This is a genomic window from Pseudomonas putida, from assembly GCF_028682455.1.
Classification (GTDB): Bacteria; Pseudomonadota; Gammaproteobacteria; order Pseudomonadales; family Pseudomonadaceae; genus Aquipseudomonas; species Aquipseudomonas putida_AA.
The window spans coordinates 1-115,343 of the sequence record NZ_JANHLD010000004.1; the positions used below are offsets into that span (position 1 = coordinate 1).

The 115,343-nt window shown below is 62.4% G+C and carries 102 protein-coding genes and 2 pseudogenes (1 of these 104 running past the window's edge); 30 read left to right on the forward strand and 74 right to left on the reverse strand.

Going from position 1 to position 115,343, the window contains the following annotated elements:
* The 9 genes from NPS58_RS23100 to NPS58_RS23140 form a co-directional block, all read right to left on the reverse strand.
* The coding region (locus NPS58_RS23100; RefSeq protein WP_274117597.1) for a reverse transcriptase domain-containing protein at window positions 1-561 on the reverse strand (561 nt) is incomplete at its 3' end.
* A gap of 475 nt (window positions 562-1,036) precedes the next feature.
* Window positions 1,037-2,044: an RNA polymerase sigma factor RpoS gene (gene rpoS, locus NPS58_RS23105; RefSeq protein WP_028943016.1), complete on the reverse strand. Its 1,008-nt coding sequence runs from the start codon at window positions 2,042-2,044 to the stop codon at window positions 1,037-1,039.
* A gap of 106 nt (window positions 2,045-2,150) precedes the next feature.
* Window positions 2,151-3,017 (reverse strand): peptidoglycan DD-metalloendopeptidase family protein, encoded by an 867-nt coding sequence (locus NPS58_RS23110; RefSeq protein ID WP_274118246.1) that lies wholly within the window; start codon window positions 3,015-3,017, stop codon window positions 2,151-2,153.
* Between the two features lie 181 nt (window positions 3,018-3,198).
* Window positions 3,199-3,876, reverse strand: a complete 678-nt coding sequence (locus tag NPS58_RS23115; RefSeq protein ID WP_274117598.1) for a protein-L-isoaspartate(D-aspartate) O-methyltransferase — start codon at window positions 3,874-3,876, stop codon at window positions 3,199-3,201.
* Window positions 3,876-4,625 (reverse strand): 5'/3'-nucleotidase SurE, encoded by a 750-nt coding sequence (gene surE, locus NPS58_RS23120; RefSeq protein WP_274117599.1) that lies wholly within the window; start codon window positions 4,623-4,625, stop codon window positions 3,876-3,878. Before surE ends, NPS58_RS23115 begins: the two co-directional genes overlap by 1 nt.
* Window positions 4,613-5,671, reverse strand: coding sequence for a tRNA pseudouridine(13) synthase TruD (gene truD, locus NPS58_RS23125; protein WP_274117600.1), 1,059 nt, complete (start codon window positions 5,669-5,671; stop codon window positions 4,613-4,615). The genes surE and truD overlap by 13 nt, the downstream gene beginning before the upstream one ends.
* Complete coding sequence (gene ispF / locus NPS58_RS23130) at window positions 5,668-6,141, reverse strand: 2-C-methyl-D-erythritol 2,4-cyclodiphosphate synthase (protein ID WP_274117601.1); 474 nt, start codon at window positions 6,139-6,141, stop codon at window positions 5,668-5,670. The genes truD and ispF overlap by 4 nt, the downstream gene beginning before the upstream one ends.
* Window positions 6,142-6,216: 75 nt before the next feature.
* Window positions 6,217-7,065 (reverse strand): S-formylglutathione hydrolase, encoded by an 849-nt coding sequence (fghA, locus tag NPS58_RS23135; protein ID WP_274117602.1) that lies wholly within the window; start codon window positions 7,063-7,065, stop codon window positions 6,217-6,219.
* Between the two features lie 8 nt (window positions 7,066-7,073).
* The gene (locus NPS58_RS23140) at window positions 7,074-8,186 is read right to left on the reverse strand and encodes an S-(hydroxymethyl)glutathione dehydrogenase/class III alcohol dehydrogenase (RefSeq protein WP_274117603.1); all 1,113 of its coding nucleotides are present in this window, start codon (window positions 8,184-8,186) and stop codon (window positions 7,074-7,076) included.
* 106 nt (window positions 8,187-8,292) lie between these two features.
* Between NPS58_RS23140 and NPS58_RS23145 the strand changes: the two genes are divergently transcribed.
* Window positions 8,293-9,189 (forward strand): LysR substrate-binding domain-containing protein, encoded by an 897-nt coding sequence (locus NPS58_RS23145; protein ID WP_274117604.1) that lies wholly within the window; start codon window positions 8,293-8,295, stop codon window positions 9,187-9,189.
* A 16-nt stretch (window positions 9,190-9,205) separates the two neighbouring features.
* Here NPS58_RS23145 and ispD read toward each other — a convergent pair whose 3' ends face one another.
* The 23 genes from ispD to rpsB form a co-directional block, all read right to left on the reverse strand.
* Window positions 9,206-9,913, reverse strand: a complete 708-nt coding sequence (gene ispD / locus NPS58_RS23150; protein WP_274117605.1) for a 2-C-methyl-D-erythritol 4-phosphate cytidylyltransferase — start codon at window positions 9,911-9,913, stop codon at window positions 9,206-9,208.
* Window positions 9,910-10,188: a cell division protein FtsB gene (ftsB, locus tag NPS58_RS23155; protein ID WP_038613966.1), complete on the reverse strand. Its 279-nt coding sequence runs from the start codon at window positions 10,186-10,188 to the stop codon at window positions 9,910-9,912. Before ftsB ends, ispD begins: the two co-directional genes overlap by 4 nt.
* A 163-nt stretch (window positions 10,189-10,351) precedes the next feature.
* On the reverse strand, window positions 10,352-11,641 hold the full coding sequence (gene eno, locus NPS58_RS23160; RefSeq protein WP_274117606.1) for a phosphopyruvate hydratase: 1,290 nt from the start codon (window positions 11,639-11,641) through the stop codon (window positions 10,352-10,354).
* Between the two features lie 153 nt (window positions 11,642-11,794).
* Window positions 11,795-12,640, reverse strand: coding sequence for a 3-deoxy-8-phosphooctulonate synthase (gene kdsA, locus NPS58_RS23165; protein WP_274117607.1), 846 nt, complete (start codon window positions 12,638-12,640; stop codon window positions 11,795-11,797).
* 3 nt (window positions 12,641-12,643) lie between these two features.
* Entirely contained in the window at window positions 12,644-14,272 is a 1,629-nt protein-coding gene (locus NPS58_RS23170) for a CTP synthase (RefSeq protein ID WP_128322413.1), read from the reverse strand.
* Window positions 14,273-14,543: 271 nt separating this feature from the next.
* Window positions 14,544-15,836: a tRNA lysidine(34) synthetase TilS gene (tilS, locus tag NPS58_RS23175; protein WP_274117609.1), complete on the reverse strand. Its 1,293-nt coding sequence runs from the start codon at window positions 15,834-15,836 to the stop codon at window positions 14,544-14,546.
* 78 nt (window positions 15,837-15,914) lie between these two features.
* Entirely contained in the window at window positions 15,915-16,862 is a 948-nt protein-coding gene (locus NPS58_RS23180; protein ID WP_274117610.1) for an acetyl-CoA carboxylase carboxyltransferase subunit alpha, read from the reverse strand.
* Window positions 16,863-16,960: 98 nt separating this feature from the next.
* The gene (gene dnaE / locus NPS58_RS23185; protein ID WP_274117611.1) at window positions 16,961-20,482 is read right to left on the reverse strand and encodes a DNA polymerase III subunit alpha; all 3,522 of its coding nucleotides are present in this window, start codon (window positions 20,480-20,482) and stop codon (window positions 16,961-16,963) included.
* Window positions 20,483-20,590: 108 nt separating this feature from the next.
* Window positions 20,591-21,220: a ribonuclease HII gene (gene rnhB / locus NPS58_RS23190; RefSeq protein ID WP_274117612.1), complete on the reverse strand. Its 630-nt coding sequence runs from the start codon at window positions 21,218-21,220 to the stop codon at window positions 20,591-20,593.
* Window positions 21,221-22,348 carry a lipid-A-disaccharide synthase gene (gene lpxB, locus NPS58_RS23195; protein WP_274117613.1) on the reverse strand — a complete coding sequence of 376 codons (1,128 nt, stop codon included), beginning with the start codon at window positions 22,346-22,348 and terminating at the stop codon, window positions 21,221-21,223. It lies immediately after the preceding gene.
* A 1-nt stretch (window position 22,349) separates the two neighbouring features.
* Complete coding sequence (gene lpxA, locus NPS58_RS23200) at window positions 22,350-23,126, reverse strand: acyl-ACP--UDP-N-acetylglucosamine O-acyltransferase (protein WP_274117614.1); 777 nt, start codon at window positions 23,124-23,126, stop codon at window positions 22,350-22,352.
* The gene (gene fabZ / locus NPS58_RS23205) at window positions 23,123-23,563 is read right to left on the reverse strand and encodes a 3-hydroxyacyl-ACP dehydratase FabZ (RefSeq protein ID WP_028942996.1); all 441 of its coding nucleotides are present in this window, start codon (window positions 23,561-23,563) and stop codon (window positions 23,123-23,125) included. Before fabZ ends, lpxA begins: the two co-directional genes overlap by 4 nt.
* A gap of 110 nt (window positions 23,564-23,673) precedes the next feature.
* A complete protein-coding gene (gene lpxD, locus NPS58_RS23210; protein ID WP_425313138.1) occupies window positions 23,674-24,729 on the reverse strand; it encodes a UDP-3-O-(3-hydroxymyristoyl)glucosamine N-acyltransferase in 1,056 nt (351 codons plus the stop codon).
* Between the two features lie 2 nt (window positions 24,730-24,731).
* Window positions 24,732-25,235 (reverse strand): OmpH family outer membrane protein, encoded by a 504-nt coding sequence (locus NPS58_RS23215; protein ID WP_010224837.1) that lies wholly within the window; start codon window positions 25,233-25,235, stop codon window positions 24,732-24,734.
* Window positions 25,236-25,276: 41 nt separating this feature from the next.
* Complete coding sequence (gene bamA / locus NPS58_RS23220) at window positions 25,277-27,625, reverse strand: outer membrane protein assembly factor BamA (RefSeq protein ID WP_274117616.1); 2,349 nt, start codon at window positions 27,623-27,625, stop codon at window positions 25,277-25,279.
* A gap of 74 nt (window positions 27,626-27,699) precedes the next feature.
* On the reverse strand, window positions 27,700-29,052 hold the full coding sequence (rseP, locus tag NPS58_RS23225; protein WP_274117617.1) for an RIP metalloprotease RseP: 1,353 nt from the start codon (window positions 29,050-29,052) through the stop codon (window positions 27,700-27,702).
* Between the two features lie 54 nt (window positions 29,053-29,106).
* The gene (gene ispC / locus NPS58_RS23230; RefSeq protein WP_274117618.1) at window positions 29,107-30,297 is read right to left on the reverse strand and encodes a 1-deoxy-D-xylulose-5-phosphate reductoisomerase; all 1,191 of its coding nucleotides are present in this window, start codon (window positions 30,295-30,297) and stop codon (window positions 29,107-29,109) included.
* Window positions 30,294-31,109, reverse strand: a complete 816-nt coding sequence (locus tag NPS58_RS23235) for a phosphatidate cytidylyltransferase (protein ID WP_274117619.1) — start codon at window positions 31,107-31,109, stop codon at window positions 30,294-30,296. The genes ispC and NPS58_RS23235 overlap by 4 nt, the downstream gene beginning before the upstream one ends.
* Window positions 31,109-31,864, reverse strand: a complete 756-nt coding sequence (gene uppS / locus NPS58_RS23240; RefSeq protein WP_028942990.1) for a polyprenyl diphosphate synthase — start codon at window positions 31,862-31,864, stop codon at window positions 31,109-31,111. Before uppS ends, NPS58_RS23235 begins: the two co-directional genes overlap by 1 nt.
* 17 nt (window positions 31,865-31,881) lie before the next feature.
* Complete coding sequence (gene frr / locus NPS58_RS23245) at window positions 31,882-32,439, reverse strand: ribosome recycling factor (protein WP_274117620.1); 558 nt, start codon at window positions 32,437-32,439, stop codon at window positions 31,882-31,884.
* The gene (gene pyrH / locus NPS58_RS23250; RefSeq protein ID WP_008094912.1) at window positions 32,436-33,179 is read right to left on the reverse strand and encodes a UMP kinase; all 744 of its coding nucleotides are present in this window, start codon (window positions 33,177-33,179) and stop codon (window positions 32,436-32,438) included. The genes frr and pyrH overlap by 4 nt, the downstream gene beginning before the upstream one ends.
* 181 nt (window positions 33,180-33,360) lie before the next feature.
* Window positions 33,361-34,224 (reverse strand): translation elongation factor Ts, encoded by an 864-nt coding sequence (gene tsf / locus NPS58_RS23255; protein WP_274117621.1) that lies wholly within the window; start codon window positions 34,222-34,224, stop codon window positions 33,361-33,363.
* 189 nt (window positions 34,225-34,413) lie between these two features.
* Complete coding sequence (gene rpsB, locus NPS58_RS23260) at window positions 34,414-35,148, reverse strand: 30S ribosomal protein S2 (RefSeq protein ID WP_010224850.1); 735 nt, start codon at window positions 35,146-35,148, stop codon at window positions 34,414-34,416.
* 340 nt (window positions 35,149-35,488) lie between these two features.
* Here rpsB and map point away from each other — a divergent pair, with 340 nt between their 5' ends.
* Genes map through dapC form a run of 3 tightly spaced genes read left to right on the forward strand, consistent with a single transcriptional unit; the run spans window position 35,489 to window position 40,208 of the window.
* Window positions 35,489-36,271 (forward strand): type I methionyl aminopeptidase, encoded by a 783-nt coding sequence (gene map, locus NPS58_RS23265; RefSeq protein WP_274117622.1) that lies wholly within the window; start codon window positions 35,489-35,491, stop codon window positions 36,269-36,271.
* A 21-nt stretch (window positions 36,272-36,292) separates the two neighbouring features.
* Entirely contained in the window at window positions 36,293-38,992 is a 2,700-nt protein-coding gene (locus tag NPS58_RS23270) for a [protein-PII] uridylyltransferase (RefSeq protein WP_274117623.1), read from the forward strand.
* 22 nt (window positions 38,993-39,014) lie between these two features.
* On the forward strand, window positions 39,015-40,208 hold the full coding sequence (gene dapC, locus NPS58_RS23275) for a succinyldiaminopimelate transaminase (RefSeq protein WP_274117625.1): 1,194 nt from the start codon (window positions 39,015-39,017) through the stop codon (window positions 40,206-40,208).
* Between the two features lie 53 nt (window positions 40,209-40,261).
* Here dapC and NPS58_RS23280 read toward each other — a convergent pair whose 3' ends face one another.
* Window positions 40,262-41,908, reverse strand: a complete 1,647-nt coding sequence (locus NPS58_RS23280) for a Na+/H+ antiporter (RefSeq protein ID WP_274117626.1) — start codon at window positions 41,906-41,908, stop codon at window positions 40,262-40,264.
* A gap of 230 nt (window positions 41,909-42,138) precedes the next feature.
* On the opposite strand from NPS58_RS23280, the gene NPS58_RS23285 reads away from it, so the two are divergent.
* The 4 genes from NPS58_RS23285 to NPS58_RS23300 are packed head-to-tail and all read left to right on the forward strand — an operon-like array spanning window position 42,139 to window position 45,245.
* Window positions 42,139-42,501 carry an ArsC family reductase gene (locus tag NPS58_RS23285; RefSeq protein ID WP_274117627.1) on the forward strand — a complete coding sequence of 121 codons (363 nt, stop codon included), beginning with the start codon at window positions 42,139-42,141 and terminating at the stop codon, window positions 42,499-42,501.
* Window positions 42,502-42,543: 42 nt separating this feature from the next.
* The gene (gene dapD / locus NPS58_RS23290; protein ID WP_274117628.1) at window positions 42,544-43,578 is read left to right on the forward strand and encodes a 2,3,4,5-tetrahydropyridine-2,6-dicarboxylate N-succinyltransferase; all 1,035 of its coding nucleotides are present in this window, start codon (window positions 42,544-42,546) and stop codon (window positions 43,576-43,578) included.
* Window positions 43,579-43,632: 54 nt separating this feature from the next.
* Window positions 43,633-44,838, forward strand: coding sequence for an aminotransferase class V-fold PLP-dependent enzyme (locus NPS58_RS23295; protein ID WP_274117629.1), 1,206 nt, complete (start codon window positions 43,633-43,635; stop codon window positions 44,836-44,838).
* Window positions 44,835-45,245 carry a SufE family protein gene (locus NPS58_RS23300; protein ID WP_274117630.1) on the forward strand — a complete coding sequence of 137 codons (411 nt, stop codon included), beginning with the start codon at window positions 44,835-44,837 and terminating at the stop codon, window positions 45,243-45,245. Before NPS58_RS23295 ends, NPS58_RS23300 begins: the two co-directional genes overlap by 4 nt.
* On the opposite strand, the gene tcdA is transcribed toward NPS58_RS23300, so the two are convergent.
* A complete protein-coding gene (gene tcdA, locus NPS58_RS23305) occupies window positions 45,224-46,045 on the reverse strand; it encodes a tRNA cyclic N6-threonylcarbamoyladenosine(37) synthase TcdA (protein ID WP_274117631.1) in 822 nt (273 codons plus the stop codon). The two genes, NPS58_RS23300 and tcdA, sit on opposite strands and share 22 nt — an antisense overlap.
* A gap of 290 nt (window positions 46,046-46,335) precedes the next feature.
* On the opposite strand from tcdA, the gene NPS58_RS23310 reads away from it, so the two are divergent.
* The 4 genes from NPS58_RS23310 to NPS58_RS23325 all read left to right on the forward strand — a co-directional run bounded on the left by NPS58_RS23310 (window position 46,336) and on the right by NPS58_RS23325 (window position 51,436).
* Entirely contained in the window at window positions 46,336-48,927 is a 2,592-nt protein-coding gene (locus NPS58_RS23310) for a glycosyltransferase (protein WP_274117632.1), read from the forward strand.
* A 152-nt stretch (window positions 48,928-49,079) separates the two neighbouring features.
* Window positions 49,080-50,231 carry a succinyl-diaminopimelate desuccinylase gene (gene dapE, locus NPS58_RS23315; protein WP_274117633.1) on the forward strand — a complete coding sequence of 384 codons (1,152 nt, stop codon included), beginning with the start codon at window positions 49,080-49,082 and terminating at the stop codon, window positions 50,229-50,231.
* Window positions 50,231-51,043: a putative RNA methyltransferase gene (locus NPS58_RS23320; protein ID WP_274117634.1), complete on the forward strand. Its 813-nt coding sequence runs from the start codon at window positions 50,231-50,233 to the stop codon at window positions 51,041-51,043. The genes dapE and NPS58_RS23320 overlap by 1 nt, the downstream gene beginning before the upstream one ends.
* Before the next feature lie 15 nt (window positions 51,044-51,058).
* Window positions 51,059-51,436: a hypothetical protein gene (locus NPS58_RS23325; RefSeq protein WP_274117635.1), complete on the forward strand. Its 378-nt coding sequence runs from the start codon at window positions 51,059-51,061 to the stop codon at window positions 51,434-51,436.
* An 88-nt stretch (window positions 51,437-51,524) separates the two neighbouring features.
* Here the strand turns inward: NPS58_RS23325 and NPS58_RS23330 are convergent, their stop codons facing one another.
* Complete coding sequence (locus NPS58_RS23330) at window positions 51,525-51,734, reverse strand: cold-shock protein (RefSeq protein WP_028942973.1); 210 nt, start codon at window positions 51,732-51,734, stop codon at window positions 51,525-51,527.
* 222 nt (window positions 51,735-51,956) lie between these two features.
* Here NPS58_RS23330 and plsB point away from each other — a divergent pair, with 222 nt between their 5' ends.
* The 3 genes from plsB to NPS58_RS23345 all read left to right on the forward strand — a co-directional run bounded on the left by plsB (window position 51,957) and on the right by NPS58_RS23345 (window position 55,649).
* The gene (gene plsB / locus NPS58_RS23335; protein WP_274117636.1) at window positions 51,957-54,443 is read left to right on the forward strand and encodes a glycerol-3-phosphate 1-O-acyltransferase PlsB; all 2,487 of its coding nucleotides are present in this window, start codon (window positions 51,957-51,959) and stop codon (window positions 54,441-54,443) included.
* An 84-nt stretch (window positions 54,444-54,527) separates the two neighbouring features.
* Window positions 54,528-54,926, forward strand: a complete 399-nt coding sequence (locus tag NPS58_RS23340; protein ID WP_274117637.1) for a YbaY family lipoprotein — start codon at window positions 54,528-54,530, stop codon at window positions 54,924-54,926.
* Between the two features lie 33 nt (window positions 54,927-54,959).
* Window positions 54,960-55,649 carry a DUF4197 domain-containing protein gene (locus tag NPS58_RS23345; protein WP_274117638.1) on the forward strand — a complete coding sequence of 230 codons (690 nt, stop codon included), beginning with the start codon at window positions 54,960-54,962 and terminating at the stop codon, window positions 55,647-55,649.
* 59 nt (window positions 55,650-55,708) lie between these two features.
* Here the strand turns inward: NPS58_RS23345 and NPS58_RS23350 are convergent, their stop codons facing one another.
* Both NPS58_RS23350 and NPS58_RS23355 read right to left on the reverse strand, forming a co-directional pair.
* On the reverse strand, window positions 55,709-58,774 hold the full coding sequence (locus NPS58_RS23350) for an efflux RND transporter permease subunit (protein ID WP_274117639.1): 3,066 nt from the start codon (window positions 58,772-58,774) through the stop codon (window positions 55,709-55,711).
* A gap of 6 nt (window positions 58,775-58,780) precedes the next feature.
* Window positions 58,781-59,881: an efflux RND transporter periplasmic adaptor subunit gene (locus NPS58_RS23355; RefSeq protein WP_274117640.1), complete on the reverse strand. Its 1,101-nt coding sequence runs from the start codon at window positions 59,879-59,881 to the stop codon at window positions 58,781-58,783.
* Window positions 59,882-60,073: 192 nt separating this feature from the next.
* On the opposite strand from NPS58_RS23355, the gene NPS58_RS23360 reads away from it, so the two are divergent.
* Window positions 60,074-60,709, forward strand: coding sequence for a TetR/AcrR family transcriptional regulator (locus tag NPS58_RS23360; RefSeq protein WP_274117641.1), 636 nt, complete (start codon window positions 60,074-60,076; stop codon window positions 60,707-60,709).
* On the opposite strand, the gene NPS58_RS23365 is transcribed toward NPS58_RS23360, so the two are convergent.
* A complete protein-coding gene (locus NPS58_RS23365) occupies window positions 60,710-61,492 on the reverse strand; it encodes a class I SAM-dependent methyltransferase (RefSeq protein WP_274117642.1) in 783 nt (260 codons plus the stop codon).
* A gap of 95 nt (window positions 61,493-61,587) precedes the next feature.
* Here NPS58_RS23365 and NPS58_RS23370 point away from each other — a divergent pair, with 95 nt between their 5' ends.
* Window positions 61,588-62,208, forward strand: coding sequence for an energy transducer TonB (locus NPS58_RS23370; RefSeq protein WP_274117643.1), 621 nt, complete (start codon window positions 61,588-61,590; stop codon window positions 62,206-62,208).
* Between the two features lies 1 nt (window position 62,209).
* On the opposite strand, the gene NPS58_RS23375 is transcribed toward NPS58_RS23370, so the two are convergent.
* The 7 genes from NPS58_RS23375 to ppc all read right to left on the reverse strand — a co-directional run bounded on the left by NPS58_RS23375 (window position 62,210) and on the right by ppc (window position 69,355).
* Window positions 62,210-62,899, reverse strand: coding sequence for an extensin family protein (locus NPS58_RS23375; RefSeq protein WP_274117645.1), 690 nt, complete (start codon window positions 62,897-62,899; stop codon window positions 62,210-62,212).
* A gap of 6 nt (window positions 62,900-62,905) precedes the next feature.
* A complete protein-coding gene (locus tag NPS58_RS23380) occupies window positions 62,906-63,736 on the reverse strand; it encodes an isocitrate lyase/PEP mutase family protein (protein WP_274117646.1) in 831 nt (276 codons plus the stop codon).
* A 33-nt stretch (window positions 63,737-63,769) separates the two neighbouring features.
* On the reverse strand, window positions 63,770-64,639 hold the full coding sequence (locus NPS58_RS23385) for a DUF72 domain-containing protein (protein ID WP_274117647.1): 870 nt from the start codon (window positions 64,637-64,639) through the stop codon (window positions 63,770-63,772).
* Window positions 64,640-64,642: 3 nt separating this feature from the next.
* A complete protein-coding gene (locus NPS58_RS23390; RefSeq protein ID WP_274117648.1) occupies window positions 64,643-64,930 on the reverse strand; it encodes a hypothetical protein in 288 nt (95 codons plus the stop codon).
* 130 nt (window positions 64,931-65,060) lie between these two features.
* A complete protein-coding gene (tsaB, locus tag NPS58_RS23395) occupies window positions 65,061-65,735 on the reverse strand; it encodes a tRNA (adenosine(37)-N6)-threonylcarbamoyltransferase complex dimerization subunit type 1 TsaB (RefSeq protein WP_274117649.1) in 675 nt (224 codons plus the stop codon).
* Between the two features lie 87 nt (window positions 65,736-65,822).
* Window positions 65,823-66,473 (reverse strand): adenylate kinase, encoded by a 651-nt coding sequence (gene adk, locus NPS58_RS23400; RefSeq protein ID WP_028942959.1) that lies wholly within the window; start codon window positions 66,471-66,473, stop codon window positions 65,823-65,825.
* A gap of 254 nt (window positions 66,474-66,727) precedes the next feature.
* A complete protein-coding gene (ppc, locus tag NPS58_RS23405) occupies window positions 66,728-69,355 on the reverse strand; it encodes a phosphoenolpyruvate carboxylase (protein ID WP_274117650.1) in 2,628 nt (875 codons plus the stop codon).
* Between the two features lie 134 nt (window positions 69,356-69,489).
* On the opposite strand from ppc, the gene NPS58_RS23410 reads away from it, so the two are divergent.
* The 3 genes from NPS58_RS23410 to NPS58_RS23420 all read left to right on the forward strand — a co-directional run bounded on the left by NPS58_RS23410 (window position 69,490) and on the right by NPS58_RS23420 (window position 71,359).
* Entirely contained in the window at window positions 69,490-69,834 is a 345-nt protein-coding gene (locus tag NPS58_RS23410; RefSeq protein WP_028942957.1) for a hypothetical protein, read from the forward strand.
* A gap of 272 nt (window positions 69,835-70,106) precedes the next feature.
* Complete coding sequence (locus NPS58_RS23415) at window positions 70,107-70,520, forward strand: DUF4398 domain-containing protein (protein ID WP_274117651.1); 414 nt, start codon at window positions 70,107-70,109, stop codon at window positions 70,518-70,520.
* A 50-nt stretch (window positions 70,521-70,570) separates the two neighbouring features.
* Window positions 70,571-71,359, forward strand: a complete 789-nt coding sequence (locus NPS58_RS23420; RefSeq protein ID WP_274117652.1) for an OmpA family protein — start codon at window positions 70,571-70,573, stop codon at window positions 71,357-71,359.
* Between the two features lie 60 nt (window positions 71,360-71,419).
* Here NPS58_RS23420 and NPS58_RS23425 read toward each other — a convergent pair whose 3' ends face one another.
* The 15 genes from NPS58_RS23425 to NPS58_RS23495 all read right to left on the reverse strand — a co-directional run bounded on the left by NPS58_RS23425 (window position 71,420) and on the right by NPS58_RS23495 (window position 87,484).
* A complete protein-coding gene (locus NPS58_RS23425) occupies window positions 71,420-71,749 on the reverse strand; it encodes a hypothetical protein (protein WP_274117653.1) in 330 nt (109 codons plus the stop codon).
* Window positions 71,746-72,669: an alpha/beta hydrolase gene (locus NPS58_RS23430; protein WP_274117654.1), complete on the reverse strand. Its 924-nt coding sequence runs from the start codon at window positions 72,667-72,669 to the stop codon at window positions 71,746-71,748. Before NPS58_RS23430 ends, NPS58_RS23425 begins: the two co-directional genes overlap by 4 nt.
* Entirely contained in the window at window positions 72,641-73,918 is a 1,278-nt protein-coding gene (locus NPS58_RS23435; protein WP_274117655.1) for a flavohemoglobin expression-modulating QEGLA motif protein, read from the reverse strand. The genes NPS58_RS23430 and NPS58_RS23435 overlap by 29 nt, the downstream gene beginning before the upstream one ends.
* Window positions 73,919-73,942: 24 nt before the next feature.
* Entirely contained in the window at window positions 73,943-74,488 is a 546-nt protein-coding gene (locus tag NPS58_RS23440; protein WP_274117656.1) for a hypothetical protein, read from the reverse strand.
* A 28-nt stretch (window positions 74,489-74,516) separates the two neighbouring features.
* On the reverse strand, window positions 74,517-75,221 hold the full coding sequence (locus NPS58_RS23445; protein ID WP_274117657.1) for a TetR/AcrR family transcriptional regulator: 705 nt from the start codon (window positions 75,219-75,221) through the stop codon (window positions 74,517-74,519).
* Window positions 75,222-75,323: 102 nt separating this feature from the next.
* The gene (lysS, locus tag NPS58_RS23450) at window positions 75,324-76,826 is read right to left on the reverse strand and encodes a lysine--tRNA ligase (protein ID WP_038614096.1); all 1,503 of its coding nucleotides are present in this window, start codon (window positions 76,824-76,826) and stop codon (window positions 75,324-75,326) included.
* Window positions 76,827-76,934: 108 nt separating this feature from the next.
* Window positions 76,935-78,030, reverse strand: a protein-coding gene (gene prfB / locus NPS58_RS23455; RefSeq protein WP_274117658.1) for a peptide chain release factor 2 whose coding sequence is annotated in 2 segments (ribosomal slippage) — window positions 76,935-77,957 and window positions 77,959-78,030 — 1,095 coding nt in all. Because the reading frame shifts where the segments join, the coding sequence is not laid out codon by codon here.
* A gap of 170 nt (window positions 78,031-78,200) precedes the next feature.
* Window positions 78,201-79,205, reverse strand: a complete 1,005-nt coding sequence (locus NPS58_RS23460; RefSeq protein ID WP_274117659.1) for a response regulator — start codon at window positions 79,203-79,205, stop codon at window positions 78,201-78,203.
* A 51-nt stretch (window positions 79,206-79,256) separates the two neighbouring features.
* Window positions 79,257-80,270: a chemotaxis response regulator protein-glutamate methylesterase gene (locus NPS58_RS23465; RefSeq protein ID WP_274117660.1), complete on the reverse strand. Its 1,014-nt coding sequence runs from the start codon at window positions 80,268-80,270 to the stop codon at window positions 79,257-79,259.
* Window positions 80,267-82,555: a hybrid sensor histidine kinase/response regulator gene (locus tag NPS58_RS23470; RefSeq protein WP_274117661.1), complete on the reverse strand. Its 2,289-nt coding sequence runs from the start codon at window positions 82,553-82,555 to the stop codon at window positions 80,267-80,269. The genes NPS58_RS23465 and NPS58_RS23470 overlap by 4 nt, the downstream gene beginning before the upstream one ends.
* The gene (locus NPS58_RS23475; RefSeq protein ID WP_274117662.1) at window positions 82,552-83,214 is read right to left on the reverse strand and encodes a chemotaxis protein CheW; all 663 of its coding nucleotides are present in this window, start codon (window positions 83,212-83,214) and stop codon (window positions 82,552-82,554) included. Before NPS58_RS23475 ends, NPS58_RS23470 begins: the two co-directional genes overlap by 4 nt.
* A complete protein-coding gene (locus NPS58_RS23480; RefSeq protein ID WP_274117663.1) occupies window positions 83,211-84,461 on the reverse strand; it encodes a CheR family methyltransferase in 1,251 nt (416 codons plus the stop codon). The genes NPS58_RS23475 and NPS58_RS23480 overlap by 4 nt, the downstream gene beginning before the upstream one ends.
* Complete coding sequence (locus NPS58_RS23485; protein ID WP_274117664.1) at window positions 84,458-84,994, reverse strand: chemotaxis protein CheW; 537 nt, start codon at window positions 84,992-84,994, stop codon at window positions 84,458-84,460. The genes NPS58_RS23480 and NPS58_RS23485 overlap by 4 nt, the downstream gene beginning before the upstream one ends.
* 6 nt (window positions 84,995-85,000) lie before the next feature.
* On the reverse strand, window positions 85,001-86,563 hold the full coding sequence (locus NPS58_RS23490) for a methyl-accepting chemotaxis protein (protein WP_425313140.1): 1,563 nt from the start codon (window positions 86,561-86,563) through the stop codon (window positions 85,001-85,003).
* A gap of 189 nt (window positions 86,564-86,752) precedes the next feature.
* On the reverse strand, window positions 86,753-87,484 hold the full coding sequence (locus tag NPS58_RS23495; protein ID WP_274117666.1) for a tellurite resistance TerB family protein: 732 nt from the start codon (window positions 87,482-87,484) through the stop codon (window positions 86,753-86,755).
* A gap of 216 nt (window positions 87,485-87,700) precedes the next feature.
* Between NPS58_RS23495 and ydcS the strand changes: the two genes are divergently transcribed.
* The 6 genes from ydcS to NPS58_RS23525 all read left to right on the forward strand — a co-directional run bounded on the left by ydcS (window position 87,701) and on the right by NPS58_RS23525 (window position 95,023).
* Window positions 87,701-88,852 (forward strand): putative ABC transporter substrate-binding protein YdcS, encoded by a 1,152-nt coding sequence (gene ydcS, locus NPS58_RS23500; protein WP_274117667.1) that lies wholly within the window; start codon window positions 87,701-87,703, stop codon window positions 88,850-88,852.
* 75 nt (window positions 88,853-88,927) lie between these two features.
* On the forward strand, window positions 88,928-89,968 hold the full coding sequence (locus NPS58_RS23505; protein WP_274117668.1) for an ABC transporter ATP-binding protein: 1,041 nt from the start codon (window positions 88,928-88,930) through the stop codon (window positions 89,966-89,968).
* Entirely contained in the window at window positions 89,955-90,908 is a 954-nt protein-coding gene (locus tag NPS58_RS23510) for an ABC transporter permease (RefSeq protein WP_274117669.1), read from the forward strand. The genes NPS58_RS23505 and NPS58_RS23510 overlap by 14 nt, the downstream gene beginning before the upstream one ends.
* On the forward strand, window positions 90,898-91,704 hold the full coding sequence (locus tag NPS58_RS23515) for an ABC transporter permease (RefSeq protein WP_274117670.1): 807 nt from the start codon (window positions 90,898-90,900) through the stop codon (window positions 91,702-91,704). Before NPS58_RS23510 ends, NPS58_RS23515 begins: the two co-directional genes overlap by 11 nt.
* An 18-nt stretch (window positions 91,705-91,722) precedes the next feature.
* Window positions 91,723-93,147 (forward strand): gamma-aminobutyraldehyde dehydrogenase, encoded by a 1,425-nt coding sequence (locus tag NPS58_RS23520; protein WP_274117671.1) that lies wholly within the window; start codon window positions 91,723-91,725, stop codon window positions 93,145-93,147.
* 13 nt (window positions 93,148-93,160) lie between these two features.
* The gene (locus tag NPS58_RS23525) at window positions 93,161-95,023 is read left to right on the forward strand and encodes an NAD(P)/FAD-dependent oxidoreductase (RefSeq protein WP_274117672.1); all 1,863 of its coding nucleotides are present in this window, start codon (window positions 93,161-93,163) and stop codon (window positions 95,021-95,023) included.
* A 150-nt stretch (window positions 95,024-95,173) separates the two neighbouring features.
* Here NPS58_RS23525 and NPS58_RS23530 read toward each other — a convergent pair.
* The 4 genes and pseudogenes from NPS58_RS23530 to NPS58_RS23545 form a co-directional block, all read right to left on the reverse strand.
* A pseudogene (locus NPS58_RS23530) lies at window positions 95,174-95,302 on the reverse strand (NADH:flavin oxidoreductase/NADH oxidase); the annotation flags it as partial.
* Window positions 95,303-95,314: 12 nt separating this feature from the next.
* Window positions 95,315-96,421 (reverse strand): NADH:flavin oxidoreductase/NADH oxidase, encoded by a 1,107-nt coding sequence (locus tag NPS58_RS23535; protein WP_274117673.1) that lies wholly within the window; start codon window positions 96,419-96,421, stop codon window positions 95,315-95,317.
* A 116-nt stretch (window positions 96,422-96,537) separates the two neighbouring features.
* Window positions 96,538-98,247, reverse strand: coding sequence for a single-stranded-DNA-specific exonuclease RecJ (recJ, locus tag NPS58_RS23540; protein WP_274117674.1), 1,710 nt, complete (start codon window positions 98,245-98,247; stop codon window positions 96,538-96,540).
* A 54-nt stretch (window positions 98,248-98,301) separates the two neighbouring features.
* Window positions 98,302-98,844 (reverse strand): YaeQ family protein, encoded by a 543-nt coding sequence (locus NPS58_RS23545; RefSeq protein WP_028942931.1) that lies wholly within the window; start codon window positions 98,842-98,844, stop codon window positions 98,302-98,304.
* 129 nt (window positions 98,845-98,973) lie between these two features.
* Here NPS58_RS23545 and NPS58_RS23550 point away from each other — a divergent pair, with 129 nt between their 5' ends.
* The 3 genes and pseudogenes from NPS58_RS23550 to NPS58_RS23560 all read left to right on the forward strand — a co-directional run bounded on the left by NPS58_RS23550 (window position 98,974) and on the right by NPS58_RS23560 (window position 101,867).
* Complete coding sequence (locus NPS58_RS23550; protein ID WP_274117675.1) at window positions 98,974-100,173, forward strand: CaiB/BaiF CoA transferase family protein; 1,200 nt, start codon at window positions 98,974-98,976, stop codon at window positions 100,171-100,173.
* Between the two features lie 80 nt (window positions 100,174-100,253).
* Window positions 100,254-101,098: pseudogene (locus tag NPS58_RS23555) on the forward strand (TIGR02285 family protein).
* 106 nt (window positions 101,099-101,204) lie between these two features.
* Window positions 101,205-101,867, forward strand: coding sequence for a response regulator (locus tag NPS58_RS23560; protein ID WP_274117676.1), 663 nt, complete (start codon window positions 101,205-101,207; stop codon window positions 101,865-101,867).
* On the opposite strand, the gene NPS58_RS23565 is transcribed toward NPS58_RS23560, so the two are convergent.
* The 6 genes from NPS58_RS23565 to xerD form a co-directional block, all read right to left on the reverse strand.
* A complete protein-coding gene (locus tag NPS58_RS23565) occupies window positions 101,846-103,090 on the reverse strand; it encodes an EAL domain-containing response regulator (RefSeq protein ID WP_274117677.1) in 1,245 nt (414 codons plus the stop codon). The genes NPS58_RS23560 and NPS58_RS23565 overlap by 22 nt on opposite strands.
* Before the next feature lie 84 nt (window positions 103,091-103,174).
* Window positions 103,175-106,756 (reverse strand): transporter substrate-binding domain-containing protein, encoded by a 3,582-nt coding sequence (locus NPS58_RS23570; protein ID WP_274117678.1) that lies wholly within the window; start codon window positions 106,754-106,756, stop codon window positions 103,175-103,177.
* 113 nt (window positions 106,757-106,869) lie between these two features.
* Window positions 106,870-108,279, reverse strand: a complete 1,410-nt coding sequence (thrC, locus tag NPS58_RS23575) for a threonine synthase (protein WP_274117679.1) — start codon at window positions 108,277-108,279, stop codon at window positions 106,870-106,872.
* A gap of 104 nt (window positions 108,280-108,383) precedes the next feature.
* Window positions 108,384-109,688, reverse strand: a complete 1,305-nt coding sequence (locus NPS58_RS23580; RefSeq protein ID WP_274117680.1) for a homoserine dehydrogenase — start codon at window positions 109,686-109,688, stop codon at window positions 108,384-108,386.
* A gap of 81 nt (window positions 109,689-109,769) precedes the next feature.
* Complete coding sequence (gene dsbC / locus NPS58_RS23585) at window positions 109,770-110,504, reverse strand: bifunctional protein-disulfide isomerase/oxidoreductase DsbC (protein WP_274117681.1); 735 nt, start codon at window positions 110,502-110,504, stop codon at window positions 109,770-109,772.
* 138 nt (window positions 110,505-110,642) lie between these two features.
* Window positions 110,643-111,539 carry a site-specific tyrosine recombinase XerD gene (gene xerD, locus NPS58_RS23590; protein ID WP_274117682.1) on the reverse strand — a complete coding sequence of 299 codons (897 nt, stop codon included), beginning with the start codon at window positions 111,537-111,539 and terminating at the stop codon, window positions 110,643-110,645.
* A gap of 77 nt (window positions 111,540-111,616) precedes the next feature.
* Between xerD and NPS58_RS23595 the strand changes: the two genes are divergently transcribed.
* Window positions 111,617-113,440, forward strand: coding sequence for a cation:proton antiporter (locus NPS58_RS23595; protein ID WP_274117683.1), 1,824 nt, complete (start codon window positions 111,617-111,619; stop codon window positions 113,438-113,440).
* A 42-nt stretch (window positions 113,441-113,482) separates the two neighbouring features.
* Here the strand turns inward: NPS58_RS23595 and NPS58_RS23600 are convergent, their stop codons facing one another.
* The 4 genes from NPS58_RS23600 to rimM form a co-directional block, all read right to left on the reverse strand.
* Entirely contained in the window at window positions 113,483-113,890 is a 408-nt protein-coding gene (locus tag NPS58_RS23600) for an acyl-CoA thioesterase (RefSeq protein WP_274117684.1), read from the reverse strand.
* Between the two features lie 95 nt (window positions 113,891-113,985).
* Window positions 113,986-114,336 (reverse strand): 50S ribosomal protein L19, encoded by a 351-nt coding sequence (gene rplS, locus NPS58_RS23605; protein WP_010220244.1) that lies wholly within the window; start codon window positions 114,334-114,336, stop codon window positions 113,986-113,988.
* A 42-nt stretch (window positions 114,337-114,378) separates the two neighbouring features.
* Complete coding sequence (trmD, locus tag NPS58_RS23610; protein ID WP_274117685.1) at window positions 114,379-115,131, reverse strand: tRNA (guanosine(37)-N1)-methyltransferase TrmD; 753 nt, start codon at window positions 115,129-115,131, stop codon at window positions 114,379-114,381.
* A 3-nt stretch (window positions 115,132-115,134) separates the two neighbouring features.
* Window positions 115,135-115,343: the final stretch of a ribosome maturation factor RimM gene (gene rimM / locus NPS58_RS23615; protein ID WP_274117686.1), read on the reverse strand. The gene runs 328 nt beyond the window's last position; the window shows 209 of its 537 coding nt (coding positions 329-537); its start codon lies off the right edge, out of view — the gene reads right to left on this strand; its stop codon occupies window positions 115,135-115,137.

Genomic DNA, 115,343 nt, shown 5'->3' on the forward strand with positions numbered 1-115,343 from the left:
CACGCACCAGCGGTGTCCCGCTGTCACATGAGCACGAGCCATCTCGATGGCTTGATGCGTACTTCTGCCCGGACGAAAACCATAGCTGTAGTCCGAGAACAGTGGGTCGAAGATAGGTGTGAGCTGCTGCTGCAGTGCTTGCTGGATCAGGCGATCCACGACGCTGGGGATTCCCAGTTGCCGTGTGCCGCCCTGCGGCTTGGGAATTTCAACCGCTCGCACTGCTTGGGGCTGGTATTCACCGGCCAGTAACCTGGCCTTGAGGGTTGGCCAATACTGTCTCACGTAGCCCGCCAAGTCAGCAACCGTCATGCCATCGGCACCCGGTGCTCCCTTGTTGCTGACCACGCGTTGATACGCACGTCTGAGGTTGGCCGGTGCAAGCACCCGCTCCATCAGCGTGTCCGGCTCCGCGTTCGTCCACGTCACGGACGCCGTCGATACCTTTGCACTGTCAGGCGTCACCCTCGGCTTCTGGCCGGAGCTCGGGATGACAGTTTCCGCTGTGGGAAATTTCTGCATTACGGTTACCAACGAGACGGCGACGCCTACTGGCGGCATAACCTGTTCGGCCCTTGGTGGCGCGGTTAACCGCCACTTACTACGGCTTCGGCTGACTTCTGCACGCTCATCCCGTCGCCTTTCGACGCGCGGTAGCACAATGGCAAACGTACAGATCTCCCAGGGTAATTCGCGCGACCTTCCTGCTTATGCCTGTCGGATCTACGTCACAGCGTTCCGTGCAAGTATTGGGCTTTGGCGATTTGTGCCACCTCACCCCGCTGTGCCGCCTCTATCCGCTTCCTGTTCGTCAGGCCAGCATTTTGCCTCGGGCTTCCTTCAGATTCGCGGTCACCCGCGACACCCTTGCCTCCGGCTAACACTTCCCCTTGCCGGGTGTGTAGAGGACTTTCACCTCCAAGTCACCCGCTTGGCCACCACAGCCAAGCGGGTTGCGCTTACGCGCAACGCGCCATGCCTGGCGCACACAAAAACGCCCCGACGATGTCGAGGCGTTCTTTGCTGCAAGGCGTTGTTACTGGAACAGCGACTCGCTGGACAAACCGTTCTTCTCGAGGATCTCACGCAGGCGCTTGAGCCCCTCCACCTGGATCTGGCGAACCCGCTCCCGCGTCAGGCCAATCTCCAACCCTACATCTTCAAGGGTGCTGCTCTCATGCCCTCTGAGGCCGAAGCGGCGAATCACCACTTCCCGCTGCTTGTCGGTGAGTTCGCTCAACCACTGGTCGATGCTCTGGGACAAGTCGTCATCCTGGAGCAGTTCGCAAGGGTCGGTTGGGCGGTCATCGGTGAGGGTATCGAGTAGCGTCTTGTCTGAATCCGGCCCCAGGGACACATCCACCGACGATACCCGCTCGTTGAGCCCGAGCATGCGCTTGACTTCACCTACCGGTTTTTCCAGGAGGCTGGCGATCTCTTCCGGGGAGGGTTCGTGATCGAGCTTCTGGGTAAGTTCCCGTGCGGCGCGCAGGTAGACGTTCAGTTCCTTGACCACGTGAATGGGCAGGCGGATGGTACGGGTCTGGTTCATGATCGCCCGTTCGATGGTTTGCCGAATCCACCAGGTGGCGTAGGTAGAGAATCGGAAGCCACGTTCAGGATCGAATTTCTCGACCGCGCGAATCAACCCAAGGTTGCCTTCTTCGATCAGGTCCAGCAGCGAAAGCCCACGGTTCACATAGCGTCGGGCGATTTTCACCACCAGGCGCAGGTTACTTTCGATCATGCGCTTGCGACCGGCCGGATCGCCACTTTGCGACAGCCGCGCAAAATGGACTTCTTCCTCTGGCGAGAGCAGAGGCGAGAACCCGATTTCATTGAGGTACAGCTGGGTTGCATCAAGTGCCCGAGTGTAATCGATGTACTTGTGCTGCTTTAGCGAAGAGCCTTGCTTGGCCCTTGTCCGAACCGAAGATACAGCAGGTTCGTCTGACACCACATCCGTTTCCAAAACGATGCCCGTCTCCATCAGGAGCACTTCATCGTCGATGTCAAACTCCGGCACTTCTTTGTTGAGAGCCATTGTTATAGTCCTTTGCTGAGTTCGAACTCAGACTCAAGCGACGCCCATATCCCTGGCAACGCTGGAGCCTGTCCCCTCTACGCGAGGAACAGGCCGGGTCTAGCAATCAACGACGCGGCAGGAATTGCAGCGGATCAACAGGTTTGCCCTGGCGGCGAATCTCAAAATGCAGCTTCACCCGGTCCGTGCCCGTGGAACCCATTTCGGCAATTGTCTGCCCAACTTTGACCTGCTGTCCCTCCCGAACCAATAGCCTGCGGTTGTGGCCGTAGGCGCTGACGTAGGTATCGCTGTGCTTGATGATTACTAACTCGCCGTAGCCCCGCAAGCCACTCCCGGCGTATACAACCGAACCATCAGACGCAGCAAAAACAGGCTGTCCCAAATCACCGGCGATATCAATGCCTTTATTCAAACTACCGTTTGAAGCGAATTTTCCAATCAGCACACCATTGGCAGGCCAGGCCCAGCCGCCCACCGAACGCTCTGCAGCAGGTACCTGGGCGGGTGCCGCTGGGGTCGCAGGCGTGGCAACCGGAGATGGCGCAGGGGTGGCGGGTTTGGCGGGGGTACCGGCAGGCCGGGTGGTGACCGTGGTCTTGCTCGACGGCGAAGATGAGCTGGTGACGACGGTAGTGGTGCCCCCGACCGAGGTGCCCGAGCGCCCGTCAAAACGGATCGCCTGGCCGACTCGAATGGTATAGGGCGGTGTGATGCCATTGCGTGCAGCCAGGTCTTTGTAATCCCAGCCGTAGCGGAATGCGATGGAGTACAAGGTATCGCCCGGACGCACGACGTACTGGCCACTGGTGACCGCTGGGCGCTTGGCTACGGGCGCGTTGCGATCGACGACCCGTGCACTGTTGGAGGACGTACTGGAGCAACCGGAAATCAGCGTACCCAGGGCAAGTGCAATCGCCAGGAGCTTGAAGCTCGAAAAATCCCTGCGCTGCCGACCGATTGTGTGACCCACCCGCCGCTCCCTCTGATGGTGACTGCTGTGAAAATGCAATATTGTTGCAATTATAACCGAGCGCCTACCCCTTGCGGTTCACAGGCTCTCGCAAAATGTGACACGCGACAAACCAAGATAGCCCGCCAGATAGACAGGGCAATGTCAGTGAAATTCTGCCGCGGCAAAAAAAATAGATCGATCAGGCCAGCGGGCCACTAAGCAGTGGCACGAAGCGCACCGAGCCCAACACCCGGCGCGAGAACCCTTGTTCTTCGCGCACGATGAGCATCAACTGCTGCGACTCCCCTGCCGGCCCCACCGGAATGACCATCCGCCCGCCCGGGGCAAGCTGATCGAGCAAGGCCTGGGGCACTTCGGCCGCTACCGCCGTGACAATGATGCCGTTATAGGGTGCCAGTGCCGGCCAGCCTTCACAGCCATCACCCCAGCGAAACACCACGTTGCGCAGATTGAGTTCGGTCAGGCGCTCCTTGGCGCGATCCTGCAGGACCTTGATGCGCTCCACGGAGAAGACCCGCTCGACCAACTGCGCAAGGATAGCGGTTTGATAACCGGAGCCCGTGCCGATCTCCAGCACTTTGTCCAACGGGCCGGCCTCGAGCAACAGTTCGCTCATGTGCGCAACCATGAACGGCTGGGAGATGGTCTGGTTGTTGCCGATAGGCAGCGCGGTATCTTCGTAGGCGCGATGAGCCAGCGCCTCGTCGACAAACAGGTGGCGTGGCGTGCGCCGCAGCACGTCGAGCACCTGGGGGTTGGATACACCTTCTTCGATCAATCGTTGAATCAGTCGTTCACGGGTTCGCTGCGAGGTAAAACCGATACCGTGGCGCATCAGATCCTCCTGTTCACGCATCAGAGCAACCCCTCCAGCCAGCCATCCAGGCGCTCGAAAGCGTCGTTGAAGGTGCGGTCCAGCTGTAAGGGTGTGATCGAGACATAGCCCTGCATCACCGCATGAAAATCCGTGCCCGGCCCGCCATCCTCGGCATCCCCGGCCACGGCAATCCAGTAACCTTCCTTGCCCCGGGGGTTGACCACCTTGGTCGGTGCCGCGGCGCGCGCGCGATGCCCCAGGCGAGTCAGCTGGATTCCCCGGATATGCTCGAGCGGCAAATTGGGGATATTGACGTTGAGCACTGTACGGGGTGGAAGCTCCAGGCTCTTGTGCGCCTCAACCAGCTTGCGTGCAATATAGGCAGCAGTCGGTAGATTGTCAGGCAAACGTGAGAGCAGCGAGAAGGCAAAGGAGGTACCGCCCAGGAAGCGCCCCTCCAACGCTGCTGCCACCGTACCGGAGTACAGCACATCATCGCCCAGGTTGGCGCCGAGGTTGATCCCCGAAACCACCATGTCCGGCGTCTGCTCCAACAAGCCATTGAGCCCCAGGTGCACGCAATCGGTCGGTGTACCGTTGAGACTGATGTAGCCGTTGGCCAGGGTCTGCGGGCACAGCGGCCGATCGAGCGTCAGCGAGCTGCTGGCGCCGCTTTTGTCTTGATCCGGGGCGATGACCACACAATCAGCATAATCCGCCAGCGCAGCATGCAGCGCGGCAAGTCCGGGTGCGGTGACGCCGTCGTCGTTCGAAATCAGAATACGCATGGGCTGTCCGTCTGCCCTGCCGACACCAGATCAACGAGCTCGCGCACCACGACGGTGGCGAAGCATCCGGCCGGAAGGACGAATTCCAGTTGCAGAATATCAGGCTCGGGATAATGCCACGTAAGGCCGCCAATGGGCAGTCGCAGGATACGACGTTCCTGATTCATGCCCGCTCGCGCCAACCATTGGCACAACGAAGCGTGTTGTTCACCGATGCCCTGCTCGAGTTCGCCGATCGCACCACTGGTGGCCGGCAACCCTTCACCCCAGAGCGGCCCCGTGGGATGCAGGTCCAGAATGGCCAGGCGCGGATCGGCGCACTCCGGCTCGCCAGCCGGAAAAAAGCTGCGACTGTCGGTAAACGCCAGCAAGTCGCCGACCTGGGCCTGCTGCCAACTGCCGTCGGCAACGCGCGCTGCCAACACCTGGTTGAACAGATAGCTGCGGGCACTGGAAAGCAGCCGTGAACGCACGTTGCGCTGCTCGGGCAGTGCCTGGCGGGAAGCCCAGTCCTGGGCGTCATGAACGTTGCCGCCAGCGTGACCGAAGCGCTGGGTGCCGAAATAGTTCGGCACGCCCTGACGGCGCAGCAGTTCCAGGCGCGCATCCAGGGCGGCATGGTCGGCAACGAGCCCCGTCAGGCGCAAGGTGAAGCCATTGGCAGAATGTGCACCGCGTTGCAGTTTGCGCGAATGCCGGGTGCGCTTGAGAATGCTCAGGGTCTCGTTCTCGGCGACACCGAGGTCCGGATCGGCCTTGCCCGGCAAATGCAGGCTGAACCACTGGCGGGTAAGGGCCTGGCGGTCCTTGAGACCGGCATAGCTGATATTACGCAGCGGAACACCTGCCGCCCGAGCGAGACGGCGAGCCGCTTCTTCGGTGTTGAGGTCGCGTTTTTCGACCCACAGCCAGAGGTGCTCACCATTGCCCGACAGTGGAATATCCAGGACTTCGTCCACCTGGAAGTCTTCGGCAGTGGCCTTGAGAATCGCGCTGCCCAGCGCCTGGCCCGAGGCGCGTGGGCCCAGAAGTTCCAGTTCGGTCATGCTGGCAACAACAAGGCCACGGCGTGGACGGCAATGCCTTCTTCACGACCGGTGAAACCCAGCTTCTCAGTGGTCGTTGCCTTGACGTTGACCTGGTCGAGTTCGACCTGGAGGTCCTCGGCAATCAGTTGGCGCATGGTTTCGATATGCGGCGCCATCTTCGGTGTCTGGGCAACGATGGTGGCGTCGACATTGCCGACCTTCCAGCCTTTGGCCTGGACGACCTTCACCACGTGGCGCAACAGTACGCGACTGTCGGCACCCTTGAACTGCGGATCGGTATCGGGAAAGTGCTTGCCGATATCCCCGAGCGCGGCCGCGCCCAGCAGGGCATCGCTCAGGGCGTGCAGCACCACGTCGCCATCGGAATGGGCCAGCAGCCCGAACTTGTGCGCAATGCGCACCCCACCCAAGGTGATGAAATCGCCTTCCGCGAAACGGTGCACATCGTAGCCGTGGCCAATACGCATAAAAAACGCCCTGATTGAGTCAGGGCGTGATTCTACCTGCTTTGCCGGGCCTTGGGCTTATTTGTAGGACAGCCCCTACAACAAACCCAGGGACACGCCATGATGGCGCAAATGCTCATCAATGAAGCTGGCGATGAAGTAGTAACTATGGTCATAGCCTGGCTGCAAACGAAGCTCCAGCGGGTGCCCCGCCGCCTTGGCCGCCTGGATCAATGCCTGGGGCTTGAGCTGGTTGTCGAGAAAATCGTCGCGATCTCCCTGGTCCACCAGCAACGGCAGGCGCTCCTGTGCCTCGGCGATCAACACACTGGCGTCCCATTCGCGCCAGCGTCCCCGGTCCTCCCCCAGGAAACGGGAGAAGGCCTTCTGACCCCAGGGGCAATCCATCGGATTGCTGATCGGCGCGAACGCCGACACCGAACGGTAGCGCCCCGGATTGCGCAGCGCGCACACCAGTGCCCCGTGTCCGCCCATGGAGTGACCGCTGATCCCGCGACGATCAGACGCAGGGAAATGCGCCTCGACCAATGCAGGCAACTCCTGCACCACATAGTCGTGCATACGGTAGTGCTGGGACCATGGCTGCTCGCTGGCATTGAGGTAGAAGCCAGCGCCCAGCCCGAAGTCCCAGGCGCCGTCCGGGTCGCCCGGCACCTGGGGCCCGCGCGGGCTGGTGTCGGGGGCGACGATGATCAATCCCAGCTCTGCGGCAAGCTTGTGCGCGCCGGCCTTCTGCATGAAGTTCTCGTCAGTGCAGGTCAGCCCGCTTAGCCAATACAGCACCGGCAGTTTCTCGCCCAGCTCGGCCTGTGGTGGCAGGTAGACCGCAAAGACCATGTCGCAACCGAGCACCTGGGAGCGATGTCGATAGCGCTTGTGCCAGCCGCCGAAGCTTTTCTGGCAGGAGATGTTTTCCAGGCTCATGGCAAACCTCAGAAATGAATGACGCTGCGGATGCTCTTGCCTTCATGCATGAGGTCGAACGCCTTGTTGATGTCTTCCAGGCCCATGGTGTGGGTGATGAAGGTATCCAGTGGGATCTCGCCCTTCTCCGACATTTCCACGTAGCTTGGCAGTTCGCTGCGACCACGCACGCCACCAAAGGCCGAACCACGCCAGACGCGACCAGTCACCAGTTGGAACGGACGGGTAGAGATTTCCTGGCCAGCGCCGGCGACGCCGATGATCACCGACTCGCCCCAGCCCTTGTGGCAACACTCGAGGGCCGCACGCATCAATTGCACGTTACCCACGCACTCGAAGGAGTAGTCCACGCCGCCATCGGTAAGGTCGACTATGACCTCCTGGATCGGACGGTCATAGTCTTTCGGGTTGACACAATCGGTAGCGCCGAGTTGCTTGGCGATCTCGAACTTGCCTGGGTTGATGTCCACGGCAATGATGCGCGCCGCCTTGGCCTTGACTGCACCAATGATCGCCGACAAGCCGATGCCGCCCAGGCCGAAGATGGCCACGGTATCGCCCGGCTTGACCTTGGCGGTGTTGAGCACGGCGCCGATGCCGGTGGTGACGCCACAACCGAGCAGGCAAACTTTCTCCAGGGGGGCTTCTTTCTGGATCTTGGCCACGGAGATTTCCGGCAGCACGGTGTACTCGGAGAACGTCGAGGTGCCCATGTAGTGGAACAGTTGCTGGCCCTTGTAGGAGAAGCGCGTGGTGCCGTCTGGCATCAGTCCCTTGCCCTGGGTAGCGCGGATAGCCTGGCAGAGGTTGGTCTTGCCGGAACGACAGAATTTGCACTGACCGCATTCGGGGGTGTACAGCGGGATCACATGATCGCCCACCGCGACCGATGTGACGCCCTCGCCCACGGCCTCGACGATGGCACCGCCTTCATGACCGAGAATCGACGGGAAGATACCTTCCGGGTCGGCACCGGAGAGGGTGTAGGCGTCAGTGTGGCAGACACCGCTGGCAACCACGCGAAGCAGCACTTCACCGGCCTTGGGCATGGCCACGTCGACCTCGACGATCTCCAGCGGTTTCTTGGCCTCGAAGGCAACGGCGGCACGGGACTTGATCATCAATCTTCTCCAACAAGGGGTCAATTCAAGTCGGAAGTGTAATTCATCCTCATTTGATGAATAATCCAGCCAAAGACAAAACATTATTGCCGTGCAGGGATAATCAATGACCAACCGCTGGGAAGGCATCGACGAATTCGTCGCCGTGGCCGAGTCGGGTCAGTTCACCGCCGCTGCCGAACGCCTGGGGGTTTCTTCGTCACACATCAGCCGCCAGATCGCGCGCCTGGAGGATCGCCTGCAAACTCGCCTGCTCTACCGCAGCACCCGTAAAGTGACGTTGAGTGAGGCCGGGCAGACATTCCTGCAGCATTGCCAGCGCCTGCAGGACGGCCGCGAAGAAGCCCTGCGCGCGATGGGTGACCTCACCAGCGAACCCAAGGGCCTGCTACGCATGACCTGTGCAGTGGCCTACGGCGAGCGCTTCATCGTGCCGCTGGTCACCCGGTTCATGACGCTGTACCCGCAACTGCGGGTCGACATCGAGTTGAGCAACCGCACCCTGGACCTGTTGCATGAAGGCCTGGACCTGGCCATTCGCCTCGGCCGCCTGCAGGACTCACGCCTGGTGGCCACGCGCCTGGCGCCCAGGCGCATGTACCTGTGCGCGTCACCGGCCTACGTGGAGCGTTATGGTCGACCGCATAGCCTGTCGGAACTGGCTCGGCACAACTGCCTGATCGGCAGCACGGATATCTGGCCACTGCAGCAGGATGGCCGCGAGCACGGCTTGCGGGTACAGGGCAACTGGCGCTGCAACAGCGGCCAGGCAGTGCTGGATGCCGCACTACAAGGGATAGGTCTTTGCCAGCTGCCGGATTACTACGTACTTGAACACCTCAAGACTGGCGCGCTGGTGTCACTGCTGGACACCCACCAGCCGCCAAATACTGCGGTGTGGGCGCTGTATCCACAGCAACGGCACCTGTCGCCCAAGGTGCGCAAGCTGGTGGATTATCTGCGCGAAGGGTTGGCAACGTTGCCGGAGTATCGAATTGGCTAGAACAGCATAGCGGGGCTCAGCCGCGCTTGGCCCAACGCTGGCGCAACCACTCCAGGTCTTCGGGCCGGGTCACCTTGATGTTGTCACTGCGACCTTCGATCAGGCGCGGCGACTGCCCCGCCCATTCGATGGCCGAGGACTCATCGGTAATGGCGACATCCGCCACCAGGCTGTCGGCCAATGCCCGGTGCAAGGCCCCGAGACGGAACATCTGCGGTGTATAGGCCTGCCACACGGTACTGCGGTCGATGGTCGAGCTGACCCGCCCCTTGGCATCGGCACGTTTGAGCGTGTCGCGGGCCGGCACTGCCAGCAGGCCACCGACGGGATCATCGGCAAGTTCGGCCAACAGTCGGTCCAGGTCGCTGCGGGCCAGGTTCGGACGTGCCGCATCGTGCACCAGTACCCAGTCACTGTCGGCTGCGCCCTGGGCATGCAGCAGCAACAATGCATTGAGCACCGAGTCGGCGCGCTCCTGACCGCCAGCAGCCCGCTGGATACGAGGATCAGTGGCGCAACGCAGGCCCGGCCAGTAAGGATCGTCAGCGGCAACGCTGACCACCACCCCCTTGACGCAGGGATGGTCGAGAAAACAGTCGAGGCTATGCTCGAGGATGGTCTGCCCGCCCAGCTGCAGATACTGCTTGGGCCGGTCGGCAGCCATGCGGGCACCAACGCCCGCGGCGGGAATCACGGCCCAGAAGGCCGGCAAGGTCTGGTTCATTGGGCCAGCTGGTAGAGGGTTTCGCCCTCCTTGACCATACCCAGTTCATGGCGTGCCCGTTCTTCGACGGTTTCCATACCTTTCTTCAACTCCAGTACTTCTGCGTCAAGCACACGATTACGTTCCAGCAAACGCTCGTTCTCGGCGTGCTGGTCGGCAATCTGCTGCTTGAGTTCGGTGACGTGAGCCAGGCTGCCATTGCCCACCCACAAACGATACTGCAGGCCACCGAGCAGCAGAAGCAAGACGAGGAACAACCAATAGGGACTGCGCATCAGGGTATCCAGTGGAAAAAGACCGCCACTTGTGCAGGGCGCTGATGGCACGAAGCCTGGCCGAAGCCAGGCTTTGTGCTCACAGACCTGCGGCAAGAAGCGGCTGAACAGTCAGTATGGCTGTTCGGCACGCTTCGGCTGCTGTCTTTTTACCATCTCTTGCTTAGCCGCGAAACTCGGCACGACCACGGTACACAGCCTTGCTGCCCAGTTGCTCTTCGATACGCAGCAGCTGGTTGTACTTGGAAACGCGGTCGGAACGGCACAGCGAACCGGTCTTGATCTGGCCGGCAGCGGTACCCACGGCCAGGTCGGCAATGGTGGAGTCTTCGGTTTCGCCCGAGCGGTGCGAGATCACTGCGGTGTAACCGGCAGCCTTGGCCATCTGGATGGCTTCCAGGGTTTCGGTCAACGAGCCGATCTGGTTGAACTTGATCAGGATCGAGTTGGCGATCTGCTTGTCGATGCCTTCTTTCAGGATCTTGGTGTTGGTCACGAACAGGTCGTCACCGACCAGTTGTACCTTGTCGCCGATCTTGTCGGTGAGGATCTTCCAGCCAGCCCAGTCGGACTCGTCCAGGCCGTCTTCGATCGAGATGATCGGGAAACGCTCGGTCAGGCCCTTGAGGTAGTCGGCAAAACCGGCGGCGTCGAAGGACTTGCCTTCGCCGGACAGGTTGTACTTGCCTTCTTCGAAGAATTCGCTGGCAGCGCAGTCCAGGGCCAGGGTCACGTCGGTGCCCAGCTTGTAGCCAGCGTTGGCAACGGCTTCGGCAATGGCCGACAGGGCGTCTTCGTTGGAGGCGAGGTTAGGCGCGAAACCACCTTCGTCACCCACTGCGGTGTTCAGGCCGCGGGCCTTCAGAACAGCCTTGAGGTGGTGGAAGATTTCGGTGCCCATGCGCAGTGCATCGGAGAAGGTCTTGGCGCCTACCGGCTGAACCATGAACTCCTGGATGTCGACGTTGTTGTCGGCATGTTCACCACCGTTGATGATGTTCATCATCGGTACTGGCATGGAGTACTGGCCAGGGGTGCCGTTGAGGTTGGCGATGTGCGCGTACAGCGGCAGATCCTGGTCCTGGGCAGCGGCCTTGGCGGCAGCCAGGGATACGGCGAGGATGGCATTGGCGCCCAGCTTGGCCTTGTTCTCGGTACCGTCCAGTTCGATCATGGCGCGGTCCAGGGCTTTCTGGTCCAGCGGGTCCTTGCCCAGCAGCAGGTCGCGGATCGGGCCGTTGATGTTGGCAACGGCCTTCAGGACGCCCTTGCCCATGTAACGGCTCTTGTCGCCATCACGCAGCTCCAGCGCTTCGCGCGAGCCAGTGGAAGCACCGGACGGCGCGCACGCGCTGCCGATGATGCCGTTGTCGAGCAGTACGTCCGCTTCTACGGTGGGGTTACCACGCGAATCGAGAACTTCACGACCTTTGATGTCGACGATTTTTGCCATTGTTGTAAGCACTCCAGAATTGACGAAAACAACGCAGCTGAAAAAAATCTTTGCCGCTCGCCGGCAGTTTGAAAGGGGCAGGCCTGGCGAAGGCAGGCCCCTGACCCGTGGGTCAGGGGTTGAACGTGCGGTACTTTACCGGAGAAATGAGGTTTACGCGGTTTCTACCGTCGGAAAACTTTTCACCAGATCGTCCAGTTGCTTGAGCTGGGCCAGGAATGGCTCCAGTTTGTCCAGGCGCAGGGCGCAAGGGCCATCGCACTTGGCGTTGTCCGGGTCCGGGTGGGACTCGAGGAACAGCCCGGCCAGGCTCTGGCTCAGGCCCGCCTTGGCGAGATCCGTGACCTGAGCGCGGCGACCGCCGGCGGAATCAGCGCGACCACCTGGCATTTGCAGGGCATGGGTCACGTCGAAGAACACCGGGTATTCGAACTGCTTCATGATCCCGAAACCGAGCATGTCCACTACCAGGTTGTTATACCCGAAGCTGGAACCACGCTCACACAGGATCAATTGATCGTTACCGTTTTCCTCGCACTTGGACAGGATGTGTTTCATCTCCTGGGGTGCGAGGAACTGGGCCTTCTTGATGTTGATCACCGCACCGGTCTTGGCCATGGCCACGACCAGGTCGGTCTGGCGCGAAAGAAACGCCGGCAACTGAATGATGTCGCAGACGTCTGCCACGGGCTGTGCCTGATAGGGCTCGTGGACATCGGTGATCACCGGAACCTTGAAGGTCTGCTTGATCTCTTCGAAGATCTTCAACCCCTCTTCCAGGCCAGGGCCGCGGTACGAGTGGCTCGATGAACGGTTGGCCTTGTCGAAGCTTGCCTTGAACACGTAGGGGATACCGAGTTTCTCGGTAACCCGCACGTATTCTTCGCAGATCTTCATGGCCAGGTCACGAGATTCGAGTACGTTCATGCCGCCGAACAGGACGAACGGCTTGTCGTTGGCGATCTCGATGTTACCGACGCGAATGATCTTCTGGGTCATGGATCAGGCCTTGTTCTTTTGAGCCAGTGCCGCCTTGACGAAACCACTGAACAGCGGATGGCCGTCACGCGGGGTCGAGGTGAACTCCGGGTGGAACTGGCAAGCGACGAACCATGGATGATCCTGGGACTCGACCACTTCAACCAGCGCGCCATCACCGGAGCGGCCGGATACCTTGAGACCGGCGTCGACCAGTTGCGGCAGCAGCTTGTTGTTCACTTCGTAGCGGTGACGATGACGCTCGACGATCACATCCTTGGCGTAGCAGTCGTGAACCTTGGAGCCGCTTTCCAGCTGGCACTCCTGGGCACCCAGACGCATGGTGCCGCCCAGGTCGGATGCTTCGGTACGGGTTTCGACCGCGCCGGTGGCGTCTTCCCACTCGGTGATCAGGCCGACGACCGGGTGACCGCTGTTGCGATCGAACTCGGTGGAGTTGGCGTCTTTCCAGCCCATCACGTTACGGGCGAATTCGATGACCGCCACCTGCATGCCCAGGCAGATACCCAGGTAAGGCACCTTGTTCTCGCGGGCATACTGAACGGCAGTGATCTTGCCTTCGACGCCACGCAGACCGAAGCCGCCCGGTACCAGGATGGCATCGGCGCCTTCGAGCAGGCTGGTGCCCTGGTTCTCGATGTCTTCGGAGTCGATGTAGCGCAGGTTGACCTTGGTGCGGTTCTGGATGCCGGCATGGCTCATCGCTTCGATCAGCGACTTGTACGCGTCCAGCAGCTCCATGTACTTGCCGACCATCGCGATGGTGACTTCGTGTTCCGGGTTGAGCTTGGCATCGACGACCTTTTCCCACTCGGACAGGTCGGCGCCATTGCACTGCAGGCCGAAACGCTCGACGACGAAGTCATCCAGGCCCTGGGCGTGCAGCACGGCCGGGATCTTGTAGATGGTGTCGACGTCTTCCAGGGAGATCACCGCACGCTCTTCGACGTTGGTGAACAGGGCAATCTTGCGACGCGAGGACACATCGACCGGGTGGTCGGAGCGGCAGATCAGCACGTCAGGCTGCAGGCCGATGGAGCGCAGCTCCTTGACCGAATGCTGGGTCGGCTTGGTCTTGGTCTCGCCAGCAGTGGCGATGTACGGCACCAGGGTCAAGTGCATCAGCATGGCGCGCTTGGAACCCACTTCAACGCGCAACTGGCGAATTGCCTCGAGGAACGGTTGCGACTCGATGTCACCCACGGTGCCGCCGATCTCTACCAGGGCCACGTCGGCATCGCCGGCGCCCTTGATGATGCGGCGCTTGATCTCGTCGGTGATGTGCGGAATGACCTGGATGGTCGCGCCCAGGTAATCACCACGGCGCTCCTTGCGCAGCACGTGCTCGTAGATACGGCCGGTGGTGAAGTTGTTGTTCTGGGTCATGGTCGTGCGGATGAACCGCTCGTAGTGGCCCAGGTCCAGGTCGGTCTCGGCGCCGTCGTGGGTGACGAACACTTCACCGTGCTGGAACGGGCTCATGGTGCCCGGGTCGACGTTGATGTACGGGTCCAGCTTGAGCATGGTGACCTTGAGCCCCCGCGCCTCCAGGATGGCCGCCAATGAAGCCGAGGCAATGCCTTTCCCCAATGAAGAAACAACACCGCCCGTGACGAATATGTAGCGCGTCATGAAAAACCCTAGAAGTCTGCGTTAAAGCGGTCAGTGCCGCCGGGGAAAGCGAAGGAAGGCCGAAGCCCCCGATCACCTGCGTCAATCACAGTGCATCTTAAAAAACTGCCGCGTCTGGACACACCGGGGGTTGAAATCCCGGTTAGGAGCTCGCTAAACATTTTTAGAATCGCCCAGCAAAAAACTGCTTGGTAATCGGCAACTGCTGTGATTTCGGGGAAGCCACAGAAGCTGTATCAAGAAGGGAGCGTAGTCTACCCGAATGTGCCTTTCATCTCAAACCTTGCTCGCTCGTCGGTACACACCAATGCAATTGCCATGCACCCTGGCTCAAGCTGGGCAGGTTGGCCACGGCCAGTAGTTGATCGCCACGGTAGAGCAGCGGCAGGCGTGAGCGGACGAACAGCGGCACCTGCAGCTCATTGAGCAAGCGCTTGAGGTCTCGACGGCCACGCCCCTCGACCTGCAAGGCCTCGCCGCCCCTGCGATAAGCAATGCGCAGCGGGCCCTGCGGCAAACTGCCGCTCAGCCGCACGCTACCGTTACCGGTCAATTCCAGCGCCTGGTCCGGGCAACCCCAGCACTGCGCCTGCGGCGCCTTGAGCCAGTCGTCGGTCAACCACCAGATACGATCGTTGCTGCGATGAAGCTCGCCGTCGGTCAGTTGCCAGCTGGGCTGCCCATCCCCCGCTGCGTCGCGCAGGTTTTCCCAGCCGGCCCAGTGCCGTGCATCCGGCAAACGCGTGCGCGTGGCCAGCCAGTACTGCAGTACATTGCGCTGGCGAGCCGGTGAAAGCGCGCGCAGCACGGTCAAGTCCAGCGAGGCCAGGGCCAACCAGTCGATGCCGCTTGGCGTCGATGCCAGGGCGAGATCCTGAGCGGCAAGCTCATCGAGCAGGCCTTGCGCCTCACCCAGGTGCTGGGCGCTGCGCGCCAGGTTTTGCGCAACCTGGGGCCAGCGTTGTTGCAATACGGGGAAAACCGCATGGCGCAGGTAGTTACGCGAGTACCGCGTGTCGCTGTTGGACGGATCCTCCACCCACTGCAACCGCTGCTCGCGGGCATAGGCTTCAAGTACCTGTCGCGGCACATCGAGCAACGGCCGCACCAACACCCCCTGCCCCAGCCCCCGGACTTGTGGCATGCCCGTCAAGCCACGCACCCCCGCACCCCGCAGCAACCGGAACAACAAGGTTTCTGCCTGATCCTCGCGGTGCTGGCCGGTCAGCAAGACCTCACCCTGTTGCAGGCATTGCGCGAAGGCAGCATAGCGGGCATCACGGGCGCCTTGCTCGAGGCTCGCGCCCGGAGCGACCTTGACCGCAACAACCTGCAGATTTACACCCAGGACGTCGCACAGGCGCTGGCAATGTGCAGGCCAGCTGTCTGCGGCAGATTGCAGGCCGTGATGGATGTGAATCGCTCGAATCGGCGGGAGCGCCTGTTGCTGCGCGGCATGGACAAGCAGGTGCAGGAGGACGGTGGAGTCCAGGCCGCCAGAGAGGGCAATGCACCAGGAGGGGGCTTGGAGCCAGGGTGAGAGTTTGGCAGTGATGTCGATCATCGGCGATCGCGGGGCAAGCCCGCTCCTACAGGGTGTGGGAGCGGGCTTGCCCCGCGATGAGAGCGCCGAGGCGTCAGATCAGAGCCCGTAGCTCATAAGACGATCATAACGGCGCTTGAGCAGCGCGTCGTTGTCGAATTTCTTGAGCATGGCCAACTGCTCGATCAGTTCGCCGCGGATGCTTTCCGACATTTTCGCCGGGTCACGGTGGGCACCGCCCAGAGGCTCGGAAATCACCTTGTCGACAATACCCAGGCCCTTGAGGCGCTCGGCGGTGATACCCATGGCTTCAGCGGCGTCGGACGCCTTGTCGGCAGTCTTCCACAGGATCGAGGCGCAACCTTCCGGCGAGATCACCGAATAGGTGGAGTACTGCAGCATGTTCAACTGGTCGCACACACCAATGGCCAGTGCGCCGCCGGAGCCGCCCTCACCGATAACAGTGGCGATGATCGGGGTTTTCAGGCGCGCCATGACACGCAGGTTCCAGGCAATGGCTTCGCTCTGGTTGCGCTCTTCGGCGTCGATGCCTGGGTAGGCACCCGGGGTGTCGATGAAGGTCAGGATCGGCATTTTGAAGCGTTCGGCCATTTCCATCAGGCGGCAGGCCTTGCGATAGCCTTCCGGACGCGGCATACCGAAGTTGCGGCGCACCTTCTCGCGGACTTCACGACCCTTCTGGTGACCGATGACCATGACCGGTTTATCGTCAAGACGAGCGATACCGCCGACAATCGCGGCGTCGTCCGAGAAATGCCGGTCGCCGTGCAGCTCGTCGAACTCGGTGAAGATATGGTCGATGTAGTCCAGGGTGTACGGACGACGGGGGTGACGGGCCAGGCGGGCGATCTGCCAGCTGGTCAGGTTACCGAAGATGCTTTCGGTCAGGGTGCTGCTCTTGTCTTGCAGACGGGCGATCTCATCGCCGATGTTCAGCGAGTTGTCATTGCCCACCAGGCGCAGCTCTTCGATCTTGGCTTGCAGGTCAGCAATCGGCTGTTCGAAATCCAGAAAATTCGGGTTCATAGGCATCCGTCTTGGGTCTACGGCCAGGCGGCCGGCCGGTTGATCCGTTTGGCGCCCTACCTTAAGGGATCAGGCGCATTCAGGTCGAGATTAAAAATTCATCGATATTGCAAAAAGACGTTCTCACGTCCGAACTGGTCACGCAGCGCCTGAATCAGGCCGTCGGCCGGGTCGATTCGCCAACCTTCGCCGAACTGCAACATCGCCTTGGCATCGCTGCCGGTGTACTCCATGGTGATCGGGCACGCGCCACGATGACGCTTGAACAACTCGCCCAGCCAGTTCAAGCGGTCGCCCTTGAGCGCATCGCTGTGCACCTTCAGGCGCAAGCTCTCGGCAAGGTTGGTCCGGGCATCTTCCATGCTCATCACCCGTTTGACCCGCAGGCGCAGGCCGCCGGAGAAATCGTCGTTGCTGACCTCGCCCTCGACCACCACCATCGCGTCGGTCTGCAGCAATGCCTGGGCCGCCATGAAGGCGTCGGCGAATAATGAAGCCTCGATACGCCCGGAGCGGTCGTCGAGGGTGACGAACCCCATCTTGTCACCCTTTTTGTTCTTCATCACCCGCAGGGCAATGATCATGCCGGCCACCGTCTGGGTATCCCGCGCGGGCTTCAGGTCGATGATGCGCTGGCGGGCGAACCGGCGAATTTCGCCTTCGTACTCGTCGATCGGGTGACCGGTGAGGTACAGGCCCAGGGTGTCCTTCTCGCCCCGCAGGCGCTCCTTGAGGGTCAGCTCGCGCGCCTTGCGGTGATTGGCATAGACATCGGCATCTTCTTCGACGAACAGCCCGCCAAACAGGTCGGCGTGACCGCTGTCAGCGGTACGTGCGGTCTGCTCGGCCGCCTTGATCGCTTCTTCCATCGCGGCAAGCAGCACGGCGCGATTGCGGTCGATGTTGGCCTGGTAGGCCTTGAGCTCATCATGGAAATACGGCCCCAGGCGATCCAGCGCACCACTGCGGATCAGGGCATCGAGGGTACGCTTGTTGATGCGCTTGAGGTCGACCCGCTCGCAGAAATCGAACAGATCCTTGAACGGCCCGGCCATCCGCGCCTCGACAATAGCCTCGACCGGCCCCTCGCCCACTCCCTTGATCGCACCCAGGCCATACACGATACGACCGTCATCGTTGACCGTGAACTTGAAGTCGGAGGTATTCACATCCGGCGCATCGAGGCGCAGCTTCATGCTGCGCACTTCCTCGATCAGGGTCACGACCTTGTCGGTGTTGTGCATATCCGCCGACAGCACCGCCGCCATGAATGGCGCCGGATGGTGGGTCTTCAACCAGGCGGTCTGGTACGAGACCAGGCCATAGGCGGCGGAGTGGGACTTGTTGAAGCCGTAGCCTGCGAATTTCTCTACCAGGTCAAAGATGTTACCGGCCAGGTCCGGGTCGATATTGTTGGTGGCACAACCTTCGATGAAACCGCCCCGCTGCTTGGCCATTTCCTCGGGCTTTTTCTTACCCATCGCCCGGCGCAGCATGTCTGCGCCACCCAGGGTGTAGCCGGCCATGACCTGGGCGATCTGCATCACCTGTTCCTGGTACAGGATGATGCCGTAGGTCGGTGCCAATACCGGCTTGAGGCCTTCGTACTGGTAGTCCGAATGCGGATAGGCCAGCTCTGCACGCCCGTGCTTGCGGTTGATGAAGTCATCCACCATGCCCGACTGCAGCGGGCCGGGGCGGAACAGCGCCACCAGTGCGATCAGGTCTTCCAGGCAGTCGGGCTTGAGCTTCTTGATCAGCTCCTTCATGCCTCGCGATTCAAGCTGGAACACCGCAGTGGTTTCAGCTTTTTGCAGCAGGTCGTAAGTCTTCTTGTCATCCAGCGGGATGAAGTCGATGTTCAGGTCATCCAGGCCTTTCTTGGCCTGCTCGCGGTTGATGGTCTCCATCGCCCACTTGATGATGGTCAGCGTGCGCAAGCCGAGGAAGTCGAATTTCACCAGGCCCGCTGCCTCGACATCATCCTTGTCGAACTGGGTGACCAGGCCGCCACCCTCTTCATCGCAGGCGATCGGCGAGAAGTCGGTGAGTTTGGTCGGTGCGATCACCACGCCACCGGCGTGCTTACCGGTACCACGACACACACCTTCGAGCTTGAGGGCCATGTCCCAGATTTCTTTGGCGTCCTCGTCGGTCTTGAGGAAGTCACGGAGCATTTCCTCTTGCTCGTAGGCCTTCTCCAGGGTCATGCCGACTTCGAAGGGGATCATCTTCGACAAGCGGTCGGCCAGACCGTAGGACTTGCCCTGGACCCGCGCAACGTCGCGCACCACCGCCTTGGCGGCCATGGTACCGAAAGTGATGATCTGGCTGACCGCGTTACGGCCGTAGGCGTCGGCCACGTACTCGATGACCCGGTCGCGACCGTCCATGCAGAAGTCGACGTCGAAGTCGGGCATCGACACCCGTTCGGGGTTGAGGAAACGTTCGAACAGCAGGTCATAGGCCAGCGGGTCGAGGTCGGTGATCTTCAGTACGTAAGCCACCAGCGAGCCTGCACCCGAACCCCGGCCGGGGCCGACCGGCACGCCGTTGTTCTTGGCCCACTTGATGAAGTCCATAACGATCAGGAAGTAACCGGGGAAGCCCATCTGAATGATGATATCCAGCTCGAACTTCAGGCGGTCGAGGTAGACCTGGCGCTTCTCTTCGTAGTTGGGCGTGGTCTCTTTCGGCCAGAGCACCGCCAGGCGTTCTTCCAGGCCTTCGTGGGATACATGCCGCAGGTAGTCATCGATACCCATGCCGTTGGGCGTCGGGAAGTCGGGCAAAAAGTGCTTGCCCAACTGAACCTGGATATTGCAGCGCTTGGCGATCTCGACCGTGTTTTCCACGGCATCGGGCAGGTCGCTGAACAGCTCGGCCATTTCTTCCGGGCTTTTGAGGTACTGCTGGTCACTGTAGTTGCGTGAGCGGCGCGGGTCATCCAGGGCACGGCCTTCACCGATGCACACACGGGTCTCGTGAGCGTCATAGTCCGACTGCTTGATGAAACGCACGTCGTTGGTCGCCACCAGCGGCGCCCCCAGCTTGTCGGCCAGGGCCACTGCCGCATGCAGGTATTCTTCGTCACCGGCGCGGTTGGTGCGCTGCACTTCGACATAGAAACGATCGGGGAACATCGCCATCCAGTCACGCAGCAAGGCCTCGGCTTCATCCGGATTGCCATTGAGCAGGGCAATACCTAAGTCACCTTCCTTCGCCGCCGATAGGGCGATCAGCCCTTCGCTGGCCGGTGCAATCCAGTCTCGCTCGATAATCACCAGGCCGTTGCGCTGACCATCAACCCATCCACGCGAGATCAACTCGGTCAGGTTGCGATAACCCTTTGGGTCCATGGCCAGGAAGCAGATGCGCGCCAACGGTGCGTCCGGGTCACCGTTGCTCAACCACAGGTCGGCGCCGCATATCGGCTTTATGCCGGCCCCCATGGCGTTTTTGTAGAACTTGACCAGCGAGCACATGTTGCTCTGGTCGGTGACCGCTACAGCCGGCATGTTCATCGCGGCCAACGCCTTGGCCAGCGGCTTGATCCGCACCAGGCCATCGACCAGCGAGTATTCGGTGTGCAGGCGAAGATGAACGAAAGAAGCCGACATGATGATCCTATAGCAGCACAAAACAACAAGGCCCGGATTGTACCGGGCCTTGATCAAAACATCAGCCAGCGCAGGGTGATCCTGGCGGCTGATACCTGTCCGAAGCCGTCAGGCCTCGGCGAACTCGCTACCCAGGGCCTCGCGGGCCTCGTAGGCAGCACGCACGGGTGCGAAGGAGCGTCGGTGAATCGGCGTCGGTCCCAGACGCGCCAGGGCTTCCAGGTGCACCGGGGTGGGGTAGCCCTTGTGCCCGCCGATGCCATAGCCCGGGTAGATCAGCTCAAACGCAGCCATCTCCCGGTCGCGGGTGACCTTGGCCAGGATTGACGCTGCGGCAATCGCCGGCACCTGGCTATCGCCCTTGATCACTGGCTCAGCGGGAACCGATAGCTTCGGGCAACGGTTGCCGTCGATCAGTGCCAGCTTCGGGGTGATGCTCAAACCTTCGACTGCACGCTGCATGGCCAGCATGGTGGCATGCAGGATGTTCAGTTCGTCGATTTCTTCGACTTCGGCGCGTGCAATGCAAAAGCTCAGGGCTTTTTCACAGATTTCGTCGAATAGCTTCTCGCGACGGGCCTCTGTGAGCTTCTTCGAATCATTCAGACCAAGAATCGGTCGCTGTGGATCGAGGATCACGGCAGCGGTTACCACCGCGCCGCACAACGGGCCACGGCCGACTTCGTCAACCCCGGCCACCAGGTCTTCGACCAGGGTGAAGTCCAGTCCCATTTGCATCTATCGGGCTTCCAGCAAAGCGAGCACCGCGTCAGCTGCCTGATTGGAGGCATCGCGGCGCAGGGTACGGTGAATCTGGTCAAAGCCTTCGGTCTGCTGTGCCCCACCTGCTACCAGCGGCGCCAGGGTCTGGGCCAGGGCCTCGGCAGTGGCATCTTCCTGCAGCAACTCGGGCACCAGCATGCGCTGGGCCAGCAGGTTAGGCAGGGAAACGTAGGGGCTTTTGACCAGTCGTTTGAGAATCCAGTAGGTCAACGGTGCCAAGCGATAGGCAACGACCATGGGGCGCTTGAACAGCAAGGCTTCCAGGGTGGCCGTACCGGAGGCGATCAACACTGCGTCACAGGCTGCCAGGGCCTGGTGGGAACGGCCGTCGAGCAAGGTCAACGGCAGATCGCGGCCGGCCAGCATCTGTTCAAGCTGTGCACGGCGTTCGGCATTTGCGCAGGGCGTAACGAAGCGAACGCCTGGCACCAGGGTGCGCAAGCGTTGTGCGGTATCGAGGAACAAAGCACCCAGGCGACCGACTTCCCCCCCTCGGCTGCCGGGCATCAAGGCCACCAGGGGGCCATCGCCCAATCCCAGCTGCTCGCGGGCTTCGGCACGGTCGGCCTGGAGCGGAATGCTGTCGGCCAAGGGATGGCCGACAAAGCGTACTGGCACGCCCTTCTCTTCGTAGAACTTGGCTTCGAAGGGGAACAGGGTCAGCATCAGGTCGCAGCCTTCGCGGATCTTCAGCACGCGCTTTTGCCGCCATGCCCATACCGAAGGGCTGACGTAGTGCACGGTTTTGATCCCGGCCTTGCGCAGGTTCAGTTCGATATTGAGGGTAAAATCCGGGGCGTCGATGCCGATGAACACATCCGGACGCTCTTCGATCAGGGTCTGGATCAGCGCCTTGCGTCGCTTGAGCAGCTCGCGCAGGCGCCCGAGCACTTCAACCAGTCCCATGACCGCCAGGCGCTCCATGGGAAAGTACGACACCAGGCCTTCAGCCTGCATCAACGGGCCACCGACACCAATGAAGCGCACCTGGGGATGGCGCGCCTTGAGTGCCCGCATCAATCCGGCGCCAAGAATATCACCGCTGGCCTCACCCGCTACCAGCGCTACACAGAGCTCAGCCATGTCAGCGGGTGATGCCGCGGGTGGAATTCTGAATCGACTTGAGGAACACGTCGACTTCGGGGAATTGGGTCGCAGGCTCGGCCAATTCGGCCATCGCTTGCTCGACCGTCAGGCCCTGGCGGTACACCACCTTGTAGGCGCGACGCAGGGCATGGATGGCGTCTTCGCTGAAACCGCGGCGACGCATGCCTTCGAAGTTCATGCTACGGGCTTCGGCTGGGTTGCCGAATACGGTGACATAGGCCGGAACATCCTTGCCGATCGCCGTCCCCATGCCGGAAAAGCTGTGGGCCCCGATGTGGCAGAACTGATGCACCAGGGTGAAACCTGACAGGATCGCCCAGTCGTCGACGTGTACATGACCCGCCAGCGCCGTGTTGTTGACCAGGATGCAATGGTTGCCGATGACACTGTCGTGACCGATGTGCGCATAGGCCATGATCAGGTTGTGATCGCCCAGGGTGGTTTCCGAGCGGTCCTGCACGGTACCGCGGTGGATGGTCACGCCTTCACGAATCACATTGTGATCACCAATCACCAGGCGCGTGGCTTCGCCCTTGTACTTGAGATCAGGGGTATCTTCACCTACCGAGGAAAATTGGTAGATGCGATTGTGCTTACCAATACGGGTCGGGCCTTTGAGAATCACGTGTGGACCGATGACGGTCCCCTCGCCGATCTCAACCCCGGCACCGATGATAGACCAAGGGCCGACCTCGACGCCGTCGGCGATCTTCGCCGAAGGATCGATGATTGCCCGAGGGTCAATCAAACTCATAGTTTACGTTCCGCGCAGATGATCTCAGCCGAGCAAACCGGCTTGCCGTCGACCGACGCCTGGCACTCGAACTTCCAGATCTGGCGCTTGCAGCTGATGAACTTGGCTTCGAGGATCAGTTGGTCACCCGGCAGTACCGGCTGACGAAAGCGTAGCTTGTCGGAGCCAACAAAGTAGTAGAGGGTGCCATCGGCCGGTTTCACATCGAGCATCTTGAAGCCAAGGATACCGGCTGCCTGAGCCATGGCTTCGATGATCAGTACGCCCGGCATAATCGGATGCGCGGGGAAGTGACCATTAAAGAAGGGTTCGTTGATGCTGACATTCTTGTAGGCACGAATGCGCTTGGCCTCGACGTCCAACTCCGCGACCCGGTCCACCAACAGGAACGGGTAACGGTGAGGCAGGTATTCGCGAATCTCGTTGATGTCCATCATTTCGGGGGGAAGCCTGTAGTAAAGATAGGGAGCGCCCGTATTCGCCAGGCGCTCCTTTTGCAAATCAAAGAGTCAGCCTGCGGCTATTCACTCTCGATCAGGAAATAGTATCAGCCTTCTGATGAAGGCTGGCTGCCTGAGGTCACGGCCTCGACACGCTTTTCCAGCTGTTGGAGCCGTTTGGCCATCTCGTCGAGCTGACGAATCCGGGCAGCGCTTTTACGCCACTCGCCCAGTGTCTGCATTGCCGTACCGGAAGAATAGGCCCCGGGCTCGGTAATCGAACGCGTGACCATGGTCATGCCAGATACGAAAACGCCATCACAGACATCGATATGCCCCACCATGCCAACACCGCCGGCGATGGTGCAATGCTTGCCGATCTTGGTACTGCCGGAAATTCCGACGCACGCGGCCATGGCCGTGTGATCGCCGATCTGAACGTTATGGGCGATCTGGATCTGGTTGTCGAGCTTGACCCCGTCACCGATCCGGGTGTCAGCCAGGGCACCACGATCTACCGCGGTATTCACGCCGATCTCGACATCGTCACCGATGCTCACGCCACCGATCTGGGCAATCTTTTGCCAGACACCTTTCTCGTTGGCAAAACCGAAGCCTTCACCGCCGATCACTGCGCCCGACTGGATCACCACGCGCTTGCCGATGCGCACATCGTGATACAGGGTTACCCGAGGCGCCAACCAGCCGCCCTCGCCGATCACGCAGCGCGCTCCAATGAAGCACTGGGCACCAATGGATACACCTGGTCCGATCCGGGCACCGCTCTCGATCACCGCAAAAGCCCCCACGCTGGCACTGGCATCCACCTGGGCATCACTGGCGACCACGGCGCTGGGATGAATTCCCGCTACAGCCCTGGGCTTCGGATCGAACAGGTGGGAGATGCGTGCGTAGGCAAGGTACGGATCGGCAACAATCAGTGCATGACCGGCGAAGCCTTCGGCATCGGCAGCCTTGAGCAATACTGCCGCTGCATGGCTATCCCCGAGGTACTTGCGGTACTGCGGGTTGGCAAGAAAGCTCAACTGACCCGGCCCGGCTTCCTGAAGGGTTGCCAGGCCAGTGATCTCCAGCTCCGCAGGGCCGCTCAAGGTAGCCCCGAGGAACTCGGCCAACTGACCGAGCTTCATAGTCACGGTCATACTCAACGGGACTGATTCATGCGCTCGATGACCTGGCGGGTGATGTCGTACTGAGGTTTGACATCGATGACCGCGCCACGCTCGAGAACCAGATCAAAACCGCCCTTCTTGATGACTTCTTCAACAGCGCCATCGAGTTTCGGCTTCAGCTGCTTGAGCATTTCGCGGTCAGCCACGGCCTTGGACTCGTTCAGTTCCTTGGACTGGAACTGGAAGTCACGGGCTTTCTGCTTGTATTCAAGCTCCAGACGCTCACGCTCTGGCTGGGCCATTTTGTCACCGCCGGCACGAATGCGGTCGGCGATGCCCTTGGCGCTGCTTTCCAGGTTCTTCAGCTTGGTCAGCTGCGGGCCGAACTTCTTCTCGGCATCGACGGCGTACTTCTTGGCCGCGTCCGATTCAAGCAGGGCCATCTGATAGTTCAGCACGGCAATTTTCATTTCGGCGAAAGCCGGGGTTGCGACCAGGGCCGCAGCCAGTACTGCCAGTTGGGTCAACTTACGCACGATGCACTCCTACAGAATCCGTTGTTAGCAAGGGGCAGACCTTAGAAGGTCTGGCCCAGAGAGAATTGGAACACCTGGGTATCGGCTTCGTCCGGCTTCTTGACCGGCATGGCCAGGCTGAAACTCAACGGGCCCAGCGCAGTGATCCAGGTGACGCCCAGACCGACGGAGCTGGCCAGCCCCGACAGGCCGACATCCTCGCAATCGGGCTTGGAACCGCAGTTGGTATCGAACACGTTACCCACATCCCAGAAGACCGAGGTACGCAGCGAACGCTGGTCCTTGACGAATGGCAGCGGGAACAGCAGTTCTACACCACCCTGGACGAGGACGTTACCACCGAACGGCAGCGGATCCTGGTCCGGGTCGGCAATGGTACCCGGGTTGTGACCATCACTCGGGGTACTGCGTGGACCCAGGCTGCTGTCCTTGAAACCACGAACCGAGTTGAAACCACCGGCGTAGTAATTCTCGTAGAACGGCAGGCCCGAAGTGCCACCGAAACCATCACCATAGCCCAGTTCAGTGTGCAGGCGCAGGGTGTAGTCGTTGGTGATCGGCTTGAACAGCTGGCCACGGTAGTCGAGCTTGAAGAACGACAGGTCGCTGCCTGGCGTGGTCGCTTCGAGCACCAGACTCTGGGAGTGGCCACGGGTCGCCAGTACACCTTTGTTCAGGGTCGACTCGGACCAGCCGGCCGAGGCCTTGAAGTTCAGGTACTTGTCGCCCTCTTCGTTGACGAAATCGAAGATCTCGTCGACGGTGTACTTACCGGTCTTGATTTCGTCCTGCTGCACGGTCAGACCGAAGGTCAGGCGCGAAGTTTCACTGATCGGGTAGCCGACGCTGACACCCGCTCCGAGGCTGTCTACCGCATAGCTGGCTACGTCGACATCGAGGTCATCGTAGTCGGTGGTGCGATAGAAGGCGTTGTAGCCCAGGCTGACACCATCGGCAGTCCAGTAGGGGTCGACGAAGCCGAAGTTGTAGCGGCTCTGGTATTCGCTTCGCGTCAGGCCGATGGACACCTTGTTACCAGTACCGAGGAAGTTGGTCTGGCTGATCGAGCCACCCAGGATCAGGCCCGCACTCTGGGCGAAACCAACACTGGCAGTGATCGAACCGGAGGCTTGCTCCTCGACGCTGTAGTTGACGTCGACCTGGTCGTCGGTACCCGGAACAGCCGGGGTCTCGACGTTGACTTCCTTGAAGAAGCCCAGGCGCTCCAGGCGGGTCTTGGACTGGTCGATCAGGTAGGTCGATGCCCAGCCACCTTCCATCTGGCGCATTTCGCGGCGCAGCACTTCGTCTTCGGACTTGGTGTTGCCACGGAAGTTGATACGGTTGACGTAGGCACGCTTGCCCGGATCCACCACGAAGGTGATAACGACAGTGTGATCCTGGTCGTTTGGCTGAGGCACGCCATTGACGTTGGCGAAGGTGTAGCCCTCGTTGCCCAGTCGACGGGTGATCAGCTCGGAAGTGGTGGTCATCACCTTGCGCGAGAACACTTGGCCTGGCTGCACCAGCATCAGCGACTTGACCTGGTCTTCCGGCACCTTGAGGTCACCGGAGAGCTTGACGTCACGAACGGTGTACTTCTCGCCTTCGTTGACGTTGACAGTGATGTAGACGTGCTTCTTGTCAGGGGTAATGGATACCTGGGTAGAGGCGATGTCCATGTTGATGTAGCCACGGTCCAGGTAGTAGGAACGCAGGCGTTCAAGGTCACCGGAGAGTTTTTCACGGGCGTACTTGTCATCGTTCTTGAAGAACGACAGCCAGTTGGTGGTCTTGAGCTCGAACAGGCCGATCAGGTCTTCGTCGGGGAAGACGGTGTTGCCGACCACGTTGATGTGCTGGATGGCAGCGACCGTGCCTTCGTTGATCTTGATCTTCAGGCCAACGCGGTTGCGCGGCTGCGGCACCACTTCGGTTTCGACCTCGGCCGAGTAGCGACCCTGGGCAACGTACTGGCGCTGAAGTTCGTTACGCACGCCTTCGAGAGTGGCACGCTGGAAGATTTCGCCTTCGGACAGACCAGACTGCTTCAGACCTTTCATCAGGTCTTCGGTGCTGATGGCCTTGTTGCCTTCGATCTCGATGCTGGACACCGAAGGACGCTCGACCACGGTAATGATCAGGACGTTACCGTCACGGCCCAGTTGGATATCCTGGAAGAAACCGGTCTTGAACAGCGCCCGGGTGGAATCCACCAGGCGACGATCATCGGCCTCATCCCCGACGTTCAATGGCAAAGCGCCAAAAACGCTGCCCGCGGAAACCCGCTGCAGACCATTGACACGAATATCGGAGATGGTGAAGGACTCGGCGTGAACTTCAGCGATCATCAGTACGGCGAGAACCGCAGTTAGCAGCAGACGTTTCATGAAGTCCTTTCTTATTCCAACTGGCAATAAACGACCCGCCGCGGGACGCGGCAGGTTCGCAATTGAGCGAAGCTTTACAGTCGACCCAAATCGTTTATCAGGGCAAGCAACATCACCCCGACTACCAAACTGATACCGATCTGGATCCCCCAACCCTGCACCCGATCCGAAAGCGGACGACCACGCGCCCACTCGATCAGGTAGAACAGCAAATGCCCCCCATCCAGTACAGGAATGGGCAGCAAATTAAGAACCCCCAGGCTAATGCTCAGGTAGGCGAGGAAATTCAGGAAATCTCCAACACCCGACTGGGCCGAAGCGCCCGCCACTTTAGCAATGGTTATCGGTCCGCTCAAGTTTTTTACCGAGAGCTCGCCGAACAGCATTTTCTTCAAGGATTCGAGGGTCAGGACGCTCATGTTCCAGGTCCGAGAAACCCCTTCGCCAATGGCCTCCAGGGGCCCATAGCTGACCTCGCGAAGCATGGCATCTGGCCACTTCACCGGTTTCACACCTGCCCCCAGGTAACCACTGGCCGATTTACCTTCGCCACGGGTGGCCAGGGTGACCGGTATATCCAGGGTGGCGCCGTCACGCTCGACCTGCAGCACGACCTTGCTGCCGGCACGCCCGCGCACGGTATCGACCACCTGCTGCCAGTCGCTCAAGGCCTTGCCGTCCAGGCTCAGCAAGCGATCGCCGGTTTGCAGGCCCGCGGCCTTTGCCGGGCCTTTAGGGTCGAGCTCGGCCAGCACCGGCGGCAACGCCGGGCGCCACAGCCGCAGCCCCAGCGAGCGGATCGGATCGGGCTCGTCGGCCCCCTTGAGCCAGTTGTCGAGGGTCAGCACATGGGAGCTGTCGACCGTCGCACCCTCTTCGCGCACATTAATGTGCAACTGGCCGCTCTCACCCAGGCGACGAATCAGTTGCAGATTGACCGCAGCCCAGCCACTGGTCGGCTTGCCATCGATGGAAACGATTTCCTGGCCAGCCTTGAGGCCCGCCACTTCGGCCACGCTGCCCGCCTCTACCCCACCGATGACAGGGCGCTCCTGCTGGGTGCCAAGCATTGCCAGCACCCAGAAGAACACGATGGCGAGTAGAAAGTTGGCGATCGGCCCAGCCGCCACGATCGCTATGCGCTGGCGTACCGACTTGCGATTGAAGGATTGGTCTGCCTGCTCCGCAGGCACCTCACCTTCACGCTCATCGAGCATCTTGACGTAGCCACCCAACGGGATGGCTGCCACCACGAACTCGGTGCCATGACGGTCGTGCCAGCGCAGCAGCGGCATGCCGAAACCGACGGAAAAACGCAGGACCTTGACACCACAGCGCCGGGCCACCCAGAAGTGACCGAATTCGTGAAAGGTGACCAGCACACCCAATGCCACCAGGGTGCCGATAATCATGTAGAGCGCACTCATGTCTTTCTCCGAATGACGTTCAGCGCAGCCGGGCCTGACGCAGTGCGCCTGGCCTCAGCGCCCGTGATGACTCAACCATTGCCCGGCCAGTTGCCGCGCACGCTGGTCGGCGGCAAACACCGCGTCGAGCGTCTGCACCGCCACGACCGGCTCCTGATCAAGCACTTGTTCGATCATACTCGCGATCTCCGGAAAGCGGATGCGTCGCTGGAGAAATGCCTCCACTGCCACTTCGTTGGCAGCATTGAGCATTGCCGGCGCGCTGTTGCCTGCCTCGGCGGCCTGGCGCGCCAGGCGCAAGCACGGGAAACGCTGCTCGTCAGGGGCCTGGAAATCCAGGCGCGCGATGGCGAACAGGTCCAGTGGTGCGACACCGGAGTCGATCCGCTGCGGCCAGGCCAACGCGTTGGCAATCGGCGTGCGCATGTCCGGGTTGCCCAATTGGGCCAGCACCGAACCGTCGACATAATCGACCAGCGAGTGAATGACACTCTGCGGATGCACCACCACTTCCACCTGGCTCGGCTTCGCATCGAACAACCAGCAAGCCTCGATCAGCTCGAGGCCCTTGTTCATCATGCTTGCCGAATCGACCGAAATCTTGCGCCCCATCGACCAGTTTGGGTGAGCGCAGGCCTGCTCCGGACTGACTTCGGCCAGCGCCGACAAGGCCGTTTCGCGAAACGGACCACCCGAAGCGGTCAGCAGGATTCGCCGCACACCGACCTGGGACAAGCCGCGAGCATAGTCGCCCGGCAAACATTGGAAAATCGCATTGTGCTCGCTGTCGATGGGCAGGAGTACGGCGCCACTGCGCTGCACGGCCTGCATGAACAGTGCACCGGACATCACCAAGGCTTCCTTGTTGGCCAGCAGGACCTTCTTGCCCGCCTCAACCGCTGCCAAGGTCGGGCGCAAGCCTGCCGCACCCACAATGGCCGCCATCACCGCATCGACCTCCGGCGCCGACGCGACCTGGCACAACCCGGCCTCGCCCTCGAGCACTTCGGTGGCCGATCCGGCCGCCGCCAGGCCTTCGCGCAACTGCTGCGCCCCCTCGGTGGAAGGCACCACGGCAAAGATCGGCGCATGACGCAGGCACAGCGCAAGCAGCTCCTCAAGCCGTGAGTAACCACTCAGCGCGAACACCTGGTAACGCTCGGGATGACGGGCGATGACATCCAGGGTGCTCATGCCGATGGAGCCGGTAGCCCCCAGCACGGTAATACGTTGCACCTTGCTCACATCACGCCCCAGTTGGCTGCCCACAGCAGCACGGCAAACAGCGGAATGGCAGCGGTCAGGCTGTCGATACGGTCCAGTACGCCACCGTGGCCAGGCAGCAGGTTGCTGCTGTCCTTGATCCCGGAGCGGCGCTTGAACATGCTTTCGGTCAGATCACCGACCACCGACACCAACACCACGACGGCAGCACCCAGCAAGCCAAGCACCAGCTCACCGAAACTCCAGTCACGGCTCACACCCACGACAGCGGTGATCACCAGGCTCAGTGCCAGGCCGCCATACACCCCTTCCCAGCTTTTCCCCGGGCTGACCTGCGGCGCCAGCTTGCGCTTGCCAAAGGCCCGACCAGAGAAGTAGGCACCGATATCGGCCCCCCAGACCAGCACCATGACGGCCATGATCAACCAGTTACCCAGCGGCCAGTGCTTGAGCAGCACCAAGCCCTGCCAGGCCGGCAGGAGGATCAGCAGGCCGATCAGCAGGCGACAGGCCACGCTGGACCACAGCTCACTGCTGCGCGGGTACGTCAGCACCAGCCAGGTAGCTCCCGCCCACCACAACACCGAGGCCCCCAGCACCCAGGGTGCGAGGTCCGGCATCAGGTAGAGCAGCATCAGCAGCCCCGCCACCACAACGGCATAGGCGATTCGCAGCGGCTGGGCAACCAGACCCGCGAGACGCCCCCATTCCCAGGCACCGAGACTGACCACCAGCCCGATAAACAGGGCGAAATCGCCACCATCGAGCAGGAAGAAACCTCCCAGGGCGATCGGTAGCAGGATCAGCGCAGTGATGATGCGTTGTTTAAGCATTAAGCACGGGCTCCAGCCTCGACCTGCTCGCTGGTTTTACCGAAGCGGCGCTGGCGCGAAGCGTAATCGGCCAGCGCTTTGCGCATGGCCTCGTGTTTGAAGTCCGGCCAGAACAGGTCGGAGAAGTACAGCTCGGCATAGGCCAGCTGCCACAACAGGAAGTTGCTGATGCGATGCTCGCCACCGGTACGGATGCACAAGTCGGGCAACGGCAGGTCGCCGGTAGCCAGGCAGGTTTGCAACAGTTCGGGGGTGATATCGTCCGGGCGCAGATGACCGGCCTGGACCTCGCGAGCCAGGCGCTGGGCGGCCTGGGCAATATCCCATTGGCCGCCATAGTTGGCGGCAATTTGCAGGATAAAACGATTGTTGCCTGCGGTCAGCGCTTCGGCCTCACGCATGGCAGCCTGCAGCTCAGGGTGAAAGCGTGAGCGATCACCGATGATGCGCAGGCAGATGTTGTTGTCGTTGAGGCGCTTGGCTTCCCGGCGCAAGGCCGAGAAGAACAGCTCCATCAACGCACCGACCTCGTCGGCCGGCCGTTGCCAGTTTTCGCTGGAGAAGGCGAACAGGGTCAGCACCTCGACCTTGGCCTCGGCGCACACCTCGATGACCGCGCGCACCGCATCCACGCCTGCCTTATGCCCGGCGACACCGGGCAACAGACGTTTTTTCGCCCAGCGATTATTCCCATCCATGATGATCGCGACATGGCGCGGCACCGATGGGGACACACCCTGCTTGGTCTTTTCCATCAAAAAAGTCCCGACCCTTAAACGGCCATCAGGTCCTTTTCTTTTGCCTTCACAGCAACTTCGATGTCAGCCACGAACTTGTCGGTCAGCTTCTGGACATCGTCAGCGGCACGACGCTCTTCGTCTTCACTGATTTCTTTCTCTTTGACCAGGTCTTTGAGTTGGCTCAGTGCATCACGACGAATGTTGCGTACGGCAACACGGGCGTCTTCAGCGGCGTCACGCGCCTGCTTGGTGAAGCCCTTGCGGGTTTCTTCGGTCAGCGCCGGCATCGAGATCAGCAGCAGCTCACCCAGGTTGGTCGGGTTGAAACCCAGGCCGGAGTTCAGAATGGCCTTCTCGACGGCTGCCAGCATGTTGCGCTCGAACGCAACCACTTGCAGGGTACGGGCATCCTTGACGGTGACGTTGGCTACCTGGTTGATCGGGGTGTCTGTGCCGTAGTAAGGCACCTGGACGCCCGCCAGGATCTGCGGGTTGGCAGCGCCGGTACGGATACGGCTGAAAGCGTGCGCCAGCGAATCCAGGCTCTTGCCCATGCGTTCCTGGGCGTCTTTCTTGATTTCGTTGATCATTTTTGAACTTCCTCGATCAGAGTTCCTTCAGCGCCACCATGCACGATGTTCAGCAGGGCGCCGGGCTTGTTCATGTTGAAGACGCGCAGCGGCATCTTGTGGTCGCGGCACAGACAGATTGCCGTCAGGTCCATTACGCCCAGCTTGCGATCCAGCACTTCATCGTAGGTCAGATGATCGAACTTCTCGGCATGCGGGTCTTTGAATGGATCTGCAGTGTATACACCATCGACCTTGGTTGCCTTCAATACCACGTCGGCATCGATTTCGATGGCGCGCAGGCAAGCGGCGGAGTCGGTGGTGAAGAACGGGTTGCCGGTACCGGCAGCGAAGATTACAACTTCTTTGGCGTTCAGGTGGCGCATGGCTTTGCGACGATCGTAGTGATCGGTCACACCAACCATGGAGATTGCCGACATGACAATAGCGGTGATGTTGGCGCGTTCCAGCGCATCACGCATGGCAAGACCGTTCATGACGGTAGCCAGCATGCCCATGTGGTCGCCAGTGACGCGGTCCATGCCGGCTGCACTGAGCGCCGCACCACGGAACAGGTTACCACCACCGATCACCAGGCCCACTTGAACACCGATACCAACCAGTTGGCCGACTTCCAGTGCCATGCGATCCAGGACCTTTGGGTCGATCCCGAACTCTTCCGAGCCCATCAGGGCCTCGCCGCTCAGTTTGAGTAGAATGCGTTTATAGCGAGCTTGATAACCACTGCCCTGCTGAGCCATTGCGAATCTCTCCTGCGGCGTTTGTAAAAATCCTGCGGGCTGTTTTCAGCCTGCGCGTAACTCTAAGCGTGGCGCAGCGACTGCGCCAGCGAAAGGCGGTCTCGTAAACCCCTCCCGCTTTGACAAAGAGGCTGCGCGCGTGAGCGGGCAGCCTCTTCGGGGCGACAGATTTGACTCTGTCTTACTGCTTGGCAGCAGCCAGTTGAGCAGCAACTTCTTCAGCGAAGTTGTCGACTGGCTTCTCGATGCCTTCGCCTACTTTGAAGTAGGTGAAGGAAACGATTTCAGCGCCGGCCTTCTTGGCCAGTTCACCGACCTTGATTTCCGGGTTCATGACGAACGCTTGCTCGACCAGGCTGGCTTCAGCCAGGAACTTCGAGATACGGCCCTTGACCATGTTCTCGACGATGTTCTCAGGCTTGCCCTTGATCTTCTCTTCGTTCAGGGTCAGGAAGACGTTCTTCTCACGCTCGATCGCCTCAGCCGAGACTTCCGATGGCAGCAGGAACTCAGGGTTGCTTGCCGCTACGTGCATGGCGATTTCTTTGGCCAGCTGGACGTCGCCGCCCTTCAGGACAACAGCAACACCGATCTTGTTGCCGTGCAGGTAGGTACCAACGACGTCACCTTCAACACGCACCAGACGGCGGATGTTGACGTTCTCGCCCACTTTGGCAACCAGTGCTTCACGAGCCGATTCGCGAGCAGCGATCAGCGGAGCAGCGTCGGTCAGCTTCTCGGCGAAAGCTTGTTCAACGCTTTCAGCAACGAAGTTTTTGAAGTCATCTTGCAGAGCCAGGAAGTCGGTCTGCGAGTTGACTTCCAGCAGGACGGCGCTGGTGTCGTCGGCCTTGATGGCGATAGCGCCTTCAGCGGCAACGTTGCCAGCCTTTTTAGCGGCCTTGATGGCGCCCGAAGCACGCATGTCGTCAATGGCTTTTTCGATGTCGCCGCCGGCCTTTTCCAGGGCCTTTTTGCAATCCATCATGCCTTCGCCAGTACGCTCACGCAGTTCTTTGACCAGCGCTGCAGTAATTGCTGCCATTTCAAATTCCTCTTGGATAGGTTTTCAACCATTCCACCCGATACTTGACGGGCGTTCAATTCTGTAAATCCACTCACCAGCACTCATGCCCTGACAAGGTTGCAACGGCGATGCTGACAAGAGGATTTCAAGGTGGCAAAAAGGGGGCCTAGCCCCCTTTTTGCGTGCCGAGTAGACGCCAGGCGTCAATTACTCAGCAGCTGGTGCTGCTTCTTCCGCGTAAACTTCGGTGCCGCCGGCAACGTTGTTACGGCCACGGATAACGGCGTCAGCCATCGAACCCATGTACAGCTGGATAGCGCGGATGGCGTCATCGTTACCTGGGATGATGTAGTCAACGCCTTCTGGGCTGCTGTTGGTATCGACAACGCCGATGACCGGGATGCCCAGCTTGTTGGCTTCGGTGATAGCGATGCGCTCGTGGTCAACGTCGATCACGAACAGGGCATCAGGCAGGCCGCCCATGTCCTTGATACCGCCCAGGCTGCGATCCAGTTTTTCCAGATCACGGGAGCGCATCAGGGCTTCTTTCTTGGTCAGCTTGGCGAAAGTGCCATCTTCGGCCTGGGTTTCCAGGTCGCGCAGACGCTTGATCGAAGCACGGATGGTCTTGTAGTTGGTCAGCATGCCGCCCAACCAGCGGTGATCGACGTACGGCGAACCGCAACGTGCTGCTTCTTCAGCAACGATCTTGCCAGCGGAACGCTTGGTGCCGACGAACAGAATCTTGTTTTTGCCCTGGGCCAGACGCTCTACGAAAGTCAGAGCTTCGTTGAACATTGGCAGGGTTTTTTCAAGGTTGATGATGTGGATCTTGTTGCGCGCGCCGAAAATGTACTTGCCCATTTTCGGATTCCAGTAACGGGTTTGGTGACCGAAGTGCACACCGGCCTTCAGCATATCGCGCATGTTGACTTGGGACATGATAGTTCCTTGATAAGTCGGGTTGGGCCTCCACGTATCCCAATGACCAACCCCGGATCAGTGATCAGGGGCACCCAGGTCATCGTGTCGACACGTGTGTGGGTTCAAGCTTTCGGGGCTATCCCCGCAAAGCGGCGCATTTTATATCACAGAAGCAGGGCAAACGGAACCCGAAATAACATCGCCCGTCACCGCCTTTTGCACCGGCGCCACAATAGCGCCAGAATGGCTCTATATAAAGGCTGTATCAGCGCCATGGCCGCCAGAGCGGGCAGTGCTCTGGTAGAATCCGGCCTTTCCTCAGATTATTCGCGCATCCCAGCGCCGTAGAGAGCCTGTAATGACCGTAACCATCAAAACCGCCGAAGACATCGAAAAGATGCGTATCGCCGGCCGCCTGGCCGCCGAAGTCCTGGAGATGATCGAAGAGCACGTCAAGCCCGGTGTCACCACCGAGGAGCTCGACCGCCTGTGCCACGACTACATCGTCAATGTCCAGAAAGCCATTCCGGCACCGCTCAACTACAAGGGTTTCCCCAAGTCGATCTGCACCTCGGTCAATCACGTGGTGTGCCATGGCATCCCCGGCGACAAGCCGCTCAAGGACGGTGACACGCTGAACATCGACGTGACCGTCATCAAGGATGGCTACCACGGCGACACCAGTCGCATGTTCCACGTCGGCACGGTGCCTGTCTGGGCCGAGCGCCTGTCCCAGGTCACCCAGGAGTGCATGTACAAGGCCATCGAGCTGGTCAAGCCGGGCTGCCGCCTGGGCGATATCGGCGAAGTGATCCAGAAGCACGCGGAAAAGAACGGTTTTTCGGTAGTTCGCGAGTTCTGTGGCCACGGTATCGGCAAAGTGTTCCACGAAGAGCCGCAGATTCTGCACTACGGCCGTGCGGGCACCGGCATGGAGCTCAAGGAAGGCATGACCTTCACCATCGAGCCGATGATCAACCAGGGCCGTGCCGACACCAAAGTGCTGGGCGACGGCTGGACGGCCATCACCAAGGACCGCAAGCTTTCGGCGCAGTGGGAACATACCCTGGTAGTGACTGCCACTGGCTACGAGATCTTCACCCTGCGTAAAGACGACACCATTCCCCGCACGTCGGCCTGATTCAAACAGGAAAGTGACTCGATGCCCCAGGTGGATCCCGAGCTGTTCGATCGCGGCCAGTTCCAGGCGGAACTGGCCCTCAAGGCTAGCCCCATCGCTGCCTTCAAGAAAGCCATCCGCCAGGCGGGTGAAGTGCTCGACAAGCGCTTTCGCGACAACCGCGAGATCCGCCGGCTGATCGAGGACCGCGCCTGGTTCGTCGACAACATCCTGCAACAGGCCTGGAACCAGTTCACCTGGAGCGAAGACGCCGATATCGCCCTGATTGCCACCGGTGGTTACGGGCGTGGCGAGCTGCACCCCCACTCCGACATCGACCTGCTGATCCTGCTCGACAGCGCCGATCACGAGGTGTTTCGCGACTCGATCGAACGCTTCCTGACCCTGCTCTGGGACATCGGCCTGGAAGTGGGCCAGAGCGTACGTTCGGTCGACGAATGTGCAGAGCAAGCGCGCGCCGACCTGACCGTGGTCACCAACCTCATGGAAAGTCGCACCATCGCCGGCCCCGAGCATTTGCGCCAGCGCATGCTCGAAGTCACCAGCACCGCGCACATGTGGCCGAGCAAGGAGTTCTTCCTGGCCAAGCGCGCGGAGCAGAAGGCCCGGCATCACAAGTACAACGACACCGAATACAACCTTGAGCCCAACGTAAAGGGCTCACCCGGGGGCCTGCGCGATATCCAGACGGTGCTCTGGATCGCCCGCCGCCAGTACGGCACCCTCAACCTGCACGCCCTGGCTGGCGAAGGTTTCCTGCTGGAAAGCGAGAACGCCCTGCTGGCCTCCTCCCAGGAGTTCCTGTGGAAGGTCCGCTACGCCCTGCACATGCTGGCGGGACGCGCCGAAGACCGGCTGCTGTTCGACCACCAGCGCAGCATCGCCGCCCTGCTGGGCTTTACCGATGAGAACCCCAAGCGGGCCATCGAGCAGTTCATGCAGCAGTACTACCGGGTGGTCATGAGCATCGCCGAGCTCAGCGACCTGATCATCCAGCACTTCGAAGAAGTCATCCTCGACGACGACAGCGGCAACACCCAGCCCCTCAACGCCCGCTTCCGCCTGCATGACGGCTACATCGAGGCGGTCAGGCCGAACGTGTTCAAGCGTACGCCGTTCGCCATGCTGGAAATCTTCGTGCTGATGGCCCAGCACCCGGAAATCAAGGGCGTGCGTGCCGACACCATTCGCCTGCTGCGCGAACACCGCCACTTGATCGACGACGAGTTTCGCAACGACATTCGCAACACCAGCCTGTTCATCGAGCTGTTCAAGTGCGAAATCGGCATACACCGCAACCTGCGACGCATGAACCGCTACGGCATCCTGGGCCGCTACCTGCCGGAGTTCGGCCTGATCGTCGGGCAGATGCAGCACGACCTGTTCCACATCTATACGGTCGACGCGCACACCCTGAACCTGATCAAGCACCTGCGCAAACTGCAGTACACCCCGGTGTCCGAGAAATTCCCGCTGGCCAGCAAGCTCATGGGCCGGCTGCCCAAGCCTGAACTGATCTACCTGGCCGGGCTCTACCACGACATCGGCAAGGGCCGCCAGGGCGACCACTCCGAGCTTGGCGCCGTGGACGCCCAGGCGTTCTGCGTGCGCCACCAGTTGCCGGTGTGGGACAGCCGCCTGATCGTCTGGCTGGTGCAGCATCACCTGGTGATGTCGACCACCGCCCAGCGCAAGGACCTCTCCGACCCGCAGGTGATCCACGATTTTGCACAGCTGGTAGGCGATGAAACCCGCCTGGACTACCTCTATGTGCTGACCGTGGCCGACATCAACGCTACCAATCCAAGCCTGTGGAACTCCTGGCGTGCCAGCCTGCTGCGCCAGCTCTACACCGAGACCAAGCGCGCCTTGCGCCGCGGCCTGGAAAACCCGCTGGACCGCGAAGAGCAGATCCGCCAGACCCAGAGTGCGGCCCTGGACATCCTGATCCGCGAAGGCACCGACCCGGACGACGTCGAGCAACTCTGGGCACAGCTGGGCGACGACTACTTCCTGCGCCATACCGCCGCCGACGTGGCCTGGCACAGCGACGCGATCCTCCAGCAGCCGGCCGATGGCGGCCCGCTGGTACTGATCAAGGAAACCACCCAGCGTGAATTCGAGGGTGGCACGCAGATCTTCATCTACGCGCCCGACCAGCACGATTTCTTCGCCGTGACCGTAGCGGCCATGGACCAGCTCAACCTGAACATCCATGACGCCCGCATCATCACCTCCAGCAGCCAGTTCACCCTCGACACCTATATCGTGCTCGACAACGATGGCGGCTCGATCGGTGACAACCCGCAGCGGGTCAAGGAGATTCGCGACGGCCTGACCGACGCCCTGCGCAACCCGGACGACTATCCGACCATCATCAAGCGTCGCGTGCCGCGCCAGCTCAAGCACTTCACCTTCGCGCCGCAAGTTACCATCCACAACGACGCCCAGCGGCCGGTGACCATCCTCGAACTCAGCGCCCCCGACCGCCCAGGCCTGTTGGCGCGAATCGGCAAGATTTTCCTGGAGTTCGACCTGTCGCTGCAAAATGCCAAGATTGCCACCCTCGGCGAACGGGTCGAAGACGTGTTCTTCATCACCGACGCCGACAACCAGCCGCTGTCCGACCCACAGCTGTGCAGCCGCCTGCAGGATGCCATCGTCGAGCAATTGCGCGTCGACCAGGCCGCCGTGGCACCGATTTCCCGCCTGACCATTTAACGTTTGACGAGACCTTGCGCCGATGAACACCGATTTGCTCCAGCTTCAGCCTTACCCGTTCGAGAAACTGCGTGCATTGCTCGGCAGCGTCCAGCCGAACGCCGACAAACGCGCCATTGCCCTGTCGATCGGTGAGCCCAAGCATGAATCACCGGCCTTCGTCGCCCAGGCCCTGGCCGACAACCTGCAGCAGATGGCCGTCTATCCCACCACCGCCGGCCTGCCGGCCCTGCGCCAGGCCATCACACGCTGGTGCGAGCGTCGCTTCAACGTGCCCAGCGGCTGGCTGGATGCCGACAAGCACGTGCTGCCGGTCAATGGCACCCGCGAAGCCCTGTTCGCCTTCACCCAGGCGGTAGTCAACCGTGATGCCGACGGCCTGGTGATCAGCCCCAACCCGTTCTACCAGATCTACGAAGGCGCAGCCCTGCTGGCCGGCGCTACCCCGCACTACCTGCCGTGCCTTGACAGCAACGGCTTCAACCCGGACTTCGACGCCGTCTCGGCCGATACCTGGAAGCGCTGCCAGATCCTGTTCCTGTGCTCCCCTGGCAACCCCACCGGCGCCCTGGTGCCGATGGAAACCCTGAAAAAGCTGATCGCCCTGGCTGATGAACACGATTTCGTGATTGCCGCCGACGAGTGCTACAGCGAACTTTACTTCGATGAGCAAACCCCGCCACCGGGCCTGCTCAGCGCCTGCGTGGAACTGGGCCGCAGCGATTTCAAGCGTTGCGTGGTGTTCCACAGCCTGTCCAAGCGCTCCAACCTGCCGGGCCTGCGCTCGGGCTTCGTGGCTGGCGACGCCGAGATCATCAAGCCGTTCCTGCTGTACCGCACCTACCATGGCTGTGCCATGCCGATCCAGACGCAACTGGCGAGCATCGCAGCCTGGAACGATGAGGAGCATGTACTGGCCAACCGTGACCTGTACCGCGAGAAATTCGATGCGGTATTGGAAATCCTCGCGCCGGTGCTGGATGTGCAACGTCCGGACGGCGGTTTCTATCTCTGGGCCAAAGTACCCGGCGACGATGCCGAGTTCTGTCGCGACCTGTACCAGACCCAGCACGTGACCGTGGTGCCGGGCTCCTACCTGTCCCGCGAAGTGAATGGCGTCAATCCGGGCGCCGGGCGTGTGCGCATGGCACTGGTTGCGTCGCTGGCGGAGTGTGTGGAAGCGGCAGAGCGGATTCGCACCTTCCTGCAGAAGTAAAGCCATCGCGGGGCAAGCCCGCTCCTACATCAGGAGCGGGCTTGCCCCGCGATTCATTTCACCGCCCCCAGGTTCGCCTCGCTCAAGTCCAGCTCGCCCAGCACCTCGCGCACCACGTCATCCCCCACCTGGTGATGGCGGTGCAGTTTGTACAACTCCAGCCGCTGCGCCCGCAGCGCACGCAACCGCAAGCGCCGCTCCAGTTGGTCCATCTGCTCGGCCAGGGCCTGGGCCTCGGCATTGTCGTTGAAGGTGTCCAGTTGATGGCGGTACTCGGCCATCAAGCGCGCCTTGAGTTCCGCCGCCAGCGCTGCCTGTGCCGCATCCTGCGGGACTCCCGGCTCGGCCAGTTCCTCAGCCTCCAGGGCATGGATCGCCGCCTCTGCCGTGCGCCGCCAGGCGTCCTTGGCTTCCTGGCGCAACGTGTCGTCCGGACTCTTCGGCACCCCGCGCAGCAAAACCGGCAAGGCGACACAGGCCGACACCAGTGAAAGCAGAATGACCCCCGCGGCGATGAAGATCAGCAGGTCTCGCTCCGGGAATGCAGTGCCGGCGCTGATCAGCAGCGGGACCGACATGACACCGGCCAGCGTCACCGCCCCGCGCACTCCACCAAGGGTCAGCAACCAGCAGGAGCGTGCATTGGGCACCTCCACCAGGTCCTTCTTGCCACGCCAGCGACGAATCATGCCGATCAGCCGCCACACGCCCTGTACCCAGACAAAGCGCAGCACCACCAGCACGGCAAAGATCGCCACCACATCCAGGCAACGCCACAGCAAGGTTGGCCACAATGACGCTTCGTGACTGGTGACCGCCTTGATGATGTCTGGCAACTGCAGGCCCAGCAGCAGGAAGATCAAGCCGTTGAAGCTGAACTCGAGCAGCGACCAGACACTGCGGTTGAGCAGCCGGGTGCTGGTCTGGCGCGGCAGCAGGTCGAGCCAGCTTTGCATCATCCCTGCCGCCACCGCCGAGAGAATCCCGGAAGCGCCAAGCCGTTCGGCCAACACATAGGCGGCAAACGGCAGCAACAACATGAACACCACGTGGGTGGCCGGATCGTCCCAACCGCGGGCGATCATCCAGGCTCGCAGGCGCCCTACCAACCAGCTGAGCGCAACACCGATGGCCAGGCCACCCACCGCCACCAGCACGAAGGTGACGCTGGCCTGGGCCAGCGAGAACGCCCCGGTAATCGCCGCCGCCAGCGCGAACTTGAAGGTCACAAGGCCGGTCGCATCGTTCATCAGGGCTTCGCCTTGAAGCATGTGCATCAAGGGGGTCGGCAGGCGATCCTGGGTGATGGCCGACACGGCCACGGCGTCGGTTGGCGACAGCACCGCGGCCAGCGCAAAGGCCACCGGCAGCGGGATACTCGGCAGAATCCAGTGAATGAAGTAGCCGGCGCCCACCACGGTGAACAGTACCAGGCCCACGGCCAGGGTCAGGATCGGCCCCCGCAGCCGCCACAGGTCACGCTTGGGCATGCGCCAGCCATCGGCGAACAGCAAGGGCGGCAGAAACAGAAAAAGGAACAACTCGGGGTCCAGGGCCACGTGCAGCCCCAGGGTCGGCCACGCCAGCAAGGCACCGGCACCGATCTGCACCAGAGGCAGCGGCAGGGGGATAACCCGACCCACAAGTTTGGAGACACTCACCAGCATCAGCAGGATGAGAACGGTGTAGGCTGATTGCATACGGCGTGTTCCTGTTCAATTCATGCGCGATCAATGGCGCACAAGGCCCGGACAGGGCTTGCCATTGAAACGACATAGTAGCCGTTCAGGCTGCTTGCGCACCGCTGCACAAAAGTCGCAGAGACTGCCGAAACCTGTAACACAATGCTACAAAGAGCCTCGGCAAGGCCAACCCAAACACGTAGTCCGTGGCATAATCCTTCACCATTTTTTCCCAGGAGGGGCAAGACATGATCAACCGCGACAAGCCATTGCACCTTTATGGAATCAAGGCCTGTGACACCATGAAGAAAGCCCGCACCTGGCTGGAAGACAAAGGCCTGGGCTACGACTTTCACGACTACAAGACCCAAGGCATTGACCGTGACAGCCTGAACCGCTGGTGCAACGAGCACGGCTGGGAAACCGTCCTCAACCGTGCCGGCACTACCTTCCGCAAGCTCGACGACGCCCAGAAGGCCGACCTCGACCAGGCCAAGGCCATCGAACTGATGCTGGCCCAACCGTCGATGATCAAGCGCCCAGTGCTCGACCTCGGCGAGCGGACCCTGGTGGGCTTCAAGCCCGACCTGTACGCAGCCGCCCTTCAATAACGCGGCGCCAAGCTTTCATTCAAATTCGCAAGAGGTAACTGCATGTCCACTACCCTGTTCAGCCTGGCCTTCGGTGTCGGCACTCAAAACCGCCAAGGCGCCTGGCTGGAAGTCTTCTACGCACAGCCACTGGTCAACCCGAGCGCCGAACTGGTTGCAGCCGTCGCGCCAGTACTGGGTTATGAAGGTGGCAACCAGGCCATCGCTTTCAGCAACGCCCAGGCCGCACAGCTGGCCGACGCCCTCAAGGGTGTCGACGCAACCCAGGCCGCCCTGCTGACCCGCCTGGCCGAAAGCAACAAGCCGCTGGTCGCCACCCTGCTGGCCGAAGACGCCGCCCTGAGCTCCACGCCCGAGGCCTACCTCAAGCTGCACCTGCTTTCGCACCGCCTGGTCAAGCCGCACGGCCTGAGCCTGGCCGGTATCTTCCCGTTGCTGCCGAACGTGGCCTGGACCAGCCAGGGCGCCGTCGACCTGGCCGAACTTGCCGGGCAGCAACTGGAAGCACGCCTGAAGGGCGAACTGCTGGAAGTGTTCTCGGTCGACAAGTTCCCGAAAATGACCGACTACGTCGTGCCGGCCGGTGTGCGTATCGCCGACAGCGCTCGCGTACGCCTGGGTGCCTACATCGGCGAAGGCACCACCATCATGCACGAAGGCTTCGTCAACTTTAACGCCGGTACCGAAGGCCCGGGCATGATCGAAGGCCGCGTTTCGGCGGGCGTGTTCGTCGGCAAGGGTTCGGACCTGGGCGGCGGCTGCTCGACCATGGGTACCCTGTCGGGTGGTGGCAACATCATCATCAAGGTCGGTGAAGGCTGCCTGATCGGCGCCAACGCCGGTATCGGCATCCCGCTGGGCGACCGCAACACCGTCGAAGCCGGCCTGTACATCACCGCCGGCACCAAGGTGGCCCTGCTCGACGAGCAGAACCAACTGGTCAAGGTGGTCAAGGCCCGTGACCTGGCAGGCCAGACCGACCTGCTATTCCGCCGCAACTCGGTGACCGGCGCAGTAGAGTGCAAGACGCACAAGTCGGCCATCGAGCTGAACGAAGCGCTGCACGCCCACAACTAAGTGGTACCATCGGGTCTGGCCTAACGCCAGGCCCGATATTCAGGTCCGATCATCATGTTCCAGCCCTCCCCGTGGCGTGCTGACTTCCCAGCCATCGCCGCCCTGCAACGCCAGCACCAGACCTACCTGGACAACGCGGCCACCACGCAAAAACCGCAAGTCCTGCTCGATGCCTTGAGCCACTATTACGGCCACGGCGCCGCCAATGTGCACCGTGCCCAACACCTTCCCGGTGCCCTCGCCACCCAGGCGTTCGAACGCAGCCGTGAGAAGGTCGCCAGCTGGCTGAACGCCGGCGACACCCAGAACATCGTCTTCACCCATGGCGCGACATCGGCGCTGAACTTGCTGGCCTATGGCCTTGAAGGGCAGTTCGAAGCCGGTGACGAAATTGCCATCAGCGCCCTGGAACACCACGCCAACCTGTTGCCCTGGCAACAGCTGGCCCATCGTCGCGGCCTCAAGCTGGTGATCCTGCCCCTCGACGGCCGCGGCCTGGTCGACCTGGAAATCGCACTCCAGCTGATTGGCCCGCGCACCCGATTGCTGGCGGTGAGCCAGTTGTCCAACGTGCTCGGCGCCTGGCAACCCCTGGCGCCGCTGCTGGACCACGCCCGTGCCCAAGGCGCGCTGACCGTGGTCGACGGTGCCCAGGGCGTGGTTCACGGTCGCCAGGACATGCAGCAACTGGGCTGCGACTTTTATGTGTTTTCCAGCCACAAACTCTATGGCCCCGACGGCGTCGGCGTGCTTTACGGCCGCACCGAAGCCTTGGCGCGCCTGCGCCATTGGCAGTTCGGCGGCGAAATGGTCCAGATCGCCGACTACCACAGCGCAAGCTTTCGTTCGGCGCCCCTGGGATTCGAGGCCGGCACACCGCCTGTTGCCGGCGTAATCGGCCTGGGCGCCAGCCTCGATTACCTGGCAGGGCTCGATTCGAGCGCGGTGACCGAGCACGAAGCCGGTTTGCACCGCCATCTGCTGCGCGGCCTCAACGACCGCGAAGGTATCCGCCTGCTGGGCCAACCGCAGCTGGCCCTGGCCAGTTTCGTGGTCGACGGCGTCCACAATGCGGACCTCGCGCACATGCTGACCGAACAAGGCATCGCCGTACGCGCCGGGCATCATTGCGCCATGCCATTGCTCAAAAGCCTTGGGCTGGATGGCGCCATCCGCGTGTCCCTTGCCCTGTACAACGACTCCGACGACCTGCAGCGCTTCTTCGAGGCACTGGACCAAGCCCTGGAGCTACTGCGATGAGCCTGCCCGATAGCGCCCGGCAGGCCCTTGCCAGCTTCGAACACGCGGCCGGCTGGGAGCAGCGGGCACGCCTGCTGATGCAATGGGGCGAGCGCCTTGCGCCATTGAATGACGAAGAGAAATCCGAGGCCAACCGCGTTCACGGCTGTGAAAGCCAGGTCTGGCTGGTGGCCGAACAACAGGACGGCCAATGGCGCTTCAAGGGCGCCAGCGACGCACGGATCATTCGTGGCCTGCTGGCGCTGCTGCTGGTGCGGGTCGAGGGACTTTCCAGTGCGGAACTGGCGCAGCTTGACCTGCCCGGCTGGTTCAACCAGTTGGGCCTGGGTCGTCAGCTCTCACCTTCACGCAGCAACGGCTTGAACGCCGTGCTGCAACGCATGGCTCAGCTCGCTGCCGGCGCCTGAGACTTGCGCTCGGAAGGGCGACGGGCTCCGCCGACCAGTTTTTCCACGGCCTTGCTGGCGGCGACCATTCCGAAGGTCGCCGTCACCATCATGACCGCGCCAAAACCGCCGGAGCAATCGAGCTTGACGCCCTCGCCGACAAAACTCTTCTGCAGGCAGACACTGCCGTCTCCCTTGGGGTAGCGCAGCTGCTCGGTGGAGAACACGCACGGCACGCTGTAGTTGCGGGTGACCGTACGGGAGAAGTTGTAGTCCCGCCGCAAGGTCGAACGCACCCGCGACGCCAGCGGGTCGTTGAAGGTCTTGTTCAGGTCGGCCACCTGGATCTGGGTCGGGTCGATCTGCCCACCGGCACCGCCGGTGGTGATGATGGTCACCTTGTGCCGCTTGCACCAGCCGATCAATGCCGCCTTGGCCATGACACTGTCGATGCAGTCGATCACGCAGTCGATGTCCTTGCCGATGTACTCGGGCAGGGTGTCCTTGGTCACGAAGTCGACCACTGCATGCACCTTGCACGCCGGATTGATCGCCCGCAGGCGCTCGGCCATGACCTCGGCCTTGGCGCGACCGATGTTGCCTTCCATCGCGTGCAACTGGCGGTTGGTGTTGCTGACGCAAACATCGTCCAGGTCGAACAATGAAATTTCGCCAACGCCACTGCGAGCCATGGCCTCGGCCGCCCACGAGCCTACGCCGCCGATGCCGACGATTGCCACATGGGCCTCGCGCAGGCGCTGCAAGCCGTTGTCGCCATACAACCTTGCAACACCGGCAAAGCGTGGATCATCTGTACTCATGGCCATACCCCGAAAAAACCGGCGCGCATTATAGGCCTGTTACGGCTAGATGCCATCCCGCTTCAGACCGGACGCCACGCCGGCGTTGGTAAAGTTGGCGCCAATCCTGCTTTAATGTCCGATGCAGTCCCCAGTCCTGGACGACAACAACACGGGCCCAAGAACTTCGACACCTGGAGTCAATCTAACCTACAGCCGCCAACCTGTTGCTACACAGCATACGCGGACCAACAGCAGGATCCGCGCCCTGTGGCGCTCGCCCGTTCCACCCTTCGGAACCCGAACTATCTATGTCATCGCGTAAATTTGGTATCAACCTGGTGATAGTCATGGCCATCGCCGCGCTATTCACCGGGTTCTGGGCACTGATCAACCGCCCGGTATCGGCCCCCGACTGGCCGGAGCAGATTTCCGGCTTCTCCTATTCGCCGTTTCGCCTCGGAGAAAGCCCACAAAAGGGCCAGTATCCCAACGAAGACGAGCTGCGCCAGGACCTGGAGCAGTTGAGCAAGCTCACCGACAGCATTCGAATCTATACCGTCGAAGGCACCCAGGCCGACATTCCGCGCCTGGCCGAAGATTTCGGCCTGCGGGTGACACTCGGGGTATGGATCAGCCCGGATCTTGAGCGCAACGAGCGAGAAATCCAGAAAGCCATCGAACTGGCCAACAGCTCACGCAGCGTCGTGCGCGTGATGGTCGGCAACGAAGCGCTGTTCCGCGAAGAGATCACCCCCGAGGCGTTGATCCAGTACCTGGACCGGGTACGTGCCGCCGTGAAAGTACCGGTGACCACCAGCGAGCAGTGGCACATCTGGAAGGAACACCCGGAGCTGGCCAAGCACGTCGACCTGATCGCGGCGCACATCCTGCCGTACTGGGAATTCATTCCGATGAAGGATGCTGGTCAGTTCGTGCTCGACCGTGCCCGCGACCTCAAGCAGCTTTTCCCACGCAAGTCGCTGCTGCTTTCGGAGGTCGGCTGGCCGAGCAACGGCCGCATGCGCGGTGGCGCCGATGCCACCCAGGCCGACCAGGCCATCTACCTGCGCACCCTGGTCAACACTCTCAACCGCCAGGGCTACAACTACTTCGTCATCGAGGCCTACGACCAACCCTGGAAAGCCAGTGACGAAGGCTCGGTGGGCGCCTACTGGGGCGTGTTCAATGCTGCCCGCCAGCAGAAATTCAATTTCGAAGGGCCGGTCGTGGCCATTCCGCAGTGGCGCGTACTGGCCGTAGGTTCGGTGGTGCTGGCGATGCTGTCGCTGACCCTGCTGCTGATCGACGGCTCGGCCCTGCGCCAGCGCGGGCGTACCTTCCTGACCTTCATTGCGTTCCTGTGCGGTTCGGTGCTGGTGTGGATCGGCTACGACTACAGCCAGCAATACAGCACCTGGTTCAGCCTGACCGTGGGCTTTTTGCTCGCCCTGGGGGCGCTCGGCGTGTTCATCGTACTGTTGACCGAAGCCCATGAACTGGCCGAGGCAGTGTGGATTCACAAGCGTCGCCGGGAGTTCTTGCCGGTGCAGGCCGATAGCGCCTACCGGCCGAAAGTGTCGGTGCATGTGCCGTGCTACAACGAGCCGCCGGAGATGGTCAAGCAGACCCTCAATGCCCTGGCAGCCCTCGACTACCCGGACTACGAAGTCCTGATCATCGACAACAACACCAAGGACCCGGCCGTCTGGGAGCCGATCAAGGCCCACTGCGAGATGCTCGGCGAGCGCTTCAAGTTCTTCCACGTCTCGCCGCTTGCCGGTTTCAAGGGCGGTGCACTGAACTACCTGATCCCGCACACGGCCAAGGACGCCGAGGTCATCGCGGTGATCGACTCGGACTACTGCGTGGACCGCAACTGGCTCAAGCACATGGTGCCGCATTTTGCCGACCCGAAAATCGCCGTGGTGCAATCGCCCCAGGACTACCGCGACCAGAACGAAAGCACCTTCAAGAAGCTGTGCTACAGCGAGTACAAGGGCTTTTTCCACATCGGCATGGTCACCCGCAACGATCGCGATGCGATCATCCAGCACGGCACCATGACCATGACCCGCCGCTCGGTGCTCGAGGAACTGGGATGGGCCGACTGGTGCATCTGCGAAGACGCCGAGCTGGGCCTGCGGGTGTTCGAGAAAGGCTACTCGGCGGCATATTCCCACGAGAGCTACGGCAAGGGCCTGATGCCCGACACCTTCATCGACTTCAAGAAGCAGCGCTTTCGCTGGGCCTACGGCGCCATCCAGATCATCAAGCGCCATGCCGCCAGCCTGCTGCGCGGCAAGGGCTCGGAGCTCACCCGCGGCCAGCGCTACCACTTCCTGGCCGGCTGGCTGCCGTGGATCGCCGATGGCATGAACATCTTCTTCACCGTGGGCGCACTGCTCTGGTCGGCAGCGATGATCATCGTGCCGCAGCGGGTCGACCCCCCGCTGCTGATCTTCGCCATCCCGCCGCTGGCGCTGTTCGTGTTCAAGGTCGGCAAGATCGTGTTCCTGTACCGCCGCGCGGTCGGGGTCAACCTCAAGGACGCCTTCGCCGCCGCCCTGGCGGGCCTTGCGCTGTCGCACACCATCGCCAAGGCGGTGCTGTACGGGTTCTTCACCAGTAGCATTCCGTTCATTCGAACCCCCAAGCATGCCGATAGCCATGGGCTGCTGGTGGCTATTTCCGAAGCCCGCGAAGAGCTGTTCATCATGGTCCTGCTGTGGGGCGCTGCGGCCGGTATCTACCTGGTCCAGGGCCTGCCCAGCAACGACATGCGCTTCTGGGTGACCATGCTGCTGGTGCAATCGCTACCGTACCTGGCGGCGTTGATCATGGCGATGCTGTCGTCGCTGCCAAAACCCATGGATGCCGCCCAACCCGCCCAGGCCTCATGACCCTCCCGTAGGAGCGGGCTTGCCCCGCGATCACACCCCACAGCCAACAAAACTGTGCGGACGCTGATCGCGGGGCAAGCCCGCTCCTACAGTTTTGCTATAAGATAACGCCCCTCGAATTCGTGCCCTGCCTTGCCCCCGGAGTTCCTTCAATGACGGCCCCAGCCGACCTCTCGCCTACCCTTGAACTGGCCTGCGACCTGATCCGCCGCCCCTCGGTGACCCCAGTGGACGCCGACTGCCAGAAACAGATGATGCAGCGCCTGGGCGATGCCGGCTTCATGCTCGAGCCGATGCGCATCGAAGACGTCGACAACTTCTGGGCCACCCACGGCACCCAGGAAGGTCCGGTGCTGTGCTTCGCCGGTCACACCGACGTCGTGCCCACCGGCCCCGTGCAGGCCTGGCAGAACGATCCGTTCGATGCCCTGATCGATGCCGACGGCATGCTCTGTGGTCGTGGTGCCGCCGACATGAAAGGCAGCCTGGCTGCCATGGTGGTCGCCACCGAGCGCTTCGTCGCCGACTACCCCAACCACCGCGGCAAGGTCGCCTTTCTGATCACCAGCGACGAAGAAGGCCCGGCCCACCACGGCACCAAGGCCGTCATCGAGCGCCTGGCCGCGCGCCGGGAGCGCCTGGACTGGTGCATCGTCGGTGAACCGTCGAGCACCAGCCTGGTGGGCGACGTGGTCAAGAACGGCCGCCGCGGCTCCCTCGGCGCCCAACTGACCGTACGCGGTGTGCAGGGACATGTGGCCTACCCGCACCTGGCCAAGAACCCGATCCACCTGGCCGCCCCGGCCCTGGCGGAACTGGCGGCCGAGCACTGGGACGAAGGCAATGCGTTCTTCCCACCGACCAGCTTCCAGATCTCCAACCTCAATTCCGGCACCGGTGCCACCAATGTCGTGCCTGGCGAGTTGACCGCTCTGTTCAACTTCCGCTTCTCTACCGAGTCGACAGTCGAAGGCCTGCAGCAGCGTGTCGCGGCGATCCTCGACAAGCACCAGCTGGACTGGCACGTAGACTGGGCGCTGTCGGGCCTGCCGTTCCTGACCGAGCCGGGTGACCTGCTCGATGCCGTATCGGCCAGCATCAAGGCCGTGACCGGCCGCGAAACCCAAGCCTCGACCAGTGGCGGTACTTCCGACGGGCGCTTCATTGCCACCCTCGGTACCCAGGTGGTCGAACTGGGCCCGGTCAACGCCACCATCCACCAGGTCAACGAGCGGATCCTGGCCAGCGACCTGGATGTGCTGACCGAGATCTACTACCAGACCCTGACCCGGTTGCTTGCCTGATGCTCACCTGCCCTATCTGCAGCGCCCCGCTGGGCACCCTCGATAACGGTGTGGCCTGCCCGGCCGGTCACCGTTTCGACCGTGCCCGCCAGGGTTACCTGAACCTGTTGCCGGTGCAGCACAAGAACAGCCGCGATCCGGGCGACAACCAGGCCATGGTCGAAGCCCGCCGCGACTTTCTCAACGCCGGGCACTACGCGCCTGTGGCCCGCCGGTTGGCGGAGCTTGCCGCAGAGCGCGCACCTGAGCGCTGGCTGGACATTGGCTGCGGCGAGGGTTACTACACCGCGCAGATCGCCCAGGCCCTGCCTGAGGCCGACGGCTACGCGCTGGACATCTCCCGCGAGGCGGTAAAGCGTGCCTGCCGGCGCAACCCGGCGCTGACCTGGCTGGTCGCAAGCATGGCGCGGGTGCCCCTGGCCGATGCCAGTTGCCAGTTCCTGGCCAGCGTGTTCAGCCCGCTCGACTGGCAGGAAGCCCTGCGCCTGCTCGCCCCGGGCGGCGGCCTGATGCGGGTGGGCCCGACCAACGAGCACCTGATCGAACTGCGCCACAAGCTCTATGATGAAGTGCGCGACTACGCCGACGACAAGCACCTGGCGCTGGTCCCGGCGGGCATGCAGCACGCCCACAGCGAAACCCTGAAATTCCGCCTGAGCCTTGTCGATGGCAAGTCCCGCGCCGACCTGCTGGCCATGACCCCTCATGGCTGGCGCGCCAGCGCGGAAAAACGAGCCCGCGTCATCGAGCAGGCCGAGCCTTTCGAGGTCACGGTATCGATGCGTTACGACTACTTTGTGCGACAAGACTGAGCACCCGGAGCCCCCATGCGCCAACCCGATATCGAGATTTACCTCAAGGACGCCGACGTCGACCACAAGCAGATCGCTGACTGGCTGACCCAGGCGTTGGGCCCTTGCAGCGAATGGCAGCAAAAAGGTCAGACCTGGAAGTGCACGGCCGGTAACATTCCGGTTACCTGGTTACCGAAAGCTGTAGGCAAATGGAACAGCCTCTACCTGGAAAGTGAGCAGACCCCATGGGACGATGATATCGCCTGCGCCCGCGCCGCCTTTGCCGCACTGAACGTCGAAGTGCGATGCGCCCCGGGTACCTGGGTAGAAGAAGAAGGTGAAGACGATGCCGATCGCTGGATCCGCATCAGTGCCGACGGTGAAGAGGAAATCACCTGGCGTACCAGCTGAGCCGGCTTCTACGAAAAGGCCCGCCCCGGTCGTCCGGCGGCGGGCCTTTTCGCTGGTGGACCCAGGCTCGAGGCTTGTGGCCCGGCGCTTACAGCCCGATCACATCTTCCGCCTGCAGGCCCTTCTGGCCCTGAGTCAGACTGTATTCGACCTGCTGCCCCTCGATGAGGGTGCGATGCCCCTCACCACGAATGGCACGGTAGTGAACGAACACGTCCGCGCCACCTTCACGCTGAATGAAGCCATAACCCTTGGCGTCATTGAACCACTTCACACTTCCAGTTTCACGAGACGACATCTGAACTACTCCGAATTTTTATTTTGGAATCGCCTTGCTTGCAGAGGGGTCACCACCCTCCACCGACGCGGCTTGCAGAAATCTCCTGCAAGCGGCGGACCGAGTATATGACACACTTAAATTAAATTTCATGACCGGAGTGCATTTTGCTGAACTTGCGCAGATACGGCACACTAACCGACTGAGCAATCACTCGAAAATCTCATCCAGAGCACACACCGTATGACCCGTTCCCCCCTGCGCCGCCTGATCTTTGGCGCCCTGCGTCGCCTGTTGTACCTGTGGGTTCGCTCCGAGACCATCAACCAGTCAGCCTTCACCCTGAACCTGGACCGCAGCCGTCCGGTGTTCTACGCCCTGCAATCGCCCTCCCTGACCGACCTTGCCGTGCTCGACCGCGAGTGCACCAAGGCGGGGCTGCCGCGCCCGGTATTGCCGGTATCGGTGGGCACCCTGCAAGAGCCGGCCGCGTTCTTCTACCTCACACCCGAGCCAGACTGGCTTGGCCGCCAGGACAAGCGTGGCGCACCGCCGACCCTCGCCCGGCTGGTCAATGCCATCAGCCAGCATGCCGAGGAAGACGCGCAAATCATTCCGGTCAGTGTGTTCTGGGGCCAGTCGCCTGCCAGTGAGTCCAGCCCCTGGAAGCTGCTGTTCGCCGACAGCTGGGCGGTCACCGGCCGCTTGCGCCGTCTGCTCACCGTGCTGATTCTGGGCCGCAAGACGCGCGTGCAGTTTTCCGAGCCGATTCACCTGCGTGAACTGGTGCAGCACAACAAGGGCCACGAACGCACGGTGCGCATGGCCCAGCGCTTGCTGCGCGTGCACTTTCGCAACCTCAAGACCGCCGTGATCGGCCCGGACATCTCGCACCGGCGCAACCTGGTCAAAGGCCTGGTCCACGATCCGCTGGTTCGCCAGGCGATCGCCGACGAGGCCGAACGCCAGAACATCCCCCTGGCCAAGGCCGAGGCCCAGGCCTTGCGCTACGGCAACGAGATCGCCTCGGACTATACCTACACCGCCATCCGCTTCCTGGAGGTAGTGCTCAGTTGGTTCTGGAACAAGATCTACGACGGCATCAAGGTCAATCACATCGAGCAGGTACAGGGCATCGCCCCGGGCCACGAGGTGATTTACGTACCCTGCCACCGCAGCCACATCGACTACCTGCTGCTGTCGTACCTGCTGTTTCGCAATGGCCTGACACCGCCCCACATCGCTGCCGGCATCAACCTGAACATGCCGGTGATCGGCGGCCTGCTGCGCCGTGGCGGGGCGTTCTTCATGCGCCGCACCTTCAAGGGCAACCCGCTGTACACCGCAGTGTTCAACGAATACCTGCACACCCTGTTCACCAAGGGATTCCCGGTGGAGTATTTCGTCGAAGGCGGCCGTTCGCGCACCGGGCGCATGCTGCAGCCCAAGACCGGCATGCTGGCCATTACCCTGCGCAGCTACCTGCGCTCCTCGCGCACGCCGATCGTTTTCGTACCGGTGTACATCGGCTACGAGCGCGTACTCGAAGGCCGCACCTACCTGGGTGAGCTGCGGGGTGCGAGCAAAAAGAAAGAATCGATCTTCGACATCTTCAAGGTCCTGGGCGCCCTCAAGCAGCGCTTTGGCCAGGTGGCGGTCAACTTCGGCGAGCCGATCCGCCTCGGTGCCTTCCTCGACCAGCAGCAACCCGGCTGGCGCGAGCAGGCGCATGCGCCGCAGTTCCGCCCGGCCTGGCTGAACGAGACCACTTCGCGCCTGGGTGAAAAAGTCGCCCGTCACCTCAACGAGGCCGCGGCTATCAACCCGGTCAACCTGGCCGCCCTGGCCCTGCTCTCGACCACCCGGCTGGCCCTGGACGAGCGCGCCCTGGCTCGGGTGCTGGACCTGTACCTGGCCTTGCTGCGCCAGGTGCCCTACTCACCGCACACCACCCTGCCCGAAGGCGACGGCCTGGCGCTGATCAGCCACGTCAAGGGCATGGGCCTGCTGGCTGAGCAGAGCGATGCGCTGGGCAAAATCCTGTATCTGGACGAACAGAACGCGGTGCTGATGACCTACTACCGCAACAACGTCCTGCACATCTTCGCCCTGCCGGCGTTGCTGGCGAGCTTCTTCCAGAGCAGCTCACGCATGAGCCGCGAGCTGATCCTGCAGTACACCCGGGCGCTGTACCCATACCTGCAGTCGGAGCTGTTCATTCGTTGGGAGCTGGACGAACTCGATGGTGTGATCGATCAGTGGCTGCAAGCCTTTGTCGACCACGGCCTGCTGCGCTTCGAGAACGGCGTGTACCTGCGTCCGGCGCCCAGCTCGCGCCAGTTCGTGCTACTGACCCTCCTTGCCCGTGCAATCACCCAAACATTGCAACGTTTCTACATGGCCACCGCGCTGTTGCTCAACAGCGGCCAGCACAGCCTCAGCGCCGAAGAGCTGGAAGACCTCTGCGTGGTCATGGCCCAGCGCCTGTCGATCCTGCATGGCCTCAACGCCCCGGAGTTCTTCGACAAGACCCTGTTCCGCCACTTCATCCAGACCCAGATCGAACAGGGCGTACTGCGCCCCGACACCAACGGCAAGCTGGGTTACCACGAAAAACTCAGCGAACTCGCCGAAGGCGCGGCAAAGCGCGTGCTGTCGGCAGAAGTTCGCCTGTCCATTCGCCAGGTTGCCTTGCACCGCGGCGAAGAGCACCCCGAAGTACCGGCATAATCCCTAGTGGCCTATGCCCTGGAGCAACACGACTTAACCTGGGTTGGTCGCCGTCTTGGCGGCGCCACCCACAAGGAGCTACTGATGAAAAAACTGTCCCTGATCCTCCTCGGTGGCCTGCTGGCCGCCTGCAGCAGCACCCCGCCCGCCTCCAAGGCCAGCCTCGACGGTGAAGTGTTCTACCTGCAGCGCATTGCCCTGCCGCCGGCAGCCACACTGAACGTGAGCCTGCAGGATGTCTCGCTGATGGACGCCCCGGCCGTGACCCTGGCCAGCCAGAACGGCCCGGTCAATGGCCAGGTGCCGCTGCCCTTCCACCTCAGCTACGACCCGGCCCAGGTCAAGCCAGGTCACCGTTATGCGGTGAGCGCGCGAATCGAACTCGACGGCAAATTGCTGTTCATCAACACCGTGCATCACGGCGTGCAACTGGACGGCACCGACCCGCAACCGCTCCGTATCAAGGTCGATGCCGTTCGTTGATTGATTTGCCCGTTTTCAGATAAGGATGCTGCCATGTTCCGCCCCGCCCTCACCTTCACCGGCCTGTGCGCCGGCCTGCTGTTCTCGGCCAGTGCGCTGGCGCTGTCGCTTGGCGACCTCACACAAAAGGACGCCAGCACCGGTCTCAAGGATGCCCTGACCCAGGGCGCGCAAGTTGCCGTCAAGCAACTGGGCACGCCTGGCGGCTTCAGCGCCAACCCCGAGGTACGCATCGAACTGCCCGGCAAACTGGGCAAGGCCGCCAAGACCATGAAAAAATTCGGCATGGGCGCCGAGGTCGAGCAATTGGAGGCCAGCATGAACAAGGCTGCCGAAGCCGCGGTTCCCCAGGCCCAGGCCCTGCTGGTCGATGCCGTGAAGAAAATGACCGTCGACGATGCCAAGGGCATTCTTGCCGGCGGCAACGACTCGGCCACCCAGTACCTGAACAAGACCAGCCGCGAGCAGATCCGCGCCAAGTTCCTGCCCATCGTCAAGCAGGCGACCGACCAGGTAGGGTTGGCCCAGCAGTACAATGCCTTTGCCGGACAAGCTGCGACCCTGGGTGTGCTGGATGCCAAGAACGCCAATGTCGAAGGCTACGTGACCGAGCAGGCGCTCGATGGGCTGTTCGAAATGATTGCCAAGCAGGAAGAAAGCATTCGCCAGAATCCTGCGGCGGCGGCTACCAGCGTTGCCAAGAAGGTGTTCGGCGCGTTGTAAATGCATCGCGGGGCAAGCCCGCTCCTACGCGGTAGGAGCGGGCTTGCCCCGCGATCACTTCAGGTCTTCTTCACCCTGAACCACGCCGCATACAGCGCCGGCAAAAACAGCAGCGTCAACGCCGTGGCCACGATCAACCCACCCATGATCGCCACCGCCATCGGCCCGAAGAACACGCTGCGCGACAGCGGAATCATCGCCAGCACCGCCGCCAGCGCGGTCAGCACGATCGGCCGGAAGCGGCGCACGGTCGCCTCGATAATTGCCTGCCAACGATCCAGCCCCGCAGCGATGTCCTGCTCGATCTGATCGACCAGGATCACCGAGTTGCGCATGATCATCCCCGACAGCGCGATGGTGCCCAGCATCGCCACGAAACCGAACGGCTGGCGGAACACCAGCAGGAACAAGGTCACCCCAATCAACCCCAGGGGCGCGGTGAGGAACACCATCACCGTGCGCGAGAAGCTGCGTAGCTGCAGCATCAGCAAGGTCAGCACGACCACGATGAACAACGGCACGCCAGCGTTCACCGATTTCTGTCCGCGGGTAGAGTCTTCCACCGTGCCGCCGACCTCCAGCAAATAGCCATCCGGCAATTCGGCACGCACCGGGTCCAGGGTCGGCAGGATCTGCTTGACCAGGGTCACCGGCTGTTCCTTGCCATAGATATCGGCACGTACCGTGACGCTGGGCAGACGGTTGCGGTGCCAGATGATGCCTTCCTCGAACCCGTACTCGAGCGTCGCCACCTGCGACAGGGCCACGCTCCGGCCGTTGTCGGTCGGCACCGCCAGGCTCGGCAGGTTGGCAAGCTCGGTGCGCTCCTGCTGGGTACCACGCAGGAGGATCTCGATCAGTTCGTTGTCTTCGCGGAACTGGCTGACGGCAGAGCCGGTGAGCGAGCTTTGCAGGAACTTGGCCAGGTTGGCGGTACTCACGCCCAGGGCGCGGGCGCGGTCCTGGTCGATATTCAGGTACACCACCTTGCTCGGCTCTTCCCAGTCCAGGTGTACGTTGACCACATGGGGATTCTCGCGAACCTTTGCGGCGACCTTGCGCGCCAGGGCGCGCACTTGCTCGATGTGCTCGCCAGTCACCCGGAACTGTACCGGATAGCCCACGGGTGGGCCGTTCTCCAGGCGAGTAACCCGCGAGCGCAAGTCTGGGAACTGCTCGTCGAGGGTGGCGATCAACCAGCTGCGCAGGGCTTCACGCTCTTCGATGGTCTTGGCCAGCACCACGAACTGGGCAAAGCTTGCCGCCGGTAGTTGCTGGTCCAGCGGCAGGTAGAAGCGCGGCGAACCGGTGCCCACATAAGCCACATAGTTGTCGATACCGGCACGGTCCTTGAGCATTGCCTCCAGGCGCTTGACCTGTTCGGCGGTGTTGCTCAGCGAGGCACCTTCGGCCAGTTTCAGGTCGACCATCAGCTCCAGTCGGCCGGATGCCGGGAAGAACTGCTGGGGCACGAAACGGAACAGCAGAATACTGCCGACGAACAGCGCGAGGGTCGCGACGATTACAGTCTTGCGCCGCGCCACGCACCAGCCCACCACACGCCGCACACGCTGGTAGAACGGCGTGCCGTAAGGGTCCGGGCCGCCTTCGGCAGTGCCATGCTTGGCGGCATGCCGCTTGGCCAGGTCTGGCAACAGGCGCTCGCCCAGATAAGGCACGAACACCACCGCGGCAATCCAGGAAGCGACCAGGGCAATCGTGACCACCTGGAAGATCGAACGGGTGTACTCGCCGGTGCTGGACTGCGCCGTGGCGATCGGCAAGAAGCCTGCCGCCGTGATCAGCGTACCGGTGAGCATCGGGAAGGCCGTACTGGTCCAGGCGTAGCTGGCCGCCTTGATCCGGTCGAAGCCTTGCTCCATCTTGATCGCCATCATCTCGACGGCAATGATCGCATCGTCCACCAACAGCCCCAGGGCCAGCACCAGCGCCCCCAGCGAGATCTTGTGCAGGCCGATACCCAGGTAGTACATGGTGGCGAAGGTCATGGCCAATACCAGCGGAATGGCCAGGGCCACCACCAGGCCGGTGCGCACGCCGAGCGAAAAGAAGCTCACCAGCAACACGATCGCCAAGGCTTCGACCAGCACCTGGACGAACTCGCCTACCCCGGTTTTCACCGCGGCTGGCTGATCCGACACCTTGCGCAGCTCCATGCCGGCCGGCAGGTTGTGCGAGATCCGCTCGAACTCAGCCTCCAGGGCCTTGCCCAGCACCAGAATGTCGCCACCAGCTTTCATCGACACCGCAAGGCCGATGGCGTCCTGGCCCATGAAGCGCATGCGCGGCGCGGGAGGATCGTTGAAACCGCGTCGTACCTGGGCCACATCGCCAATCCGGAACGTACGGTCGCCTACGCGAATGGGGAACTGCTCGATCTGCTCGACGGTGTCGAAGCGGCCGCTCACCCGCAGCTGCAAGCGCTCGCTGGAGGTCTCGAAGAAGCCTGCGGTGCTGACCGCGTTCTGCTCCTCCAAGGCCTGCTGCACAGCCGCCAGGGGCAAGCCGAGGGTGGCCAGCTTGACGTTCGACAGTTCGATCCAGATCTTTTCATCCTGCAACCCCAACAGCTCGACCTTGCCCACATCCTTGACCCGCTGCAGCTGGATCTGCACGCGGTCGGCGTAGTCCTTGAGCACGGCGTAGTCGAAACCTTCGCCGGTCAGCGCGTAGATGTTGCCGAAGGTGGTGCCGAACTCGTCGTTGAAAAACGGCCCCTGGATACCCGGCGGCAAGGTATGCCGGATGTCGGCAACCTTCTTGCGGATCTGGTACCACAGCTCGGGGATATCGGCCGAATGCATCGAGTCGCGGGCCACGAAGGTGACCTGCGATTCGCCAGGGCGCGAGAACGACATGATCTTCTCGTACTCCCCCGTCTCCATCAGCTTCTTTTCGATGCGTTCGGTGACCTGGCGCGAGACTTCCTCGGCGCTGGCGCCGGGCCAGATCGTGCGAATCACCATGGCCTTGAAGGTGAACGGCGGGTCTTCACTCTGTCCCAGCTTGGTGTAGGACAGCGCGCCGACCAGCGCCAGAAGAATCATCAGGAACAGCACGATCTGCCGATTGCGCAGGGCCCAGGCGGAAAGGTTGAAACCCATCGGGACTTACTCCTTGGCCGCCAGATTCACCACACGATTGGAACGATCCACCGGACGCACCTGTTGCCCCTCCTGGAGCACATGCACGCCGGCCGCCACTACCCAGTCCGAGGCATTGAGGCCTTCAAGCACTGGCACACTGTTTTCGCCATAGGCACCCACCCGCACCGGCACACGCTTGAGGGTGTTGTTGGCGTCCACGCGCCAAACGTAGGTCTGGCCGTTCTCGGCGGTCAGCGCCGACAACGGCACCGCCAGCGGCGCCTGCTCGGCATGCTGGATATACACCCGGGCACTCTGGCCCAGCTCTGCCGGCACCTTGCCGGCGGTGAAGGCAATGCGCGCCGCGTAGGTGCGCGAGCGTGGATCGGCCGAAGGCGACAGTTCGCGAATACGCCCGGTGAAACGCTCATCGGGCTGCGACCAGAGCTCCACCGACACCGGCTGACCGACCTTGAAGCGGCCGAACTGCTGCTCCGGCAAACCGATCAGCACTTCGCGCTCGCCATCGGCGGCCAGGGTGAACACGGTCTGGCCGGCGGACACCACCTGCCCGACCTCGACCTGGCGCTTGGCGATCACGCCATCCTGGGAGGCGCGCAATACAGCGTATTCCGCCTGGTTACCGGCCACGTCGAACTCGGCGCGCACCTGCTTGAGCCGGGCCAGGCCGGCGCGATAGAGGTTTTCGGCATTGTCGTACTGGGAATGGCTGACCATCTGGCGGTCAAGCAGGGTCTTGTAGCGGTCGCGCTCGGCCTTGACCAGGGTCAGGTTGGCTTCGGCAGCGGCCAGCTGGGCACGACTGGCCTCCAGTTGCAGGCGCACATCCTGCGGGTCGAGCTGGGCCAGCGGCTGCTCAGCCTTGACCCGCTGGCCCTCTTCGACCAGACGCTTGCTGACCTTGCCACCGATGCGGAACGCCAGTTCCGGCTCGAAGCGCGCGCGCACCTCGCCAGGGTAGCTGTCGGCTGCGGCGCTGGCCGGTTGCGGCTGCACCACCATGGCAGGTCGCAAGGAGGTCTGCGGTGTGCTTTCCTGCCCGCAGGCAGAGAGCAACACGGCAAGGCCGATGGGCAGAGCGAGGGGCAAGGCATGGCGCAACATGATGAATGACCTTTCGCGAATGGCGCTTTGAATATTTATACTGGCGGGTATATTAAATCAGGGAACCAGAGCCGGGAAGCCGCGGCCCAAGAGAAAAAACGCATTAACGCGAATCCTTTATGACGATATCTGCCAGCCCTGGACGGGTCGGCGATGTACCATGTGCCCCAACTGGAACCTGTACAAGTACTCATGCCCAACGATCTCAGCGCTCCCGCCGGCCCCGGCCGGCCCAAGGACCTGGCCAAGCGCCAGGCCATACTCGAGGCGGCCAAGCAGCTGTTTCTAACGCTTGGCTACGCCAGCACCAGCATGGATGCGGTCGCGACAGCGGCAGGTGTTTCAAAACTCACGGTGTACAGCCACTTCACCGACAAGGAGACGCTGTTTACCGCTGCCATCTCGGCCACCTGCACGGCGCAGTTGCCGGAGTTGATCTTCGAGCTGCCTGACGGCGCACCGCTGGAGCAGGTATTGCTCAACATCGGCTGTGGCTTCCAGGCCTTGATCAGCAGCGAGCAGTCGGTGCAACTGACCCGTCTGATCATGACCCTGGGCAACCAGGACCCCAAGCTCAGCCAGATCTTCTTCGAAGCCGGCCCGTTGCGGGTGTTGCGGGAGATGGAGGCGTTGCTGAGGCGCGTCGACCAGCGCGGGCTGCTGCGCATCGAGCATCCCGACAAGGCGGCGGAACACTTTTTCTGCCTGCTCAAGGGCGCGCCGAACTATCGCCTGCTGCTCGGCTACGCCCCTGCCCTGGACACAGAGGCTGCCCAGGCCCATGTCGAAGAAGTGGTGAGGATGTTCCTGAGCGCCTATCGGCCCTGATCAGGCCTTGAGGGCTTTTTTCGGGTAGATGTCGTAGCGGCTGGACTTGCCTTCCAGGCTGTGGCTCGGCTTGGGTCCTTCAATGATGGGCGCCTTGCGCGGGCGCTTGACCACGACCCGATGGCTGGCCAAGGCCAGGGCCGCCTCGAGCAGGGCCGGCGCATCCAGGTCGTCACCGACCAGGGGACGGAATACGCGCATTTCCTTTTTCACCAGGGCGCTCTTGTCGCGGTGGGGGAACATCGGGTCGAGGTAGATCACCTGCGGCGGCTCGCCCTGCCAGTTGCGCAGGTGCTCAATGGCGTTGCCCGTCAGCAGCTGCATGCGCGCGACGATGGGGCCGACTTCGGCATCGCCGGCCGCCCGCGCCAGGCCGTCCTGCAGCAGCGCGGCAACCAGCGGCTGGCGCTCGATGAGGGTCATCCGGCAACCCAGGCTGGCCAGCACGAACGCATCCTTGCCCAACCCCGCAGTGCAATCGAGCACTTGCGGGCGAACACCCTGGGCAATGCCTACCGCCTTGGCGATCATCTGCCCGCTGCCGCCACCGAACACCCGCCGGTGCGCTGCCGCACCTTCGACAAAGTCGACCCGCACCGGCCCCGGTGCCTGCGGACCCAGCTGCTGGATCTGCAGGCCGCTGGCACCGACCTGCACGGCAAAGCCTGCGTTTTCGTCCGCCAGTGGCAGGCCAAGGCGCTGCGCCCATTCATTGGCCTGGGCCTGATAGTCAGCCGTCAGTGCCTCGACCCGGATGCCGCCGTCCGCCACTTGCTCCACCATCGAATCCTGTACTCAAAAAAATTAAATGATCGTCGGCCACGGCCGATATAAAAAGTATTCGCTATTTTGCCAGACCTACAGCGCCTGCGACTGCCATGACCGACATTCTTCAGCTCAGCTCAGGTTATTTATCGCCCGTCGGCAACTATGGGCGGCATAACACCCAGGCATTGGGTGGCGTCAGCCACCTGTGGCAGGACTTTTTTGCCCGCGCCCTGGCCGAGCAACAAGGTGAAGACAGCGATACCGAGAGCCTCGCCCTCGAGCAGTACGACAAAGAAACCGGCGAGCCGCTGGGTGGCAGCCAGGTACTGGCTCACATCCATAACCAGCGCCTGTGCAACGTGCAGGACACCATCATTGCCCCGCCCGAGCCGTTGTTCCTGCCGATCGCCGAGTTCGAGCCCGAGCTGCTTGAAAAACTCGCCCCGCCCTACAGCGACGCCGAACTGATCGAACAGCAACGCCAGCTGGATATCAGCAACACCTGGGTACGCCCGGTGGTCATGAGCCAGGGGCATCCGATTCCGGAGCCGGGCCCTGGCCCCACACCCCAGCCGCTGTACCTGCCGATCGCCGAGTTCGAGATGGACCTGCTCGACAAGGCGCCCGAGCCCTTTGATGAGCCAACCCTGACGGCCCAGCAATCGGCCCTGGACTTCGACAGCCGTTGGGCGCGTCCTGTGGTGCTGAACAACGTGCGCATTGCCGCCTGAGTCAGCGGCACACCTGCCAGAAGCCCATGTCGAGATGAAAGTGATTGCGGTGGGCGGCGTTATAGTCCGGCCCGAGCACCGTATTGAAACTGTCGCAAGCCCCGGCGCGCACCTCACGTAAAAACTGCGCCTTGGCGCCCTCGCCGTTCCAGTCCTTGAGCACATTGATCCGCTGCCCATCCGCCAGGTGAAACCCGGCGATGTCCAGGGCATTGGCCGTGGCATGCTGGCTGAGCCGACCGTCCTTGCGGTTATAGACGTTGCGACAGGCAAAACTGCCAAGGTGATCGACCTGCACCACCGGCTGGGCGAACGCGCGCTGCGCCGCCGGCTGCAAGGCATGTTGCTCGAACAGCGCATAGGCCACCGCCAGCGGGCAGCTGGCCAGAAAGCTGCTGCTCAGGCGTACCGCCGAGCCTTCGACCCTCAATACGTTTTCCAGTGGACAAGCCGCCTGCGCCGGACTGTCAGCCTGCTGGCGATAACGCAGGCCTGAGGTAGCCAAGGCTTCAGCGCAGCGTTGCGGATCGTCCTGCAAGCGACCCAGCTTGTATGCCGTCAGCAGATTGGGCGGTTGACGAACATCGAGCACGGCCCATGGGTTCCAGGCGTTGGGCAAGCGCACGCCCTGGTACCAGGCAACAACACCTGCCACCACCAGCAACAGGCACAGCAGCAGGCCCTTGCCCATGGCGGGTCAGCGCCTGAACAGCTGGTTCAACTGAGCAAACGGCAGCGCCTGCTCGCCAAACGTGAAGCTGCCCTGATCCTGGATTTCCTGCGCTGCGCGATAGAAGGCTCCATAGGCGGCACGAGCCATGGAAGACCCGACACTGATGCGCCGTACACCCAGGTCTTGCAACTGGTTGACGCTCAACTGCACGCCGCTGAGGCCCATCAGTACATTCACAGGCCTGGGCGCCACGGCCTGGACCACGGAGCGGATTTCTTCGGCAGTGCGCAGGCCCGGGGCATAAAGCACATCGGCGCCGGCTTCGGCGAAGGCTTGCAGGCGGGCGATGGTGTCGTCCAGGTCCAGGCGCCCGTGCAGCAGGTTCTCGGCACGGGCACAGAGCATGAAGGGAAAGTCCAGGCTACGGGCGGCAGCCACGGCGGCCTCCACCCGCTCCACCGCATGGTGGAAGCTGTAGATGGGTTCATCGGGATTGCCACTGGCATCTTCGATGGAACCGCCTACCAGGCCCGCCTGCGCGGCCTGGAGGATCGCGTCGGCGCAGCCTTTGGGGTCATCGCTGAAACCGTTCTCCAGGTCGGCTGCCACCGGCAAGGCGGTCGCATCGACGATGGCCCGTGCATTGTCCAGGGTTTCATCCAGGGTCATCGCCCCTTCGGCGTCCGGACGCCCCAACGAGAACGCCAGGCCTGCACTGGTGGTCGCCAACGCCTCGAACCCCAGGCTCGCCAGCAGCTTGGCGGAGCCGGCATCCCAGGGGTTGGGGATGACGAAGGCAGTATCACGCTCATGCAGGGCTTTGAAGGCTTCGGCACGCAGGGTTTGTACATCCATGATCACGGCTCCCGGGCAAGCGGCAGGACGCGTTCAAAGCAAGCCGAGTTGTTCGGCCTCAGGCGTCCTGTCCAGTTCAGGCAAGGCCGCAAGCCCAGGCAGGCGCTCCATCAGACCGCGATGAAAACGCTGCGCCAGGGCCGCAGCCAGGCGGTTGTCGGCAGTATGCAGGAAAACATAGGGGCTGCGCCCTTCCTTGATCCAGGCAGCAACCTTGTCCAGCCATGGCAGTAGAAAGGGTTCGTTGGCAGCCAGTTCCGGGTGGCCGATGAAGCGCACCTGGGGGTGCTGGCTGAAGGCGGTGGGACGCGGAGGCACCCGCGGTTTTTTCGACTGGGCATGCAGCACGCCAGGATCGCGCGAGGTGCAACTGAACAATGCCCGCGGGTCCAGGCAAATACGCTCTACGCCACGGTCGAGCAGCAGCCGGTTGAGCAGCCGCTCCTCATCACCCTTGGCGAAGAACGCCTGGTTGCGCACCTCAACGGCAACGGGCACGCCGACCTCATCGAGAAACGCCACCAACTCCCCCAACCGCGCCGGCCCGAAGGTCGCCGGCAATTGCAACCAATAGGGAGCGACCCGCGCTCCCAGGGGCTTGAGCAGCTCGATGAAGGCCTGCGCCGCAGTCAGTTGCCCATGCAGGTCGCCGCCATGGCTGATATCGCCGGGAAACTTGGCAGTGAAACGAAAGTGCGCAGGCATGACGCTGGCCCAGCGCTCGACGATCGCCGGGGCCGGACGGGCATAAAAGGTAGTGTTGCCTTCTACGGCGTTGAAAACCTGGCTGTAGAGGCCGAGGAAATCGCCGGTTTTGGCGTCAGCGGGATACAGGTACTCGCGCCAGGCGTTTTCACTCCAGGACGGGCAACCAAGAAAATAGGGAAGCGTGGACAGACTCATCCATCAAATGTACAGGTCAAGCCCCAGCACTTCCATCTCCCAGTCCACGAAACCGGCGGTGGTCAGGTAGCTCGTCAGGGCCTGGGCCGTGCGTTTGCTGCAGGCCCGGGGGAAGATCATGTCCTGCTGGCGGGCGGGCAGTCCACCAGTACGCGCCTGAGCAGTGCCGGCCTGGGCCTGCACTTCATATTCGCCGGGCAGATCCTCGTCCACGTCATCATTGCGAACCGGCGCTTTGCGCGGGGTACGCTTGATCGGATAAGACTGCGAGGAAAAACCGTCGATACGCATGGCGATCTACTCAGGACCATTGATGGCAATTTAACAGCATCAGAGATCCTTCGCTAATGCCCGACTGATAACTGGACCACAGTCTAGGCAAAAGGTTTTATTTGCCCTGGGAATAACCGACGAGTTGCACTCAGCGTGCCTTGGGCGTGGCGACGTTGTCGCGCAGGTACACAGGCTGGGCCTGGTCGGCAGGGATGGCTTCACCGCGCTGCCAGGCGAAGGTGGCCAGGGCCAGCAGGTCCTGGGCATGGGGCAGCAGGCTCGCATCCTTACCGGCCAGGGCTACCGGGATACGATCGGCATAGCCCCAGCCGGTACCGGCACCGAACCAGTCGCCATTGGCATCGGCCGGAAGCACGGCCTGTTCCGGAGGCAGCACCGCTTCACTGCCCACCAGGCGCATTTCCCCGGCAACGTCCTGATAGCAACCCCAATACACCTCATCCATGCGCGCATCAATGGCGGCGGCCACCTGGTGCACGCCCTGCTCGCGCAAGGCCCGCTGCGCCAACACCGCCAGGTTGGAGACCGGCAGTACCGGACGCTCCAGCGCAAAGGCCAGGCCCTGGACCACGCCAATGGCGATACGCACACCGGTGAACGCGCCCGGACCACGGCCAAAGGCAATGGCATCCACCGCCGCCAGCGTGGTACCCGCATCGGCCAGCAATTGCTGGATCATCGGCAACAGCTTTTGCGCGTGCAGGCGCGGGATCACCTCGTAGTGGCTGGAAACCTTGCCGTCATGCAGCAAGGCAACGGAGCAGGCTTCAGTGGCGGTATCCAGGGCCAACAAGGTGGTCATCGGTGTATCCAGGCGTAAGAAAAAAGAGCGGCATTATAAACAACAACGGCCCGCAAGCGGGCCGTTGTGTGCACTACCGAGCGTCAATCAGCTCAGCGCGGCCAGCACCTTGGCGGTGATGGCTTCAACCGAACCTACGCCCTCGATATGTGCATAGGCAGGCTTGCCGCCATTGGCAGCCGACAGCTTCTGGTAGAAGTCCACCAACGGCTTGGTCTGCTCATGGTAGACCGCCAGGCGATGGCGAACGGTTTCTTCGGTGTCGTCTTTACGCTGAACCAGCGCTTCGCCGGTAACGTCGTCCTTGCCTTCCACTTTCGGTGGGTTGTAGACCACGTGGTAGACGCGGCCGGAACCTTCGTGAACGCGGCGACCGGCAATACGCTGAACGATTTCCTCGTCTTCGACGGCGATTTCGACCACGGCATCCAGCTCGACGCCGTTGGTTACCAGGGCTTCAGCCTGAGGAATGGTGCGTGGGAAGCCGTCGAACAGAAAGCCGTTCGCGCAGTCAGGCTGGGCGATGCGGTCCTTGACCAGGTTGATGATCAGCTCGTCGGAAACCAGCTTGCCAGCGTCCATGATCGCCTTGGCTTCCAGGCCCAGCGGAGTGCCGGCCTTGACAGCGGCGCGCAGCATGTCGCCAGTGGAGATTTGTGGAATGCCGAATTTTTCGGTGATGAACTTTGCCTGAGTACCTTTACCGGCCCCGGGAGCTCCCAGCAGAATCACGCGCATCTTGTGCTCCTCATTTTTGTAAGCAAATCAATGGAGTCGGCGCAGAGGGCCAAGTCCGGAATTTGGGTATTGACCACAAATCGGTCAAAAGGCTGCTCAAGATACACAGCGCCTTCAAGCCACACAAGCGGTCGAAAGTCGGAAAAAACTCCATACATCCGCTGTACAAAGCACAGGTTGCGCCGAGCGCAACCTGTTGCTTTGCAAGCAATCTCCCCTCCTTGCAGCAATATGTGGAGAGCGTGCCGCACCCTTCAACCAGTATTGCGCAAACCGGCCGCGATACCGGCCACCGTGACCAGCAGGGCCTGCTCCAGCGGGCTATCCAGAGCGGCTTCGCGCACACGGGAGCGGGCCAGCAACTCCGCCTGCAATAGATGTAGGGGGTCCAGGTAGGTGTTGCGCAGGCGGATGAATTCCAGGGTCTCGGGGCTGTGCGCCAGTAGCACCGGTTGCCCGGTCAGCCCCAGCACCACCTGGCAAGCCTGCGACAATAGGTCGCGCAAATGTGCACCTAAAGGTCGCAGTTGTGGTTGCACCAGACGTTCGTCGTAGGAGCGGGCGATTTCGGCATCAGCCTTGGCCAGCACCATTTCCAGCATGTCGATGCGGGTGCGAAAGAACGGCCACTGCTCGCGCATTTGCGCCAGCAGCTCGCCCTGCCCGCGCGCCAGGGCGTTCGTCAGGGCCGCCTCCCAGCCCAGCCAGGCCGGCAGCATCAGGCGGGTCTGGGTCCAGCCGAAGATCCACGGGATGGCCCGCAGGCTCTCGATGCCTCCGGCACGACGCTTGGCCGGGCGACTGCCCAATGGCAGGCGGCCCAGCTCCTGCTCCGGAGTGGACTGGCGAAAGTACTCGACGAACTCGGGGTTGTCGCGCACCACGCCACGGTAGGCCTTGACCCCGTCGGCGGCCAGTTGGTCCATCAGTTCTCGCCAGGCCGGTTGCGGCGGCGGTGGCGGCAGCAGGGTCGCTTCGAGCACAGCGGCCAGGTACAGGTTGAGGTTCTGCTCGGCGATGTCCGGCAGGCCGAACTTGAAGCGGATCATCTCGCCCTGCTCGGTGGTACGGAAGCGCCCGGCCACCGAACCCGGCGGTTGCGACAGGATCGCCGCATGGGCCGGGCCGCCGCCGCGCCCGACGGTGCCGCCACGACCGTGGAACAGCAACAGCTCGACTTCCTGCTCGCGACAGATGCGCACCAGCGTCTCCTGGGCGCGGTACTGGGCCCAGGCCGCGGCCGTGGTGCCGGCATCCTTGGCCGAATCGGAATAGCCGATCATCACTTCCTGCGGCCCGTGCAAGGCGCTGCGGTAGCCCGGCAGGCCGAGCAGGCGATTCATTACCGGGCCGGCGTTGTCCAGGTCGGCCAGGGTCTCGAACAGCGGCACCACGCGCATAGGGCGCAGCACGCCGGCTTCCTTGAGTAGCAACTGCACGGCCAGGACGTCGGACGCAGCGCCCGCCATGGAAATGACGTACGAACCCAGCGACGCCGCCGGCGCGGCAGCGATTTCGCGACAGGTGGCCAGCACTTCGGCGGTATCGGCCTGGGGCTTGAAGTGGTTGGGCAGCAACGGGCGACGACTGTTGAGTTCCTGCTGGAGGAAGGCGATACGCGCCTCCTCGTCCCAGTCGCCATAACGTCCCAGGCCCAGGTAGTCGGTGATTTCGCTCAGCGCAGCGGTGTGGCGCGCGGCATCCTGGCGCACATCCAGACGCACCAGGAACAGGCCGAAGGTCACGGCCCGGCGCAAGCAGTCGAGCAGCGGCCCGTTGGCGATCACGCCCATGCCGCAGGCGTGCAGAGACTCGAAACACAGGTGCAGGGGTTCGAACAGGTCGCGGTTGTCGTGCAGCACCTGGGCCGAAGGCGCCTGTGGCGATTTCAAGGCACTGTGTGCCCAGGCCCGGGTTTCGCGCAGTCGATCACGCAACTGCTTGAGCAGCACCCGGTACGGCTCGGCGCACTCGCCCACCTTGGCCCGCAACGCCTCGCTGGCCTGCTGCATGGACAGCTCGGCAGCCAGGGCGTCGATATCGAGCAGGAACAGGTCGGCGGCCATCCAGCGCGCCAGCAGCAACACTTCACGGGTTACAGGCGCGGTGACATTGGGGTTGCCATCGCGGTCACCGCCCATCCAGGACGCAAAGCGGATCGGTGCGGCCTCCAGCGGCAGGTGCAGCCCGGTAGCGGCATGCAGGGCCTTGTCGACCTTGCGCAGGTGATGAGGGATGGCCTGCCACAGCGAATGCTCGATCACTGCAAAGCCCCATTTGGCCTCGTCCACCGGTGTTGGCCGGGTGCGGCGGATTTCTTCGGTATGCCAGGCCTCGGCGATCAGGCGTTGCAGGCGCTCGCGAATCTGCTCGCGCTCGGCCGGAATCAAGTCGCGGTGGTCCTGGGCAGCCAGTTGCGCGGCGATGGCATCGTACTTCTGGATCAGCGTACGGCGTGCAACTTCGGTGGGATGCGCGGTCAGTACCAGTTCGATGCTCAGTTTGCCCAGTTGGCGCGCCAGCGCATCGTCGCTGTGCCCCTCGGCCTTGAGCCGGGCCAGCAGCTCAGGCAGCACGCGGTCTTCGAAGGGTTCGGCCTGCCCTGCATCGCGGCGGCGTATCAACTGGTATTGCTCGGCGATGTTGGCAAGGTTCAGGAACTGGTTGAAGGCCCGCGCCACTGGCAGCAGTTCGTCTTCGGCCAGGTCGTCGAGGGTCGAGCTCAACTGCTCGGCACTGCCGCTGCGGTCGGCCTTGGCACTGCGACGAATGTCCTCGATCTTTTGCAGGAACGCTTCACCGTACTGCTCGCGCACGGTGTCCCCCAACAACTCACCCAACAAATGAACATCTTCACGCAAGCGCACATCGATATCAGTCATCAGCCTTGTCTCCGGCATTCCTGGAAAACCGCTCTAGGTCCAGAGTGCCCCAGTACCGGTCGTGCTTTCAAGGCACACCAAAGCCTGCACAGTAGCTACGCTCAAATCAGGTACATAGCGTTTACGAGGTGATCATGAAAATCCGCGAGCTTGCCCAGCACTGGGAACAGAACGCCAAAGGCCGCCTGAGCCCTACCGGTCATGTCCTGCACCTGGATGTGGAATCGGCGGCGCGGCTGGCTGCCCTGACCGAAATGTACCCCAAGCGCCGCCCCGAAGAACTGCTGGGCGAGCTGCTGGGCGCGGCCCTTGAAGAACTGGAGGCAAGCTTTCCGTATGTACAGGGCCATCAGGTAATCGCCACCGATGAAGAAGGCGACCCCTTGTATGAGGACATCGGCCCGACCCCGCGCTTTCTTGCCCTGTCGCGCCGCTACCTGCACGACATGAGCAGCCGCAAGGACGAATCGACCCACTGACTTTCCCCCGCCCTTCTCTGCTGTCGAGCGCCCGCATGGGCGCTCGCGTACTCCTGCCCGCCTGAAAAGTTCCGAGAAAAACCGACTGACCGATCAGTCAGTAAAAGTCGCGATCTTGCGTGATTTTTTCTGAACTATTGAAAAAACGCTTCGGTCACACCCAGTAACCATCACGGTTAAACCCACTGGACTCGGGTTGATGGCTGTTCTCGAGACCGGCGGGTCGCGCCAATGGATTGTTATGGAAGTCGTTATTCATCAGGAGTGATCCAATGGAGTTGACCACTATGAAGACCCGCATCGCTACATCCTCTTCCACCTCGTTGCGCGGGCTCAAACTGGCCGCGCTGGCACTGGGCAGCAGCCTGGTCCTGGCCGGTTGCGCCGGCAACCCACCTACCGAGCAGTTCGCCGTGACCCAATCGGCAGTCAATTCTGCAGTGAGCTCCGGCGGTACCGAGTTTGCCGCCGTGGAAATGAAAGCGGCCCAGGACAAGCTCAAGCAAGCCGAAATTGCCATGCACGACAAAAAATACGACGACGCCAAGATGCTCGCCGACCAAGCCGAGTGGGACGCCCGGGTTGCCGAACGCAAGGCCCAGGCTGCCAAGGCCGAAAAGGCTGTGAAAGATGCCCACGAGGGCGTTCAGGACGTGCGGGATGAAGGTATGCGCAGCGCCCAATGAGGCCGCGCTGTCGACCCGTGCATCTGGTAATTGATCAAAGGACGAACACTATGCGTAAACACATCTTTATTCCCGCCCTCCTGGCCCTGAGCGTTGGCCTGGCCGCCTGCTCCACGCAACCGAACGCCAACCTGGAATCGGCCCGGACCAATTTCTCGACCCTGCAGAGCAATCCCCAGTCGAGCAAAGTCGCTGCCCTTGAAACCAAGGAGGCCCAGGACTCTCTGAACAAGGCCGACAAGGCCTACATGGACAAGGAAGACGAGAAGAAGGTCGATCAGCTCGCCTACCTGACCAACCAGCGCATTGAAGTGGCCAAGCAGACCATTGCCCTGCGCACCGCCGAGGCCAACCTCAACGACGCTGCCGACCAGCGCGCCAAGGCAAGGCTCGATGCCCGCGATGCACAGATCAAGAAGCTGCAGGACAGCCTCAACGCCAAGCAGACTGACCGTGGCACCCTGGTGACCTTTGGCGATGTGCTGTTCGATTTCGACAAGGCCAACCTCAAGAGCAGTGCCTTGCCGAACGTCACCAAGCTTGCGCAGTTCCTGCAGGAAAACCCTGACCGCAAAGTCATCGTCGAGGGCTATACCGACAGCAAGGGCAGCGCCAGCTACAACCAGTCGCTATCCGAGCGTCGCGCTGCTGCCGTGCGCACCGCTCTGGTACGGGCCGGAGTGGATCCGGCGCGCATCGTCTCGCAGGGGTATGGCAAGGAGTTCCCGGTGGCCGACAACGCGAGCAACTCGGGTCGGGCACAGAATCGTCGAGTCGAGGTGACGATTTCCAATGACAACCAGCCGGTGGCGCCACGTGTGGTAAGCCAGGCGCAGTGATGAAGTGATCGCGGGGCATACCCTCTCCTAGCGTAGGAGCGGGCTTGCCCCGCGATGCTTTTACTCCTCGATCTGTTGCGGTGTCTCCTGCCCCAGGCAACGCACCGCCTGCTTCTTGCTGTCCACCAGCACCCCGGTCAGGCCTTTCTGCGACATATCGAACAGCACCAGCACGCCATCGACACACTGGGCCACCTGGTTGGCCGGCTTGAGCGAGATCTTGTAGTCCTCCCCCGGTACGGTCTTGAGCATGGTGAAATCACTCAGCAGCAAGGCATCCTCGGGCTTGGCAAAGTGCAGGTAGCCGTAGTACCACAAGGCGCAAACGGTGCCGATGATGCTGCACACGCCGGTGATGATCAGGGGAATCGCGTTACGTTCTTCACTCATTGTGACGTCTCGTCAGGGTAGTTGGGGACCTCGGCCAGGCGCCGCAGTCCATTGAAATGTTCGGGGTCGTCGAGAAACCGCAGCATGACCTGGCGCCAGGTGCGGTCGCCAAAGGTCTGCACATGACCGCCCCGGGTCAGTTGCAGCACCCGCGGTGGTGGCGCAGCCTGATACAACTGGATGCCATTGGCCAGTGGCACGATAGGGTCGTCGATGCTGTGGAAGAACAGCTTGGGCGACGAATCGATGCGCGCGATCGAATGAATCGCACTGTCGCCATCCGGCACCAGCCACGACAGCGGTACCTGCAACGGCCAGGTCAACCACGACGTGCTCAGGGCAAAGCGCCCGACCTGGCGGTAGCTGGCCGGCACGCCGTCGAAGACCATCGCCTTGAACCGGCGGGCCTGCTCGGGGTGCCGGGCCAGGTAATGAATGGCCATGGCCCCGCCCAGGCTTTGCCCGAGCAGCACCTGGGGCTTGCCTTGTACCTCGGGGGCTTTGTCCAGCCAGTCCAGCGCGGCGGCGATGTCCTGGTAGACCTCGGGCAACACCGGCTTGCCCTGCGACAGTCCATACCCCCGGTAGTCCACCATCAGCACCTGGTAACCCTGCTTGGGTAGCCACCAGCTGCCACCCAGGTGCCAGGCCAGGTTACCGCCGTTGCCATGCAGGTGCAGCACCGTACCCTTGACTTCCACACCCGGCTTGGCGGGCAACCACCAGCCGTGCAGGCGCGTACCATCGGCCGCCGTCAGGGTGACGTCGCGGTATTCGAGCTTGGCTTTCTCAGGCGTGAACGGCTGGCCCGGCTCTGGATAGAACAGCAGCGAGCTACAGCCGCCCAGACTCAGCAACACCAGCAGCAGGCCCAAGGGCCTGCGCCATGCGTCAGAGAATGTTCGAGTAGTCGGCTTCAATCCGGTCCAGGCTCAGGTGGTTGAGGAAGTTGGAGAAACACATCCAGGCCGACAGGGCATTGAGGTCGCGAAACTGCTCCGGCAGGTACTTGGGCGGTTCCACCAGGCCTTCATCGACCAGTTGACGCAGGGTGCGCATGTCTTCAAGGGTGGTCTTGCCGCAGAACAGCAAGGGGATCTGCTCGAGCTTGCCCTTGCGCACGGCCAACTGAATATAGTTGTAAACCATGATGAAGCCCTTGAGGTAGGACAAGTCCTTGGTAAACGGCAGGCCGTTGGGCACCGACCCACGGAACACCCGGCTGGCGTTGCCGTAGCTTTCCGGCATACCGAAGCCCTGGGCGCGGAAGAACTCGTAGACCTGCATGAAGTCGGCGCCCTCCTCGACCATATGGATGGCGCGGGTGCGGTTGGTGAGCTTGCGCAGGCGGCTGGGATAGGAAGCAAAGGCAATCACCTCCATCAGGATCGCCAGGCCTTCCTGGGTCACGGTCGACGAGGGCGGGCCCTTGGACAGGAAGGTGCAGATCGGCTGGTTCAGGCCGTTGAGGGTAGTGCCCACGTGCACCAGTCCTTCATGGACTTCCAGGGCCCGCACATCGCGGCTGTTGAACATGGCATCGGCGCGGATCTTGATATAGTCGGCGCCTGCGGCGGCATCGGCGACGATACCGTCGGACTCGAACACCCGGATGGTGTCCTCGGCTTCGTTGAACACCTTGTTCAGGCGACCCTGGAGCATCTCCACGGCCTGCTTGGCAGTGAGGTCCTTGGGTTCGTCCTTCAGGTCACCGCGGCCATCGATGTTGTTAAGGTAATCCGAGAGCATCAGGCCCAGGTCCGCCAGGGTCGGATCACCAGCATGGAACGCATCGGACGCCGCCCCATACAGCTCCTGGGAAATCAGGCCGAAATCCTCGGTACCGCGGGCTTCGAGCATGCGCACCACCATGCGATATTCCTTGCACATGCGCCGCATGATCTGCCCGACCGGGTTGAACTGGCCCAGCTGGCGGGTGATATCGCGCTCGATGTTCTGGAACTCGAGCTTCACCGCACTGGAGTCGAACGACAGTGGCCGCCCCTGATAGTAGGCGCGGTCCACGGCAGGCATCTCCTTGCCCTTGGCCTTGAGAAAGCCCTGGCGGATGTTGTCGTCCCACTTCACCGCATCGAGTACGCGAATCGGCGTTTGTGCCAGGACAATGCGGTCAGACAGGGCACGTATCGTCTGCTGGTACTCGTCCACCCTACACTCCTTGAATAGTCTTGATTACTTGCCGGCCCGCTGGAACCGCGCCACTTCGATGAACAGGTCGGAATTGGCCGGATCGTCCAGATAGGCCAGGACACGCTCGGCCGGGCTGTCGATCAGCACGCCCTCGCCGTTGTCCTCGGGCACCTCGTAGGTGCGGCCGCTGAGTTCTTTCTTTTCGACGGCCTGATTGACCTGCTCGACGTCGAGGTTGTAGACCACCAGTTCCTTGCCGTCGATGACCTCGAACCCACCAATCAGGAAGTTGCCGCCCAGGCGCTTGGGCACGCCCGCCGAGAGGTACCAGCGGTTGCCGTGCCTGGAGACGGTAAAGGCGTATTCATCGCGTTTTTTATCCTTGCCGATGGCGACCGCTTTGTAAGCGTTGCCACCGCTACGGCTGATCTGCAGGGTCAGGGGTTCGCCCCAGGCGTCCTTGCTCGACCACTTGCCGAGCAAGGCGCGAGGCGCCGCTTCATTGGCCGGGATCGGCTCGTTGAAGGTCACCAGACAACCGCCAAGCAGCAGGAACGACAGCGCCAACAGCAGACTTCTGGCTTTCATCGGGTTCTCCTTGAAATGGGGCTGCGCCTCACACGTCGGCCAGCACCAGGTGCATGTACCGGGTAAGGATAGCGAGCATCTGCGCTTGCGCATCGGCGCGTGAGCCGTCGAGCAGCCCCTGATATTCCATCTGCTCGATAATCGCCGTCAACACCAGCGCATCCTGCTGAGGCTGGCGCGAACCGCCGACCTGAAGCAACTGGCAGGTGCCGCGCAACAGAATCTGCTCGTGCAGCTTGACCAGTTCGGCCAGCCGCGGGCACAACAAGGCCTCCTGGCGAAATGCCTGCTCCGCCATCAGAAAGTCGCGACGGTTGTGCAACTGGCGCTGCACATAATCGGCGGTCATCTTCGCCACCTCGGTGGCCAGTCGTGCCCGCCAGCGTGGGCTGCCGTCGCCCTGGGACAACAGCTGGCGCAGCACCACCTCGGTGTTTTCCCACAGCTTGGCCATGTACGCCGCACTGCGTTCCACGTACTGGGCGAAGGTGTCGGTGAGCAGGTCCTCGATGTCCTTGAAGTAATAGGTGGTGGCCGACAGCGGCACCCCCGCCTCGGCCGCCACCGCGCGGTGGCGCACTCCTCGTACACCATCGCGCACGACGATACGCATGGCCGCATCGAGGATGTCCTGGCGACGCTGTTCACTGCCCAGGCGACTGGCCTTGCGCCCCTGGTACTGCACGCTTTCGGCGACCGCCGTGGCAACGTCGGCCGCGCCTTGTTGAGCCATTGCAGGAGTCACTGCAGGTTCTCTCCCAATGAGTTGGATCCGATGTACGGGTTTTCTGCAGGCATGAAAAAGCCGCCTCGGAAGGCGGCTTGTTCAGAACGCTCAGGCCTGAGGACGCATGTGCGGGAACAGGATCACGTCGCGGATCGACGGCGAGTTGGTCAGCAGCATCACCAGGCGGTCGATACCGATGCCCTCACCCGCGGTCGGCGGCATGCCGTATTCCAGGGCACGGACGAAATCGGCGTCGTAGTGCATGGCTTCGTCGTCACCGGCGTCCTTGTCGGCCACCTGGGCCATGAAGCGCTCGGCCTGATCTTCGGCGTCGTTGAGCTCGGAGTAGGCGTTGGCGATCTCGCGGCCACCGATGAACAGTTCGAAGCGGTCGGTGACGTTGGGGTTCTCGTCGTTGCGACGGGCCAGCGGCGAAACCTCGAACGGGTACTGGGTAATGAAGTGCGGCTGCTCCAGCTTGTGCTCGACCAGCTCTTCGAAAATCATCACCTGCAGCTTGCCCAGGCCTTCGAAGCCCAGGACCTTGGCACCGGCCTTCTTGGCGATTGCGCGGGCCTTGTCGATGTCGTTCAGGTCGTCAGCGGTCAGCTCGGGGTTGTACTTGAGGATCGAGTCGAACACCGACAGGCGCACGAACGGCTCGCCGAAGTGGAACACCTTGTCGCCGTACGGCACGTCGGTGCTGCCCAGAACCAGTTGCGCCAGTTCGCGGAACAGTTCTTCGGTCAGGTCCATGTTGTCTTCGTAGTCGGCGTAGGCCTGGTAGAACTCGAGCATGGTGAACTCGGGGTTGTGCCGGGTCGAAACGCCTTCGTTACGGAAGTTGCGGTTGATCTCGAAGACCTTCTCGAAACCACCGACCACCAGGCGCTTGAGGTACAGCTCCGGCGCGATACGCAGGAACATGGCCATGTCCAGGGCGTTGTGGTGGGTTTCGAACGGCTTGGCGGCGGCACCACCGGGGATGGTCTGCAGCATCGGCGTTTCGACTTCCAGGAAGTCACGCTTGATCAGAAAGTTGCGGATATGGTTGATGACCTGCGAGCGCACGCGGAAGGTGTCGCGCACTTCTTCGTTGACCATCAGGTCGACGTAGCGCTGGCGGTAGCGCTGCTCGGTATCGGTCAGGCCGTGGTGCTTGTCTGGCAGCGGGCGCAGCGACTTGGTCAGCAGGCGCACGTTGGTCATCTCGACGTACAGGTCGCCCTTGCCGGAACGGGCCAGGGTGCCTTCGGCGGCAATGATGTCGCCCAGGTCCCAGGTCTTGACGGCGGCCAGGGTTTCTTCAGGCAGGGTCTTGCGGTTGACGTAGACCTGGATGCGCCCGGTCATGTCCTGGATCACCATGAACGAGCCACGGTTGAGCATGATGCGGCCGGCAACCTTGACCGGAATCGCTGCAGCTTCCAGCTCTTCCTTGGTCTTGTCGACATACTGTTTCTGCAGGTCGTTGCAGTAGCTGTCACGGCGGAAGTCGTTGGGGAAGGCGTTGCCCTTGGCGCGTTCTGCAGCAAGCTTTTCCTTGCGCAGGGCGATCAGGGTGTTTTCTTCCTGTTGCAGGTCTTGCGGATCGAGTTTGAGGTCGCTCATGTCGTCACATTTTCCATCACGGGTTCATTGTCCCAGGCCGAGGCCGGGATCGCGGGGCAGTCCCGCTCCTGTACTGGAGCGGGACTGCCCGCGGCATCTTTGTCGCGGTTACAGCCCCTGCTTGAGGCTGGCTTCCAGGTATTCGTCGATATCGCCGTCGAGCACCTTGTCGCAGTCGCTGCGCTCGATGTTGGTGCGCAGGTCCTTGATCCGCGAAGCGTCGAGCACGTACGAACGGATCTGGTGACCCCAGCCGATGTCGGACTTGCTGTCTTCCAGGGCCTGGGAAGCGGCGTTGCGCTTCTGCATTTCCAGCTCGTACAACTTGGCCCGCAGCATCTTCATGGCGGTGTCCTTGTTGGCGTGCTGGGAACGTTCGTTCTGGCAGCTGACCACGGTGTTGGTCGGCACGTGAGTAATACGTACCGCCGAGTCGGTGGTGTTTACGTGCTGGCCACCGGCACCGGAGGAGCGGTAGGTGTCGATGCGCAGGTCCGACGGGTTGATCTCGATCTCGACCTTGTCGTCGATCTCGGGCGACACGAACACGGCCGAGAACGAGGTGTGGCGGCGGGCGCCGGAGTCGAACGGGCTCTTGCGCACCAGGCGGTGCACGCCGATCTCGGTACGCAGCCAGCCAAAGGCGTACTCGCCCTTGATGTGCACGGTGGCACCCTTGATACCGGCGACTTCGCCTTCGGACAATTCCATGATGGTGGCGTCGAAGCCACGCTTGGCCGCCCAGCGCAGGTACATGCGCAGCAGGATGTTGGCCCAGTCCTGGGCCTCGGTGCCGCCGGAACCGGCCTGGATATCCAGGTAGGCGTTGTTCATGTCCATCTCGCCGCTGAACATGCGACGGAATTCCAGCTTGGCGAGGGAGGTTTCAAGGCCTTCGAGCATCTCGACGACGTCGTTGACGGCGCCTTCGTCGTCCTCTTCAACCGCCATGTCGAGCAGTTCGCGCGCATCGGCCAGGCCGCTGGACATCTCGTCCAGGGTCTCGACGATCTGTGCCAGCGCAGAACGTTCGCGGCCCAGCTCCTGGGCGTATTCGGGCTTGTTCCAGACGTTTGGATCTTCGAGCTCGCGGTTGACTTCGATCAGGCGCTCATGCTTTTGATCGTAGTCAAAGATACCCCCGAATTGATTCGGAACGCTCGGTCAGGTCCTTGATGGTATTCAGGATCGGGTTGATTTCCATGGTCGGGCAGCTCTCGTGCGTATTCTGTAGAAAAGCCGGAGAGTATAACCGAGTCTGAATCGACACGGCAGCCCGTCGGGCGGCAGATCGCCGCCATGCAGGAGCGGGCTTGCCCCGCGCTGGCGACCTGCTGTTACATCGCTATCGCGGGGCAAGCCCGCTCCTGCGGGTCAGGCTACGCCCACCTGGTTACGGCCGTTGTTCTTGGCCAGGTACAGGCCTTTGTCCGCCGCCGAGATCAGTTGCCGGCAATGGCTGCCAATGCTCGGGGTCAGGGTCGACAGGCCGATGCTCACGGTAAGGCTGGAGCCGGCCTCGGGCATGTTGTGGGGAATCTGCATCGCCTCGACGCTCTGGCGCAGCTTTTCAGCCACCAGGCGCGCGCCACCGGGCGAGGTATTGGGCAGCACCAGGGCGAACTCTTCGCCGCCATAGCGGGCCGGCAGGTCGCTTGGCCGGGCACAGGAGTTGCGGATGGCCTCGGCCACTTTGCGCAGGGCTTCGTCACCGGCCAGGTGGCCGAAATTGTCGTTGAACGACTTGAAGTAGTCGACATCGATCATCAGCAACGACAGCTGGGCCTGCTCACGCATGGCACGCCGCCACTCCAGTTCCAGGTACTCATCGAAATGACGACGGTTGGAAAGACCGGTCAGGCCGTCGGAGTTCATCAGCCGCTGCAGCACCAGGTTGGTGTCGAGCAGCTGTTGCTGGCTGACGCGCAGGGCCCGGTACGCCTCGTCACGCTGCAGCAGGGTGAGGTAGGAACGCGAGTGATAGCGAATGCGCGCCACCAGCTCGATGTTGTCCGGCAGCTTGACCAGGTAATCGTTGGCACCGGCGGCAAAGGCCGCACTCTTCACCAATGGGTCTTCCTTTGTCGACAGGACGATGATCGGGATGTCCTGGGTCGCCGGGTTGTTACGGTATTCGCGCACCAGGGTCAGGCCATCGAGACCCGGCATGATCAGGTCCTGGAGGATCACCGTCGGCTTGATCCGCATTGCCTGCGCCACCGCCTGGTGCGGGTCGGCACAGAAGTGGAAGTCGATGTTTTCTTCGTGAGCCAGGCCACGGCGCACCGCCTCACCAATCATCGCCTGATCGTCGACCAATAGGACCATTGCCGAGTTTTCATTCATGGTCGGAAAACCGTCGAGCGGTAAATCATTCATGCGCTGTCACCTGGTCACTGCCGGCAAGCCGGCGTGGCTCAATACATATCGTCATTTTGGAAAAATTTCCATCAATCGTGCAGCGATCCGCTCCAGTGGGCGTATCTCCACCGCAGCGTCTATAGCGGCCGCGGCTTTGGGCATGCCGTAGACGGCGCTGCTGAGTTGGTCCTGAGCAATGGTCAGGTAGCCTTGTTGGCGCATCAGCTTCAGGCCCTGGGCGCCATCGCGCCCCATGCCGGTCAGCAGCACGCCGATCGCGTCGCCACGCCAATAGCGGGCCACGCTTTCAAAAAACACGTCGATCGAAGGCCGGTAGATCTCATTGACCGGCTCTGCGGTGTAGGCCAGGGTGCCGTCTTTCAACAGACGGATATGGTGGTTGGTTCCGGCCAGCAGCACCTGCCCCGGTTGTGGAGGTTCACCTTCGCACGCCAGGCGGACCGACAGGCCCGAGGCACTGCTGAGCCACTCGGCCATTCCCGCGGCGAACACCTGGTCGACATGCTGGACCAGCACGATGGCGGCGGGGAAATCACGGGGCAAACCCTTGAGCAGGACCTCCAGCGCAGCCGGGCCACCGGCCGATGAACCAATGGCTACCAGGCCCTGGCGTTGCGCCGTCTCGCGCAGGGGGGCGGCCAGCGGGCGCGGGGTATTGTTGCGCTGCTGGCCGATCAGCCAACTGATATTGAGGATCTTGCGCAGCAGCGGCGCGGCCGCCTCCTTGGGATCGCCGGCACCCAGGGCCGGGGTATCGACCACATCGAGCGCACCGTGGCCCATGGCCTCGAACACCCGATGCACGTTCTGCTGGCGATCCACCGTGACGATCACGATGGGGCACGGTGTCTCGGCCATGATCCGCCGGGTGGCCTCGACCCCGTCCATGACCGGCATGATCAGGTCCATCAGGATCAGGTCCGGCAGTTGCTCGGTGCATAGCCTCACCGCCTCTGCGCCGTTGCTGGCCACCCAGATGACCTGGTGCGCCGGCTCGAACGCCAACGCGCGGCGCAAGGCCTCCACGGCCATGGGCATATCGTTGACGATAGCGATCTTCATCCCTGGGCTCCCCCGATCAACTCGACCACTGCATCTAGCAAGGCATCATCGTGGAAACTGGCCTTTGCCAAATAGTAGTCGGCTCCTGCGTCCAGTCCACGGCGACGATCTTCTTCTCTGTCTTTGTAGGAAACCACCATGACCGGCAGCGACTGCAGGCGACTGTCGCGGCGCAACAGGGTCACCAGTTCGATACCGTCCATGCGCGGCATGTCGATATCGGTGATCAGCAAATCGAAGTCTTCGCTGCGCAAGGCGTTCCAGCCGTCCATGCCGTCGACCGCCACGGCCACTTCATAGCCGCGATTGCTCAACAGCTTGCGCTGCAGCTCGCGCACGGTGAGCGAGTCATCGACCACCAGCACGCGCTTGCGGGCCGCCTCACGGGTGTTGCGCTGCCCGCGCTCGATACGTTCCAGGCGCCCGGTACTGAGCAGTTTGTCCACCGAGCGCAGCAGGTCTTCGACGTCGATAATCAGCACCACCGAACCGTCATCGAGCAAGGCGCCGGCGGAAATGTCCTGGATCTTGCCCAGGCGCGCATCCAGCGGCATCACCACCAGCACCCGCTCGCCGATCAGGCGCTCGACCGCCACGCCATAGAGCATGTCGCGCTCGCGAATCACCACGACCTTGATGGTCTGGCCATCCGTCTGGCTGGGTGGGCGATTGAGCAACTGGCTAGCAGCGACCAGGCCGATATGCCGCCCGTCATGCCAAAAGTGCTGGCGTCCCTCGATCTGCACGATGGCCTCGGCCGGCAACTCCAGGGTGCGCTCGATATGGGCCAGGGGAAAGGCGTAGGCCTCGGCGCCGACTTCCACCACCAGGCTGCGCACCACCGAGAGCGTCAGCGGCACTTCGAGGTGGAAGCAACTGCCCTGCCCTGTGGTCTGGGTCAGCTCGATGGAGCCACGCAGCTGGCGCACCATGTGCTGGACAGCATCCAGGCCCACGCCACGCCCCGAGACTTCGGTGACCTGATCACGCAAGCTGAAGCCCGGCAGGAACAAAAAGGTCAGTAGCTCGGCTTCGCTCATCTGCGCCACGGTTTCGGCCGGAGACAACTGGCGTTCGACAATGCTGCGCCGCAGCCGCTCAAGATCGACGCCGCCGCCGTCGTCGCTCAACTCCAGCACCAACAGGCCGGCCTGGTGCGAGGCACGCAGGCGAATCTGCCCTTCCAGTGGCTTGCCGGCCAGCATCCGTCGCTCCGGCAATTCGATGCCGTGATCGACGGCGTTACGCAGCAGATGCGTCAGGGGCGCCTCGAGTTTTTCCAGGACATCACGGTCGACCTGGGTTTTTTCACCTTCGATGTCGAGGCGTACCTGCTTGCCCAGCGAGCGCCCCAGGTCGCGCACCATGCGACTCTGCCCGGTCAGCACATCGGCAAACGGACGCATTCGACAGGCCAGGGCCGTGTCATAGAGCAGCTGGGCGCGCTGGCTGGCCTGCCAGCCGAACTCGTCAAGATCAGCCGCCTGCTGCAGCAACATCTGCTGGGTTTCACCCAGCAGTTGCTGGGCCTGGGCCAGCGCTTCCTGGACTTCCGGGCTTTGCCCGCCGGCCTCGAGCTGGCTCTTGAGGCCGTCCAGGGCACGAATGCTCTGGCCATGCATGCGCTTGAGGCGCTGCAAGGTAGCCAGGTAGGGCTTGAGGCGCTGGGTTTCGACCAGCGACTTGCTCGACAGGTCGAGCAGGCTGTTCAGGCGCTCTGCCGTGACCCGCAGCACCCGCTCGCCGCCTTTGCCGCCGCGCATGCCCTTGGGCGCAGCCACTGGCTCAGGCTCGCTTTCAAGCAGCGGCGACTCGAACAGGGGTTCGGCCATCGGTGCCAAAGGGGCAGGCGTCGGGGCCTGCAGTGGCGCTGGTACTGCAGCGGCGGCCATTCCGGCAGGGTCGAGCAAGCCGGCCATTTGCACCAGAAAGGCCTGGACCGCCGAATCGAGGGTTGGGTCCCCCGGCGTGGCCACCCGCATCAACAGGTCGGTACCCTGCAACAGGGCGTCGATATGCTCGGGGCGCAACAGCAGCCGCCCTTCCTGGGCGCCCACCAGGCAGTCTTCCATGACGTGGGCGACACTCACACCCGCATCGACACCGACAATGCGCGCAGCCCCCTTGAGCGAGTGGGCCGCGCGCATGCACGCTTCAAGCTGGTCGGCCTGGGTCGGATTGCGCTCCAGTGCCAGCAGGCCGGCGCTGAGCACCTGGGTCTGGGCCTCGGCCTCCAGGCTGAACAGTTCGAGCAATGAGGCGTCGCGCATTTGCTCTGGGGTCATGACAGGCTCCGGTTCACGGCAGACAGCACTTGTTCTTCATCCAGCACCCGCACGCTACGCCCGCGCCATTGCAGCACCGCGGCGGTAAATCGCGCATCGCCCTGTTCCCGTACCAGTTGCGCCGGGTCCAGGCCATGAATCCCGTCCACTTCATCCACCCGAACCACTACCGAGCCCCCGGCCGCCGCGATAATCAGCATGCGAGGCATGACCCGCGCCGATGTGGCGCCATTGCCGAGCGCCTCGACACCCAGCAACTCCGCCAGCGACAGGCAAGGCACCAAGGCCCCGCGCACATTGGCCACGCCTTGCAGCATGCGCGCACGTTGATGGGGCAAGGAATGCACAGGCTGCAACGGCGCCACCTCGACCAGGCAGCGGGTGGCCAGGGCCAGCCACTCCTCGCCCAGGCGAAACAGCAACATCGAGCGGCCACTGCCCTCTTCCTGCGCCTGGACGTGCTCATGCACCGTCTGGGTCAGTGCATAGCGATCCAGCAATCGGGTCGCAGCCGCGGCATAGACGGCGCAGTTGCGGCAATGGATATGTTCGACCAGCAAAGGGCAGCTCTTGTCGCCCTGTACACCAATGCGGTTCCAGCAATCGTCGATGACGGCGGCATCGGAGGCAACCAACTGCACGTCGTGCTCTCCCATCATTGTTCAGACTCCCGATCTGCCCGGCGCGCGGCGCGCTCCTGCAGGCGACGGGCGCCAGCGCTGTCTCCCTGGGAGGCCAGCAATGTCGCCAGGTGTACCAACGCCTCATGATGCTGAGGATCGAGGTACAACGCCTTGCGGTAATGGCTCAGTGCCTGTGTGCTTTCACCGGCGGTATCACTGAGCAGCCCTAGCCAGTAGAACACCTGGGCATTGGGCGGATAGAGCTGCAGGTAGCGCGCACACGCCGCGCTGGCCTCGGCACTGCTGCCGGCATTGGCCAACTGGGCGATTTGCGCCAAGAGTTCGGCGCTCGCGTCGGCAGGCGCCGGACGCGAGACCCGCTTCGGGGTGACCGGGCTGGGCCGTCGGGCCGGTGGCGAAAACGGGCGCGAGAGATTGACCACCGGTGGAGCGACCATCGGCTTACTGACAACCAGCGGCTCGGAGGGTGCCTGGCGTATATAAGCGAACGACTGGGCGATCCCCAACGGCCGCATCCCCATGCGCGCAAGCAAACTGCCCTCGGCGGGGCCGATGAACAGCACGCCCTGTTCGTGGATCAGCCCCTTGAGCACCTCGAATACCCGTTGCTGGGTGGGTACGTCGAAGTAGATCAGCAGGTTGCGACAGAACACAAAATCGTAGGTACCTTCCCGGGACTTCAGCGCAGGGTCCAGCACATTACCGACCTGCAGGTCGACCTGCTGGCGCACCCGCTCATGCAGGCTGTGGCCATCTTCCGTTTCGCTGAAGTGGCGCTGGCGAAAATCCAGGTGCGACCCACGAAAGGAATTACGCCCGTAGAGAGCCTGTTCGGCACGGGCGATGGAATTAGGGCTGATGTCGATACCATCGACTTGAAAGGCGTTACCGGGGATACCCGCGTCGAGCAGGGCCATGGCAATCGAGTAAGGCTCCTCACCCGTGGAGCATGGCAAGCTGAGAATGCGCAGTGGCCGCGTACCGGCCAGTTCCGCGAGGCGCTTGCCGGCAAGCCCTGCCAGCGCGGTGAAGGATTCGGGGTAGCGGAAAAACCAGGTTTCCGGAACGATCACCGCCTCGATCAACGCTTGCTGCTCGTCCCTCGACTGCTGCAGCAGCAGCCAATAGCCATCCAGGTCCTGGGCATTGAGCGCAGCACAGCGCTGGCGCAGCGCGCGCTCGATCATCGGGGCGCCCACCGAGGCGACATCCAGGCCGATACGCTCTTGCAGAAAACGGAAGAAACGCTGCTCGCTACTCATTGCGGCTCCCACGCGTCACCCACCTGGGCATCGGGCAGGGGGAACAGCAAGGCACGCACTTCGTCGGTGAGCAGGTCCTGCACACCGATGCGCTGCACCAACCCCTGGGCGTCCTCGCGCACCGGCCCCAGGTAAGGGGCCTGGTGATTGTCCAGGCCATAGGGCTGGAACTCATCGGCGCGGCAGCGCAAGGTGTCTGTGGCCTGTTCAAGGATAAGCCCCAGCAGCAATTCCGGGCGCTGCGGGTCAACCCGGTAATGCACCAGCACCAGGCGCGTGCTGGTACGCACCGGTGCCGGCTGGCCGAAACTCAAGGCACCGACGTCGATCACAGGCACCAGCGCGCCACGGTGAGCCAATACTCCCGCCACCCAGGCCGGGGTCTGGGCGATAGGCTTGAGCGGCAAGCGCGGCAACACTTCGGCCACTTCACGGGCATCGACGGCAAAACGCTGCTCAGCGACCCGGAACAACAGGTGCAGCGTCCCGTTGGAAGCCGCATCCTGGCTGCGGTGAGGTTTGAGATCGTCCATCGGCGGTCAGACTTTGAACCGCGAAACACCGCCACGCAGGCCCGCTGCAACCTGGCTCAGCTCGTCGATGGCAAAGCTGGCCTGACGCAGCGATTCCACGGTCTGGCTGCTGGCATCGCCCAACTGCACCAAGGCGTGGTTGATCTGCTCGGCGCCGGTGGCCTGGGCCTGCATCCCCTCGTTGACCATCAGCACCCGCGGCGCCAGGGCCTGGACCTGGTGGATGATCTGCGTCAGTTGCTCGCCAACTTGCTGCACTTCGAACATGCCGCGACGCACTTCTTCAGAGAACTTGTCCATGCCCATGACGCCGGCAGACACAGCCGACTGGATCTCGCGGACCATTTGCTCGATGTCGTAGGTGGCCACGGCGGTCTGGTCGGCCAGGCGGCGCACTTCGGTGGCGACCACGGCAAAGCCGCGGCCATACTCGCCGGCCTTTTCCGCTTCGATGGCGGCATTGAGCGAAAGCAGGTTGGTCTGGTCGGCGACCTTGACGATGGTGACCACCACCTGATTGATGTTGCCGGCCTTCTCGTTGAGGATCGCCAGCTTGTTGTTGACCAGGTCCGCCGCGCCCATCACCTGGTGCATGGTTTCTTCCATGCGTGCCAGGCCCTGCTGGCCGGAGCCTGCCAGGATCGAGGCCTGGTCGGCCGCCGAGGTGACCTCGGTCATGGTCCGTACCAGGTCGCGGGAAGTGGCGGCGATTTCACGCGAGGTGGCACCGATTTCCGTAGTGGTAGCTGCGGTTTCGGTGGCGGTGGCCTGCTGCTGCTTGGAGGTGGCGGCGATCTCGGTCACCGAGGTGGTGACCTGCACCGAGGAACGCTGGGCCTGGGAGACCAGGTTGGTCAACTCGCCCATCATGTCGTTGAAACCGGTTTCCACCGCACCGAACTCGTCCTTGCGGTCCAGTTTCATGCGTACACTGAGGTCGCCGCTGCTGAGCTTGTCCAGGGCATGCACGATGCGCTGCATCGGTGCGGTGATGGCGCGCATCAGCAGCAGTCCGCAGATGGCGGCAGCGATGATGGCCAGGACCAGGGAAATGATCATGCTGAACTTGGCGGTGATCACCGCACTGACAATGGATTCGGCAGCCATTTCAGCCGATTTGCGGTTGTGTTCGATAACCGTGTTCAGGTGTTTGCGACCCGCGATCCAGGCTGGGGTCAGCTCGTTTTCGATCAACTCGCGGGCCTGGGTGTAGTCCTTGCGCGCGTAGGCTTCAAGCACCGCCTCGATGGCCTTGTCGTAGGCGCTTTCCAGGCGCCCGAACTCATCGAACGTGGCCTGGTCGTCGGGGTCCTGGATGGTTGCCTGGTAGCTGGACATGTGCTGCTTGAGGCGATCGTCGTATTCCTTGTACTGCAACTTGTCGGCAGCAGTGATTTCGCGGTTGCCACTGAGCCCCACCAACTGCTGGGTCAACACATAACTGTCGACCCAGGCGCTGCGGATCATCGAGCTGTAGTAGACGCCAGGGATGCTGTCGGTGCGAACCGCTTCCTCGTCGGTCTCGATCGCCTCGAGGCGCGAGTAGGCGGCAACCACCATCAACAGCATGATGGCGATTATCACGGCGAAACTTGCCAGGATCCGTTGGCGCAAGGTCCAGTTTTTCACAGTCAGCCCTCAAATATTCTACGCGCGCAGAAAAATGGGCAGAGTATAGCCCAGGTACTACGTGCATTTGCGGCTGACATACAGGCCAAGCGCAGGCCGGCAAAATCCTTGCTGGCCTTTAGCCCGGATTCACTGGTTGGCGACCAGCTTCACCTGATTTTCCAGTTCGAGTTTGAGCGCTGGATCAAGCTTGAGCTGGCGAGCCAGCTCGTCCAGGTAGGCTCGCTCCATAAAGTGCTCCTCGTCCACCAGCATCACGCTGGCGATGTACATTTCGGCGGCCATTTCCGGGGTGCGGGCTGCGCGAGCCACGTCGGCAGGGTCCAGCGGTTTGTTGAGCTCGGCGTGCAGCCAGTGTTGCAGCTCCTGGTCGCTGGAGAGCTTGACGAACTCGCCTTCGATCAAGGCCCGCTCGCGATCGTCGACATGACCATCGGACTTGGCGGCAGCCACCAGCGCCTTGAGGATGGCCTGGCTGTGCTGCTCGACCTGGGCAGGCGGCAGGCGATCCAGGGTTTGCGGTTCGACCTGGCTGGCGGTGCCCTGCTTGGCCTGCCAGTTGCCGTAGGCCTTGTAGGCCAGCACCCCGAGGGCCGCCAGGCCGCCATAGGTCAGGGCCTTGCCGCCGTACTTGCGGGCTTTCTTGTTGCCCATCAGCAGTCCCATGACCCCGGCAGCCAGGGCACCGCCGCCGGCACCGGAGAGCAGGCTGCCCAGGCCACCACCACCGCCTTTACCGCCCAGCAGGTCACCGAGCCCACCGGCTGCGCCGGGTTTTCCGGCCGGGCTTTTGCCAGCCTGGTTCTGCAGCATGTCCTGACCGGATTTGAGCAACTGATCGAGCAAGCCACGGGTGTTCATCGAGCATCTCCATGGGGAGGAAAGAAACCCCAAGAGTACTGCCGCTGGCTGAAGCGAAGCTGAATGCATTTGCTTCCAGATGTTGCTCGCAACAGTCGAAAAACGACATGGCCGAACTCGCCCCCAGGCTGGCCCCCAATATCAGCACTACGCTTAAGGGGATGTGTCACTGCCGCCATGACTGCCTCGATCATCATTTGAACAAGAGGGAACACCATGCTCGTGAACAAGACCGCCACATTCAGTGCCCTGGGCACTGCGCTGCTGGCCAGTGCCAGCCTGCAGGCCGCAGAACCGCTCAAAGCCGTAGGGGCCGGCGAAGGCCAGCTGGATATCGTCGCCTGGCCCGGCTACATCGAGCGTGGTGAAAGCGACAAGGCCTATGACTGGGTCAGCGGCTTCGAGAAGGAAACCGGCTGCAAGGTCAGCGTCAAGACCGCCGCCACTTCGGACGAAATGGTCAGCCTGATGACCAAGGGCGGCTATGACCTGGTGACGGCGTCAGGCGACGCCTCGCTGCGACTGATCGCCGGCAAGCGCGTGCAGCCGATCAACACCGCGCTGATTCCCAACTGGAAAAACCTCGACCCCCGCCTGGCGGACGGCGCCTGGTACGTGGTGAACAAGCAGGTCTACGGCACCCCCTACCAGTGGGGCCCCAACGTACTGCTCTACAACACCAACGTCTTCAAGGAGGCGCCCACCAGCTGGGGCGTGGTATTCGAGCCGCAGAACCTGCCGGACGGCAAGCCGAACAAGGGCCGCGTGCAGGCCTATGACGGCCCGATTTACATCGCCGACGCAGCTCTATACCTGAAATCGGCGAAGCCCGAGCTGGGCATCCAGAACCCCTACGAACTCAACGAAACCCAGTACAAGGCGGTGCTCGACCTGTTGCGCCAGCAGCAACCGCTGGTCCATCGCTATTGGCACGACGCGACCGTACAAATGAGCGATGTGAAGAACGAGGGCGTGGCGGCCAGCAGCTCGTGGGGCTATATGGTCAATACCCTCAAGGCCGACAAGCAACCGGTGAGTTCGACCATTCCCAAGGAAGGTGCTACTGGCTGGGCCGACACCACCATGCTGCATGCCGATGCCAAGCACCCCAACTGCGCCTACAAGTGGATGGACTGGTCGCTGCAGCCCAAGGTGCAGGGAGACATAGCGGCCTGGTTCGGCTCGCTGCCAGCCGTCCCGGCGGCCTGTACGGGCAGTGAACTGCTGGGGGCGGACGGTTGCAAGACCAATGGATTCGACAACTTCGACAAGATTGCCTTCTGGAAGACACCGCAGGCAGAGGGCGGCAAGTTCGTGCCTTATAGCCGGTGGACCCAGGACTACATTGCGATCATGGGGGGCCGCTAAGGCCTGATCGCGGGGCCAGCTCGATTACAAGCAACGCTTGCCCCGCGAAGACGCGCAACCTTTCGGAGCCAAACTATGACGCTTGCAGTCCAGTTCACCGGTGTGTCGCGGACTTTCGGCGAGGTAAAGGCCGTCGACCAGGTTTCCATCGACATCCAGGACGGTGAATTCTTCTCGATGCTCGGCCCCTCCGGGTCAGGCAAGACCACCTGCCTGCGCCTGATCGCAGGTTTCGAGCAGCCCAGCGCCGGCTCCATCCGTATACACGGTGCCGAGGCCGCGGGCCTGCCACCGTACCAGCGTGACGTCAATACGGTATTCCAGGACTACGCCCTGTTCCCGCACATGAACGTACGCGACAACGTCGCCTATGGCCTCAAGGTCAAGGGCGTCGGCAAGCAGGAACGCCTGGCCCGCGCCGAGGAGGCCCTGGCCATGGTTGCCCTGGGCGGGTATGGCCCACGCAAGCCGGTACAACTGTCCGGCGGCCAGCGCCAGCGCGTGGCCTTGGCACGGGCCCTGGTCAATCGTCCGCGGGTGCTACTGCTCGACGAGCCCCTGGGCGCGCTCGACTTGAAGCTGCGCGAACAGATGCAGGGCGAGCTGAAAAAACTACAGCGCCAGCTGGGCATCACCTTCATCTTCGTCACCCACGACCAGACCGAAGCCCTGTCGATGTCCGACCGGGTTGCGGTGTTCAACCGCGGCCGCATCGAACAGGTCGATACGCCGCGCAATCTCTACATGAAGCCCGCCACTACCTTCGTCGCCGAATTCGTCGGCACCTCCAACGTGCTGCGTGGCGAACTGGCCGTGCAATTGAGCGGCAGCCCGCAGCCGTTCTCGATTCGTCCCGAACATATACGCCTGGGCGAACAGCCGGTGTCCGACGATGACATCCAGGTCAGTGGCCTGTTGCACGACATCCAATACCAGGGCAGCGCCACCCGCTACGAGCTGAAACTGGACAGCGGGCAATTGCTTTGCGTCAGCCAGGCCAACAATCAATGGCACGCGCAGACGGCACCCTGGCAGACCGGCCAGCCGTTGAAGGCCAGCTGGGCACGCCAGGCCATGACAGCCCTGCAGGAAACCGTGCTGCATGAGGGCCCGTGACATGACCGTGGACACCCGCGCCCAGCCCTCCTCCCCGCTTCGACGCTTCTCCGATCTGCTGTACCGGCGACCCAACCTGTACCTGGCGCTGTTGTTGATACCGCCACTGATCTGGTTCGGTGCGATTTACCTGGGCTCGCTGCTGAGCCTGCTGTGGCAGGGCTTCTACACCTTCGACGACTTCACCATGGCGGTCAGCCCGGAACTGACCCTGGCCAACTTCGCTGCCTTGTTCAATCCGTCGAACTTCGACATCATCCTGCGCACACTGGGCATGGCCATCGCCGTGTCCATCGCCAGCGCCATCCTCGCCTTCCCCATCGCCTACTACATGGCTCGCTACACCAGCGGCAAGACCAAGGCGTTTTTCTATATCGCGGTGATGATGCCGATGTGGGCCAGCTACATCGTCAAGGCCTACGCCTGGACGCTGCTGCTGGCCAAGGGCGGCGTGGCCCAATGGTTCGTCCAGCAATTGCACCTGGAGGCGCTGCTGCTGTTCGTGCTCGGTATTCCCGGGGTCGGCGGCAGTACCCTGTCGACTTCGCACGTGGGGCGTTTCCTGGTGTTCGTCTACATCTGGCTGCCGTTCATGATCCTGCCGATCCAGGCGTCCCTGGAACGCCTGCCGCCCTCTTTGCTGCAAGCCTCCGCTGACCTGGGCGCCAAGCCGCGCCAGACCTTCGTACAGGTCATCCTGCCGCTGTCGGTCCCCGGTATTGCCGCCGGGTCCATCTTCACGTTCTCCCTGACCCTGGGCGACTTCATCGTGCCGCAGCTGGTCGGCCCGCCCGGCTACTTCATCGGCAGCATGGTCTACGCCCAGCAAGGCGCCATCGGCAACATGCCCATGGCTGCCGCGTTCACCCTGGTACCTATCGTGCTGATCGCCATCTATCTGTCCATCGTCAAACGCCTGGGGGCCTTCGATGCACTCTGAACGCGCATCAATCGGCCTGCGCCTGGCGGCCTGGGGCGGGTTGGTGTTCCTGCACTTCCCGATCCTGATCATCTTCCTCTATGCCTTCAACACCGAGGATGCCGCCTTCAGCTTCCCACCCCAGGGCTTTACCCTGAAATGGTTCGCCGTGGCGTTCTCCCGGCCCGATGTGCTGGAGTCGATCAAGCTTTCGCTGCAGGTGGCCTGCCTGGCCACGCTGATCGCCCTGGTGCTCGGTACCCTGGCTTCGGCGGCCTTGTACCGGCGCAACTTCTTCGGCAAGGAGAGCATCTCGCTGATGCTGATCCTGCCCATCGCCCTGCCCGGCATCATCACCGGCATCGCTCTGCTGTCGGCCTTCAAGACCCTGGGCATCGAGCCTGGCATCTTCACCATCGTCGTCGGCCACGCCACCTTCTGCGTGGTGATCGTCTACAACAATGTCATCGCCCGCCTGCGTCGTACCTCCCAGAGCCTGATCGAGGCGTCGATGGACCTGGGCGCCGATGGCTGGCAGACCTTTCGCTACATCATCCTGCCCAACCTCGGCTCGGCCCTGCTCGCCGGTGGCATGCTGGCCTTCGCGCTGTCGTTCGATGAAATCATCGTCACCACCTTCACTGCCGGCCACGAACGGACCTTGCCGATCTGGTTGCTCAACCAGCTCAGCCGGCCACGGGACGTGCCAGTGACCAACGTGGTGGCCATGCTGGTGATGCTGGTGACCATGCTGCCCATCCTGGGCGCCTATTACCTGACCCGCGGCGGCGAAAGTGTTGCCGGCAGCGGCAAATAACTCCCGGAGGACTCAACGATGCAAACCCGACTGCTGATCAATGGCCAACTGGTGGCTGGTGAGGGGCCGGCCTTGTCTGTACTGAACCCGGCCCTGGGCAGCGTGCTGGTGGACATCAACGAAGCCAGCGAGGCCCAGGTCGATGCGGCGGTGCGTGCCGCCGACCACGCCTTCGAAACCTGGTCGCAGACCACCCCCAAGGACCGCTCGCTGCTGTTGCTGAAACTGGCCGACAGCATCGAGGCGCACGGCGAGGAACTGGCGCGCCTGGAGTCGGACAACTGCGGCAAGCCCTACGCGGCAGCGCTCAATGACGAAATCCCGGCCATCGCCGACGTGTTCCGCTTTTTCGCCGGCGCCACCCGCTGCCTCGGTAGCTCGGCAGCCGGCGAGTATCTGCCGGGCCACACCTCGATGATCCGCCGCGACCCCCTCGGGGTGGTCGCGTCGATCGCACCGTGGAACTACCCGTTGATGATGGTCGCCTGGAAAATCGCACCGGCCCTGGCGGCGGGCAACACGGTCGTGCTCAAGCCATCGGAGCAGACCCCGCTTACCGCCCTGCGCCTGGCGCAACTGGCTGCCGAACTCTTCCCGGCGGGCGTCCTCAACATTCTATTTGGCCGTGGACCGAGCGTGGGTACGCCGCTGGTGACACACCCGAAAGTGCGCATGGTCTCGCTGACCGGCTCCATCCCCACCGGCGCCAACATCATCGCCAGTACCGCCGACAGCGTAAAACGCATGCACATGGAGCTCGGCGGCAAGGCGCCGGTCATCATCTTCGACGATGCGGACATCGACGCCGCCGTCGAGGGCATCCGCACCTTCGGCTTCTACAATGCCGGCCAGGACTGCACCGCCGCCTGCCGTATCTACGCGCAAAGCGGCATCTACGAGCAGTTCGTGGAGAAACTGGGCAATGCGGTGGCCCGCCTCAAGCACGGCCTGCAGAACGACCCGGAGACCGAGCTTGGGCCCTTGATTACCGCGCAACATCGCGACCGGGTTGCCGCCATGGTCGAACGCGCCATCGCCCAGCCGCATATCCGCCTGGTGACCGGTGGCAAGGCCGTGCCGGGTGACGGTTACTTCTTCGAGCCGACGGTGCTCGCCGACGCCCAGCAGGATGACGAGATCGTGCGCCGTGAAGTGTTTGGCCCGGTGGTCTCGGTCACCCGTTTCGAAGATGAAGCGCAGGCTCTGGCCTGGGCGAATGACTCCGACTATGGCCTGGCCTCGTCACTCTGGACCGCTGACGTCGGGCGCGCTCACCGGGTCTCGGCTCGCTTGCAGTACGGGTGTACCTGGGTCAACACCCACTTTATGCTGGTCAGCGAAATGCCCCACGGCGGTCAGAAACTGTCGGGCTACGGCAAGGATATGTCCCTGTACGGGCTGGAAGACTACACCTGCATACGGCATGTGATGTTCAAACACTAAGGTAAGGAAACCTATGGAAATTACCCGCCGCGACTTCATCAATGGAGTCGCCATCGGCATTGCAGCGGGCCTGACCCCGCTGCAACTGCTTCAGGCAGCCCCTTCCGGGCGCTACTACCCTCCTGCGCTGACCGGCTTGCGCGGCAGCCATGCCGGCGCCTTTGAAGTCGCCCACCAGATGGGCTGGGAGAAACAGCGCTTCGCCACCGACGCCCTACCGATCAGCGAAAGCTATGACCTGGTGGTGGTCGGCGGCGGCATCAGTGGCTTGTCGGCGGCCTACTTCTATCGCCAGAAGCACCCCCAGGCAAAAATCCTGATCCTGGAAAACCACGACGATTTCGGCGGCCATGCCAAGCGCAACGAGTTCACCGCCGGCGCACGGATGATCCTCGGCTACGGCGGCAGCGAAGCCTTCCAGTCGCCCAACCACCTGTACAGCGCCCAGGTCAATGGACTGCTCAAAGACCTCGGAGTGGACATCAAGCGTTTTGAAACCGCCTTCGATCGCAGCTTCTACCCGGACCTAGGGCTTTCGCGCGGGGTATTTTTCGACAAGGAGCACTTCGGCGAAGACAAGCTGGTCAGCGGCGACCCCACCCCCATGGTCGCCGACGATATCGCCCCCGAGCAGCTCAATGCCCGGCCGATCCGCGACTTCATCAACGACTTCCCGCTGCCCGACAGCGACCGCAAGGCCTTGATCGACCTACACGAAGCGCCCCGGGACTACCTGGCAGGCAAAACCCTGGAGGAGAAAACCGCGTATCTTGAACGCACCAGCTACCAGGACTTCCTGCTCAAGGACGTCGGCCTGTCGCCCGCAGCAGTGAAGTACTTCCAGGGCCGCACCAACGACTTCATGGCCCTGAGCATTGATACCGTGGCCGCCGCCGATGCCTACTACGTTGGCTTCCCGGGCTTTGCCGCCATGGACCTGGAGCCGATCAGCGAAGAAGCCCGGGCCGAGATGGAAGAGCCCTACATCTACCACTTCCCGGACGGCAACGCCTCACTGGCGCGCCTGCTGGTGCGCGACCTGATACCTGCCGTGGCACCGGGCACCGGCATGGAAGACATCGTCCTGGCCAAATTCGACTACAGCCAGCTCGACCGCACCGGCCAATCGGTACGCCTGCGCCTGAACAGTACTGCGGTCAGCGTGGTCAATCAGGATGGCGAGGTGAATGTCGGCTACAGCCGGGGTGGGCAACTGGCCCAGGTGCGCGGCAAGCACTGCATCCTGGCCTGCTACAACATGATGATCCCCTACCTGCTGCGCGACCTGTCGGCCGAACAGGCCCATGCCCTGAGCCAGAACGTGAAGTTCCCGCTGGTGTACACCAAGGTCATCGTGCGCAACTGGCACGCCTTCCAGAAACTTGGCGTGCACGAAATCTATGCCGCTACCCAGCCGTATAGCCGCATCAAACTGGATTATCCGGTGAGTCTGGGGGGCTATGAGCACCCTCGTGATCCGGCACAGCCCATTGGCCTGCACATGGTCTACGTGCCAACCAGCCCCGACAGCAAGATGAACAGCCGCGACCAGGCGCGCGCCGGGCGTGCGCGGTTGTATGGCACTGCGTTCGAAACCCTGGAAAGCCAACTGCGCGAGCAGTTGCAACGAATGCTTGGGCCTGGAGGTTTCGATCACCAGCAGGACATCCTGGCGATCACCGTCAACCGTTGGCCCCATGGTTACGCCTGCTTCACCAACACCCTCTACGACGACCCCGAGCAGACCGAACAGTGGATGGAACTGGCGCGCAAACCCGTGGGCAAGGTCAGCATCGCCAACTCCGATGCGGCCTGGAGTGCGTATGCCCATGCGGCCATCGACGAGGCCTGGCGCGCAGTGGAAGAGCTGGGGTGACAGCCCGGGAAGTGCAGCGTAGCTGCTGAGGGAGCGGATTCATTCGCGATCGGCCACGAAGCGGTCGTGGGCCAGGCAACCCTGAAATTACAGGCTGTACTGGCCTCATCGCGGAGCGAACCCGCTCCTACCCCCACATCAGCGGCCTCGTCAATCCCGCAAGTCGGACTCATGAATCGGGTTGGCGCGGCTGGTCGCCCGCTGGTACTGGGCTGGCCAGGTGGCCTTGTTGCCGCCCAGGTCGTCATCGGCATGCAAAGGCCAATACGGGTCACGCAACCAGCGGCCTCGTCAATCCCGCAAGTCGGACTCATGAATCGGGTTGGCGCGGCTGGTCGCCCGCTGGTACTGGGCTGGCCAGGTGGCCTTGTTGCCGCCCAGGTCGTCATCGGCATGCAAAGGCCAATACGGGTCACGCAACAGCTCTCGAGCCAGGAAGATGATGTCGGCCTGGGCCGTACGCAAGATGGTTTCAGCCTGCATGGGGTCGGTGATCATCCCCACCGTACCGGTGGCGATCCCCGATTCCTCCCGCACCTTGGCCGCGAACTGGGTCTGATACCCAGGCCCGGTCGGAATTTCGGCATTCACCGACGTGCCGCCCGACGATACATCGATCAGGTCCACACCGAGCTCTCTCAAGTGCTTGGCCAGTTTGACCGTCTCATCCGGGTTCCAGCCATCCTCCACCCAGTCGGTGGCCGACAGCCGTACGAACACCGGCAATTCCTCCGGCCAGACCTCGCGCACAGCCTCGGTCACCTGCAAGGTCAAACGAATGCGATTCTCAAAACAGCTACCGTACTCGTCACGTCGCTGGTTACTCAACGGCGACAGGAACTGATGCAGGAGGTAGCCATGTGCCGCGTGCACCTCCACCACCTTGAAGCCGGCCTGCAACGCACGATGCGCCGCGTCGACAAAAGCCTGGATCACCTCGTCGATCTGCGCCTTGGTCATCTCTACCGGGGCAGTGTGCTGCGGGTCGAAGGCGATCTTTGACGGTCCGAGCGGCACCCAGCCGCCCTCTTGCGGCTTGACGCTGCCTTGCTTGCCCAGCCACGGCCGATAGGTACTGGCCTTGCGACCGGCATGCGCCAGTTGAATACCCGGTACGGCGCCCTGGGCAGTGATGAAGCGGGTAATACGCTGCAGTGGCGGGATCTGTGCGTCGTCCCACAGCCCCAGGTCCTGGGCGGTGATTCGTCCGTCGGCAGTTACAGCCGTGGCTTCGGTGAAGATCAACCCGGCGCCCCCCACCGCGCGGCTACCCAGGTGGACCAGGTGCCAGTCATTGGCCAGGCCATCGACACTGGAATACTGGCACATGGGAGAAACGGCGATTCGGTTGGGCAGGGTCAGATGGCGCAGGGTGTAGGGCTCAAGCAGCAGGCTCATGGGGCACCTCTCAAATCAAGTGGTAAGGCTCCAGATGGTTGACCGGCCGACCACAGAATCTTCCCCGCAGGTTCTTCGACCAATCCTACTGAGCCTAGACCACTTTGCCCCTTGCCTCAGCGCGGCTCCATATGCGCAATCATCAGTTGCACGCTTTCCTGGCCACGGAACTCGTTGACGTCGAGCTTGTAGGCAAGCTCCACCCAACGCACCGTCGGGTTGGGCCATACCTCGCGATCCACCCCAAAGGCAATGCCATCGAGCCGGACCGAACCGCACTCGCTCTTGAGCACCACCTTCAAGTGCCGCTCGCCGACTACCCGCTGTTCGACCAGCTGGAACACGCCATGAAACAGCGGTTCAGGGAAGTGCTGGCCCCAAGGGCCGGCGTGTCGCAAGGCGCGGGCCAGTTCGAGGTGAAACTCTTCGACCGCCAGGGTGCCGTCCGACAGCAGGCGCCCGGTCAGGTCGTCTTCTTGCAGCTGGCGACGGACTTCGTCATCGAACGCCTGGGCGAATGCCGGAAAGTTGTCGGCGGGTAGAGACAACCCGGCGGCCATGGCATGGCCGCCGAATTTGCTGATCAACTGCGGATAACTTGCTGCCACCGCATCCAGCGCATCACGGATGTGAAAACCGGGCACCGAACGCGCCGAGCCCTTGAGCATGCCCTCGCCCGCGTCGGCAAAGGCGATGGTTGGCCGGTGGTAACGTTCCTTGAGGCGCGAGGCCAGGATACCGATCACCCCCTGGTGCCAGTCCGGCTCGAACAGGCACAAGCCAAACGGCATCGACTCCAGCGGCAGGTCCTTGAGCTGGGCCAGCGCCTCGCGCTGCATGCCCTGTTCGATGGACTTGCGGTCCTGGTTGAGTTCGTCGAGCTGCCCGGCCATTTCCCGGGCCAGGCCCGGGTCGTCGCTGAGCAGGCATTCGATGCCCAGGCTCATGTCATCCAGACGTCCGGCGGCGTTCAGGCGTGGGCCGAGGATAAAGCCAAGGTCGGTGGAGGTGATGCGGGCATGGTCGCGTCGTGCTACTTCCAGGATTGCCTTGAGCCCCGGACGGGCACGCCCGGCGCGGATCCGCTCCAGGCCCTGGTGCACGAGGATGCGGTTGTTGGCATCCAGCGGCACCACGTCGGCCACACTGCCCAGGGCCACGAGGTCGAGCAGTTCGCCGATGTTCGGTTGCGGCCGGTTTTCGTAGTGTCCAAGGCTGCGCAAGCGGGCGCGCAAGGCCATCAGCACGTAGAAGATCACCCCGACGCCGGCCAGGGCCTTGCTGGCAAAGGTACAGCCTGGCTGGTTGGGGTTGACGATGGCATCGGCGGCGGGCAACTCGTTGCCAGGCAAGTGGTGGTCGGTCACCAGCACCTTGAGCCCGGCGGCCTTGGCGGCGGCCACGCCTTCGACGCTGGAGATACCGTTGTCCACGGTAATCAGTAGCTGCGGCTGGCGCTCCAGGGCTACCTGGACGATTTCCGGGGTCAGGCCGTAGCCGTATTCGAAACGATTGGGTACCAGGTAATCGACATGGGCCGCGCCCAACAGGCGCAAACCCAATACACCGACAGTGCTGGCCGTGGCGCCATCGGCATCGAAATCGCCGACGATCAGAATGCGCTGGCGCTGCGCCAGTGCCTCGACCAGCAGGTCGACCGCCGCCTCGATGCCCTTGAGCTGCTGATAGGGCAGCAGGCGCGCCAGGCTCTTGTCCAGCTCATCGGCCGATTGCACGCCGCGCGCGGCATACAGGCGGGTCAGCAAGGGCGGCAGGTCGCCAAGAAACGGCAAGGTGGAAGGCAGCGGGCGAGGTTCGATGCGCATGGGGCGATGGGGCTTCTCGTGGATCAGGAATAGACGGCGGTGTGCGAGGCGGCCTTAGCCGCGATCACCCAGCAGCCATTCGAGCTGGACTTCGTGCTGGCCGCGATCGTCGGTGACGAAGATCGTGCCCTCGCTGATCATCACGTCCCATTTGATCGAACGTGGCATGTCGGTGGCCAGGGTCTCGAGGACGTCCTGGGGCACGGCGGCGATATTGAGGTTCTTCAGGCCCTTGACCGCCCCCACCACCTTGGTCTCCCACACGCGCAGGCTGCCATAGGCCAGCAGGCTGGTACGCTCGGTGCGGCGCGAACACCAGGTCAGGCGCTCGGCATCGGGCTGGCCGACCTCGATCCAGTGCAGGATGCGGTCGTCCAGGCTCTTCTCCCACAGCGCAGCCTCGTCCACATCCGACAGACCACGCCCGAACGACAGCTGCTCGTTGTACCACAGGGCGTAAGCCAGCAAGCGCACGGCCATGCGCTCTTCGGTTTCCGAAGGGTGACGGGCGATGGTTTGCTTGACGCTTTCGTACACACCGCGGTCAAGATCGGTGAGGTTCAGTTCAAATTTGTAGGTCGTGGACGGCTGGGCCATGGTGAGCATCTTGCGGCGAGAAAAGTCGCCCAGTCTAACCGATCCTGGCACTCCTTGCCCCGCGGCAGTATCTGAGTGCGCCCGCGTATGATAAAAACGGGGACTCTGACCTGCCGCCACGGATGCCCCATGTCTACGCCCAGCAAACCTCTCGCCGGCCTGAAAGTCATCGAACTCGGCACCCTGATCGCCGGCCCGTTCGCCTCGCGCATCTGCGCCGAATTCGGTGCCCAGGTGATCAAGATCGAGTCCCCCGACGGCGGCGATCCGTTACGCAAGTGGCGCAAGCTCTATGAAGGCACCTCATTGTGGTGGTTCGTCCAGGCCCGCAACAAGCAGTCACTGACTCTCAATCTCAAGCATCCCGAAGGGATCGAGATCCTCAGGAAGCTCCTGGCCGAGGCCGATATCCTGATCGAAAACTTTCGTCCCGGCGTGCTGGAAAAGCTCGGCCTGGGTTGGGAAACCCTGCACGCGCTGAACCCGAAACTGGTGATGGTGCGTCTGTCCGGTTTCGGCCAGACCGGCCCGATGAAGGATCAGCCAGGCTTTGGTGCGGTAGGCGAGTCCATGGGCGGGCTGCGCTACATCACCGGTTTCGACGACCGCCCGCCGGTACGCACCGGCATCTCCATCGGCGACTCCATCGCAGCGCTCTGGGGCGTGATCGGTGCGTTGATGGCCTTGCGTCATCGCGAGGTCAACGGCGGTGAAGGCCAGGTGGTGGATGTAGCCCTGTACGAGGCGATCTTCGCCATGATGGAAAGCATGGTGCCGGAGTTCGACGTGTTCGGATTCATCCGCGAGCGCACCGGCAACATCATGCCTGGGATCACCCCCTCCTCGATCCATACCAGCGCCGATGGCAAGCACGTGCAGATTGGCGCCAACGGCGATGCGATCTTCAAACGCTTCATGCAGTCGATCGGGCGCCAGGACCTGGCCGACGACCCGCAACTGGCCAGCAACGACGGGCGCGATCTGCGCCGCGACGAGCTGTACGGGGTGATCGACCGCTGGGCCCGCACCCTGCCGCTGGACGAGCTCATGCAGGTGCTCAACGGCGCCCAGGTTCCGGCCAGCCGTATCTACAGTGCCGAAGACATGTTCAGCGACCCGCAGTTTCTGGCCCGCGAGATGTTCCTGCAGGCCAAACTGCCGGACGGCAAGCCGTTCAAGATGCCGGGTATCGTGCCCAAGCTTTCGCAGACACCCGGCTCCAGCGAGTGGGTAGGACCGGAGCTTGGCGCCCACACCGAGCAACTGCTCGGCCAGCTCGGCTACGATGCCACGACCATCGCCCGCCTGCGTGAGCAAGGGGCGGTTTAGAACACCGTGCCCACCCCTGTTCCAGATTCGACGGCGGAGACTCGTAAATGATCAAGTGCAGGCACCGCACTTTGCTGGCGATGCTGCTGTGCGGCCTGCTGGGCAGTGGCCTGCCGGGCGTAGCCTGGGCCAAGGAGCGCCTGGTATGGCTGCTGCGCGACCTGCCCCCGCTGACCATCTACGAAGGCGAAAGCAAAGGCCAGGGTGTGGTCGACCAACTGCTGCCCATGCTGATCGAGAACATGCCTGAATATGACCACAGCATCGTCCGGGTCAATCGGGCACGCGGGATACAGATGCTGCAGGAGCGCAGGTTCACCTGTGATCCAACCCTGCTCTGGACGGCCGACCGTGCTCGCTACGTGTATTTTTCACAGCCCAGCCTGGGCATGCTCAGCAGTGGCCTGGTGGTTCGCCAGCAAGACCAGGCACTGTTGGCGCCATTCATCGAGAATCAGCAGGTCGACCTGCAAGCCTTGCTGACCGGCACCTCACTCAAGCTTGGGGTCGTCGCCGAGCGCAGCTACAGCCCCCGGTAGACGCCCTGCTCAAGACATTGCCAGACAACACCGTCAGTCGCCACTACGGCAATGACGCGGCCACCAACCTGCTGCAAATGCAACAACGCGGACGCCTGCAGCTACTGCTGGGCTATTGGCCCGAGGTTCGCTACATGCTTGCGCAACAAGGCTGGTCGGCGGATGACTATCGGTTTTATCCGCTCAAGGGCGCGGCTCCCTACCAGTTCATCCATGTGGGATGCTCCGATACGCCACTGGGTCGGGAAGCAATCACCCATATCGATCAACTCCTGCAACCGCTGCGCCGCACCGTCCTGCCCAAGCTCTACGCCCAGTGGCTGGACCCCGACCTGCGCGAGCACTACCTGCAGGACAGCCAGCAGTTCTTCAACGAACGGCCCTGACCCTTGCCGATTGCCACGCCGACAAGGGCGGCGTATTTGCACATCAGGCGTGACCTGACCGCACAGCAGTGCTTCACTTGGCAGAGAAATTCGAGCGGAGCCTGCATTGAGTACATCCCCCACCCGTGACCTGCGCATTGTCCTGGCGGACGATCATCCGATCTTTCGCATCGGCTTGCGGGCTGTTCTGCAACAGATACCCGGCGTGCGGGTGGTTGCCGAGGCCGGCAGCCCCCAGCAACTGATGGCGCACCTGCAATGCCTGGAATGCGACATCCTGGTGACCGACTTCATGATGCCGGTGGAGCAGCAGAACGACGGTTTGAAACTGCTGGAGCAGGTTCGCCGGCATTTTCCGCAGCTGCCCATCCTGGTGGTCACCATGCTCAACAATGCAGGGCTGTTTCGCGCCATGCTCGCCCTGGGGGTGAAGGGCCTGCTGAGCAAGGCGAGCCTCGCCCAGGAACTGCCCCAGGCCATTCGCGGCCTCCCACGAGGCAAGACGTACCTGGCAACGTCGGTCGAACAATTGCTGCTGCAGGACGGCGGACTGGGCGACGACCGCCTGTGCGCCCGGCAGGCCCTGTCACCCAGGGAGCTTGAAGTCTCCCGCCTGCTTGCCGCCGGCCACACCGTTAACGAGATTGCCGTCCTGCTCAATCGCAGCAAAAAGACCGTCAGCACGCAGAAGATCAGCGCGATGCGCAAGCTGGGCGTGGCCAATGACGCGGCGTTGTTTCTCTCCCTTCAGGCACAAGGCTTGAGCTGACCTGCTGGCTGGGCACTTATCGGCAGGCCTGCACGATTGCGATCGTCGATCCATTGCTCAAGCTCGGCCTCCGGCATCGGTCGGGCAAAGAAGTAGCCTTGCATGACCGGACGCCCCAACTCCTTGATCGCCAACAGATCGTCGACCGTCTCCACACCTTCGACCACCACGCTCAGTTCCATGCGCCGGGCCATCATCAACGCGCCGGCCACCACGGCAGCCTTCTTGCCGTCATGGGCCATGCCGCGGACAAACTCGCTGGGGAGTTTCAATTCGCTGAACGGTAGCTCCAGCAGGCGCTGCAGGTTGGAAACGCCGGTACCAAAGTCATCGATGGACAGCTGGCAACCCAGAATGCGCAAATGCAGCAGCTCTTCAAGCTGCTGGCAATCCAGCGCGCAGCCATGGGTTTCGACAATTTCCAGGGTCAATGCACTGGGCGGTACGCCATGACGCCCCAGCGCGACGGCCACCAAGGCGCCGAAGTCTTCGCGCGCCAGTAGCTGCGGTGCGATGTTCACCGCCACCGGCATGGCCTGGCCAGTCTTTGAACGGTATCGGGCACTGAGCGCCAGGGCCTGCTCCAGCACATGCAGGCTCAAGGTATCGAGCAGACCGGCCCGCTCGATAACCGCAAAGAACTGCGCCGGCGACAGCACGCCCAGGGTGGGGTGATGCCAGCGGACCAAGGCTTCGACGCCGACCAGCTGGCCGTCGAAACTGACCTTGGGCTGGTAATGCGCGACCCACTGATCCTGGCCGCGAGCCACTTCCGCCGCCGACAGGGCCTGCAATTCGGGAAACTGCGGTACCGGGGCGACCTTAGGAGTGCTGCTGCCATGTTCCACATACTGCAGCAGCACTTGATGCAGTACGACGTTACTGGCCATTTTCTGAAAGCTTCCCAGCACGTCCAGGCCCAATTGCCGTGCCAGGTCGCCGACACTGTCGATCACGCATTGTTCGGCGCTGCTATGAATGATCAATGCGCTGGCCAGCCTGTTGTCTGCCAGGTGGCGGATCATTGCCAAGCCGTCGGCACCCTCGAGTTGCAAGTCGCAGATGGCGATGTCGACCGGACCCCGACGCGCCAATGCCTGGGTGGCATCTTCCACCGACTCGGCCGTCAGCACATCGAATATACCGATGGCATTGAGCATCTGATGCAAGGCCATCAGTTGAAATGGATGGTCCTCCAGAATCAAGACTTTCAAAGATCGCATGTACCCTTCCCTGCAGTAGCCGATATGTGCAATAGCACGGGGCTACTCTAGTCAGGAAGAATTCGACAACCCATCAGACAAGTCCTAAAGAACAGGCTGAATCCTAAAGAATTCAGCGTCTACGTCGGCCTGCAACTGCTCCAGGACGCGCTCCAATGCCAGCCAGGCCTGCTGCGTTGCCTCGGGCTGCGGTCCATGCCTGGCCTGCCCCAGCTCGGTACAGGCACGAGCCAGCGCCAGCGCGTCGATCAGGCAGGCAACCCCTTCGAGTCGATGCAGCGAGGCGCTGATACGCTCCCACTCCAGGCGCACTACAGCCTCACCGAGTTGCCCCTGCTCCTCACGCAAGTTCTTGCGCAGCTCTTCAAGCATGCGCAGCATCACCTCGTCGTTGGCCTGGGTCATCTGCTGCAACGCCTGGATCCGGAAGCTGCAAGGCGGGGCCAGGGTTTCGATCAGCGCAGACAAGCGATCGAGCGACACCGGCTTGACCAGCAACTCATCCATGCCGGCGTCCAGGCAGCGTGCCCGTTCTTCCGTCAGCGCATTGGCCGTGCAGCCGATGATCGCAATGGCCGGTCGCTGCAGTTCGGTCTCCCGTTGCCGGATGCTTCGGGCCAGGGCATAGCCACTCATCAACGGCATGTTGCAGTCGCTCAACAACAGGTCGAAGCGCTCGGCCTGCCAGCCATCCAGGGCGGCCTGGCCACTGTCGACCGCCAGCACCTGGTGACCGAGAAACTCAAGCTGCTGACGCAAAACCATGCGACTGGCCGAGAGATCATCGACGATCAGTATCTTTCGCGCCGGTCCTGGCTGGCGATGAACCTGCGCCGGCGCCGGGACGTCCTGCGCCTGGGCAACCGGCTCCAGCACCAGCATGACCCGGACCTCGGTTCCCTCACCCGGCACGCTGTGCAACGTGATAGTGCCCCCCATCAGTTCCACCAGTTGCCGGCAGATGCTCAAGCCCAGCCCCGAGCCGCCGTACTGGGCGGCAGATTGTGCATTGGCCTGGGCAAACGGCGTGAACAGCTCGGTCTGCTGCTGGGCGCTGATGCCGATGCCGGTGTCGCACACGCTCAGGCACACGCCGATGCCTTGCGGTGCAGGCTCGCCGGTTCGGGTCACCCGCAGGATGACCTGCCCTTCATGGGTAAACTTCAGCGCGTTGCCCAACACATTGACCAACACCTGGCGCAATCGCAACGGATCGAACCAGTAGGTTCCTTGGGCGTCCTCCGCGATCTGCACCTGCAAGTCCAGCCCCTGGGCCAGGGCCTGGGTGCGAAACTGCGCGACGATACGCTCGATAAACGATCGCAACGCCGTGGCCTGCGGCGCCAACTGCAGGCTACCGGCCTCGATCCGAGCAAGGTCCAGGCTGTCGCCGATCAGCGCGATCAGCTCGCTGGCCGCCTGGTGAGCGGTCTCAAGTCCCGGCGAAGGCGGAACACCGTTGACCCTCGCGGTTTCGCGCTCAAGCTCCAGCAAGCCGATAATCACCGCCATCGGGGTGCGTATTTCATGGCTCATGGTCGCCAGGAAGGCACTTTTGGCCTGGTTGGCCTGCTCAGCGTGCTGGCGGGCCTCCACCAGATCCGCTTCCAGTTGCTTGCGCTCGGTAATGTCGATCCAGCCTCCGAGCAGGCCCTGCAGTTGGCCGTCGGCACGGTAGAAGGGTACGGTCCACTGGTAGGCGTCAATGCGCCGCCCGGGATACTCGATACGCCGGTCGGCAAACACCGGCTTGGGGTTCTGCAACAGTTCCAGGTAGTCCGCGTGCAGTTGTGCAGCCAGTTCCGGCGGGATCACCTCGATTTCGGTTAGGCGCCGCCCCTTGACGTCCGCCAGGCTCAATGAAAAAGCTTGTTCGTAGCTCTTGTTGCAGGTAATCAGGCGCCCTTCCAGGTCCCTGACGTAGATCGGATTGGGGATGCCATCGAGTAAGGCGCGCTTGAAGGCCAACTGGTCGTTGAGCGCCTCCTCGGCCCGCTCCCGCTGGATGATCTGGGCGCGCAGGCGGCTGCTCCAGATCAGCGAAACCAGCGCGAACAGCACCGCCGCGGCCGCCGCCCAGTAGACCCAGGGTGCAATGCGCTGCCAGGCTGGGGCCGGCGGGGCCAGCGCGCCCAGCCATTTCATCCGCATGGCCCGCAACTCGGCGACCGGGAATGCCTCCAGGGCCTTGTTGAGGATGCTCTCCAGCTCAGGGGCGCTGCGCCGAACCGAGAACCGATCCGGTGCCCACTTGCCATCGACCCCTCGCCCGACCTTGAGGGTCGGGTCACTGCCCAGCACGCCGTAGGCGCCCACTTCACTGTCGATAGTCGCCACGGCCTCGCCATTGCGTACTTTCTCCCGCGCCTGCGCCAGCGAGTCCACCAGCAGCAGCCGAATGTCGGGATGTTCTTCGCGAATACTGCTTTCCAGCGCGTGCTGGGCCGGGAGCGCCAGCGTCTGCCCGGCCAACTCGGCCAACGACGCCAGCCCCAGGTGCGACTCGCGCACGATGAACACCCAGCTCTGGCCACCCAGGGAATGGGTGAAGTCCAGGAACGTGCGACGTTCCGCGGTTTCGCTCAACGTGGTACTCATGTCGGCGCGACCACTTCTGAGCAGCTCCAGGCTCTGGGCAATCGACGAGGATGGCGCATATTCGAACCGTAGCCCGGTCAACTGCGCGACAGTCGCCAGTACATCACTGTTCAGGCCGACCCAGGCGCCCTGGCGATTGCGAAACAGATAGGGCGGGTATTGACTGCCCACCACGGTGACCGTCGGGTGCCGCGCGATCCAGTCACGCTCCCGGGCGGTCAGCTCGACACGCTGGTGGGCCACATCCGAGCCCAGCCCCGAAGTCCAGCGGCCAAGAATTTCTCGCCGTACCGAGTCATCGAGGCTGGCCAGCGCCTGGTTGAACATAGCCTGCAACGGCTGGTCGCCGGCCCGCACCGCGAAGGCGAAGCCGATCGGCGGCAAGGCACTGGGGCCGACCACTTGCAGCCCCAGGAACGGGCGCAGCGCATTGTAGGCGCGCACGATGATCTCGTTGCCGATAAAGGCATCCACTTCGCCCTGATTGACGGCCTCCAGGGCACTGCTGAGCGTGGGGGCCAGAATCACCTGGCTGTCGGGATAGACACGGTGCATCACCTGGGTGTCGGCATAGCCGTCGAGCAGCACGATCTTCATTCCGGCCAGCGATGCTGGTGGTATGGCTGCTCCGCCGCGCACCACCACCATGGAACGGTCAGGTATGTAGTCCTCGGTGAACGTCAGGCCCGCCACGCTGCGCTCGAAACCGTTGGCGCTGGTCAGCACATCGATCACGCCGTCATGCAGGGCCTCGATGGCTTCCTCGCGCCGGGCGAAGGCCAGCACCTGCGTCTTCACGCCCAGGCGCCGGGCAACCAGGCTCAGGTAGTCGGCGCTGATGCCCTGGTAGCGGTTGCGGTCTATGGTGATGTCCACCGGCTCGTAGTCGGCAAAGGAAATACCCACTCGCAGTGTTCGCGACGGGCCAAGCCATTGTCGCTGCGCCGGGCTGAGCGGCATCGGCTCAAGCGCGGCGAACGGCGGTACCAGTGTGAAAGGCAGGCTCTGGGCAGCCTGCGCCCAACTGCCCGCGCACAGCCACAACACCAGGCCCATGACGAGCCGCATGGCCCCTGAACATCCTGTGCTCATTGATACTCCTGATCTGTTCCAGTTATCCAGGGCCAGTAGAAACGAAAAAGCCCGTCAGTGACGGGCTTTTTCAAAGGCCTTTCGGTCGATTACAGCGGCTTGCCACGGTTGCCATGCTGGCTGACGAAGGCTTGTACAGCCTTGAGGTCGTTGGCCAGCACCGTGCATTTCTCTTCCCGGGCGAACAGGTCGCTCAGGTGAGCAGGCAACTCCAGGGCCTTGCCGACGCCGGCTTTTTCCACCGCTTCGGGGAACTTGACCGGGTGGGCGGTACCCAGCACCACCATTGGCGTGTCGAGGCTGCGGCGGCATTCGCGCGCGGCCTTGACGCCGATGGCGGTGTGCGGGTCGAGCACTTCACCGGTCTGGGCGAAGACTTCGGCGATGGTCTCGCAGGTTTGTGCGTCATCGACGGCCAGCGAATCGAACAGCTTGCGTGCCTCGGTCCAGCGGTCCTGCTCGACGCTGAAACCGCCGCCCTGCTTGAAGGTGTCCATCAGCCCGGCGATGGCCGCGCCATTGCGACCGTGCAGGTCGAACAGCAGGCGCTCGAAGTTCGACGAGACCATAATGTCCATCGACGGCGACAGGGTCGCGTGCAGGGTTTCCTTGACATACTGGTTGCCGCTCATGAAGCGGTGCAGGATGTCGTTGCGGTTGGTGGCGACGATCAGCTGGCTGATCGGCAGGCCCATGTTGCGCGCAAGGTAACCGGCGAAGATGTCGCCGAAGTTGCCGGTCGGCACCGAGAAGGCCACCGAACGCGCCGGACCGCCCAACTGCAGGGCTGCGTGGAAGTAGTAGACGATCTGGGCCATGATCCGCGCCCAGTTGATCGAGTTGACTGCCACCAGGCGAGTGCCCTTGAGGAAACCCTGGTCGGCGAAGCTGGCCTTGACCATTTCCTGGCAGTCGTCGAAGTTGCCTTCGATGGCGATGTTGTGGATGTTCTCGCCGAAGATGGTGGTCATCTGGCGGCGCTGAACCTCCGACACACGCTGGTGCGGGTGCAGGATGAAGATGTCGACGTTGTCGCAACGGCGGCAGCCTTCGATGGCGGCGGAACCGGTGTCACCACTGGTGGCGCCGATGATCACCACACGCTCGCCGCGCTTGGCCAGCACGTGATCGAGCAGGCGGCCGAGCAACTGCAGGGCAAAATCCTTGAACGCCAGGGTCGGGCCGTGGAACAGCTCCAGCACCCATTCGTTGCTGTTCAACTGACGCAGCGGCGCGACCGCGGCGTGGGCGAACTCACCGTAGGTTTCTTCGAGAATCTTCTTGAAGTCGGCATCGGCGATGCTGCCGGTGACGAACGGGCGCATCACCCGGAAAGCCAGCTCGTGATACGGCAGGCCGGCCCAGGAAGCGATCTCTTCCTGGGTGAAGCGCGGCAGGTTTTCCGGCACATACAGGCCGCCGTCGCTGGCGAGGCCTGCCAGCAGGACATCTTCGAAATTCAGGGCCGGAGCCTGGCCACGAGTACTGATATATCGCATGGGTACAAACCTTCGGTTTGAGCTTCAAGCTACAAGCTGCACGCTGCAAGTCACCGCGATCCGGCTTTGACTTGCAGCGTGCCGCTTACCACTTGCAGCTATTGTCAATTCAGTTGTTCGACGCGGATACGCACCACGTTGCCAACCACATCCTGCAGGGCTTCCAGGGCGGTGATGGCATCGTTCATGCGCTGCTCGACCACACGGTGGGTCAGCAGGATCATCGGTACCAGGCCGTCTTGCTCTTCGACTTCCTTCTGCATGATCGATTCGATATTGATGCCACGCTCCGAGAGGATGCTCGCTACCTGGGCCAGCACACCTGGATGATCCTTGGCCTGGATACGCAGGTAGTAGGCGGTTTCGCAGGCGTCGATCGGCAGGATCGGGTGAGCCGACAGCGAGTCTGGCTGGAAGGCCAGGTGCGGCACACGGTTCTCCGGGTCGGAGGTCATGGCGCGAACCACGTCGACGAGGTCGGCGACCACCGAGGAAGCGGTCGGCTCCATACCGGCGCCGGCACCGTAGAACAGGGTGGAACCTGCCGCATCGCCGTTGACCATCACCGCGTTCATCACGCCGTTGACATTGGCGATCAGGCGGTCGGCCGGGATCAGCGTCGGGTGAACGCGCAGCTCGATACCGTTGGCGGTGCTGCGGGCCACACCCAGGTGCTTGATGCGGTAACCCAGGGCCTCGGCATAGTTCACATCAGCCGTGGTCAGTTGGGTGATGCCTTCGGTGTAGGCCTTGTCGAACTGCAGCGGAATACCAAAGGCGATGGAGGCCAGGATGGTCAGCTTGTGCGCAGCGTCGATACCTTCGACGTCGAAGGTCGGATCGGCTTCGGCATAGCCCAGTGCCTGGGCTTCGGCCAGCACGTCGGGGAAGGCGCGGCCTTTTTCACGCATTTCGGTGAGGATGAAGTTGCCGGTACCGTTGATGATCCCTGCCACCCAGTTGATGCGGTTGGCCGAGAGGCCTTCGCGGATTGCCTTGATCACCGGGATACCGCCGGCCACGGCCGCTTCGAAGGCGACGATGACGCCCTTCTCGCGGGCCTTGGCGAAGATCTCGTTGCCGTGCACGGCAATCAGCGCCTTGTTGGCGGTGACCACGTGCTTGCCGTTGTCGATGGCCTTGAGCACCAGCTCGCGGGCAATGGTGTAGCCGCCGATCAGCTCGATGACAATGTCGATTTCCGGGTTCGTCGCGACCTCGAATACATCAGCGGTAATGGGGGTACCGGTAATCTGGCAATTCGGGTTTGGCGAACGCATGGCAATCTGTGCCACTTCGATACCACGCCCGGCACGGCGGGCGATCTCCTCGGCGTTACGCTGAAGTACATTGAAGGTACCGCCACCGACGGTCCCCAACCCACAGATGCCTACTTTGACCGGTTTCACTGTGAACTCCCCATTGAACGAACGACGCGCGGCCGTTCGTGAAAACAGCCGTCTCCCCATGGTGACGGCTGGCTTGTTGAATTATTTATTGCCGGCCAGTGCCAGCTTGGCCACTTGTGGCGCCGGTTGATAACCCGGGATCACCTGGCCGTCCTCGAGGACGATGGCCGGGGTACCGTTGACACCAATCGCCTGGCCCAGCTGGAATTGCTTGCTGACCGGGTTGGCACACTTGGCAGCCTTGATTTCCTTGCCGTCGATCATTTTGTCCAGGGCGGCCTTGCGGTCGCTGGAGCACCAGACGGCTTGCAACTGTTCATCACCCGGGGAGCCGAGGCCCTGGCGCGGGAAGGCAACGTAGCGCACTTCGATACCGCGACGGTTGAGCTCAGGAACTTCGGCGTGCAGCTTGTGGCAGTACGGGCAGGTCGTGTCGGTAAACACGGTGATGTGCGATTTGGTTTCGCCCTTGGCAGGATAAACCACCATCTCGGCAGCTGGAATAGCGTTGATGCTCTTGGCGATGGCCTGACGCTCGGCTTTTTCGGTCAGGTTCACCGGCTTGCCGTCCTGGATCTGGAACAGATAGCCCTGCACCACGAACTGGCCGTCGGCGCTTGCGTACAGCACGCGGCCGCCTTCGAGCTTGACTTCGTACAGGCCGTTCAACGGACTTGAGGCAACACTGGCGACCGGGACACCCAGTTCAAGCGATTGCAAGGTCTTGCGGATGGTCTGCTCGGCGTTGTCGGCAGCGGCGGCAAACGTACTGACCAGCGCCAGGGCGGCGGTGGCGATAAACTGGGTCACGCGCATGGGAACTCCTGAAGGCGGGCAAGGGGCCGAAATGGAACACGCGTCTTGAAAAAACGGCGTTCGGACAGGCCTCGATGCAAACCGGTCAAGCCTACCACATCATGTCCGCACCGAGCGCGCCCGGCGACACAAGCGCAATCAACCACGTGGGTGATGCTTTGCGTGCAGCTCCTGCAGGCGCGCCCGGGCCACATGGGTGTAGATCTGCGTGGTCGAGAGGTCGCTATGGCCCAGCAGCATCTGCACCACCCGCAGGTCGGCGCCATGGTTGAGTAAATGGGTGGCGAAGGCGTGGCGCAAGGTATGCGGCGAAAGGCTCTTGTCGATGCCGGCCACCTGGGCCTGGAGCTTGATCCGGTGCCAGAAGGTCTGGCGGGTCATCTGCTCGCCGCGCTGACTGGGAAACAGCACATCGCTGGGGCGCCCACCCAGCAACTCGATGCGCCCATCTCGCAGGTAGCGCTCCAGCCACACCACGGCCTCCTCGCCCATGGGCACCAGCCGCTCCTTGCTGCCCTTGCCCATCACCCGCAACACGCCCTGGCGCAGGTTGACCTGATCCAGGGTCAGGCTGACCAGCTCGGTCACGCGCAGGCCGCAGGCATACAAGACCTCGAGCATGGCGCGATCACGCTGGCCGATGGGCTCGCCCAGGTCGGGCGCTTGCAACAGGGCCTCGACGTCGGCCTCTGACAGGGACTTGGGCAGAGGCCGCCCCAGTTGCGGCATCTCGACCTGCAGGGTGGGATCGACGGCGATCAGTTTTTCGCGCAGCAGGTAACGATAGAAGCCACGCACCCCGGAGAGAAAGCGCGCGGTGGAACGCGGCTTGTAGCCCTGCTCCAGGCGCCACGCCAGGTGATCGAGGATCAGCTCGCGCCCGGCATCGGGCAACATAATGCCGCGCTCCTGCAACCAGCCATTGAACAAGGCCAGGTCGCTGCGATACGACTCGCGGGTGTTGTCGGCCAGGCCTTTTTCCAGCCACAGGGCATCGAGGAACTGGTCGATCAGGGGATGCTCTAGTGCGGGCATGACAACTCGGTGGGCAGAAAACAAATACGAAAAATTGCCGCTAGTCTTCCACAACATGGAAGGCATAGGGAGCCCGAATGAACGAACAACAGATATTGCTGACTTTCGCAGGCATCGGCGCTGCCGCCCTCGCCTGTCAATGGCTGGCCTGGCGCCTGAAGCTGCCGGCGATCCTCTTCTTGCTGCTCAGCGGCATCCTGGCGGGACCTGTCCTGGGCTGGCTCGACCCACAACAGATGTTCGGCCCGTTGCTGATGCCCCTGGTATCACTGGCCGTGGCGCTGATTCTGTTCGAGGGCAGCCTCACCCTGCACCTGTCGCAATGGCGCGAGATCGGCACGGTGGTCCGGCGCATGGTCACCCTCGGCGCCCTCTCGACCTGGCTGATCATCACCCTGGCCACCCATTGGCTGCTGGGCTTCGACTGGATGCTGGCCACCCTGTTCGGCACCCTGACCCTGGTGACCGGACCCACCGTGATCGTGCCAATGCTACGGGTGGTACGCCCGAAATCGACCATCGCCAACATCCTGCGCTGGGAGGGCATCGTCATCGATCCGATTGGCGCGCTGCTGGCGGTGGTGGTGTACAGCTTCATCATCGCCAGCGCTGCCGGCGACGGCCTGAGCCAGAGCCTGATGACCTTTGCCGGGGTGATTGTCTGCGGTAGTGCATTCGGTGCTGCCGGGGGCTGGCTGCTGGGCCAGGTCATGCGCGAGCAATGGCTGCCGGAATACCTGCACAACCTGGCATCACTGGCGGCGGTACTGGGCATTTTCATCGCCTCCAACCAGGTCATCCATGAATCCGGTCTGCTGGCGGTGACCATCATGGGCATGTGGCTGGCCAACATGAAAGGCGTGGATGTGCGCCAGATCCTGCACTTCAAGGAAAACCTGAGCGTGCTGCTGATCTCCGGACTGTTCATCCTCCTCGCCGCACGTCTGGATCTCAACGCCCTGATCGGCCTGGGTCCGGCGGTGCTGGCACTGCTCCTGGTGATCCAGCTGATCGCCCGACCGCTGAACGTCGCCCTCTCCACCTGGGGCTCGCAATTGAATTGGCGTGAGCGGGCGCTGCTGAGCTGGATCGCCCCGCGCGGCATCGTGGCGGCGGCGGTATCGGCAATCTTTGCCATCCGCCTGCACGAGGCGGGCCATGAAGGTGCGCTGCTGCTGGTGCCGCTGACCTTTGCGGTGATCATCGGTACCGTGGTGCTGCAAAGCGCCACGGCGCGGCCGCTGGCTCGCCTGCTCAAGGTGGCGGAACCTGCGCCCAGCGGTTTTCTGATCGTGGGCGCCAACCCGCCGGCCCGCGCTATCGGCAAGGCCTTGCAGCAACTGGACTGCCGGGTGCTGCTGACCGATTCGAGCTGGGAAAACATCCGCGCAGCGCGTATGGAGGGGCTACCGACCTATTTTGGCAACCCGGCCTCGCAGCATGCCGATGCCCACCTGGACCTGGTCGGGCTGGGTCACCTGCTGGGGCTTTCACCGTCCGGCGAACTGAACACACTGGCGTGCGCCCGTTTTCGACATGACTTTGGCCATGCCAGGCTGTTCGTACTGGCCAGCGGGCTGGAAGCCAGGCGCAGCGACAAGCACCGGGCCAGCGACGAACACCGCGGGCATGTACTGGGCAGCCAGGCGCTGACGTATACGCAATTGGCCAACCTGCTCATCCAGGGTGCCGAGCTGTACAGCACCCACCTGACCGATGGCTTTGGCTGGGAAGACTATCAGGCCCTGCACGGCGATCGGGCGACCTTGCTGTTTGCCCGTGACAGCAGTGGCTGGGTGCATGTGTTCGGGCCAGACAGCGTGCTCAAGCCCGGGGCGGGATGGACGGTAGTGGCGCTGATCGAACCGGTAGCAGCGGACTTGCCCCACGATGCGATGTGACTGTCGGATCGCTATCGCGGGGCAAGTCCACTCCTACGCAGGTCAGAACCCCGGCAGTACCGGCACCGGGCGCTTGTCTTCATCAATGGCGACAAAGCTGAACAGACCGTGAATGGCCTTCTCGCGGCTGTCGCAGCTCATGCTCTCGACAAACACTTCAACCTCGACCTTGAGGCTGGTGTTGCCCACGGTAGCCACTCGCCCGACCAGCTCGACGATGGAGCCGGCGGCAATCGGATGCTTGAAGTCGATCCGGTCGGTAGACACAGTCACTAGCGGCAACCGGCAAAAGCGCGTGGCGGCGATGAACGACACTTCATCCATCCAGGCCAGGGCAGTGCCGCCGAACAGGGTGTTGTGGTGGTTGGTGGTGGACGGGAACACCGCCTTGGTCACGCGGGTCACCGACAGTTCGGTGCGGCGTTCGATTTCCAGTTCTCTGGGGCTCATGGACTTCACATCAAAAACAAAATTGCAGACAACAAAAAAGCAGCCCGAAGGCTGCTTTTTTCGCATGGTGGCCGCAGCCACCGGTCAAACTGTCATCAGGACAGTTTTTCCTTGATGCGAGCGGCTTTACCGGACAGGTCGCGCAGGTAGTACAGCTTGGCTTTACGCACGTCACCACGACGTTTCACGGCCAGGCTGTCGATTTGCGGGCTGTAGGTCTGGAAAGTACGCTCAACGCCAACACCGTTGGAGATCTTGCGAACAGTGAAAGCACTGTTCAGACCACGGTTACGCTTGGCGATTACAACGCCTTCGAAAGCCTGCAGACGCGAACGATCGCCTTCCTTCACTTTCACCTGAACGACGATGGTGTCGCCCGGGGCAAAGGTCGGGATCTCTTTGGACATCTGCTCAGCTTCGATCTGCTGAATGATTTTGTTGGTCATGCTGTGCTCCTAAGGTAAATCGTCGGATCTACCATCGATACGTTAACTATCGTCCCGCTCTCGGAGGTACTCCTCGAGCAGCTTCTTCTCTTCTCCAGAAAGTGAGCGACTTTCCAGAAGATCGGCGCGTCGTTCATAGGTCCGCCCAAGGGACTGCTGTAAACGCCATCGCCGGATGTGTGCATGGTTGCCACTAAGCAACACGTCGGGAACACGCTGATCCGCATACACCTCCGGTCGGGTGTAGTGCGGGCAATCAAGCAGACCATCGGTGAAGGAGTCTTCCTCCGCCGAGTCCGCATGCCCTAAAGCTCCGGGCAGCAGTCGCGTAACCGCATCAATCAGGACCATCGCCGGCAGCTCGCCGCCAGACAGGACATAGTCCCCAATCGACCACTCTTCATCGACATGAGCCTCGATAAAACGCTCGTCGATGCCTTCATAACGACCGGCTATCAGAATCAACGATTCGTGCTTCACCAGGTCTTTGACCGCCGACTGATCCAGCTTGCGGCCTTGTGGCGACAGGTAAATAACCTTCGCCGCTCCCCCGGTTGCCTGCCTGGCGTCAACCAGTGCATCTTCCAGAGGCTTGATCTTCATCACCATGCCCGGACCACCGCCAAACGGCCGATCATCCACCGTATGGTGACGATCTGTGGTGTAGTCCCGTGGGTTCCAGCAGGTCAGTTGCAACAACCCCTGCTTTACCGCACGGCTGGTAATGCCGTACTCACTGATGGCCGAGAACATCTCGGGGAACAACGTGATGACATCTACGCGCAGGCTGGCCATTGCTTAGAAGTCCGCGTCCCATTCCACCCTCATCTCGCCTGCAACCAGGTCGATCTTCAACACGCATTGCTCTGTATAGGGCAACAGGCGTTCACGATCATCCAGACTGCCCGCGCAGGGCTTTACCACCATTACATCGTTCGCGCCGGTCTCCAACAGGTGATCAACCTTGCCGAACAGCTGTTCGTCCTGGTTGATGACTTTCAGACCTA

Coding starts and splice junctions, on each gene's coding strand:
- ydcS (WP_274117667.1), top strand. CDS start 87,701: ATGCTCGTGAACAAGACCGCCACATTCAGTGCCCTGGGCACTGCGCTG.
- ppc (WP_274117650.1), bottom strand. CDS start 69,355: ATGACTGATATCGATGTGCGCTTGCGTGAAGATGTTCATTTGTTGGGT.
- NPS58_RS23505 (WP_274117668.1), top strand. CDS start 88,928: ATGACGCTTGCAGTCCAGTTCACCGGTGTGTCGCGGACTTTCGGCGAG.
- lpxD (WP_425313138.1), bottom strand. CDS start 24,729: ATGACCGTGACTATGAAGCTCGGTCAGTTGGCCGAGTTCCTCGGGGCT.
- NPS58_RS23445 (WP_274117657.1), bottom strand. CDS start 75,221: ATGGCTCAACAAGGCGCGGCCGACGTTGCCACGGCGGTCGCCGAAAGC.
- ispD (WP_274117605.1), bottom strand. CDS start 9,913: ATGAACCAGACCTTGCCGGCCTTCTGGGCCGTGATTCCCGCCGCGGGC.
- NPS58_RS23235 (WP_274117619.1), bottom strand. CDS start 31,109: ATGCTTAAACAACGCATCATCACTGCGCTGATCCTGCTACCGATCGCC.
- tsaB (WP_274117649.1), bottom strand. CDS start 65,735: ATGACCACCTTGTTGGCCCTGGATACCGCCACTGAAGCCTGCTCCGTT.
- ispF (WP_274117601.1), bottom strand. CDS start 6,141: ATGCGTATTGGCCACGGCTACGATGTGCACCGTTTCGCGGAAGGCGAT.
- NPS58_RS23115 (WP_274117598.1), bottom strand. CDS start 3,876: ATGCGTGAACAGGAGGATCTGATGCGCCACGGTATCGGTTTTACCTCG.
- NPS58_RS23440 (WP_274117656.1), bottom strand. CDS start 74,488: ATGAAAGCCAGAAGTCTGCTGTTGGCGCTGTCGTTCCTGCTGCTTGGC.
- NPS58_RS23355 (WP_274117640.1), bottom strand. CDS start 59,881: ATGTTGCGCCATGCCTTGCCCCTCGCTCTGCCCATCGGCCTTGCCGTG.
- bamA (WP_274117616.1), bottom strand. CDS start 27,625: ATGAAACGTCTGCTGCTAACTGCGGTTCTCGCCGTACTGATGATCGCT.
- rpoS (WP_028943016.1), bottom strand. CDS start 2,044: ATGGCTCTCAACAAAGAAGTGCCGGAGTTTGACATCGACGATGAAGTG.
- NPS58_RS23360 (WP_274117641.1), top strand. CDS start 60,074: ATGCCCAACGATCTCAGCGCTCCCGCCGGCCCCGGCCGGCCCAAGGAC.
- NPS58_RS23600 (WP_274117684.1), bottom strand. CDS start 113,890: ATGAGCCCCAGAGAACTGGAAATCGAACGCCGCACCGAACTGTCGGTG.
- NPS58_RS23515 (WP_274117670.1), top strand. CDS start 90,898: ATGCACTCTGAACGCGCATCAATCGGCCTGCGCCTGGCGGCCTGGGGC.
- NPS58_RS23485 (WP_274117664.1), bottom strand. CDS start 84,994: ATGGACGATCTCAAACCTCACCGCAGCCAGGATGCGGCTTCCAACGGG.
- trmD (WP_274117685.1), bottom strand. CDS start 115,131: ATGGCCAGCCTGCGCGTAGATGTCATCACGTTGTTCCCCGAGATGTTC.
- NPS58_RS23420 (WP_274117652.1), top strand. CDS start 70,571: ATGCGTAAACACATCTTTATTCCCGCCCTCCTGGCCCTGAGCGTTGGC.
- NPS58_RS23475 (WP_274117662.1), bottom strand. CDS start 83,214: ATGATGGGAGAGCACGACGTGCAGTTGGTTGCCTCCGATGCCGCCGTC.
- fabZ (WP_028942996.1), bottom strand. CDS start 23,563: ATGATGGACATCAACGAGATTCGCGAATACCTGCCTCACCGTTACCCG.
- dsbC (WP_274117681.1), bottom strand. CDS start 110,504: ATGCGCGTGACCCAGTTTATCGCCACCGCCGCCCTGGCGCTGGTCAGT.
- dapC (WP_274117625.1), top strand. CDS start 39,015: ATGAACACCGATTTGCTCCAGCTTCAGCCTTACCCGTTCGAGAAACTG.
- NPS58_RS23295 (WP_274117629.1), top strand. CDS start 43,633: ATGTTCCAGCCCTCCCCGTGGCGTGCTGACTTCCCAGCCATCGCCGCC.
- NPS58_RS23490 (WP_425313140.1), bottom strand. CDS start 86,563: ATGCTGTTGATGGTGGTTGCCGCCTACTCGCGCCTCGAGGCGATCGAG.
- NPS58_RS23570 (WP_274117678.1), bottom strand. CDS start 106,756: ATGCGGCTCGTCATGGGCCTGGTGTTGTGGCTGTGCGCGGGCAGTTGG.
- lysS (WP_038614096.1), bottom strand. CDS start 76,826: ATGAGCGACCTCAAACTCGATCCGCAAGACCTGCAACAGGAAGAAAAC.
- NPS58_RS23385 (WP_274117647.1), bottom strand. CDS start 64,639: ATGAGTCTGTCCACGCTTCCCTATTTTCTTGGTTGCCCGTCCTGGAGT.
- NPS58_RS23595 (WP_274117683.1), top strand. CDS start 111,617: ATGAACGAACAACAGATATTGCTGACTTTCGCAGGCATCGGCGCTGCC.
- NPS58_RS23415 (WP_274117651.1), top strand. CDS start 70,107: ATGGAGTTGACCACTATGAAGACCCGCATCGCTACATCCTCTTCCACC.
- NPS58_RS23565 (WP_274117677.1), bottom strand. CDS start 103,090: ATGCGATCTTTGAAAGTCTTGATTCTGGAGGACCATCCATTTCAACTG.
- NPS58_RS23425 (WP_274117653.1), bottom strand. CDS start 71,749: ATGAGTGAAGAACGTAACGCGATTCCCCTGATCATCACCGGCGTGTGC.
- NPS58_RS23140 (WP_274117603.1), bottom strand. CDS start 8,186: ATGATCAAGTCCCGTGCCGCCGTTGCCTTCGAGGCCAAGAAACCGCTG.
- dapE (WP_274117633.1), top strand. CDS start 49,080: ATGACGGCCCCAGCCGACCTCTCGCCTACCCTTGAACTGGCCTGCGAC.
- NPS58_RS23170 (WP_128322413.1), bottom strand. CDS start 14,272: ATGACGCGCTACATATTCGTCACGGGCGGTGTTGTTTCTTCATTGGGG.
- recJ (WP_274117674.1), bottom strand. CDS start 98,247: ATGCGCATCGAACCTCGCCCGCTGCCTTCCACCTTGCCGTTTCTTGGC.
- NPS58_RS23340 (WP_274117637.1), top strand. CDS start 54,528: ATGAAAAAACTGTCCCTGATCCTCCTCGGTGGCCTGCTGGCCGCCTGC.
- surE (WP_274117599.1), bottom strand. CDS start 4,625: ATGCGTATTCTGATTTCGAACGACGACGGCGTCACCGCACCCGGACTT.
- NPS58_RS23520 (WP_274117671.1), top strand. CDS start 91,723: ATGCAAACCCGACTGCTGATCAATGGCCAACTGGTGGCTGGTGAGGGG.
- NPS58_RS23465 (WP_274117660.1), bottom strand. CDS start 80,270: ATGAAGATCGCTATCGTCAACGATATGCCCATGGCCGTGGAGGCCTTG.
- NPS58_RS23145 (WP_274117604.1), top strand. CDS start 8,293: ATGACCAACCGCTGGGAAGGCATCGACGAATTCGTCGCCGTGGCCGAG.
- tcdA (WP_274117631.1), bottom strand. CDS start 46,045: ATGAGTACAGATGATCCACGCTTTGCCGGTGTTGCAAGGTTGTATGGC.
- rseP (WP_274117617.1), bottom strand. CDS start 29,052: ATGAGTGCGCTCTACATGATTATCGGCACCCTGGTGGCATTGGGTGTG.
- NPS58_RS23390 (WP_274117648.1), bottom strand. CDS start 64,930: ATGCGTATCGACGGTTTTTCCTCGCAGTCTTATCCGATCAAGCGTACC.
- thrC (WP_274117679.1), bottom strand. CDS start 108,279: ATGCGATATATCAGTACTCGTGGCCAGGCTCCGGCCCTGAATTTCGAA.
- tsf (WP_274117621.1), bottom strand. CDS start 34,224: ATGGCAGCAATTACTGCAGCGCTGGTCAAAGAACTGCGTGAGCGTACT.
- NPS58_RS23525 (WP_274117672.1), top strand. CDS start 93,161: ATGGAAATTACCCGCCGCGACTTCATCAATGGAGTCGCCATCGGCATT.
- dapD (WP_274117628.1), top strand. CDS start 42,544: ATGTCCACTACCCTGTTCAGCCTGGCCTTCGGTGTCGGCACTCAAAAC.
- lpxA (WP_274117614.1), bottom strand. CDS start 23,126: ATGAGTTTGATTGACCCTCGGGCAATCATCGATCCTTCGGCGAAGATC.
- NPS58_RS23285 (WP_274117627.1), top strand. CDS start 42,139: ATGATCAACCGCGACAAGCCATTGCACCTTTATGGAATCAAGGCCTGT.
- adk (WP_028942959.1), bottom strand. CDS start 66,473: ATGCGCGTGATTCTGCTGGGAGCTCCCGGGGCCGGTAAAGGTACTCAG.
- kdsA (WP_274117607.1), bottom strand. CDS start 12,640: ATGACCCAGAAGATCATTCGCGTCGGTAACATCGAGATCGCCAACGAC.
- NPS58_RS23180 (WP_274117610.1), bottom strand. CDS start 16,862: ATGAACCCGAATTTTCTGGATTTCGAACAGCCGATTGCTGACCTGCAA.
- rplS (WP_010220244.1), bottom strand. CDS start 114,336: ATGACCAACAAAATCATTCAGCAGATCGAAGCTGAGCAGATGTCCAAA.
- rpsB (WP_010224850.1), bottom strand. CDS start 35,148: ATGTCCCAAGTCAACATGCGCGATATGCTGAAGGCCGGTGTGCACTTC.
- xerD (WP_274117682.1), bottom strand. CDS start 111,539: ATGCCCGCACTAGAGCATCCCCTGATCGACCAGTTCCTCGATGCCCTG.
- pyrH (WP_008094912.1), bottom strand. CDS start 33,179: ATGGCTCAGCAGGGCAGTGGTTATCAAGCTCGCTATAAACGCATTCTA.
- NPS58_RS23310 (WP_274117632.1), top strand. CDS start 46,336: ATGTCATCGCGTAAATTTGGTATCAACCTGGTGATAGTCATGGCCATC.
- NPS58_RS23495 (WP_274117666.1), bottom strand. CDS start 87,484: ATGAACACCCGTGGCTTGCTCGATCAGTTGCTCAAATCCGGTCAGGAC.
- tilS (WP_274117609.1), bottom strand. CDS start 15,836: ATGATCGACATCACTGCCAAACTCTCACCCTGGCTCCAAGCCCCCTCC.
- NPS58_RS23365 (WP_274117642.1), bottom strand. CDS start 61,492: ATGGTGGAGCAAGTGGCGGACGGCGGCATCCGGGTCGAGGCACTGACG.
- lpxB (WP_274117613.1), bottom strand. CDS start 22,348: ATGGCTGAGCTCTGTGTAGCGCTGGTAGCGGGTGAGGCCAGCGGTGAT.
- plsB (WP_274117636.1), top strand. CDS start 51,957: ATGACCCGTTCCCCCCTGCGCCGCCTGATCTTTGGCGCCCTGCGTCGC.
- NPS58_RS23345 (WP_274117638.1), top strand. CDS start 54,960: ATGTTCCGCCCCGCCCTCACCTTCACCGGCCTGTGCGCCGGCCTGCTG.
- NPS58_RS23380 (WP_274117646.1), bottom strand. CDS start 63,736: ATGGATGTACAAACCCTGCGTGCCGAAGCCTTCAAAGCCCTGCATGAG.
- uppS (WP_028942990.1), bottom strand. CDS start 31,864: ATGGAAAAGACCAAGCAGGGTGTGTCCCCATCGGTGCCGCGCCATGTC.
- NPS58_RS23300 (WP_274117630.1), top strand. CDS start 44,835: ATGAGCCTGCCCGATAGCGCCCGGCAGGCCCTTGCCAGCTTCGAACAC.
- NPS58_RS23375 (WP_274117645.1), bottom strand. CDS start 62,899: ATGGGCAAGGGCCTGCTGCTGTGCCTGTTGCTGGTGGTGGCAGGTGTT.
- frr (WP_274117620.1), bottom strand. CDS start 32,439: ATGATCAACGAAATCAAGAAAGACGCCCAGGAACGCATGGGCAAGAGC.
- eno (WP_274117606.1), bottom strand. CDS start 11,641: ATGGCAAAAATCGTCGACATCAAAGGTCGTGAAGTTCTCGATTCGCGT.
- fghA (WP_274117602.1), bottom strand. CDS start 7,065: ATGAGCCTGGAAAACATCTCCTGCCAGAAAAGCTTCGGCGGCTGGCAC.
- NPS58_RS23350 (WP_274117639.1), bottom strand. CDS start 58,774: ATGGGTTTCAACCTTTCCGCCTGGGCCCTGCGCAATCGGCAGATCGTG.
- NPS58_RS23330 (WP_028942973.1), bottom strand. CDS start 51,734: ATGTCGTCTCGTGAAACTGGAAGTGTGAAGTGGTTCAATGACGCCAAG.
- NPS58_RS23470 (WP_274117661.1), bottom strand. CDS start 82,555: ATGACCCCAGAGCAAATGCGCGACGCCTCATTGCTCGAACTGTTCAGC.
- map (WP_274117622.1), top strand. CDS start 35,489: ATGACCGTAACCATCAAAACCGCCGAAGACATCGAAAAGATGCGTATC.
- NPS58_RS23410 (WP_028942957.1), top strand. CDS start 69,490: ATGAAAATCCGCGAGCTTGCCCAGCACTGGGAACAGAACGCCAAAGGC.
- NPS58_RS23460 (WP_274117659.1), bottom strand. CDS start 79,205: ATGAATGATTTACCGCTCGACGGTTTTCCGACCATGAATGAAAACTCG.
- NPS58_RS23510 (WP_274117669.1), top strand. CDS start 89,955: ATGAGGGCCCGTGACATGACCGTGGACACCCGCGCCCAGCCCTCCTCC.
- rnhB (WP_274117612.1), bottom strand. CDS start 21,220: ATGCAAATGGGACTGGACTTCACCCTGGTCGAAGACCTGGTGGCCGGG.
- NPS58_RS23535 (WP_274117673.1), bottom strand. CDS start 96,421: ATGAGCCTGCTGCTTGAGCCCTACACCCTGCGCCATCTGACCCTGCCC.
- NPS58_RS23370 (WP_274117643.1), top strand. CDS start 61,588: ATGACCGACATTCTTCAGCTCAGCTCAGGTTATTTATCGCCCGTCGGC.
- NPS58_RS23280 (WP_274117626.1), bottom strand. CDS start 41,908: ATGCAATCAGCCTACACCGTTCTCATCCTGCTGATGCTGGTGAGTGTC.
- NPS58_RS23550 (WP_274117675.1), top strand. CDS start 98,974: ATGTCTACGCCCAGCAAACCTCTCGCCGGCCTGAAAGTCATCGAACTC.
- NPS58_RS23320 (WP_274117634.1), top strand. CDS start 50,231: ATGCTCACCTGCCCTATCTGCAGCGCCCCGCTGGGCACCCTCGATAAC.
- ftsB (WP_038613966.1), bottom strand. CDS start 10,188: ATGCGCAGTCCCTATTGGTTGTTCCTCGTCTTGCTTCTGCTGCTCGGT.
- truD (WP_274117600.1), bottom strand. CDS start 5,671: ATGACCGAACTGGAACTTCTGGGCCCACGCGCCTCGGGCCAGGCGCTG.
- dnaE (WP_274117611.1), bottom strand. CDS start 20,482: ATGTCGGCTTCTTTCGTTCATCTTCGCCTGCACACCGAATACTCGCTG.
- NPS58_RS23545 (WP_028942931.1), bottom strand. CDS start 98,844: ATGGCCCAGCCGTCCACGACCTACAAATTTGAACTGAACCTCACCGAT.
- NPS58_RS23270 (WP_274117623.1), top strand. CDS start 36,293: ATGCCCCAGGTGGATCCCGAGCTGTTCGATCGCGGCCAGTTCCAGGCG.
- NPS58_RS23325 (WP_274117635.1), top strand. CDS start 51,059: ATGCGCCAACCCGATATCGAGATTTACCTCAAGGACGCCGACGTCGAC.
- NPS58_RS23480 (WP_274117663.1), bottom strand. CDS start 84,461: ATGAGTAGCGAGCAGCGTTTCTTCCGTTTTCTGCAAGAGCGTATCGGC.